This window comes from Nitritalea sp. (genome assembly GCF_054166705.1).
This window is the reverse complement of record NZ_JBSZCV010000012.1, coordinates 1-115,343: the sequence shown is the minus strand read 5'-3', so window position 1 is coordinate 115,343 and position 115,343 is coordinate 1. Positions and strand designations below refer to the sequence as shown.

Annotated in this window: 104 protein-coding genes, 3 tRNA genes and 1 other RNA gene; 54 read left to right on the top strand and 54 right to left on the bottom strand. The window is 48.2% G+C overall.

What is annotated here, in order from left to right; translation table 11 throughout:
• Positions 1-60 precede the first annotated feature (60 nt).
• Together ACXIT9_RS09525 and ACXIT9_RS09520 are read right to left on the bottom strand one after the other, a co-directional pair.
• A complete protein-coding gene (locus ACXIT9_RS09525; protein ID WP_458055997.1) occupies positions 61-279 on the bottom strand; it encodes a hypothetical protein in 219 nt (72 codons plus the stop codon).
• A gap of 256 nt (positions 280-535) precedes the next feature.
• Positions 536-2,497 (bottom strand): M1 family metallopeptidase, encoded by a 1,962-nt coding sequence (locus ACXIT9_RS09520; protein WP_458055996.1) that lies wholly within the window; start codon positions 2,495-2,497, stop codon positions 536-538.
• Positions 2,498-2,669: 172 nt separating this feature from the next.
• Here ACXIT9_RS09520 and ACXIT9_RS09515 point away from each other — a divergent pair, with 172 nt between their 5' ends.
• The 3 genes from ACXIT9_RS09515 to ACXIT9_RS09505 all read left to right on the top strand — a co-directional run bounded on the left by ACXIT9_RS09515 (position 2,670) and on the right by ACXIT9_RS09505 (position 4,884).
• Positions 2,670-4,526 (top strand): TonB-dependent receptor plug domain-containing protein, encoded by a 1,857-nt coding sequence (locus ACXIT9_RS09515; RefSeq protein ID WP_458055995.1) that lies wholly within the window; start codon positions 2,670-2,672, stop codon positions 4,524-4,526.
• A gap of 184 nt (positions 4,527-4,710) precedes the next feature.
• Positions 4,711-4,785: transfer RNA gene (locus ACXIT9_RS09510), tRNA-Val, on the top strand.
• 21 nt (positions 4,786-4,806) lie between these two features.
• A tRNA-Val gene (locus tag ACXIT9_RS09505) sits at positions 4,807-4,884 on the top strand.
• A gap of 170 nt (positions 4,885-5,054) precedes the next feature.
• Here ACXIT9_RS09505 and amaB read toward each other — a convergent pair.
• From amaB to ACXIT9_RS09490, 3 genes are all read right to left on the bottom strand, one after another.
• Positions 5,055-6,599: an L-piperidine-6-carboxylate dehydrogenase gene (gene amaB / locus ACXIT9_RS09500; RefSeq protein ID WP_458055994.1), complete on the bottom strand. Its 1,545-nt coding sequence runs from the start codon at positions 6,597-6,599 to the stop codon at positions 5,055-5,057.
• Between the two features lie 319 nt (positions 6,600-6,918).
• Positions 6,919-7,980 (bottom strand): DUF4421 domain-containing protein, encoded by a 1,062-nt coding sequence (locus ACXIT9_RS09495; protein WP_458055993.1) that lies wholly within the window; start codon positions 7,978-7,980, stop codon positions 6,919-6,921.
• Between the two features lie 487 nt (positions 7,981-8,467).
• Entirely contained in the window at positions 8,468-9,673 is a 1,206-nt protein-coding gene (locus tag ACXIT9_RS09490) for a pyridoxal phosphate-dependent aminotransferase (protein ID WP_458055992.1), read from the bottom strand.
• A gap of 133 nt (positions 9,674-9,806) precedes the next feature.
• On the opposite strand from ACXIT9_RS09490, the gene ACXIT9_RS09485 reads away from it, so the two are divergent.
• The 4 genes from ACXIT9_RS09485 (at position 9,807) to ACXIT9_RS09470 (ending at position 12,633) form a co-directional block, all read left to right on the top strand.
• Positions 9,807-10,679, top strand: a complete 873-nt coding sequence (locus ACXIT9_RS09485; protein ID WP_458055991.1) for a toxin-antitoxin system YwqK family antitoxin — start codon at positions 9,807-9,809, stop codon at positions 10,677-10,679.
• A 95-nt stretch (positions 10,680-10,774) separates the two neighbouring features.
• Positions 10,775-11,218 carry a MarR family winged helix-turn-helix transcriptional regulator gene (locus ACXIT9_RS09480; protein ID WP_458055990.1) on the top strand — a complete coding sequence of 148 codons (444 nt, stop codon included), beginning with the start codon at positions 10,775-10,777 and terminating at the stop codon, positions 11,216-11,218.
• Between the two features lie 77 nt (positions 11,219-11,295).
• Positions 11,296-12,300 (top strand): NAD(P)/FAD-dependent oxidoreductase, encoded by a 1,005-nt coding sequence (locus ACXIT9_RS09475; protein WP_458055989.1) that lies wholly within the window; start codon positions 11,296-11,298, stop codon positions 12,298-12,300.
• Positions 12,301-12,309: 9 nt separating this feature from the next.
• A complete protein-coding gene (locus ACXIT9_RS09470) occupies positions 12,310-12,633 on the top strand; it encodes a 2Fe-2S iron-sulfur cluster-binding protein (protein WP_458055988.1) in 324 nt (107 codons plus the stop codon).
• Between the two features lie 432 nt (positions 12,634-13,065).
• Here ACXIT9_RS09470 and ACXIT9_RS09465 read toward each other — a convergent pair whose 3' ends face one another.
• Genes ACXIT9_RS09465 through ACXIT9_RS09455 form a run of 3 tightly spaced genes read right to left on the bottom strand, consistent with a single transcriptional unit; the run spans position 13,066 to position 18,590 of the window.
• Positions 13,066-15,033, bottom strand: coding sequence for a DUF389 domain-containing protein (locus ACXIT9_RS09465; RefSeq protein ID WP_458055987.1), 1,968 nt, complete (start codon positions 15,031-15,033; stop codon positions 13,066-13,068).
• A 6-nt stretch (positions 15,034-15,039) separates the two neighbouring features.
• Positions 15,040-17,175, bottom strand: a complete 2,136-nt coding sequence (scpA, locus tag ACXIT9_RS09460; protein WP_458055986.1) for a methylmalonyl-CoA mutase — start codon at positions 17,173-17,175, stop codon at positions 15,040-15,042.
• A complete protein-coding gene (locus tag ACXIT9_RS09455) occupies positions 17,172-18,590 on the bottom strand; it encodes a methylmalonyl-CoA mutase family protein (protein ID WP_458055985.1) in 1,419 nt (472 codons plus the stop codon). Before ACXIT9_RS09455 ends, scpA begins: the two co-directional genes overlap by 4 nt.
• Positions 18,591-18,720: 130 nt before the next feature.
• Here ACXIT9_RS09455 and ACXIT9_RS09450 point away from each other — a divergent pair, with 130 nt between their 5' ends.
• From ACXIT9_RS09450 to ACXIT9_RS09435, 4 genes are all read left to right on the top strand, one after another.
• The gene (locus ACXIT9_RS09450) at positions 18,721-19,473 is read left to right on the top strand and encodes a 5'-nucleotidase C-terminal domain-containing protein (protein ID WP_458055984.1); all 753 of its coding nucleotides are present in this window, start codon (positions 18,721-18,723) and stop codon (positions 19,471-19,473) included.
• A 4-nt stretch (positions 19,474-19,477) separates the two neighbouring features.
• Positions 19,478-20,416: a bifunctional metallophosphatase/5'-nucleotidase gene (locus ACXIT9_RS09445; RefSeq protein ID WP_458055983.1), complete on the top strand. Its 939-nt coding sequence runs from the start codon at positions 19,478-19,480 to the stop codon at positions 20,414-20,416.
• A gap of 99 nt (positions 20,417-20,515) precedes the next feature.
• Entirely contained in the window at positions 20,516-21,946 is a 1,431-nt protein-coding gene (dnaA, locus tag ACXIT9_RS09440; RefSeq protein ID WP_458055982.1) for a chromosomal replication initiator protein DnaA, read from the top strand.
• Between the two features lie 123 nt (positions 21,947-22,069).
• Positions 22,070-24,514 (top strand): TonB-dependent receptor, encoded by a 2,445-nt coding sequence (locus ACXIT9_RS09435; RefSeq protein ID WP_458055981.1) that lies wholly within the window; start codon positions 22,070-22,072, stop codon positions 24,512-24,514.
• Here ACXIT9_RS09435 and meaB read toward each other — a convergent pair.
• Together meaB and ACXIT9_RS09425 are read right to left on the bottom strand one after the other, a co-directional pair.
• Entirely contained in the window at positions 24,486-25,499 is a 1,014-nt protein-coding gene (gene meaB, locus ACXIT9_RS09430; protein ID WP_458055980.1) for a methylmalonyl Co-A mutase-associated GTPase MeaB, read from the bottom strand. The genes ACXIT9_RS09435 and meaB overlap by 29 nt on opposite strands.
• Complete coding sequence (locus ACXIT9_RS09425; RefSeq protein ID WP_458055979.1) at positions 25,486-25,908, bottom strand: hypothetical protein; 423 nt, start codon at positions 25,906-25,908, stop codon at positions 25,486-25,488. Before ACXIT9_RS09425 ends, meaB begins: the two co-directional genes overlap by 14 nt.
• Before the next feature lie 63 nt (positions 25,909-25,971).
• Between ACXIT9_RS09425 and ACXIT9_RS09420 the strand changes: the two genes are divergently transcribed.
• From ACXIT9_RS09420 to ACXIT9_RS09405, 4 genes are read left to right on the top strand one after another with little or no spacing between them, the layout of a single operon-like run.
• The gene (locus tag ACXIT9_RS09420) at positions 25,972-26,514 is read left to right on the top strand and encodes a CopD family protein (protein WP_458055978.1); all 543 of its coding nucleotides are present in this window, start codon (positions 25,972-25,974) and stop codon (positions 26,512-26,514) included.
• 1 nt (position 26,515) lies between these two features.
• The gene (locus ACXIT9_RS09415) at positions 26,516-27,205 is read left to right on the top strand and encodes an SCO family protein (protein ID WP_458055977.1); all 690 of its coding nucleotides are present in this window, start codon (positions 26,516-26,518) and stop codon (positions 27,203-27,205) included.
• A complete protein-coding gene (locus tag ACXIT9_RS09410) occupies positions 27,198-27,644 on the top strand; it encodes a c-type cytochrome (RefSeq protein ID WP_458055976.1) in 447 nt (148 codons plus the stop codon). Before ACXIT9_RS09415 ends, ACXIT9_RS09410 begins: the two co-directional genes overlap by 8 nt.
• 25 nt (positions 27,645-27,669) lie before the next feature.
• On the top strand, positions 27,670-28,041 hold the full coding sequence (locus tag ACXIT9_RS09405) for a DUF6567 family protein (RefSeq protein WP_458055975.1): 372 nt from the start codon (positions 27,670-27,672) through the stop codon (positions 28,039-28,041).
• Between the two features lie 174 nt (positions 28,042-28,215).
• Here ACXIT9_RS09405 and ACXIT9_RS09400 read toward each other — a convergent pair whose 3' ends face one another.
• Both ACXIT9_RS09400 and ACXIT9_RS09395 read right to left on the bottom strand, forming a co-directional pair.
• On the bottom strand, positions 28,216-28,659 hold the full coding sequence (locus ACXIT9_RS09400) for a hypothetical protein (RefSeq protein ID WP_458055974.1): 444 nt from the start codon (positions 28,657-28,659) through the stop codon (positions 28,216-28,218).
• Between the two features lie 44 nt (positions 28,660-28,703).
• Positions 28,704-29,279: a MerC domain-containing protein gene (locus ACXIT9_RS09395; RefSeq protein WP_458055973.1), complete on the bottom strand. Its 576-nt coding sequence runs from the start codon at positions 29,277-29,279 to the stop codon at positions 28,704-28,706.
• Between the two features lie 54 nt (positions 29,280-29,333).
• Between ACXIT9_RS09395 and ACXIT9_RS09390 the strand changes: the two genes are divergently transcribed.
• Positions 29,334-30,173 (top strand): aminotransferase class IV, encoded by an 840-nt coding sequence (locus ACXIT9_RS09390; protein WP_458055972.1) that lies wholly within the window; start codon positions 29,334-29,336, stop codon positions 30,171-30,173.
• Positions 30,174-30,302: 129 nt separating this feature from the next.
• Here ACXIT9_RS09390 and ACXIT9_RS09385 read toward each other — a convergent pair whose 3' ends face one another.
• The 5 genes from ACXIT9_RS09385 to ACXIT9_RS09365 all read right to left on the bottom strand — a co-directional run bounded on the left by ACXIT9_RS09385 (position 30,303) and on the right by ACXIT9_RS09365 (position 37,300).
• The gene (locus ACXIT9_RS09385; RefSeq protein WP_458056047.1) at positions 30,303-30,710 is read right to left on the bottom strand and encodes a hypothetical protein; all 408 of its coding nucleotides are present in this window, start codon (positions 30,708-30,710) and stop codon (positions 30,303-30,305) included.
• A 65-nt stretch (positions 30,711-30,775) separates the two neighbouring features.
• Positions 30,776-32,020, bottom strand: coding sequence for an ABC transporter permease (locus tag ACXIT9_RS09380; protein ID WP_458055971.1), 1,245 nt, complete (start codon positions 32,018-32,020; stop codon positions 30,776-30,778).
• The gene (locus ACXIT9_RS09375; protein WP_458055970.1) at positions 32,017-32,652 is read right to left on the bottom strand and encodes an ABC transporter ATP-binding protein; all 636 of its coding nucleotides are present in this window, start codon (positions 32,650-32,652) and stop codon (positions 32,017-32,019) included. The genes ACXIT9_RS09380 and ACXIT9_RS09375 overlap by 4 nt, the downstream gene beginning before the upstream one ends.
• Positions 32,653-32,654: 2 nt before the next feature.
• Positions 32,655-33,848, bottom strand: a complete 1,194-nt coding sequence (locus tag ACXIT9_RS09370) for a hybrid sensor histidine kinase/response regulator (protein WP_458055969.1) — start codon at positions 33,846-33,848, stop codon at positions 32,655-32,657.
• Positions 33,845-37,300 carry an ATP-binding protein gene (locus ACXIT9_RS09365; RefSeq protein ID WP_458055968.1) on the bottom strand — a complete coding sequence of 1,152 codons (3,456 nt, stop codon included), beginning with the start codon at positions 37,298-37,300 and terminating at the stop codon, positions 33,845-33,847. The genes ACXIT9_RS09370 and ACXIT9_RS09365 overlap by 4 nt, the downstream gene beginning before the upstream one ends.
• A gap of 269 nt (positions 37,301-37,569) precedes the next feature.
• Here ACXIT9_RS09365 and sucD point away from each other — a divergent pair, with 269 nt between their 5' ends.
• Complete coding sequence (gene sucD, locus ACXIT9_RS09360) at positions 37,570-38,451, top strand: succinate--CoA ligase subunit alpha (RefSeq protein WP_458055967.1); 882 nt, start codon at positions 37,570-37,572, stop codon at positions 38,449-38,451.
• Between the two features lie 194 nt (positions 38,452-38,645).
• Here sucD and ACXIT9_RS09355 read toward each other — a convergent pair whose 3' ends face one another.
• Complete coding sequence (locus tag ACXIT9_RS09355; protein ID WP_458055966.1) at positions 38,646-38,915, bottom strand: hypothetical protein; 270 nt, start codon at positions 38,913-38,915, stop codon at positions 38,646-38,648.
• A 252-nt stretch (positions 38,916-39,167) separates the two neighbouring features.
• Between ACXIT9_RS09355 and ACXIT9_RS09350 the strand changes: the two genes are divergently transcribed.
• Positions 39,168-39,767, top strand: a complete 600-nt coding sequence (locus tag ACXIT9_RS09350) for a Crp/Fnr family transcriptional regulator (RefSeq protein WP_458055965.1) — start codon at positions 39,168-39,170, stop codon at positions 39,765-39,767.
• On the opposite strand, the gene ACXIT9_RS09345 is transcribed toward ACXIT9_RS09350, so the two are convergent.
• The 11 genes from ACXIT9_RS09345 to rpsT all read right to left on the bottom strand — a co-directional run bounded on the left by ACXIT9_RS09345 (position 39,764) and on the right by rpsT (position 55,194).
• Positions 39,764-42,874, bottom strand: a complete 3,111-nt coding sequence (locus ACXIT9_RS09345; RefSeq protein ID WP_458055964.1) for an efflux RND transporter permease subunit — start codon at positions 42,872-42,874, stop codon at positions 39,764-39,766. The two genes, ACXIT9_RS09350 and ACXIT9_RS09345, sit on opposite strands and share 4 nt — an antisense overlap.
• A 4-nt stretch (positions 42,875-42,878) precedes the next feature.
• Entirely contained in the window at positions 42,879-45,944 is a 3,066-nt protein-coding gene (locus tag ACXIT9_RS09340; RefSeq protein ID WP_458055963.1) for an efflux RND transporter permease subunit, read from the bottom strand.
• Positions 45,945-45,947: 3 nt separating this feature from the next.
• A complete protein-coding gene (locus ACXIT9_RS09335; RefSeq protein WP_458055962.1) occupies positions 45,948-47,024 on the bottom strand; it encodes an efflux RND transporter periplasmic adaptor subunit in 1,077 nt (358 codons plus the stop codon).
• Positions 47,021-48,541 (bottom strand): TolC family protein, encoded by a 1,521-nt coding sequence (locus ACXIT9_RS09330; protein WP_458055961.1) that lies wholly within the window; start codon positions 48,539-48,541, stop codon positions 47,021-47,023. Before ACXIT9_RS09330 ends, ACXIT9_RS09335 begins: the two co-directional genes overlap by 4 nt.
• A 222-nt stretch (positions 48,542-48,763) precedes the next feature.
• Entirely contained in the window at positions 48,764-50,329 is a 1,566-nt protein-coding gene (gene rny, locus ACXIT9_RS09325; RefSeq protein WP_458055960.1) for a ribonuclease Y, read from the bottom strand.
• 65 nt (positions 50,330-50,394) lie between these two features.
• On the bottom strand, positions 50,395-50,679 hold the full coding sequence (locus tag ACXIT9_RS09320) for a cell division protein ZapA (protein ID WP_040670746.1): 285 nt from the start codon (positions 50,677-50,679) through the stop codon (positions 50,395-50,397).
• Positions 50,679-50,963 (bottom strand): hypothetical protein, encoded by a 285-nt coding sequence (locus ACXIT9_RS09315; RefSeq protein WP_458055959.1) that lies wholly within the window; start codon positions 50,961-50,963, stop codon positions 50,679-50,681. Before ACXIT9_RS09315 ends, ACXIT9_RS09320 begins: the two co-directional genes overlap by 1 nt.
• Positions 50,964-50,971: 8 nt before the next feature.
• Entirely contained in the window at positions 50,972-53,383 is a 2,412-nt protein-coding gene (gene pheT / locus ACXIT9_RS09310; protein WP_458055958.1) for a phenylalanine--tRNA ligase subunit beta, read from the bottom strand.
• A gap of 114 nt (positions 53,384-53,497) precedes the next feature.
• Positions 53,498-54,115, bottom strand: coding sequence for a DUF1684 domain-containing protein (locus tag ACXIT9_RS09305; protein ID WP_458055957.1), 618 nt, complete (start codon positions 54,113-54,115; stop codon positions 53,498-53,500).
• A gap of 12 nt (positions 54,116-54,127) precedes the next feature.
• Positions 54,128-54,817, bottom strand: coding sequence for a RadC family protein (radC, locus tag ACXIT9_RS09300; protein ID WP_458055956.1), 690 nt, complete (start codon positions 54,815-54,817; stop codon positions 54,128-54,130).
• A gap of 125 nt (positions 54,818-54,942) precedes the next feature.
• Positions 54,943-55,194 carry a 30S ribosomal protein S20 gene (rpsT, locus tag ACXIT9_RS09295; RefSeq protein WP_009055921.1) on the bottom strand — a complete coding sequence of 84 codons (252 nt, stop codon included), beginning with the start codon at positions 55,192-55,194 and terminating at the stop codon, positions 54,943-54,945.
• Positions 55,195-55,447: 253 nt separating this feature from the next.
• Here rpsT and ACXIT9_RS09290 point away from each other — a divergent pair, with 253 nt between their 5' ends.
• Positions 55,448-56,293, top strand: coding sequence for a zinc dependent phospholipase C family protein (locus tag ACXIT9_RS09290; RefSeq protein WP_458055955.1), 846 nt, complete (start codon positions 55,448-55,450; stop codon positions 56,291-56,293).
• A gap of 22 nt (positions 56,294-56,315) precedes the next feature.
• Here ACXIT9_RS09290 and ACXIT9_RS09285 read toward each other — a convergent pair whose 3' ends face one another.
• Positions 56,316-57,674 carry a pyridoxal phosphate-dependent aminotransferase gene (locus tag ACXIT9_RS09285; protein ID WP_458055954.1) on the bottom strand — a complete coding sequence of 453 codons (1,359 nt, stop codon included), beginning with the start codon at positions 57,672-57,674 and terminating at the stop codon, positions 56,316-56,318.
• Positions 57,675-57,858: 184 nt separating this feature from the next.
• The gene (gene ettA, locus ACXIT9_RS09280) at positions 57,859-59,538 is read right to left on the bottom strand and encodes an energy-dependent translational throttle protein EttA (RefSeq protein WP_458055953.1); all 1,680 of its coding nucleotides are present in this window, start codon (positions 59,536-59,538) and stop codon (positions 57,859-57,861) included.
• Between the two features lie 133 nt (positions 59,539-59,671).
• On the opposite strand from ettA, the gene ACXIT9_RS09275 reads away from it, so the two are divergent.
• Both ACXIT9_RS09275 and ACXIT9_RS09270 read left to right on the top strand, forming a co-directional pair.
• A complete protein-coding gene (locus ACXIT9_RS09275) occupies positions 59,672-60,919 on the top strand; it encodes a DUF349 domain-containing protein (protein WP_458055952.1) in 1,248 nt (415 codons plus the stop codon).
• Positions 60,920-61,000: 81 nt separating this feature from the next.
• Positions 61,001-61,222, top strand: a complete 222-nt coding sequence (locus ACXIT9_RS09270; protein WP_008625540.1) for a DUF2795 domain-containing protein — start codon at positions 61,001-61,003, stop codon at positions 61,220-61,222.
• A 101-nt stretch (positions 61,223-61,323) separates the two neighbouring features.
• Here ACXIT9_RS09270 and ACXIT9_RS09265 read toward each other — a convergent pair whose 3' ends face one another.
• From ACXIT9_RS09265 to queA, 3 genes are all read right to left on the bottom strand, one after another.
• On the bottom strand, positions 61,324-62,196 hold the full coding sequence (locus ACXIT9_RS09265) for a LiaF transmembrane domain-containing protein (RefSeq protein ID WP_458055951.1): 873 nt from the start codon (positions 62,194-62,196) through the stop codon (positions 61,324-61,326).
• Between the two features lie 173 nt (positions 62,197-62,369).
• Entirely contained in the window at positions 62,370-63,050 is a 681-nt protein-coding gene (locus ACXIT9_RS09260) for a 2-C-methyl-D-erythritol 4-phosphate cytidylyltransferase (protein WP_458055950.1), read from the bottom strand.
• 41 nt (positions 63,051-63,091) lie between these two features.
• Entirely contained in the window at positions 63,092-64,141 is a 1,050-nt protein-coding gene (gene queA / locus ACXIT9_RS09255) for a tRNA preQ1(34) S-adenosylmethionine ribosyltransferase-isomerase QueA (protein WP_458055949.1), read from the bottom strand.
• 124 nt (positions 64,142-64,265) lie between these two features.
• Here queA and ACXIT9_RS09250 point away from each other — a divergent pair, with 124 nt between their 5' ends.
• Positions 64,266-65,510, top strand: a complete 1,245-nt coding sequence (locus ACXIT9_RS09250) for an ABC transporter permease (RefSeq protein ID WP_458055948.1) — start codon at positions 64,266-64,268, stop codon at positions 65,508-65,510.
• A 143-nt stretch (positions 65,511-65,653) separates the two neighbouring features.
• Here ACXIT9_RS09250 and recA read toward each other — a convergent pair whose 3' ends face one another.
• Positions 65,654-66,691 carry a recombinase RecA gene (gene recA / locus ACXIT9_RS09245; RefSeq protein ID WP_458055947.1) on the bottom strand — a complete coding sequence of 346 codons (1,038 nt, stop codon included), beginning with the start codon at positions 66,689-66,691 and terminating at the stop codon, positions 65,654-65,656.
• 206 nt (positions 66,692-66,897) lie between these two features.
• Between recA and ACXIT9_RS09240 the strand changes: the two genes are divergently transcribed.
• The 10 genes from ACXIT9_RS09240 to tsf all read left to right on the top strand — a co-directional run bounded on the left by ACXIT9_RS09240 (position 66,898) and on the right by tsf (position 74,496).
• The gene (locus ACXIT9_RS09240) at positions 66,898-67,701 is read left to right on the top strand and encodes a DUF3108 domain-containing protein (RefSeq protein WP_458055946.1); all 804 of its coding nucleotides are present in this window, start codon (positions 66,898-66,900) and stop codon (positions 67,699-67,701) included.
• 146 nt (positions 67,702-67,847) lie between these two features.
• Positions 67,848-68,537, top strand: a complete 690-nt coding sequence (locus ACXIT9_RS09235) for a response regulator transcription factor (protein WP_458055945.1) — start codon at positions 67,848-67,850, stop codon at positions 68,535-68,537.
• A 6-nt stretch (positions 68,538-68,543) separates the two neighbouring features.
• Positions 68,544-69,590, top strand: a complete 1,047-nt coding sequence (locus ACXIT9_RS09230) for a sensor histidine kinase (RefSeq protein WP_458056046.1) — start codon at positions 68,544-68,546, stop codon at positions 69,588-69,590.
• Between the two features lie 33 nt (positions 69,591-69,623).
• Complete coding sequence (locus ACXIT9_RS09225) at positions 69,624-70,427, top strand: HipA family kinase (protein ID WP_458055944.1); 804 nt, start codon at positions 69,624-69,626, stop codon at positions 70,425-70,427.
• The gene (locus tag ACXIT9_RS09220; RefSeq protein WP_458055943.1) at positions 70,405-70,788 is read left to right on the top strand and encodes a DUF3037 domain-containing protein; all 384 of its coding nucleotides are present in this window, start codon (positions 70,405-70,407) and stop codon (positions 70,786-70,788) included. The genes ACXIT9_RS09225 and ACXIT9_RS09220 overlap by 23 nt, the downstream gene beginning before the upstream one ends.
• Before the next feature lie 243 nt (positions 70,789-71,031).
• Positions 71,032-71,742 carry an RluA family pseudouridine synthase gene (locus tag ACXIT9_RS09215; protein ID WP_458055942.1) on the top strand — a complete coding sequence of 237 codons (711 nt, stop codon included), beginning with the start codon at positions 71,032-71,034 and terminating at the stop codon, positions 71,740-71,742.
• 121 nt (positions 71,743-71,863) lie between these two features.
• Positions 71,864-72,307: a 50S ribosomal protein L13 gene (gene rplM, locus ACXIT9_RS09210; protein WP_458055941.1), complete on the top strand. Its 444-nt coding sequence runs from the start codon at positions 71,864-71,866 to the stop codon at positions 72,305-72,307.
• 14 nt (positions 72,308-72,321) lie between these two features.
• The gene (gene rpsI / locus ACXIT9_RS09205; protein WP_009055904.1) at positions 72,322-72,708 is read left to right on the top strand and encodes a 30S ribosomal protein S9; all 387 of its coding nucleotides are present in this window, start codon (positions 72,322-72,324) and stop codon (positions 72,706-72,708) included.
• Positions 72,709-72,750: 42 nt separating this feature from the next.
• Positions 72,751-73,512 carry a 30S ribosomal protein S2 gene (gene rpsB / locus ACXIT9_RS09200; protein ID WP_458055940.1) on the top strand — a complete coding sequence of 254 codons (762 nt, stop codon included), beginning with the start codon at positions 72,751-72,753 and terminating at the stop codon, positions 73,510-73,512.
• A 159-nt stretch (positions 73,513-73,671) separates the two neighbouring features.
• A complete protein-coding gene (gene tsf, locus ACXIT9_RS09195) occupies positions 73,672-74,496 on the top strand; it encodes a translation elongation factor Ts (RefSeq protein WP_458055939.1) in 825 nt (274 codons plus the stop codon).
• 76 nt (positions 74,497-74,572) lie between these two features.
• Here the strand turns inward: tsf and ACXIT9_RS09190 are convergent, their stop codons facing one another.
• Entirely contained in the window at positions 74,573-75,871 is a 1,299-nt protein-coding gene (locus ACXIT9_RS09190; RefSeq protein ID WP_458055938.1) for an aminopeptidase P family protein, read from the bottom strand.
• Positions 75,872-76,057: 186 nt separating this feature from the next.
• On the opposite strand from ACXIT9_RS09190, the gene ACXIT9_RS09185 reads away from it, so the two are divergent.
• The 4 genes from ACXIT9_RS09185 to ACXIT9_RS09170 are packed head-to-tail and all read left to right on the top strand — an operon-like array spanning position 76,058 to position 80,527.
• A complete protein-coding gene (locus ACXIT9_RS09185) occupies positions 76,058-77,287 on the top strand; it encodes a M16 family metallopeptidase (RefSeq protein ID WP_458055937.1) in 1,230 nt (409 codons plus the stop codon).
• Position 77,288: 1 nt separating this feature from the next.
• Complete coding sequence (locus ACXIT9_RS09180) at positions 77,289-77,933, top strand: O-methyltransferase (protein ID WP_458055936.1); 645 nt, start codon at positions 77,289-77,291, stop codon at positions 77,931-77,933.
• Between the two features lie 2 nt (positions 77,934-77,935).
• Positions 77,936-79,504, top strand: coding sequence for a LysM peptidoglycan-binding domain-containing protein (locus ACXIT9_RS09175; RefSeq protein ID WP_458055935.1), 1,569 nt, complete (start codon positions 77,936-77,938; stop codon positions 79,502-79,504).
• Between the two features lie 9 nt (positions 79,505-79,513).
• Positions 79,514-80,527, top strand: a complete 1,014-nt coding sequence (locus ACXIT9_RS09170; protein ID WP_458055934.1) for a DUF3078 domain-containing protein — start codon at positions 79,514-79,516, stop codon at positions 80,525-80,527.
• Here the strand turns inward: ACXIT9_RS09170 and ACXIT9_RS09165 are convergent.
• The 3 genes from ACXIT9_RS09165 to ACXIT9_RS09155 form a co-directional block, all read right to left on the bottom strand.
• Entirely contained in the window at positions 80,524-81,093 is a 570-nt protein-coding gene (locus ACXIT9_RS09165) for a hypothetical protein (protein ID WP_458055933.1), read from the bottom strand. The two genes, ACXIT9_RS09170 and ACXIT9_RS09165, sit on opposite strands and share 4 nt — an antisense overlap.
• A 26-nt stretch (positions 81,094-81,119) precedes the next feature.
• Positions 81,120-82,268 carry a DNA polymerase III subunit gamma/tau gene (locus ACXIT9_RS09160; protein WP_458055932.1) on the bottom strand — a complete coding sequence of 383 codons (1,149 nt, stop codon included), beginning with the start codon at positions 82,266-82,268 and terminating at the stop codon, positions 81,120-81,122.
• 134 nt (positions 82,269-82,402) lie between these two features.
• Positions 82,403-83,206, bottom strand: coding sequence for a DUF481 domain-containing protein (locus tag ACXIT9_RS09155; RefSeq protein WP_458055931.1), 804 nt, complete (start codon positions 83,204-83,206; stop codon positions 82,403-82,405).
• A gap of 111 nt (positions 83,207-83,317) precedes the next feature.
• Here ACXIT9_RS09155 and ssrA point away from each other — a divergent pair.
• The 6 genes from ssrA (at position 83,318) to ACXIT9_RS09125 (ending at position 91,256) form a co-directional block, all read left to right on the top strand.
• Positions 83,318-83,724: a transfer-messenger RNA gene (gene ssrA, locus ACXIT9_RS09150) on the top strand.
• Positions 83,725-83,760: 36 nt separating this feature from the next.
• Positions 83,761-83,835: transfer RNA gene (locus ACXIT9_RS09145), tRNA-Val, on the top strand.
• 815 nt (positions 83,836-84,650) lie between these two features.
• A complete protein-coding gene (locus ACXIT9_RS09140; protein ID WP_458055930.1) occupies positions 84,651-85,616 on the top strand; it encodes a fatty acid desaturase family protein in 966 nt (321 codons plus the stop codon).
• A gap of 10 nt (positions 85,617-85,626) precedes the next feature.
• Complete coding sequence (locus ACXIT9_RS09135) at positions 85,627-86,874, top strand: DEAD/DEAH box helicase (RefSeq protein WP_458055929.1); 1,248 nt, start codon at positions 85,627-85,629, stop codon at positions 86,872-86,874.
• A gap of 114 nt (positions 86,875-86,988) precedes the next feature.
• Complete coding sequence (locus tag ACXIT9_RS09130) at positions 86,989-88,221, top strand: metallophosphoesterase family protein (protein ID WP_458055928.1); 1,233 nt, start codon at positions 86,989-86,991, stop codon at positions 88,219-88,221.
• A complete protein-coding gene (locus ACXIT9_RS09125) occupies positions 88,218-91,256 on the top strand; it encodes an AAA family ATPase (RefSeq protein ID WP_458055927.1) in 3,039 nt (1,012 codons plus the stop codon). The genes ACXIT9_RS09130 and ACXIT9_RS09125 overlap by 4 nt, the downstream gene beginning before the upstream one ends.
• 104 nt (positions 91,257-91,360) lie before the next feature.
• Here ACXIT9_RS09125 and ACXIT9_RS09120 read toward each other — a convergent pair whose 3' ends face one another.
• The 3 genes from ACXIT9_RS09120 to ACXIT9_RS09110 are packed head-to-tail and all read right to left on the bottom strand — an operon-like array spanning position 91,361 to position 94,049.
• Entirely contained in the window at positions 91,361-91,858 is a 498-nt protein-coding gene (locus ACXIT9_RS09120; protein ID WP_458055926.1) for a peptide deformylase, read from the bottom strand.
• Between the two features lie 11 nt (positions 91,859-91,869).
• Positions 91,870-92,565: an ABC transporter ATP-binding protein gene (locus tag ACXIT9_RS09115; protein ID WP_458055925.1), complete on the bottom strand. Its 696-nt coding sequence runs from the start codon at positions 92,563-92,565 to the stop codon at positions 91,870-91,872.
• Entirely contained in the window at positions 92,562-94,049 is a 1,488-nt protein-coding gene (locus ACXIT9_RS09110; RefSeq protein ID WP_458055924.1) for a DUF5687 family protein, read from the bottom strand. Before ACXIT9_RS09110 ends, ACXIT9_RS09115 begins: the two co-directional genes overlap by 4 nt.
• A gap of 239 nt (positions 94,050-94,288) precedes the next feature.
• Between ACXIT9_RS09110 and ACXIT9_RS09105 the strand changes: the two genes are divergently transcribed.
• The 10 genes from ACXIT9_RS09105 to ACXIT9_RS09060 all read left to right on the top strand — a co-directional run bounded on the left by ACXIT9_RS09105 (position 94,289) and on the right by ACXIT9_RS09060 (position 101,429).
• Positions 94,289-94,633 carry a PadR family transcriptional regulator gene (locus ACXIT9_RS09105; RefSeq protein ID WP_458055923.1) on the top strand — a complete coding sequence of 115 codons (345 nt, stop codon included), beginning with the start codon at positions 94,289-94,291 and terminating at the stop codon, positions 94,631-94,633.
• 144 nt (positions 94,634-94,777) lie between these two features.
• Complete coding sequence (locus ACXIT9_RS09100; RefSeq protein WP_458055922.1) at positions 94,778-95,461, top strand: hypothetical protein; 684 nt, start codon at positions 94,778-94,780, stop codon at positions 95,459-95,461.
• Positions 95,458-96,111, top strand: a complete 654-nt coding sequence (locus tag ACXIT9_RS09095) for a hypothetical protein (RefSeq protein ID WP_458055921.1) — start codon at positions 95,458-95,460, stop codon at positions 96,109-96,111. The genes ACXIT9_RS09100 and ACXIT9_RS09095 overlap by 4 nt, the downstream gene beginning before the upstream one ends.
• Before the next feature lie 46 nt (positions 96,112-96,157).
• Positions 96,158-96,832 (top strand): hypothetical protein, encoded by a 675-nt coding sequence (locus ACXIT9_RS09090; RefSeq protein WP_458055920.1) that lies wholly within the window; start codon positions 96,158-96,160, stop codon positions 96,830-96,832.
• Positions 96,829-97,446 carry a hypothetical protein gene (locus ACXIT9_RS09085; protein WP_458055919.1) on the top strand — a complete coding sequence of 206 codons (618 nt, stop codon included), beginning with the start codon at positions 96,829-96,831 and terminating at the stop codon, positions 97,444-97,446. The genes ACXIT9_RS09090 and ACXIT9_RS09085 overlap by 4 nt, the downstream gene beginning before the upstream one ends.
• Entirely contained in the window at positions 97,443-97,856 is a 414-nt protein-coding gene (locus ACXIT9_RS09080; RefSeq protein ID WP_458055918.1) for an alpha/beta fold hydrolase, read from the top strand. Before ACXIT9_RS09085 ends, ACXIT9_RS09080 begins: the two co-directional genes overlap by 4 nt.
• A gap of 16 nt (positions 97,857-97,872) precedes the next feature.
• Positions 97,873-98,577 carry a DUF3784 domain-containing protein gene (locus tag ACXIT9_RS09075; RefSeq protein WP_458055917.1) on the top strand — a complete coding sequence of 235 codons (705 nt, stop codon included), beginning with the start codon at positions 97,873-97,875 and terminating at the stop codon, positions 98,575-98,577.
• Positions 98,578-98,613: 36 nt separating this feature from the next.
• Positions 98,614-99,288 carry a hypothetical protein gene (locus tag ACXIT9_RS09070; protein ID WP_458055916.1) on the top strand — a complete coding sequence of 225 codons (675 nt, stop codon included), beginning with the start codon at positions 98,614-98,616 and terminating at the stop codon, positions 99,286-99,288.
• Positions 99,285-99,989: a hypothetical protein gene (locus tag ACXIT9_RS09065; protein ID WP_458055915.1), complete on the top strand. Its 705-nt coding sequence runs from the start codon at positions 99,285-99,287 to the stop codon at positions 99,987-99,989. Before ACXIT9_RS09070 ends, ACXIT9_RS09065 begins: the two co-directional genes overlap by 4 nt.
• Positions 99,990-100,154: 165 nt before the next feature.
• Positions 100,155-101,429, top strand: a complete 1,275-nt coding sequence (locus tag ACXIT9_RS09060; RefSeq protein ID WP_458055914.1) for a hypothetical protein — start codon at positions 100,155-100,157, stop codon at positions 101,427-101,429.
• A gap of 52 nt (positions 101,430-101,481) precedes the next feature.
• Here ACXIT9_RS09060 and ACXIT9_RS09055 read toward each other — a convergent pair whose 3' ends face one another.
• The 7 genes from ACXIT9_RS09055 to lpdA form a co-directional block, all read right to left on the bottom strand.
• The gene (locus tag ACXIT9_RS09055) at positions 101,482-102,753 is read right to left on the bottom strand and encodes a replication-associated recombination protein A (RefSeq protein WP_458055913.1); all 1,272 of its coding nucleotides are present in this window, start codon (positions 102,751-102,753) and stop codon (positions 101,482-101,484) included.
• The gene (locus tag ACXIT9_RS09050; protein WP_458055912.1) at positions 102,737-103,780 is read right to left on the bottom strand and encodes a threonine aldolase family protein; all 1,044 of its coding nucleotides are present in this window, start codon (positions 103,778-103,780) and stop codon (positions 102,737-102,739) included. Before ACXIT9_RS09050 ends, ACXIT9_RS09055 begins: the two co-directional genes overlap by 17 nt.
• 1 nt (position 103,781) lies before the next feature.
• Positions 103,782-104,774 carry a glycerophosphodiester phosphodiesterase family protein gene (locus ACXIT9_RS09045; protein ID WP_458055911.1) on the bottom strand — a complete coding sequence of 331 codons (993 nt, stop codon included), beginning with the start codon at positions 104,772-104,774 and terminating at the stop codon, positions 103,782-103,784.
• A 46-nt stretch (positions 104,775-104,820) separates the two neighbouring features.
• Complete coding sequence (locus tag ACXIT9_RS09040) at positions 104,821-105,255, bottom strand: DUF2721 domain-containing protein (RefSeq protein WP_458055910.1); 435 nt, start codon at positions 105,253-105,255, stop codon at positions 104,821-104,823.
• 148 nt (positions 105,256-105,403) lie between these two features.
• Positions 105,404-106,273 carry an anti-sigma factor gene (locus tag ACXIT9_RS09035; RefSeq protein ID WP_458055909.1) on the bottom strand — a complete coding sequence of 290 codons (870 nt, stop codon included), beginning with the start codon at positions 106,271-106,273 and terminating at the stop codon, positions 105,404-105,406.
• Complete coding sequence (locus ACXIT9_RS09030) at positions 106,273-106,806, bottom strand: RNA polymerase sigma factor (RefSeq protein ID WP_040670737.1); 534 nt, start codon at positions 106,804-106,806, stop codon at positions 106,273-106,275. The genes ACXIT9_RS09035 and ACXIT9_RS09030 overlap by 1 nt, the downstream gene beginning before the upstream one ends.
• Before the next feature lie 286 nt (positions 106,807-107,092).
• Positions 107,093-108,493 carry a dihydrolipoyl dehydrogenase gene (lpdA, locus tag ACXIT9_RS09025; RefSeq protein WP_458055908.1) on the bottom strand — a complete coding sequence of 467 codons (1,401 nt, stop codon included), beginning with the start codon at positions 108,491-108,493 and terminating at the stop codon, positions 107,093-107,095.
• 293 nt (positions 108,494-108,786) lie between these two features.
• On the opposite strand from lpdA, the gene fabG reads away from it, so the two are divergent.
• Positions 108,787-109,533, top strand: a complete 747-nt coding sequence (gene fabG, locus ACXIT9_RS09020; RefSeq protein WP_458055907.1) for a 3-oxoacyl-[acyl-carrier-protein] reductase — start codon at positions 108,787-108,789, stop codon at positions 109,531-109,533.
• A gap of 169 nt (positions 109,534-109,702) precedes the next feature.
• Positions 109,703-110,461, top strand: a complete 759-nt coding sequence (locus tag ACXIT9_RS09015) for a class I SAM-dependent methyltransferase (protein WP_458055906.1) — start codon at positions 109,703-109,705, stop codon at positions 110,459-110,461.
• Positions 110,462-110,472: 11 nt separating this feature from the next.
• Here ACXIT9_RS09015 and ACXIT9_RS09010 read toward each other — a convergent pair whose 3' ends face one another.
• From ACXIT9_RS09010 to ACXIT9_RS08990, 5 genes are read right to left on the bottom strand one after another with little or no spacing between them, the layout of a single operon-like run.
• On the bottom strand, positions 110,473-111,516 hold the full coding sequence (locus ACXIT9_RS09010; RefSeq protein ID WP_458055905.1) for a glycosyltransferase: 1,044 nt from the start codon (positions 111,514-111,516) through the stop codon (positions 110,473-110,475).
• Positions 111,513-112,478 carry a glycosyltransferase family 2 protein gene (locus tag ACXIT9_RS09005; RefSeq protein ID WP_458055904.1) on the bottom strand — a complete coding sequence of 322 codons (966 nt, stop codon included), beginning with the start codon at positions 112,476-112,478 and terminating at the stop codon, positions 111,513-111,515. The genes ACXIT9_RS09010 and ACXIT9_RS09005 overlap by 4 nt, the downstream gene beginning before the upstream one ends.
• The gene (locus ACXIT9_RS09000; RefSeq protein WP_458055903.1) at positions 112,478-113,032 is read right to left on the bottom strand and encodes a DUF4199 domain-containing protein; all 555 of its coding nucleotides are present in this window, start codon (positions 113,030-113,032) and stop codon (positions 112,478-112,480) included. The genes ACXIT9_RS09005 and ACXIT9_RS09000 overlap by 1 nt, the downstream gene beginning before the upstream one ends.
• A 1-nt stretch (position 113,033) precedes the next feature.
• A complete protein-coding gene (locus ACXIT9_RS08995) occupies positions 113,034-113,546 on the bottom strand; it encodes a DUF4199 domain-containing protein (protein ID WP_458055902.1) in 513 nt (170 codons plus the stop codon).
• A complete protein-coding gene (locus ACXIT9_RS08990) occupies positions 113,533-114,801 on the bottom strand; it encodes a dihydroorotase (protein ID WP_458055901.1) in 1,269 nt (422 codons plus the stop codon). The genes ACXIT9_RS08995 and ACXIT9_RS08990 overlap by 14 nt, the downstream gene beginning before the upstream one ends.
• Between the last annotated feature and the right edge of the window lie 542 nt (positions 114,802-115,343).

Sequence of the window (115,343 nt, the reverse complement as noted above, 5' to 3'; positions counted from 1 at the left end):
TCTTTTCACATTTTGGAGTTTCGATAAGACTGAAAAACAGCTTAAACAGCAACTTATAACTTAAGCTGCTTCGTCTTCCATACCCTCTTCAGCCTCTTCTAGGATTTCTTCGCCCTCTTCCATGAGCTCTTCCATACCCTCTTCAGCATCTTCGAGCATTTCTTCCATTTGATCTTCCGCATCATCCGCTTCTTTCTCTTCGCAAGAAGTGAAGGCGATAGCAAAGAAGAAAGCAAAAGCCAGACTTAACGCTGATAATGATTTTAATTTCGTAAACATAGCTTGGTTGTTTATTTAGTTGTGAATAGATGTAAAATAAGTGTTGAAAACCACTCATTATTCTGACAAAGATACGAGCGATTTCTTTAAGCCACTAATTTTTAGACAAAATTCCTCATTGTCAGCGGATTGTCATGCAAAACAAAAACGCAGTATCAAGACCTAAATCGGCTAAATACTACGCTTTTCTGCATGCAGGGACCTTGATTGGCATGGAAACCGCTTATTTTATAAGCAGCTTCTTAAGCTGCTGCTATCAATCTTTATAAATGGAATTTGGCCAACTGTCATTGGCTACATTTATGTCGGCCATTACTTTATCTGGATCGATTTCTACAGCCACTACTTTTTTATCGGTTTTCAGCAGGTGATTCCAGGTGTTGCCCTGATACCAGATCTCCACCGGCAGCGAGCGTCTCTCCTTAGTTCCATCATCGTAGGTCACCTCGAAGTTCACCGGCATCGGCAGCTCACCTCTATTGGAGAACACCACTACATAGTTATTCATATAAGGATACACCCCATCGATCGCCAGATCGATATTCGCGTTACTATAAAACCAGCCCTTCCAGAAGTAATCTAAATTCTCTCCGACGACATGCTCAAAATGATTAAAGAAATCGGCAGGCTGTGGATGCTTATAAGCCCAGGTCTTAATGTAAGAACGGAAAGCATTATCAAAACGCTCATGCCCGATCACGTACTCGCGCAGCATCATCAAGCCCATCGCTGGCTTCATATAAGCGACCATACCCAAGTTATTCGACTGCGTACGGTCAGGATGCGTGGCTGTCGGCTCTCGGTTCTCATTGGTTAACCAGTTCGCATAACGCCGCGTCTGTATCAGGTTATTCGTGTACTCCCCATCATTAAAAGCCAAATACGAGTAATAATTAATAAAGGTATTAAAACCTTCATCCATCCAGGCATGCCTTCTTTCGTCCGTACCTACGATCATTGGGAACCAATTGTGCCCGAATTCATGATCGGTGACGCCCCAAAGGCTTTCTCCCTTCGAGCGGTAGCTACAGAAACTAAGACCCGGATACTCCATGCCCCCCACGTTCGCCGCCACATTTACGGCGACAGGGTAGGGATATTCGTACCACATTTCGGAATAGTGCTCCACAGAAGCTTTGCCATATTCAGTAGAACGGCCCCAGGCTTCATCTCCGTCAGACTCCTTTGGATAAACAGACTGCAGCATAGACTTTTTGCCGCTAGGCAAATTAATCCGCGCAGCATCCCAGATAAACGCTTTCGAGGAAGCAAACGCGATGTCACGGCTATTCTCCATCTTAAAGTGCCAAGTTAGGGTGCCTTCCTGCTTCGGGCGCAGCAGGGCATTATCACCTACCTCTTCCGGCTGGATAAGATAAACACGTGCATCACTCCTAGCCGCCTCGTCCATCCGATCTAAAAGCGTTTTACTCAGCACCTGGCGCGGATTCTGTAGTTCACCAGAGGCGACGACGATATGGTCATAAGGCACCGTGATTTTGTAATCGAAATCGCCATAGCCCAGGTAAAACTCACCCGCCCCCAAGTAGGGATCTACATTCCAGCCACGAACATCATCGAAGACCGCCACCTTAGGATACCACTGCGCAAGGGCATAGATGACGCCATCCTTTAACTTGACGCGCCCCATACGATCCATTCCCTTCTCAGGAATTTTAAAAGAAAAATCCATGCTGACCGTGGCCTTGCCTCCATTAGCCGGAATGGGCTCCGCAAAGAAAACCTGCATACGCGTATCCGAGATCAAATACTTATCTGAAATGGGCTTATTACGACCGAGTACCTGCGCACGCACATTGTCGATCGTATTGCCCCCATTGACATCTCCGCTGTAGCGATTTCCCTGAATCGGCGTAATCAGCGTGCCACGAGAATCCTCCATAAAACGGTTTTGCTCGAGGTACAGCCAGAGAAAGTCCAGAGACTCGGGGCTATTGTTCGTATAGGTGATCGTCACCTTCCCCGAAAGAGTATGCTCCTCTTCGTCTAAGGTTACATCTAGGACATAATCGGCCCCATTTTGCCAATACATCGGCCCTGGCTTTCCTGAAGCAGTGCGATAAGCAGTGCCCTGACGATAGCCAAACTCCGTGAAGGCAGCATCTTTATTATCGCGGACTTCAAACTGCGCCTGCGCCAAGGTGACAAACAAACAAGTGAAGAGCAAAAGAAAAATTTTACTTTTTAGTCGAATCATAGTATTTCGTTGGATCGGTAAGTTAATGCGCTAAAATACAGAAACAAGAAAGAGAAAAAAACTTAAATACCATAAAAAAATAAAATTGTACTACACTGAAATTAAATACAATTTTTTATTAGAATGTAGACTAAATACCCCCTAATTTTGGCTACATCTTTGAAAGAATTCCATGAAAAAACCTTTACTCACGGGGCTTTGCTGCCTCCTATTTTCCGGAATCCTCCAGGCGCGCCATGAGCAGGATAGTGTGGTCGTCCAGCTGGGCCAAGTCACCATCCAGGAAAACAGATTAGAAATCCCCTACAACAAAAGTTCGCGGAATGTCTCTGTGATCACGCGAAAGGCGATCGAAACGACCCCGGCCCGCAGCTTGCAAGAAGTACTTTCCTTTACCCCAGGAGTGGATGTACGACAGCGGGGCGTAAGTGGTGTCCAAGCAAATATCGGGATCCGCGGGGGTTCTTTCGAGCAGACGCTCATGCTGTTAAATGGTATTAAGCTCACCGACCCACAGACAGGGCATCACATGATGAATATCCCGGTGCCGCTCATGGCCATCCAGCAAGTGGATGTCTTAAAAGGACCCGGCAGCAGCATCTATGGTCAGAATGCCTTTGCCGGAGCTGTAAACATCATCACGCGCCTTCCAGAGGAAAAAAGCCTGCAGGCACAGCTCTTCGGCGGAGACTTCGGTATGCGGGGAGCGAACGCAGTACTTTCTTTGCCGGTAGGCGCCTACAAACAGACCATCAGCTTCAGCCATGATGCTAGTAATGGACACTGGTACAACTCGGATTTCACCGTAAACAACCTTTTCTATGAAGGAGGGATCACTACAGGCGGAAAACACGAGTGGCGCACCATGCTCGGTTATACGGAGCGCGATTTCGGGGCGAATGGCTTCTACACGGATGCCTTTCCCGACCAGTGGGAGGCTGTTTCCACCTATTTGGCCTCCCTCAGCCACACCTACCGCGATGGCGGGCTGTACCTGCAGACCCGAGCCTACTGGAGAAGAAACGATGATGAATTTCGCCTGCGACGCGAGGAACCTGAATTTTTTACGAATCTCCACCTTAGCGATGTTTACGCATTAGAATTGAACGGTCGCTACACAAGCAGCCTCGGAAGTACAGGATTCGGGGTAGAAGGACGTAGCGAGCAGCTAAACAGTACCAACCTAGGAGAGCGTGAACGCTACTTCCTGGGTGTATTCGGTGAGCATCGGGTAGAGTTCCTCGACCGATGGGATGCTCGCGCCGGGGTTTATGCGAATTTCTACGATGAATTCGGCTGGAGAGCCTTCCCAGGGGCAGAAATCGGCTTCCAAGCCTCCGAAAGAGGACGTTTTTACAGCAGCTATGGCGTGAGCTTCCGTATACCTTCCTTCACCGAACTCTATTACGTAGACCCCAGCAATATCTCTAATCCAGAGCTCTTACCGGAAGAAGCCTATAACTTCGAAGTCGGCTATAAATATAGCGGCGAACGCCTGCGTGCTGAAGCGGTTTACTTCTTCCGCGACACCCGTAACCTGATCGATTACACACGCGCCCCTGCGGCTCCTGGACAGGCACCCGCACCCTGGAGACCCGATAATGTCAGTGAAGTGCGCTTTAATGGTATCGAACTGGGCCTCGCCTATGGAATCCGAGAAGGGATCGGCAACTTTCGAATCGACGAAATTTCGCTTAGCTATAACTACATCGATGCCGATCTCAACCAGCGTCCTGAACTGGAATCACGGAATACACTTACTTCCCTACGCCATCAGGTGATCGGTGGCGTACAAACCTCCTATAAAAATTTCGTGGAGGTAAACGTCAAGGCACGTTATATCGAAAGATTCGCCCTAGACCCCTACTTCTTACTGGATGCACGCATGGACATAGGGCGCTTACGCAGATGGGGTGGCTTTGCAGAAATTGCTAATATCACCAATACAGAGTATATCGAGGCCGGCTTCGTCCAAATGCCCGGACGCTGGTTCCGAATGGGACTTACCTTGAATTTATTTGACCTATAAAAAAGTAAGCAGGAGCCTATGGAGTTTCCCTCTACAGCTCCTGCTCACTTTTTTATTTCTCATTATCAAGAGCTTATTTCGTCAAACACAAAATATTTCACAGTGCTGTTTGCATTTTAGCGCTTTAAACCTACCTTTGCATACCAATTAACGCAAGACATCAGGTCAAGCAAAAAAACAGAATGGGATTTTAGCTCAGTTGGTTCAGAGCATCTGCCTTACAAGCAGAGGGTCGGGGGTTCGAATCCCTCAAATCCCACATTCTTTTCATTTCCATTTCGGGATTTTAGCTCAGTTGGTTCAGAGCATCTGCCTTACAAGCAGAGGGTCGGGGGTTCGAATCCCTCAAATCCCACCAGAGGTGTAGCGGCGGCTACACTTTTTTTTTGCCCCATGGGGCCAAAACCGAAAAAGGGCCCTCGAAAGTGTTTCGAGAGCCCTTTTTTATGGCTATTCTCGCATAGAATCGCTTAGAAAAGAAGACGCTTAGCACCTAGACACGAAATAGCACTCGTTTTATAAGCTGCGTTAAATATCAAATTTGATACCCTGGGCAAGAGGCAGCTGCGTACTGTAATTGATCGTATTCGTCTGCCGGCGCATATAAACCTTCCAGGCGTCTGACCCGGACTCACGCCCTCCTCCGGTTTCTTTTTCGCCACCGAAAGCACCGCCGATCTCTGCACCCGAGGTACCGATGTTGACATTAGCGATACCGCAATCCGAGCCAGCCGCAGATAAAAACTGCTCCGCCTCCCGCATATTTAAGGTCATAATCGCCGAGCTAAGCCCTTGTGGCACGTCATTTTGCATCTCGATGGCCTCCTCCAAGCTCTCATAGCGGAGAAGATAAAGAATAGGTGCAAAGGTCTCTTCTTGTACTTTTTTATACTGATTTTCTGCTTCCACGATGGTGGGCTGCACATAACAGCCGCTCTCAAAGCCAGGACCTTCCAAGACACGCGCCGGGATAAGGACGCGCCCCCCTTCCTGCTGAACCTCATCGATGGTTTTCAAGTAGGCAGCGACAGCTTCTTTATCGATCAGCGGACCGACATGGTGCTTTTCCTCTAGCGGATTCCCGATGTTCAACTTGCCATAAGCAGCGACCAATCGGTCCTTTACCTGCTCATATACACTGCTGTGCACGATCAGGCGACGCGTCGTCGTGCAGCGCTGCCCAGCAGTGCCCACAGCCCCGAAAAGGGCCCCACGAATCGCGATTTCCATATCCGCCTCTGGGCTAATGATAATGGCATTATTCCCTCCTAGCTCCAGTAAGCTGCGCCCTAGACGCTGCGCCACTGTCGCTGCCACGATTTTTCCCATACGTGTAGAACCTGTGGCCGAAACGAGGGGAATACGCTTGTCCTGACTTAACCACTCCCCTACCCGGTAGTCCCCCTGAACCAAACAGCTAATCCCTTCTGGGTAGCCATTACGTGCGAAAATAGGAGCCACGATTTTTTGGCAGGCCAAAGCCGAAAGCGGCGCCTTTTCGGAAGGTTTCCAAACACAGACATCGCCACATACCCATGCCAACATGGTATTCCAAGACCACACCGCCACGGGGAAGTTAAAAGCAGAGATTATCCCCACCACCCCGAGCGGATGGTACTGCTCATACATGCGATGTGCAGGACGCTCCGAATGCATGGTCAAGCCATACAACTGACGCGAGAGCCCGACTGCAAAATCACAGATATCGATCATCTCCTGCACCTCTCCTAAGCCCTCTTGATAGGACTTGCCCATCTCGAAAGACACTAGCGTGCCGAGGTCTTCTTTATGGGCTCGTAGCGCATCGCCGATCTGACGCACTACCTCACCACGCTGTGGGGCCGGTACGGTGCGCCACTGCTTAAAAGCCGTAGTCGCACGATCCATGACGCGGGCGTACGCTGCCACATCCGTCGCCTGCACCGCCGCGATAAGCTCCCCATCCACGGGAGAGGTGGAAGGAAAATAGGCCTCAGCACTTGCTATCCACTCACTCCCGGTAGAGGTACCATAATTTTCGGCTTGAATATCCAGGCGTTCTAAAACAGCCTTAATCTTATTTCGTGTCTCCATAAAGTCTTCTGCTAATTTACAATGAGTTAATAGATGAGGTATCCTTTATAAGGGCTCCTTTTAAGGTGCCTGTGAGTAAAACTAAGCCCCTCCCAGCAGCTTTCAAAGTGACTAACTGGAAATTTATGTCCAAAATGAGGGATTTTCTCTTTCTTTTTGGGCCGAAGGCCTAAAACTAAAACTGGGGTAACCAAGCGAGTAGCCGGAAAATCGTCCCCTAGGTACGGGATTTTTCTCTCTTTTCAGGCCTTCGGCCCAAAGTTCATTCAGGGCTAACCCCGCGCTTAGTAAGCCTCTCTACCAAAAATCCACCTCCTCTTTACAAGTAACGACGCAGATTAAAAAGCTCGGCAACGGGATACACCCGCTCACTAACCCCAAAACGATAAATAAAATTAATCCGGTAATTACCTGTCATCAAGGTCATTGGCATGAGCTCCCCCGCCAGCAGCTCCACACGATTATGGACATAATTGGCATTAATAGACCAGCGACCCGCATCATAACCAACGAAACCTCGCAGAAAAAACTGCATCCCGATACCGAAGACATGCTCCTGCTCGGTTTTCGGCGCATGAAAGGACTGCTGGGAGTAGCTCAGCGGAAGTGCGGCAGAAAACATCCCCGTCAGAAAAAACCTGCGCCATACGAACGTGTGGGCATAGGCAGCATTTGGCCCTAAAGAAAAGAAGTTTAAGGCCAGCAAATCCGCTCCCTCATGTGTACTAAACCCTAGCGGAAGACGACTTATACGCCCGCCGAACCCTTCCACTCCGATGAGTGGGCTACCACCTGATCGAACCTGCCGCTCCGTCTGCAAAAATGCCGCGCGCAGGGAGATCCGCTCAGGCCGGAGCAAGCGCTGCACATTTAGGCCAAACTTACGAATACGGCTGTCAGGAAGCTGTAGGAGATCACCCTCCGGAAGACGAATAGCTGGATCATGAAAACCAGTATAAAACTGTCCGAAAAAATCAAACACCCACTTTTTCGGGTAAGCATGCGCCTGAAGATCTAAAAAGCGAGTTTCTCCACGCCCATTTTCGGGATTCATAAAACCAAAACCTGTAGCTAAATTTAAGGTCAACCCCTTATAAGAGGCCCCTACCCCTAAATTAAGCGTAGAAAAAGGCTCTAATCGCGGGCCCGCCTGCTGAAGTGGGCCAGCCAGCTGAAGCGCCGTATATTTTCTAGACACATACAAACGACCCGTAATCGCATCGGGATAGGTTTCGAAAAATACCCTTCCAGTAGAATCCGAGATAGCCTCCGTACGGAATGGGAATTCGTTCGACTCGGCCACAGTCGCCTCCTGCCCCATAAGTGGGAAAGAACACAAAAGGAGCATTACGATCCAAAAAAGCACATGTTTCGCAGGCATAAGCAGTAGCTACCAAAAGACGATGATGGATTCGTTCTGAATGTACAAAACTTTAAGCATTTTCGGGCAATTTACATGCCGAGTTCCACCTGAGGATGATAAAAAAAACTCAACTAACTAACTTTCATTACGAAAAAAACGAATATCAGGTAAAATGAAGGTTGGGAAAAATAATTGTCTTGACAACCTTCATTTTTTCAAATTAATTCAAAAACCGAAGCAAAAAAAGTCGCTTAATCACCCGTCACAAAGATACGTAAATTTAAACGTGGAAAACAAACTTCTTTGGATGGATTTTTAGGAAGTTAAATCTCTTTAAAACAATAAATTGCATACAATTTAATCTAAACTGTATAATTCCATATATGAATAGCATTTTTAGACCCTCAAAGCTGCTAATGGACTGAAAAAATTGCCCGGTGGGCAAAAAAAAATCGCTGAAAAACTTCCAGCGATTTTCTTAACCTTCCCGGCTTACACTACTTCTCTATTCGCCTAACTTCTCTAGCACTTCTTTTATGCGCTTCAAGGCCTCCACTAATTCCTCCTCGGAGGCGGCATAGGAAAGGCGTACACAGTGCGGGGCACCAAAAGCGGCGCCGGTTACTAGCGAAACATTCGCTTCCTCTAAAATATACAGGCACAGAGCATCCGCATCTGCGATAACACGTCCGTCTACCTGCTTGCCGAAAAACGAAGACACGTCTGGAAAGAAATAAAAAGCCCCCTCTGGAACATGCGTTTTAATACCCGGAATGTCACGAAGCAAGCCTAGAACCAAATCTCTTCGCTTTAGATAGGCAGCTTCCATTTCCTGCGAAGGGCCCCGATCACCTGCGATGGCCGCTAATGCTGCCCGCTGTGCGATGCCCGTTCCCCCGGAGGTAAACTGCCCCTGCATTTTTTCACAAGCCTTCGCGATCGCCAGCGGCGCACAAATGTACCCCACACGCCAGCCCGTCATCGCATATCCTTTCGAAAAGCCATTGACTGTGATGGTACGCTCGAACATACCCGGGAAAGCCCCGATACTGGCATGCGCACCTGTAAAGTTAATCAACTCATATATCTCATCCGCGATCACGAAAACATCTTCTCGCTTCAATACCACATCCGCTATCGCCTGCAGCTCCTCAGCAGAAAACACTGAGCCCGTCGGATTACAAGGAGAGGAATAAATCACCGCCTTCGTTCTTTCCGTCATCGCGTCCGCTAACTGCTCCGCTGTCGCCTTAAAATTATTTTCTAGAGTGCCTTCGATTAGTATGGGAACCCCGCCGGCCAGCTTGATGATCTCCGCATAACTCACCCAGTAGGGCGAAAAAATAACGACCTCATCCCCTTCATTCAGCAGACACATAAAAACATTCGCAATGCTGTGCTTAGCACCCGTAGACACGACGATATTTTCTGCCTTCGCCTGAGCGATTCCGTTTTGACTGCGAAGCTTTTCCGCTATCGCTTCACGTAAATCCTGGTAGCCCGCCACAGGTGGGTATGCAAAATAATTTCCTGTATCAATAGCCTCCTTAGCGGCATCCTGCACATGCTGAGGCGTTTTAAAGTCCGGCTCGCCTAAACTTAAACTGATAATCGCCTTTCCCTGCCCCTTTAGTTCACGCGCCTTTTTCGCCATCGCTAAAGTAGCAGACTCCTCCATTTGGTTAATACGATCCGATAAAATAGAACTCATGTAGTGGTTATTTTTAAATTTTTCTTGCCAAAAATACGGAGAGAAAGCGTTAATTCTAAACAATTCTTAAAAATTAGGGGAGAATGCGTAATTTAGCATAAAATATACCCGAAGTACATTCGTTTTATATCGTATGAAAGCCCTTTATCCATCACTTGTAGCCCTCTTTCTACTTGCCTGGCAGCATGTGGCGCTGGCGCAAAAAGAAGGCAGCACACCCGAGAAAAACGAGAAACCAGGTATCGACCCAGACTCCTCGGGCGTAGTAATCGATAAACTGGTTCCCACTACCCTTCCCCTTCTACTCTTCGATGATCAGGCCACCAAAGAAAAAAAGAAGTCCCAAAAAAAGAAAAAACGCAAAAACGTTTACTTCGGAGAGAAGACGTCGAAAGGCATGACCAGACAAAAGTACCGAGGAGCGAACCGATATGAGTTTTTTCACTATACCACCAATAAAAAACAGCAAGACTCTTACATACGAGACATTCACTGGTTCGATAAACGAGATAAGGTAGTACGTGTGGGCAACTTTGACCCCCAGCGGGGTTACCTCCTCCATGGTCCTTATGAAAAACGCGCCGATGAACTCCTGCTCGAGGAAGGACATTTCTACTTCGGCGCCAAGCATAAAATCTGGATGAAGTACGATGAAAATAGCGTGCTTATCGGCAAGTGGCACTACAGCGAAGGCTGGCCACGAGATTCTCGTGTCAGCTACTATGACCGAGAAACGCGCAAAATAGAAAAACTCACACCCATAGAATATGACCTGAAGGAAGGAAACTTCTTTCACTTTTATGAAAATGGTAAAGTCGCCGTCATCGGTGAATACCGCTACGGAGAACCCGTCGGACTCTGGACAGAATTTTGGAATACCGAAAACGAAAAAACCATAAAAAAGAGAGAGATACAGTATCAGGAAAACCCTTTCGATAAAACCTTCCGCCCCTTCATCCGAGCCGAATGGGATACCGAAGGGAACCTCATCTATAGAAGAAACTAAAATAGCCATAGGTATTAAACATATATTCCCTATCTGTTTTGTAGGTTTTTTATTAATTGTAAAATATATCCCCTATATTTGCGCCATAAGAAGTCATGGCCAAAGAGCAATTCAGTCAATATTCCTTTCTTTTGGATCGTACTGCCAGAAGAGTTAAACAATATGCCCAGCAGAAATTCAAACTGGAGGCATTCGATATAACGGTGGATCAGTGGCTTGTTTTACGCCAACTAGCTGATGGTGAGCAGCTCAGCCAAACAGAACTAGCGCTGCGGGTAAGTAAAGACCACCCCACCTTAACGCGAATTCTGGACATTCTGGAAAAAAAGCAGCTCCTTTTGCGCCAGCAGCATCCCAGTGACCGCAGAAGTTTTCAACTGATGCTCACCACAGAAGGAGAGGAAAAGGTACGCCACCTGCGACCGAAAATCGCTGAAATTCGGCAGCAGGCTTGGAAAAACTTGACAGAAAAAGACTTCGATGAATTCAAAAGAATCCTGACGACGATTTACGAAAATCTAAATCAGGAAAATGTGTAAATATAATTGTTGCACGAACTATTTGTAAACAAACATTTCGATCCCTTTCTGGGTTATCGATATATAAATAAAGCGATATGATTACCACTGATATTTGTATCATCGGAGCCGGTCCTGTAGGGCTTTTTGCCGTATTCGAAGCAGGTCTCCTAAAAATGCGCTGTCACCTGATCGATGCCCTCCCGCAGGTAGGCGGACAGCTCTCTGAAATCTATCCCCAAAAGCCCATCTACGATATTCCGGGCTATCCTGAGGTAAAGGCCCAGGAGCTGGTGGATAACCTTATGGAGCAAATCAAGCCTTTCAATCCTACCTTTACCCTCGGAGAGCGTGTAGACCACCTGGCCAAACAGCAGGATGGTTCTTTCGTCGTAACCACGAGTGATAAAACACAAGTGCACTGTCAGGTAATCGTGATCGCAGGAGGCTTAGGGTGCTTCGAACCTAGAAAACCAGTCCTAGACCGCTTAGAAGAATTCGAAGGCAAAGGAGTAGCTTACATGGTAAAAGACCCTGAGAAATTCCGAGATAAAAAGGTCATCATCGCTGGAGGTGGAGACTCTGCCCTCGACTGGACCATCTTCCTCGCCGACGTGGCTGAGCGCGTGACACTAATACATAGAAATGAAACCTTCCGAGGGGCACCAGATTCCGCCTCTAAGGTATTTGATCTGGCCAACCAAGGGAAAATAGACTTGATCCTCTCTGCTAACCTGCAAGCTTTAGAAGGTGAAAGCCATTTAGAGCGCGTCTCCGTAGTGGATAAAAAGAAAAATGCTTTTACCCTAGATGCTGATTATCTGATCCCACTCTTTGGGCTGAGCCCCAAATTAGGCCCTATCGCCGACTGGGGACTGAGCATCGACAAAAATGCGATCGAGGTGGACACAAAAGACTATTCCACCGGGGTGGAACGCATCTATGCCATCGGAGATATTAACACCTACGAAGGCAAGCTTAAGCTTATTCTGTGTGGCTTCCATGAGGCGGCTATCATGATGCACAGCGCCTTTAAATATGTCTACCCAGACCAGAAGTTAAGCTTTAAATACACAACCGTTAACGGAGTTAACGCCTTTTAATCCAGCACGATGGTAACGTTTACAATAGAAGACCACGAGGGCAATAGGCAAGCCATAGAAGCTCCAGATGATATGGGGCTTAGTCTGATGGAAATATTAAAAGCCTCCGAGTATCCGGTATTAGCGACCTGCGGCGGTATGGCACTCTGTGCCACCTGCCATGTGGAAATCCTGGAAGGTGGAGCCGATGATTTAGGGGAGGCCACGGACGTGGAGCTCGACCAACTGGAAAACCTACCCGAGTATTTCCCTACTAGCCGCCTCGCTTGTCAGGTGCGCATCAGTCCAGACCTAGAGGGCGCCGTCATCAAGCTCCGAGGGGAAGACAATTAAAAGTATACCCGAATAGAAAGCATAAAAAAAGCAGCTCGTGAAGCTGCTTTTTTTATGTGGCATCTTTGGGAAAGGGTACCTACCCCTTCGATCAAAAAACCTTAACTACGGGTTGCCGACTCCTTACCAAAAACCATCTCCCCATAGCCGCTCTCCCCTACTTCTCTAGGCTTGCCTTAGCCCTTATGTTCGTTTGCTTTCCTTTTTCCGTAACAACGTGTTCGTTTGCTTTCGTTTACTTTCCTTTTTTCGTAAAAACGTGATCGTTTGGCTTCCTTTGCTTTCCTTTACTTTCGTTTTGATGTTCGATTGTGATCGTTTGCTTTCTTTTCTTCAAAAAGCCCAAAACAGGTCATCAACCTGGTTGCTGGCCGCTACCTAAAGTGGAAGAAGCCACGCATAGCAAGCCTCGTACCTTCTGACAGGGCACTTTCATTTCAGCAAAGCACGCACCGCGTCTACTTGCTCCCCCTCCGAGTCGTCCTCTTCAAGCGTCTCTTCGATGGCCTTATCTAATAAAATACCGATGCGCAGCTCCAGCTCCGCCTCCTCACCGATCACTTCGATCACCTCCTCCCGAATACCTGGAAGCTCCTCGTCGCGCAGCGGCTTCTCCGTCACTAAGGTGAAGGAAATAGATAGCGGACGAAGATTGCGCACGCGCACATCCCGAATCACTCCCTTGGTAATCTCCCGACTTGAAAGCTGTTGGACCAACTTATTCTCCTTCACCATTTTAGAAAAGCCGAAGGCCAGTGGTGTACTGATCACTAGCACTAAAAACAGCGATAGCAAAATCCCTTTTTTGGCCAGGCCGAAAGGGCTGAAGCCCAAAATCAAAAATGTCACAGCCGCCGCTAAGACCATGCCGGCTAAGTTGGTAGCCAGTAATAAGAGTGCGCCACCGAAAACATTCGGGTCTCCCCAGCCTAAACCGATGCCTGAAACGGCCAATGGAGGCACTAAAGCCACCGCGATCGCCACGCCTGCCAGCGTCTTGGCCACCTCTTCCTTCGCATGCGCATACGCCCCCGCTATCCCGGAGGCTGCGGCCACACCTAAATCCAATAAATTCGGCCGGATACGCGCAGAAATTTCAGCGTTTAGTGTGTTTAAAGGCGTAAACCAGGTAATCACTACCGCGAAAGCATAACCGATCAGCATTCCGAAACCGATAGTTCGTATGCTATTCTGAACCATCGAAGTATCCTGCCGTAGCACCCCCATCCCTAAAGAAATGATGGGCGACATCAGCGGCGCTAAAATCATGGCCCCGATAATCACCGGAGAGGAGTCTCCAAATAATCCAAAGGTAGCGATGATGGTAGAAAGCGCCATTAATACCAAGTAGGACGGCGTTAGCTGTGCATTATCTCGAAGTGTAGTAAACAGCCCTTTAAATTCATCCGTCGTCGCATGACGCGTAAGCGGCAGCTTACGGCTGATCAGCTCCTTGCGCAGCTCACCCGTCGGCAGTGCCTGAGTCTTGAATACTTTCTTCCCCTGATCTCGCTTTTCTACCCGTAACAAACGTCCCGGAACGATGTCTAAGGCCTTCCGCTTCACCACCAGCTCCACCTCTTTGGCCGTCATTAAGCGGTCATCTAAGGAAAATTCTACCCCCTCGGCGCTGTGAATGATCAGCCGGTTGGTTTTAATATGTGCCACATAGTTCGGAAGACGTTTCGAGTTACGCGCACTCAGCAGCCCCGAAAAAGTGAAGCCCAAAAGCTCCGCAAAGCTTTTGGGCGCCAGCACCAAACTATGCATCATACCATCATTAATGGCTGAATTTTCTAATATTCTCCGAGAGAGCAAGTTGCTCGCACCATGCTGTACGACCACCATACCCAAAGCCGCCGTTTCGATCGGCTTCTCCCGCATCTGCTCCTTATCGTTCTCCCAGTCTAAAGCGATGGCATGCAGACTGGCCTGCTTCAGCACTCGCCCCAGATTCCGCATGCGCTGCACGAAACGCTGCCAGCGATTGCCATCCATGGCGCTATACATCACACTCAGCGTATTGCCCAGCGCCAGCGTATTAAACACGGGCACCTCATTCGCCAGCAGCATGTCCACCGAAAAAACCTCCTCAGAGGCCAGCAGATGCTCGATCCCACGCTCCAAGTCCGCCTCCACCCCGAAGCCCTGCCGCGCCTGGTCCATCTTCGGATGCGGCAAAAAGCCGATCTTCCAGTGATTTTCCGACACCTGAGGCAGAAAAACCTTCAACTGCTCATCGGACAGATAGCATACGATAAAATCGCGCTCGGTGAGCTCTAGCTTCAGCGCTTCCTCGTAGCGGTACTTAATCTTTAAGTGTGGCCCAAATGCCGGCACCACCTGCTCTTCTACTTGTTCCCGAAACGCGGGATCGTATATTAATGTGATGCCTTTCATTTCTTCTTATTCGTCTACTTCCTCCTCCTGCATGAGCTGCTCCAGGATCCGCACTGCCGCCTTCGACAGCACCGTCCCCGGGCCGAACACCGCGGCCACCCCTGCCTGATAGAGGAAATCATAATCCTTCGGAGGAATCACCCCACCCGCGATCACCATGATGTCTTCCCGACCGATATCCTTTAACGCCTGAATCAGCTGGGGGATTAAGGTCTTATGGCCTGCGGCCAAAGATGACGCTCCCACCACGTGCACATCGTTCTCCGCAGCCTGTGCCGCCACCTCCTCGGGTGTCTGGAATAAAGGCCCGATATCTACATCGAAACCCAGGTCAGCAAACCCCGTCGCGATAACCTTTGCCCCGCGGTCATGTCCATCCTGACCCATTTTAGCCACCATAATCCGTGGACGGCGACCCTCTAACGCGGCGAACTTATCTGCCAGCGCCTGCGCCTCCTGGAAGCCCTTATCGGCCTTAGCCTCACCGCTATATACACCAGAAATGGATTTTACCGTCGCCTGATGACGACCGAAAACCTGCTCCATAGCGTCCGAAATCTCCCCTAAGGTAGCACGTTTCCGCGCAGCATCCACAGCCAAAGCCAATAAATTACCTTCCCCAGATCGGCAGCTTTCCGTAATCGCCGCTAATGCCGCCGCTACCGCCTCACCATCGCGCTCAGCACGTAACTGCGCTAAACGCGCCAGCTGTGAAGTCCGCACGGCGTCATTATCCACCTCCATAATATCGAAGGCCGCCTCTTCATCGGCTAAAAAGCGATTCACCCCTACGATCACATCCTTGCCACTATCGATACGAGCCTGCTTACGCGCGGCCGCCTCCTCGATACGCATCTTCGGTATGCCCGCCTCGATGGCCTTCGCCATGCCCCCTAAAGCTTCTACCTCCTCTATGAGCGTCCAAGCGCGCTCCACCAGCGAAGCCGTCAGATACTCCACATAATGGGACCCACCCCAAGGATCCACCGACTGACAAATTCCCGTCTCATCCTGCAAGTACAGCTGCGTATTACGTGCGATCCGCGCAGAAAAATCCGTCGGCAAAGCGATCGCCTCATCGAAAGAATTCGTATGCAGCGACTGCGTATGCCCCAGCGCCGCTGCCATGGCCTCCACCGCCGTGCGCGTCACATTATTAAAAGCATCCTGCTCCGTCAGCGACCAGCCCGAAGTCTGGCAGTGCGTGCGCAGCGCTAGGGACTTCTCGCTTTTAGGGTTGAACTGCTTGACGATTTTAGCCCACAGCAGGCGCCCGGCGCGCATCTTAGCGATCTCCATAAAGTGATTCATGCCGATCGCCCAAAAAAAGCTCAAGCGCGGAGCGAAGTCATCGACATCCAGACCCGCAGCGATACCTGTCCGCAGATACTCCAGACCATCCGCTAAGGTATAGGCCAGCTCGATGTCCGCCGTAGCGCCCGCCTCCTGCATGTGATAACCGGAAATGGAAATGCTATTGAACTTCGGCATATGCCTCGAGGTATATGAAAAAATATCAGCGATAATCCGCATCGAAGGCTGCGGCGGATAGATATACGTATTCCGCACCATAAACTCCTTCAAAATATCGTTTTGGATCGTGCCACTTAGCAGCTCCTGTCGGACCCCCTGCTCCTCCGCCGCCACGATATAAAAGGCCATCACCGGAATCACCGCTCCATTCATGGTCATAGACACCGACATCTGATCAAGCGGAATCTGGTCAAAGAGAATCTTCATATCCAAAATCGAGTCGATCGCCACACCCGCTTTACCTACATCCCCCGTCACCCGCGGATGATCTGAATCATAGCCCCTATGCGTGGCCAGATCGAAAGCCACAGATAGACCCTTTTGGCCCGCGGCCAAATTCCTCCGATAAAAGGCATTCGAGGCCTCCGCCGTGGAAAAGCCAGCATACTGCCGAATCGTCCAGGGGCGCATCACATACATCGTGCTGTAAGGCCCCCGCAGATAGGGCGCAATCCCCGCCGCACTGAATTGCAAATGAGGAAGTTCCAGTAAGGGAGCCTCCTCGAAACGAGCCGGAACGGCGATCTGCTCGGCGGTCACCCAGTCCGCCTGGGAAGAAAATGCAGGTCCCTCTGCCTGTATGGGCTGTAAATGTTGTATCGATTTCATCCTTCTGCTGCTTTATGTTCTACTAAACTACTGGCCCTGGCGGGCAAAAGCTGCCAAGCAGCCTCTTCCACCGACCCTTCCGGCTCGAATGCCTCCTCTTGGGTGTAGCGATTCACCCCGACCATCACCTGCTGCCCGGAAGCCACCGCCTCCTGTACCGAAACCCGTGCCTGACGCACTGCCGCCTGCAGGGTTCCTGACGTGTACGCCTCCCACCAGCCTCTCTTTTGCTCAAGCGCCTCCCACTGCTTTTTCACCTCCCTACAGAGCTGCTCGATCAGGTTTTCGATCAGATAAGCACCGGCTAATGGGTCTACCACCTTATCTAAGTAGCTCTCATCTCGTAAAATCGAAGAAATATTGCGCGCCATGCGCAAATCAAAATTACTGGCCTCAGCCTTCGCCACGGTATGGGGCAAAACCTCCAGCGCATTCGCACCCCCTAAGAGGGCCGCCATCGCTTCGGTCGTGTTCCGCAGCATGTTTGTGTATACATCCCGCCGCGTCTTCGTCCAATAGCTGCTTGCGACATACTGATGCACCTCCTCGCTGCTGACAGCCACATCTGCTAAGGCCAAAAGGCTCTGAAACAGGATCCGCTGCGCACGTATTTTAGCGATTTCAGGAAAGTAATGGGCCCCCGCGCTGCCGCGCAAAAACACCTGACGAGCCAGCGGACCCAGGGCATACCCCTTCTCCTCCGCCTGAAGCAAAAGGTCTTGGAAGCCTGCTAGCGCATAAAGCGTCTCTTGAATGGCGTTCGCACCACTCGAATGGTAGGCCTGAAAGTCCACGCAAGCCCCATAAAAATGAGGAAAGGGAACGCTTAACTCGGTTAGCGCTAAAAAGGTCTTCAAGGCATCTGAGCGGCTTTGCTGCACCCGCAGCGCCACCGCCACTGGATCGTATAGCATTCCGCCCTGAAGCTGCTCCGTGGTGCAGCCAGCCTGGTCTGCATAGCGGAGAAAGTGGCGCAGAAGGGCCACCGGATCGCCCTCAGGAGCCAAGTACACCGAGATGTACGGCAAGCCAACACCGGAAAACAGGAGCTCGAAATCCACCTCCGCGCTTAGTTGGAGATGCAAGCCATCCACTCCTTGCTGGAGCTGCTCAAGCAGACGTTTATTCGCGGTGGCTTCTTCGCCAGGCTGAATGCGCTGCTGTGCTACCGTCGTCCAGTGGCGAGGGCTGTAGCCGAGCGCTGTCACATCCTGCTGGCTGCGGTAGCGAAAGGCCTTTGCCCAGTAGGCATACTCGATATCTTCTGCAGTGTAAGCTGGGGCGATGACCAAACCTTCGCGCGTCTGGCTCACCAGCGTCTCCTGAAAAGGCTTCCCTCGAAGGTCTTTGTTGATCTGCGCGATCCAGTCCGCTTTACTTAGCGGAGGAAAGGCTTCGAACAAGTTATGTTTCATGGTGGCTTATTTTTACTTTTTTTCCCGAACAAAACGCCCCGCATGCTGTATATTTGGGGCGCGGTATTCGACTAAGTCTTTCAAAAATACAGCGAAATCCAGTTAAAACCGACTCAAGCCCACGAAATAAATGGCTCAATCTGCTAAATTCTTGTATACTCGGCTGCCTTTCTTGGCGCTCTTTATCGCTTTATCTTGCGCCAGCCCGCTGGTAAAAAGTCCTGATTTCGAATTTATCGAGTTGGCTGAAGAAATGCCTATTCTGGCAGAAATAGAGGCTTTTGTCGTTCCTTACCGCATGCAAATGGAGCGTGAAATGGCACGCGTGCTGGGAGAGAGCCCCGAAGAAATCGTGCGCGGAAGGGGGGAAAATGCCCTTGGCAACCTCGTCACGGATCTACAGGCTTCCTACACAGCAGAAAAAATGGGAATGCCCGTAGACATCTCCTTGATGAATAATGGGGGCATGCGGAGTAATCTGCCTGCGGGACCTATAAACCTTGGACATGTATTCGAACTCTCTCCCTTTGATAATTATTTGGTGATTTTAGAAGCAGATCAGGCGGCAGTGGAAGCCCTTGCGGCTTTCGCGGCACAGCGCCAAAACATTTCTGTTTCGGGTATGGAAATTCGCAGTGAAGGGGGCCGTGTGACGGATATTCGTGTGGGCGGAAAAGCGTTAGATTCTGGAAAAAAGTACCGGATCGCGGCGAATGATTATATCGCGAATGGGGGAGATTATATGGAATTTCTCGTGCCACTAAAGCGCCTGGAAGAAACCAGCCTTACCCTGCGGGAGCTGCTTATCGAGCGGATCGAAGCGCGCACCGCACAGGGAGAACCTATCACCGCAAGTATCGAAAACCGTCAAGTACACCGTTAAACCCATGAACAGAAGAGCATTTCTCAGACAGTCCCTCCTAACAGGTACAGGCCTCGGACTCGCCGGACTCGGCGCCTTAGAGGCAGTGGCTTCACCCACAACACGTGCCTTAGGCTTGCACCTACTGCATACAAACGACATGCACTCTCGTATCGACCCCTTCCCGATGGACGGAGGCAGAAATGCAGGCAAGGGCGGCATGACACGTCTGGCAGCCCTTGTGGAAAGTTATCGCGACGAAAATGAAGCCCTACTACTTTTAGATGCCGGTGACTTCTTTCAGGGCACGCCTTATTTTAATGTATATAAGGGAGAGCTCGAGCTCAAGCTGATGAGTCGCATGGGTTACGATGCGAGTACCCTCGGCAACCATGAATTTGATAATGGCCTCGAAGGACTCTATGAGCAGCTCGAACATGCGAACTTCGATATTCTCTGCGCGAATTACGATTTCTCACGTACGCTTTTAAAAGATGCTTTTAAGCCCTATAAGATCGTAAAACGAGGTGGACTTAAAGTAGGGATTTTCGGTGTGGGTATCGAGTTGGCTGGTTTAGTAGGCGAAAAAAACTATGGCCAGACACGCTATCTGGATCCGGTAGCGGTGGCGCGAGAAATCGTCAGCGAACTGCGTAGGCAGTCTTGTGATCTGATAATCTGCCTTTCGCACCTCGGACACCGCTATAATGGCGAAAAAATAGACGATCTGAAGTTGGCAGCACGCGTACCCGGCATCGACTTGATTATCGGAGGGCATACACATACCTTCCTGGAGCGTCCAGTGCCGGTGATACGCCCCGATGGAGGTAACTGTCTGGTTACCCAAGCGGGTACGGCGGCCTTACGCGCCGGACACCTGTACTACAGCAAAAATACCGCAGGGAAAGTGCTCGCTAAAGACTTTGGCTATGTGGATATTAATGAAAAAGTCAAGACGGTTTAGATTTTTTATTTCCAACAAATTTACCCAATTTTGAAATCCTTTCTTCACGTAAAGTGCAAGTGATACCGCGTGTACACTCCTTTTTTTATACCTAAGTAAATGAGTTCAGAGGCGAATGCAGTATGGAATGCCTGCTTGAAGATTATCGAGCAGCATATTAACGCACAGAGTTTTTCGACTTGGTTTAAGCCGATAGAACCTGTGCGCCTAGAAGGCAGTAGCCTTACTATCCGCGTGCCCAGTCAGTTTTTTTACGAATGGCTCGAGGATAATTATGTGGAAGTACTTAAGTTGGCTATAAAGACGACTTTAGGACCACAGGGCAGGCTGGAATATGCCGTAGTAGTGGATAAAGGCAATGCCCAAAACCAAGCCTACACGGTAAGCTACCCCCAAGGGAATCAAGCAGGCGCCCAGAAACACGCTATGAATACGGGTGTAAAAGAAGGGGGAAAAAGCCCTTTTGACATGCAGAGCCTGCAGCAGGATCAGCTGCTGCAGTCCAACCTGAATCCGAATTACACGTTCAACTCCTACATCGAAGGCGACTGTAACCGCTTAGCGCGCTCTGCCGGGTACGCAGTAGCCAGTAAACCAGGCATCACCTCCTTTAACCCGCTCATGGTTTATGGAGGTGTGGGACTCGGCAAGACCCACCTGGTGCAGGCCATTGGCAACGAAATAAAAAACGGGCCTATAGACAAATTCGTCCTCTATGTTTCTTCTGAAAAGTTCGTAAACCAGTTTATGGACTCTATTAAGGAGGGAAACTTGAAAAGCTTCACTAATTTTTACATGCAGGTGGATGTTCTCATCATCGATGACATCCAGTTCCTAGCTGGAAAGGATAAGACGCAGGAGATGTTTTTCCATATCTTCAACCACCTGCACCAGAGCAAAAAGCAGATCATCATGACCTCCGACTGTCCTCCAAAAGATTTAAAGGGACTAGAGGAACGTTTACTTTCTCGCTTTAAATGGGGATTGACGACAGATCTGCAGATGCCAGACTTCGAAACGCGCGTGGCCATCATTCGGCGAAAAATGGAAGCTGAAGGCATTTTTATTCCCGATGATGTGGTCGAGTACTTGGCACATACCGTGGACACAAATGTACGTGAGCTGGAAGGGGTTATGATTTCGCTCATCGCACATGCGTCCTTAAACCGTGTGGAGATTGATTTGGCCCTGGCCAAAAGCATCATGAAAAACATCGTCAAGGACATCGAGACAGAAGTGGGCATCGATATGATTCAAAAAACAGTAGCCGCCTATTTCGATTTAAAGGTGGAGGACCTAAAAGCCAAAACGCGGAAAAAGGAAATCGTACTGGCCCGACAGATTGCCATGTATTTTTCAAAGGAATTTACCAATCACTCCTTAAAATCGATCGGCTATCATTTTGGTGGGCGCGATCATAGCACCGTCATTCATGCTGTAACGGCAATTAATGATTTACTCGATTCGGATAATACCACCAAAGTTACCGTCACCGAGTTAAAGAAAAAATTTAAGATTCGGGCCTATTAGCCCATGTCAGCGCTAAGAAGGGTGTAGATACACCGCTTATCCCTAGAACTTGCTGCCGTTAAAATAGGATTAGCCGCGTCTGCTATTTCGGTTAATTTCGTCTTATCGTTTACCGGCTAGCACATGAAATTACTGATTTTCTACCGTAGCTTCCTCCTCTTTGGGGTTCTTTTGGCACCCTTAGCCACGAGATCCTATGCCCAGACCTTACGTGTCTTGGAGGCAGGCAACCAGCAGCCAGTGCCTTTTGCGACCCTTCGCTCCACCGACCCCCAGGCCATCGCCCAGTGCGATGAAATGGGACAGGTGTCGCTGCGTGATTTCCGCGGCGCCGTCCAGATAGATGTACGCCAAATGGGCTACCGCGAAAAAAGTGTGAGCTACTCCGAGCTTGCTGCCGCGGAGTTTATCCTTTACCTAGACCCCATCGTTCAGGCTTTCGAAACCTATGTGGTCTCGGCTACCCGCTGGCGCAGTAGTGCCCGCTCCGTGCCAGCAAAGATCACGCAAATCAGCCCCGAAGATCGTGCCCTCCTGCAGCCGCAGACCGCCGCAGACCTGTTGGCAACCAGTGGCGAAGTGTTTATCCAAAAGAGCCAACAGGGTGGTGGCAGCCCGATGATCCGCGGCTTCTCGGCTAATCGACTGCTCTACACCGTGGACGGCATCCGTATGAATAGCGCGATATTCCGATCAGGCAACCTGCACAATGTCATTTCTTTAGACCCCCTATCCATCCAAAGCACGGAAGTCTTATTCGGTCCTGGAGCCGTTTTATATGGCAGCGATGCCATCGGTGGGGTCATGAGCTTTCAGACCCTACGCCCCACCTTCAGTACTTCCGACACCCTATACGTAAGTGGTGCCGCAGAGCTAGGCACGGCATCTGCTAACGGGCACCTGCGCAGCCACGCTCAGGTACAGCTCGCTGGAAAAAAATGGGCCGCCCTCAGCAGCTTCACCCATAACCGCTTCGGGGATCTGCGCATGGGCAGAAGAGGAGGCCGACCCGAATACTTACGCCCCTTTTTCGTTCAGCGCATCGATGGTGAGGACCGCATCGTAGAAAACCCTGATCCACTCGTCCAGCGCCCCACCAGCTACGAACAGTTTAACTTTATGCAGAAGTTACGCTATCAGCCCCATGCCGATTGGGATCTGGAATATGCCTTTCATTTTTCCGAAACCGGAGATTTCCCTCGTTATGATCGCCTAATCGAGACGCAGGCAGATGGCAGCCCACGCTCCGCAGACTGGCGCTATGGACCACAGCGCTGGCACATGCACGTACTGAGCGCCCTTCATCAGGGTCAAAACACATTTTATGATCAGCTGGCCGTCCGCGTGGCCCATCAGTATTTCGAAGAGTCTCGCATCAACAGAAATTTTTCTGGAGGGCAGCGCTTTCGTTTACGCAGTAACTTAGAAGAAGTAAATGCCCTATCCACTCAGGTAGACGCAGAAAAAAGCTGGGGACGGCGGCAGTTGTTTTACGGCCTAGAATACATCTGGAATACCGTGAGCTCCGCCGGTAGCGCGATCGATATTCGTGATGGCAGCCCGATCGCTGTGCCTGATCGTTATCCACAAGGCACCTGGACCAGTTATGCTGCCTACTTAAACTACCGCTGGACACTGCGAGAACGCTGGATACTACAGGCAGGAATCCGCCACGGAGGCTTCGGCATTGAAGCGGATTTTAGACGGCAGTTGGCCTTTTTCCCTTTTGATTTCGAGCAGAGCAGCCTGCAGAAGCAAGCCACCACAGGAAGTGCTGGTTTAATTTGGATGCCGAACGATAGCTGGACGCTGAGCGGTACGCTGAGCACCGGATTTCGTGCGCCCAACCTAGATGACATCGGAAAAATTTTTGATTTTGTGGGCGGAGAGGTCGTGGTTCCGAACCCCAGCCTGAATGCAGAATACGCCTATAATGCCGAACTGCATGCATCGAAGGTGCTCGGTGACTGGCTAAAATTAGACTTCACCTCCTACTACACCTACCTAGATGCAGCCATCGTGCGCCGCCCCTTTCAGATCGCGGGGCAGGACAGCATCCTGTTTAATGGCGTGCTCAGCCGTATTTTAGCGCTACAAAATGCAGCCTTTGGACGTGTGTGGGGTTTTCACTTGGGATTTGAGGCCCTTTTGGCCAGGGGCCTGACCCTAACTACCCGCTATAACTTCCAGCGAGGTCAGGAAGAGCTGGAAGATGGCAGCGTGAGTGCCTCTCGACATGCGGCACCGGCCTTCGGCCAAAGCCAGCTGCGCTACCAAAACAAGGCCTTTACGGGTATCTTGTATCTACAGTACAGCGCGGCAGTGCCCTTCGAGCGCCTGGCAGAGGAGGAGCGCCAAAAGCCAGCCCTTTACGTACGAGATGAAAATGGCCAGCTATTTTCGCCAAGTTGGAGTACCTGGAACCTCAAGTTTATGTGGCAAATCGCCAAGCCTTATCAGCTCACGGCAGGGGTAGAAAACCTGTTGGACCTGCAGTACCGCCCCTACAGTTCTGGGTTGGTGGCGCCGGGGCGCAATGTCACACTGGCTTTTCGGGTCCATTTTTAGCCTCCCGAAAACACTCGACCAGGGTTCGTGCAGTGGCGATGGCAGACACCGTTCCAGCTGCTACATCAGCCTCCACGGCGGAAAGCTGACTGCGTACGCGCGGATTGTCATAAAAAGCCTGATGGAGCAGGTAGGTGATATGCTCCCGCATCCATGTTTTTCTTTGCAGCGCACGCTGCCGCTCAAAGGTGCCATTCGCACGTGTGTGCCGCTCGAAACGGAGCACCATGTCCCAGATAGCCGCTAAACCCTCCCCAGAAAGTCCTGAGCAGGTGCTAACCTCGGGGGTCCAGCCATTCTCCTTCGGGGGAAATAGGTGGAGCGCATTCGCATAGGTCCGTCGGGCACGCCTGGCCAAAGCCGCATTTTCACCATCGGCCTTGTTAATAATCAACGCGTCGCAAATTTCGATGATCCCCTTTTTAATCCCCTGTAGTTCATCCCCAGCTCCGGCTAACATAAGAAGTAAAAAGAAGTCCACCATGCCTTTTACCGCGATTTCAGACTGGCCTACGCCGACCGTTTCGATTAAAATGACGTCGAATCCTGCCGCTTCGCAGAGCAGCATCGCCTCCCGAGTCCGGGCACTGACTCCTCCCAGCGTACTTCCGGAAGGGCTGGGCCGAATATAGGCCCGCTTATCTTGACTAAGGCGTTCCATACGGGTTTTATCCCCCAAAATACTGCCTCCAGTCTGCTGGCTGCTCGGATCCACCGCCAGCACGGCGACTTTGTAGCCCTGCTCGATGAGCTGCAGACCGAAGCGCTCGATGAAGGTGGACTTCCCCACCCCGGGCACCCCGGTGATGCCTACACGCAGAGAGCGGCCACTGTAGGGGAGCACCTCCTGCATCACTTCCTCTGCCAGCTGCCGGTCCCGCTGTAAGGTACTTTCAATTAACGTAATCGCACGGCTAAGCACGACACGATCTCCCGCTAAAACTCCCGATACGTAAGCCGAGGCCGACAATCTATTTCTGCGCATTCAAATCTATCTTTTCAAAAGGGTTTAACTGAAACCGCACCTGCCCCATGCCATCTTTTTCATACTTAGCGATACAGAAAGGCTGAAGCTGTAATTCAATGTGCGGATAAGCCGCTAGTGCCTTTACTTGGACGGGCATCTGCTCATCGAAGAAAAAAACGATGGTTTTCCCATATTTCGTGTGCGGCATAAAGTCCCCATAGCGCTGCATATCCTTAAAATCCTCTCGGTCTATTTTCACCGTATAAATACGCAAGACAGGCCCCGTATTATTCTCGTTTCGATAGCGGTCCATCTCTTCGAACTGCGTCACTAAATCCTGAGGACCAGCCTGATGTAAGGCCAGATACAAGTTATAAAGCAGCAACAAGGCAGCTAAAAACAAGACTAGTTTTAAAAAGGTCTTCATGGGATAGTGGCCGAAATTCGGGTTAGTTTCAGATTTAAACCCTAATTTAGCAGAAAAATTGATATGGCCTTCGAATATATCAAAGCATTACACATCATTTTCATCGTCACCTGGTTCGCCGGCCTCTTTTACATCGTGCGCCTTTTCATCTATCAGACGGAGGCCTACGAAAAACCTGCTGCCGAACGTGCGATCCTCAGCCCACAGTTCGCCCTGATGGCTAAGCGCCTCTGGCTCGGCATCACTTGGCCCTCCGCTATCCTAACGCTTATCTTCGGATTTTGGACACTAGGTTACCGCTGGGGCTATATGCAGCTGGGCTTTATGCATGCCAAGCTGGCTTTCGTTCTGCTGCTTTACGTCTATCACTTCCTCTGTCATCTCCTCTACAAGCAGCTACAGGTAGGTGCAACTAAATTCACATCAAATCAGTTAAGAATATGGAATGAGGTGGCGACACTTTTCTTGTTTGCGATCGTTTTTCTCATCGTCTTAAAAAATCTCGCCAGCATGGTTTGGGGGATCGTCGGGCTTTTTGCGCTGGGCGCCCTGCTTATGCTTGGCATCACCCTTTACCGCCGTATTCGCGAAAAAAAAACAAGTTGATATGAATATACACGCTAAATTCCTCCATCCGTTTTTCATGGGATTCCTCTTTCTCAGCCTGGTCGCCTGTGGGGGCGAGACCCAAAGGGAAAGTAAAGAGGAGGCTGAAGAACTGCCTTTTCTAGGACAAAAGACCATCGACACCTTCGAAATGGAGGGCAAAACAGTCACAGACACTGCTTATCATAAAATAGCGGATTTCAGTTTCTTGAATCAGGCTGGAGAGCGGGTGGATAATTTTACCGTAGACGGCAAAGTCTATGTGGCAGACTTCTTTTTCACTTCCTGCCCGACGATCTGCCCGATCATGAAAACACAAATGCTACGCGTTTACGAAGCCTTCGGTGATGAACCAGATTTTAAAATCCTGAGCCATAGCATCGATCCAGAGCATGACACCGTGGAGCTGCTGGCCCAGTTTGCTGCTGATTTGGGTGTGGAGGACACGCGCACTTGGCATTTTCTAACAGGAGACCAAGAAAAAATCTTTGAAATCGGACAGACTTCCTATCTGACCACTGCCATGGAAGACAAGGATGAGCCAGGAGGCTATCTGCACTCGGGCGCCTTCGTACTGATCGACCAGAATGGGCATATTCGTGGAATTTACGACGGCACACGTGAAGATCAAGTAGATAAGCTACTCCGAGACATTCCGAAACTACTTAAGAAAACAGGAGACAATGCTTAAGTTCTTAACTGCATTGCTTGTAGGAACTTTGCTGCTGAGCGCTTGCTCGCGCAAAGATGGTAAGGCCGATAAGGAAATTGGCCTTTCTTCCATTACCGACACGAAAGTGATGCAATATGCCGTGCAAGGCAAAACACTTTATGAGGTGCATTGTGCCAACTGCCACCAGAAGAATGGCAAAGGCCTAGGCAAGGTTATTCCCCCCTTAAACCCTTCGGATTATATGCTGGAAGATATCCCGCGCACGGTTCGCCTGATTCGGCATGGGCTGAAGGGAGAAATCGTGGTGAATGGCGTCACGTATAACCGCGCTATGCCTGGAAACCCACAACTTACACCGCTCGAAATTGCGCAGATAGCCACCTACATTTATAATGTTTGGGGCCACTCAGAGGGACTTATTCACGTGAACGATGTAGTGGAATACCTGAAAGATTAAATAATTTTTACCTAAAAAAACAGCCATGACAAAACAATTATCCTTTCTATTTGCTCTTGTTCTTCTCCTAGGACTAAGTAGCTGTGGTGTGAATACGGCCATCGTGGCCAACCTAAACAGTAATACCACTAATGTAGAGCTCAGTGAGAAGAATTTTACTGTGGTCAAAAAAGTGACCGGTTCCTCTACAGCTACCTACATCTTCTGGATCGGAGGGATTTCAAACAAGGCACTTCTTCAAATGGCCTATACAGACATGCTAGACAATGCTGATTTAGTAGGAAAATCACGTGCGATCGTGAATGTGACAAATGAGTCGCACGTCAAAAGTATTACACCGCTTTACATCCGACGCACTACTTTCGTACATGCGCATGTAGTAGAATTCACAGATTAACTACACCAATGGCTTACATTCCTTAGTTTGCGGATGTTGGTATCCTCAAACAACTGCAGTGCGAAGACAGCTAAAAAAAAGCGGCTTGCTTATCCTCAGGATATCAAGCCGCTTTTTTTAAATGGAACTAGCATCAGCCGGTTACTTACCATGCACGGGTAGGTCGGTAAATCCTTAAGAGTTTCCTTTATCAGAACCTGCAGCTGCCCGGCCTTTCTGTAGGGCACGCGTAATTTGATCATGAACTACCTGTACTTTAGCCATCTGTTCCTTCAGGTATTCTTCTACCTCCTCGGGGCTCATGTCGTCATTTTTCACTTTAAATTGTCGCATCCAAGCGAACATGCCATCGAAGGCAGCATCTAGTTCCGCTGCGAGATCTTCGGCTTCTTCCGCTGAAAGGGACCCCTCTCCAGACTCCGCATCCGCGAGCACTTTGCGCTTCAGCGCTTTCAGCTCATCCATATACGGCATCACCTCATCGTGCACGGCGATTACCTCATCCCGGAGTGCCTCATTCTCAGCTTTCTTTTGCTCTTCGACGGAAGCTTGCGGCTGGCAAGCCCATAGAGTCATCAGGAGGACTCCAAATGCCATTAGAACACGTACGTATATCATAAGAAGTAAATAGGTTTATTGAACTAGAAAAATAAGCAGAAAGCTTAGGAATGACTGTGATCCACCTCACAGACACCCTGCTGTTTCCAATTGAGGTAATGCCCGATGACCAGTACAAAAGAAGCAGCTAGGGAAACGAATATCATCTCAGGCATCCAGTCATGTAAGAGTACACCTATTGAAAACACTATAACAGCGCTCCATAGCGTAATTTTTATACCTTTAGCATGTGTCTTCTTCGTAGCGCTATATACAGCGAAAAGCGCAATGAGAATAAACACATAATCAAGCGCATGCCAAAGCATGCTGCCATGACTATGGGCATGACTATGCCCGTGATGCGCGTGACTGTGCGCTGCGTGATCATGGTCGTGATGCGCGTGGTCGTGGTCGTGATGCGCGTGATCGTGGTCGTGGTCATGGTGATCATGGTCATGGTGGGAGTGAACAGCCATGCCTGCTTGTGCACTACTTGTTTCTTCTCCCCCGACATGGTTAAAAAAATAACCTGCTGAAATCAGTACGGGAACGGCCAGGCAGTGGATCATGCAAAGCACGGAGGCGGACATGCCCATCAGATCGGCGGTTTTAGACGTAAATTGTTTAATAGCTTGCCACATACGATTGTAAATATAGGTAATTCTGAAGATATTTGACTTTCTAACCGAAATTTTATGAAGCCCTACTGCTTTGCCTTAGACCGAATCGCTCCGGTAGAAGAGGCCCGTATCCATGCCAGTGACATCTCCGTAATTCGCGGGTATGGTATATTCGATTTTTTACGTACCCAAGACTACTGTCCACTTTTTCTAGCTGACTACTTGGATCGCTTCATCACTTCTGCGCAGCATACCCGCCTGCCCCTTGCCTACACGAAAGAAGAGCTGACAGCTATCATTTATGCGCTTATCGCCAAAAACGATCTGCGGGAAGGAGGCATTCGTCTCGTCCTCACAGGAGGGCGCTCCGAAAATCATTTTGCCCCAGGGCAGTCCCAGCTCTTTATTTTTAATGAAGATTTATTCTTCCCGGATGCTACTAAGTACATACAAGGGGTGAAATTACTTCCCATCGCACACGTGCGGGCGGTGGCTACGATTAAGATGACGAATTATGCCTTTCCGGTGTATCTAAGCGGAGACTGGAAGGCTACGGGTGCAGAAGATGTGCTGTATTACCACGAGGGCTTTATTTCGGAAAGCTCTCGCAGTAACATATTCATTGTAAAGGATGGGTCCATCTCCACGCCCAACCATGATATTCTGTACGGCATCACGCGAAAACAGGTTATTCGAGTGGCGGAAAATGTAGCTGAAAGGCCCATCAGCTTAGATGAACTCCTACGGGCAGATGAGGTTTTTATGACCTCTACCACGAAGCGCATTCTTCCGGTGACTACCCTGGCCGACAAAAAAGTAAATAACGGGCGTGTGGGCCCTGTAACGCGTCACCTGATGGAGCGCTTTCGGCAGATGGAAACCCGGTGGATAGCAGAACACGTGAAGGAATCCTGAATAAATGGGGAGCCAGCGCGTACGTCTACTTTGGCCTACGGCCAAAAAAAAAGAAATAGAAAAGAGAAAGGCCTGGAAAAAGTACGTATGTGAGCTTCTTCCAGGTCTTAGTCGCTTCAACCGAATACCTTAGTCGATGAGCTGGGCATTTTTCATGATGTACATGAGCCGCTCTGGATCACTATCGTTCAAGGTTAAAGTCCCGCGGATGCGCACCTTTTTGGAGGTATACTTGACCGCCTTTGTCATCTCTGCTTCCATCACCGTCTCTGGGCCACCAGAACCACAGAAAAAACATTCTGCCAGAGGAAGAGAACTTAAAATGATGTGCTCGGGCTTAAAGAGGCCCTCAAAAGGAATGATGTAGCCATCCGCCTCGACGACTTTACCTTCTAAATTTCGGATTTTATCGTTAAAGACGGGCACATAAAGCTCTCCGAATTCATCTTCAGTGATGCGGTACGTCACTGCACTTAAATCCCGCCATACAGTGGGTGACTGCGCTGCGGCCTCCTGCAGGGCCATCAGCCCCAGCATCGAGACGATAAAGAACAAATTAAAATACTTCATATTAAATTTTGGTAGTTGTAAACGTAAGCCTATTAAGAACGAGTTAGCTGACCTGCTATATCGGTACGATAAGCTGCCAGGGCTGGCACGATGGCTGCCAAGACCCCTACCCCGAGGGCGTAGCCTAGGATATACAGCTCCTCGAAGAGAAAGACCCCTGCCGATAGGCTATTAACGGCACCTTGGTCCACTTGGTTGATCACCAAGGCCAAAAAGGCGTGGCCGAGGCCAAGACCTACTAAGGCTCCAAGGAAGGTCAGGATAAGCCCTTCTAATAGGATATGTAAAAAGAGCTGTCCTCCCGTGGCGCCCAGTGTACGCATGATCGCTAAGTCATACTTGCGCTCTTTTAGAGAGTTATAGAGGGCAATGAAAATACCTAGCCCAGCGATAACCACGATAATAACCGCGATTCCCTGTACCAAGCTAACGCCGACGCCTAGAAGTTCGAACAGTCGCGCAACTTCAAATGCCGGACTAGCCGCCTGCATATTAGTGCGGGAATTAATCATCCGGGGAAGCTGTACGGCAGCCATCGGGTTTCTATACTGCACCAGCACTGCGGTCACCTCCCGGAATTCTCCCTGGGGATCTGGAAAGCCGGTGGTAGCCACGGGAGCATCGAATTTACTCGCATGCACGTGCCCTTGACCCTCTTCCTCTTCATCATGGGTGTACCAGACGCTCTCCATGCTCGTAAGGATAAGTTGGTCCAATACATTTTTCTGTACCGACAGAATCCCCACTACGGTGTAGGGGTGCTCATCATGCGCATGTCCCCCGCCGCCCACGCCATGAGAGCCGATGATCTGATCTCCAATCTTCAGGCCTGTCTGAGCAGCTACAGCAGCTCCCAGTACGATTTCGAAGGGCTTTTCCCAGCGTTTTCCCTCCTCCACTTCTGCCTCATAAAGCGCCAGGTAGTCATAATTAGTTCCCACGATGCGATAGCCTTGGTAATTATCTCCCAGTCCGAGAGGAATCACCTGTTTGACCAAGCGATTTTGGGTTAATTTTTGGGCCTCCTCCAGATCTATGTTGCCCGTGGGAAAATCTATATGGTAAATACTGGACAGAATTAGCTGCAGCGGGCTTCCTTTAGCCCCCACGACGAGGTCTATTCCCTTTGCATCTCGGGTCATTTTTCCTTCAAACTGGTCCTGAACTAAGAGCAGCACCGTGATGATGGCCAGCCCCATCGCTAAAAGCACGATATTTAAGGTGGTGTGGAGCGGCTTGGCCACCAAGTACTTCCAACTCAGTTTAAACATATTCATCTAACACCTCCTACTTCTAATTGTGTGGAAATATGTTGCTTCACCCGCTGATCATGCGTCACTACGATCAAGGCAGCCTGTTGTTTTTCGGCTTGCTCCTGCAGCAGGGCGATCACACGTGCGGCATTCGCATCATCTAGACTTGCTGTCGGTTCATCTGCTAGGATCAGCTGTGGGCTATTCGCCAATGCCCGGGCGATGGACACCCGCTGTGCTTCCCCTTCGCTGAGGGTGGTGACTTTTTGGTCACGCTTATGCCAGATATCGAGATCTTTAAGAAGTGTTTCATTTCGATTTCCTGCTCGCTTTCCGAAGAAATTAGCCATTTGCAGGTTTTCCATGACCGTAAGCGGAGCTAGAATATGCGGTTTTTGGAAAATAATTCCAATATGCTGCCCTCGAAATTTATCCAGCGCCGCGCCCTTCAGGGAGTAGAGCGACTGCCCGGCTATGTGGACTGTCCCGGCCTTTGGGGCGAGCAGCCCCCCGATAATATGTAATAAAGTCGTCTTCCCACTTCCTGACTGCCCTAAAATCAGCAGCTGCTCGCGCTCACGCAGGCGCACCTCTGGCAGCTGAAAGGGCTTGCCTTCTTCGTAGGAAAAGGAAAGTTGGTTCGTTTCTACAAGCATTTTTATGGATTAAAATGGGGTAAAGACTGCGGTAGGTCCAGGAAAAAGGTGGTCCCTTTTCCTTCCTCGGACTGAAAAGAAATTACGCCTCCAAGCTCCTCCACGCAGCGTTTTACGATCGCTAGCCCGAGTCCGTAACCTTCTACAAGCCCGACATTCGTGGCCCGATAAAAGCGCTCAAATAGCTTATGCTGCTCTTGAACGGGAATACCTATTCCGCTATCCGCGACGGTAATGAACAGGCGGTCTCCCTCTCCACGCAGATCCAGCGTAACCACTCCTCCTTCTGGTGAGTATTTTAGTGCATTCGAAAGCAAGTTGTCGCAGATTTGGTGCATGAGGTCGAGGTCAGAATAGATGTATTCTGGCACATGCTGCTGATTAACGGAAATCTGCACTTGAAAGTTATGCGCTAACTTGACCATTTCGAGCAGTTCACTTATAAAAGTCGGCATGTGGATCTGCTGGCGCAATGCCCGCAGCTTTTTCTCGTCTGACTTCCCGATCAGCAGCATCCCATTGAGCATATTGTTTAAATTCTGAATTGCCTTTTCTATCCGAGCCGCATGACGCTGGAACTTGGGCGCCAGCTCATGGTCAAACTCGGCATATTTTGAAATCAACTGAGAAGAAGAAAGAATAGAGGTGAGTGGCGTTTTAAAGCCATGGCTGACGTTTAACACAATTTTTGTTTTAAGATCATTCAGCTCCTGCTCTCTCGCTAACGCTTGCTTTAGTTCGGCATTTACCTTGTCGAGTGCCTTGGTTCGGGCCTTTACTTTTTCTTCTAGCTCCTGACTGTAGCGCTGCATGTCTTGTTCTCGCCGGTAACGCGACACGGTAAGTTCGATGACCATGTATAACTCGCGCTCATCATAAGGCTTGGTGACATAGGCGCCAGGGTTAGTTCCGACTACTTTTTCTAGAGTAGCATGGTCAGAATGTCCGCTGATGTAAATAACAGGAAATCCATAGCGGTCATTGATAATTTCAGTGGTTGTAATCCCGTCTAGCTCACCCCCAAGCGTAATATCCATTAAAATTACATCAGGACGCTTAGTGGTTAGCATATCTAAGGTCTGTTCTCCGGTGGTCGCTACGCCGATAATCTCATAAGAAGATGCTTGCAATACTTTTTTTAGTACCAGTGCAGAAACGAAGTCATCCTCAGTAATGATTATTTGTATAGGTTTCATGCGAAAGTATGATTTTGGTTTACCGGAAGCAGAATCGTCACACGAGTCCCCTCACCCTTTTTACTCGATACGTCGATAGTTCCGCCCATAAGTTGTACAGCATTTTTAGTAATCGCCAGGCCTAATCCTGTGCCTTCGTAGGAGCGGGAGTAGCCGACGCTCTCTTGCTCAAAGGGCTGGAAGAGTTTTTCCATAAAGTGATCACTCATCCCGATGCCCTGATCATCTACAGTAAAGATAAACTGGCTGTCCTGCTGATAAAGACGGATATGAATCAAGCCCTTATCCGAGTATTTGATGGCATTTCCCACTAAATTGTTAACGATCATCGCAAAATAACGTTTGTCCAGGGTCACCTTGAGCTGAGGGGTTTCATACTTAGTAGAGACGAGTAGACCTTTATTCATCGCTAAGGTCTTTAAGGGCAGCAGCAGCCGTGCTAAAAAGTCATTTATCTCTACTTCTTCTATTTCTAAGCCTACTTTATTGGCTTCGATTTTCGATAAATCTAAAATACTATTTATCGTGTGTAGCAGACGTTCGCCCGACTCTAATATTATTTCCAACTGTCGGCAGAGTTCCACATCTTTTTTCCGCTGCGATATGATATACTCTGTACTGCCCATGATGCCGTTCAGCGGGGTCCGAATTTCATGACTGATATTCGAGATAAAATTTGACTTCATGCGATTCGCCTCTTCTGCTCGCTCTTTGGCGTCCTTAAGACCTCTTTCGTAAGCGCGCATCTCGGTGACATCCTGAAATACAGACAGCAAAACACCCTTCCCTTTAAAACTGGTATTTAAGCGTGTCGCATAAATCTCTATTAACTTTTCACCGGCCTTAAAAGGCATCAGTAATTCCAAGGTAGCGGACTGGCTGCTCGTCGTCTCTATCAGCGACAGAATTTTCGGCCGCTGCTGTTCATAGTAGAAGGGATCCGTAAAGAGATCTTTAATATATCCCTCTTCAATCGTTTTTTCTTCCAGACCCACTAAATTCGCTAGTGCAGGGTTTGCTGCTATGATTTTGCCTCCCTCTATCGACAGAAGTAGCCCATCGCGAGAGCTGTTCCACACGTTTCGAAACTGTTCCTCCATGGTGAAGGCTTCCTTTATCTTTTCATCTATCGCACGGCGCAGCTCGCCTTTATCTCGATACTGCCTCCAAAAGCTGGCGATCAATATCCCTAATCCTAATGTAAACAAGAATAGTAAAAGAAGAAACCACCACGTCAGATATAGGGGCGGATTTATCCGGAAAGGCTCCGAAGTGACAATCTCTGATATTACCTGATTACCGAAACCTGCTTGTAGCTGCAACTGATAGGTTCCTGGAGGCAAATTATCAAAATAAAGCACATTTAACCTCGGATTTATCAGCTCCTGCCACTCCTTATGTAGGCCATCTAGTCGATATCGAATAACCAGATTCGATAGCTGAGAAAAGCTCGTAGCGCGATAGCTGATCGATACATTATTCTTTGAGTAGGGTGTACTGCGGATACGAGCTCCCTTTACAGTATCAGTCTGCTGATCCGGAAGACGTGTAGCGATTATACTTACCCGCGGTGGAGGCTGGGTAAATGCATCTTCTTGCCCTCTGTACACAGAGAGGCCAAACTGGGTACCGATAAGAACTCCTTTTTCTGGAAACTCCAGTAAAGCACTTCTATTTACCTCCGATCCGGCTAAGCCACTTTTTTCATCCAGAACCCTTAGAGAACCCTCGCGGTAAGTAGTCACGCCACGATCTGTACCCATCCATAGCATGCCATTACGATCGCGCATGAGTGCATAAACGGGGTTTTGGAATTTTTGACTATTCCAAGAAAAGTCATAGAGGCTGTCCGCCTTATAAATCTTTAGGCCACGGCTGGTGCCAAGGAGAATGCTATCGCCTTCTTCTAAATAGCTGTAGGCATTAAAACAAAGAAAGTTCTCCCCAGATATAAGCGCAGGCACTTGAACGCCCTCCCCCCCTTGGAGAAAAATATACCGACCGTCATGAAGCTTATCGATTTTCCGGAGATACCCAAATCGCTGGTCAAGGGTCTGAAGTAAAGAGTCCGTTATATCTTCGCGATAAAGCCGGTCTCCCTGATCTCCGGGACTAGCTCTGTAGACTCTCTTTCTCCCCAATATAAATAGCTCATCCTCTACCACATGCACAGAGGTAATAAAGTCTGCATTCGGTGAAGGGCTAAGCAAAACAGACCCTTGGGCTAAATCAAGGTAGCCGACTCCACCTTGCCCGGAAGAAAAGTAAACCCCATTTTCTTTCCATGCGTGAAAATTCGTTACCCGATACTTGGGCTGCAGCCCACTGCCACGAAGTAATAATTTCTTCGGTTCCTGCTCCATGTCCCAGCGCACCACCGCGTGATTAAACCCCACTAAAAGGTCTCCATCCGGTAGCTGATGCAAGGCCGTCACCTCATCGTCCGGAAAATACCCTGCTGTATAGTTCTGGAAGCGTAACGAGTTAATATTCAATAGCCCCCGATGCGTAGCGATCCAAATGATGCTTTCACGGTCAACTAAAAAATCAAAAATGTGGTATGCCTTTATAAAATCTGTGGCATCTACGTGGATAAACTCTTCCTGTTCAGAAATAAACTGATGTAGCTGAGAGTTAAAAAAGAAAAACACCTTTCCCTGATGGGCGCGAAGACCGAAATACTCCTTTTCACTAAAGGTATTGCGGGTAAAGTCCTTTAATAACAGGCGATCTACATGTAAAAAAGCACTGCCTTCTGCTAAGAACCCATTACCAAGGTAGTAAAACTTGCCCGTACTTTCATCGTAGTCCATCTGAAAAACAGGTGCCGGCAGTATCGGGGAAGAAAACGTATGCTGCGTAAGCTTTTGACTATGAAAATCAAAAATAGCATGCTCGAAAAACAAAGCGAGTTTATGACGATAGCAGTAGACGGACTTCAACTCGCCGACAACCGACTTCGGCTTGGCAAAGCGCTCCCAGCGATGTCCATCGATTTTAGCGATATTTAGGGTGGCATCAGTATGTAGAATTAAGCGCTTAGCCGAACCGGACCCCGATACTTTAAAGGACGCGTATCCCGCCAGGAGTTCCGTTTCAATCTCCTCTGGAATATGTACCGGATACCAAATGCCTTCACGCAAGTAGTGCAGATGAAAGCGCTCCCCTCGCTCCACCAACCAAAGCACATTTTCTTCGTCCTGAAGTAGTTTCCGAGACGAAACCTCTCTATTTACCTCGTGGGCATAGGTACGAAAACCATCCGAATAAAAAATACCTGCATTCGTATGCATCCAAATAAGCCCCTGGTCATCCTGCACCACCTCGTAAACATGATCCGTAGGTAGCTCTATCCCTTTCAGCTGCCGATTGAAGTGGAAGCTTTGGCCCTTTCCCTGCGAAGGGAAAAAGCTTATCGACAATAAGAACAAGTAAAGAAGCGATTGTTTCATAGGAGAAACGTGGATTTAGATCGAGCTATTTTGCACTGCGGGTTAAAGATACCAAAATAAGTGGTAGTTACATAAGACGTGCAGAACCGTAGGGGCTATGGTGATTTTAGTGGCCTGATACGGCCCTACAGGGCAAAGGACAGCGCAGTACTTAACGGAAATGGACCCTTTTGGTATGCAGCTATAGCTATTTACAAGGATATTCTTAAGAATTCTTTTTGTGATAGGCCGTATTCTTATATTTTTGTGAAAACTTAAAAATTCGAAGCATGAGCGTTTTAGTCAATAAGCATTCAAAAGTGATCGTGCAGGGCTTCACAGGTTCTGAAGGCTCCTTTCACGCACAACAAATGATCGAGTACGGCACTAACGTGGTCGGTGGTGTAACTCCAGGAAAAGGGGGCAGCACCCACCTGGATAAGCCTGTTTTTAACAGTGTCGAAGAAGCTGTCCAAAACACCGGAGCAGACACGTCGATCATTTTCGTTCCACCAGCTTTCGCTGCCGACGCGATCATGGAAGCCGCTGATGCAGGTATTAAAGTCATTATCGCGATCACAGAGGGTATTCCTGTGGCCGATATGATGAAAGCCAAGCCTTACATTAAAGAAAGAGGCGCTACGCTTATCGGCCCGAACTGCCCAGGTGTTATTACTCCAGGAGAAGCGAAGGTAGGTATCATGCCCGGATTCGTATTTAAAAAAGGACGTATCGGTATCGTTTCGAAATCGGGTACTCTAACGTATGAAGCAGCTGATCAGGTGGCTAAGGCAGGATTAGGCGTTTCCACTGCTATCGGTATCGGAGGTGATCCGATCATCGGAACCTCTACAAAAGATGCTGTAAAACTGCTCATGGAGGACGAAGAAACAGATGCGATCGTCATGATTGGTGAAATCGGTGGTAGTTACGAGGCAGAAGCAGCCCACTGGATCCGTGAAAATGGAAATAAAAAGCCTGTCGTAGGCTTTATCGCAGGACAGACGGCGCCTCCGGGACGCCGAATGGGACACGCCGGCGCCATCATCGGTGGTGCTGATGATACAGCTGAGGCGAAAATGCGTATCATGGCAGAGAATGGCATCCATGTGGTGGACTCCCCTGCAGAGATCGGCGCCGTAATGGCTAAAGCTCTTGGCATCGAAGCTTGATCACTGCTGCGATGACGAAAAGGTAAAGCACTTGGGAAAGAGTTTCCTTGCAGATGACGCAGCTACCATAAGCATAAAAAGGCCACCTGATGCTGTCAGGTGGCCTTCTCGTTTGTGGTTAGTAGGTTGGTTGTAGTGTGGTTAGTATTTTATGACAAAAGTTTCCCTGTCATTTCTTGTGGTGAGTGAAAACCTTATTCTTCTACACGATCTAACTTATGTTCTTGCTCGAACTGATTTCTTTTAATCTCAAAGCGATCAATTTCTTCTTGCAAAAGATCAAGCCCCTCATTAAAACGTGTGAAAAGATCAGCCATATTTTTTTCCATCGTCGAGAAATTAAACTCCATAGCCTCTAACTGTAGGTGCGAAACCTTCTCCACCATAGAGGTCTGTGTATTTTTTAAATCTTCCAAAAGGCGTAACGCCCTATCCATTTTCTCTAATTTCTCTCTATTTGTCATGATTGTTAGCGTTTATTTATTCTACTTTAAACAAACAAAGTGCCAAAAGACGTTTTCGAGCAACTTCTATTAAAATTTACTAACACTCCGGAAACACTACCCTCATAAAGAGACCGAAATATGAAGATTAGGTAAACTTTTTCCAGCGGCGGTAGCGATGTCAAAAAAACGTAGAACTTTACCTACCCGAGCAGCTAAATGCAGGGCTGGCGGCTGCTGGAACATACAAGCACCCAAGAATAGGACATGATTATGAGCTTTCAACTATTTTTACAACATGCAGAAGAAAAAGACCTAGAAAATGCGGCCATTCGAAAGATCAGCTTGCCTAAAAACACCTATCTGTATCGGGCACCCGAAAAACCGGCAGCTATTTTTCTACTTCAAAAAGGACTGGTAAAAATAGGCGCACATACCGCTGAGGGAGGAGTGCTACTCTATGATGTACTTCATGAAGGGGCTTTTTTCGGCAATTTACGCTTTTTAGAAGGACAGTTTTCAGAATTTGCGCAAACCCTTACAGCAGTGCACTGCTTGCAAGTGGACCTTAGCTTCTTTAAACAGCAGGTTTGCGAGGTACCGGTACTAGCCGCATGGTTTCAGGAAATCCTGGTCCGCCGCTGGTGTAGAATGGAAACACGCCTGCACCAGCTTTGTCACCTAAGCCCTTTAGACAAGATCCGCTTTATCGGCGAGCACTTAAAGAGTCCTTTCGTAAAAAACCATCCCGCATCTGATGATATTCTCCCTTTGTTAAGTGCGGTGGAACTCGCCCAGCTCACGGGCCTTAGCAGGCAGACCATTGCCAAATGGCAAAAAAAAAGCTGCCCAAAGACAGCTCATGCGCTTTAAACTTTGCGCGGAGCGCGCCGCCATAAAAACACCGGCAATGCCAGGAAAACGCCAAATATACTGAACCCCAGCCCACCGATGGTTCCGATAGCTAGTGAAAACCAAAAGATCTCGTTTTGTCCCTCTATAAGGAAGGGGATTAGCCCGAAGCAAGTAGATAAAATCGTCAGCATAATCGGGATGGCCTTGCCTGTGACTGCCTTTAGTACACGGCGATTATAGACTCCTACCCGCATGTTATTTAGATCATTCACAATAAAAATCGCCGCATTTACCGCCAGCCCGCCCAGAAGGACGAAAGCGGCATAGCCGCCCTGATCGAAGTAAAAGTTAAATAGGGCAAAGATGTAGAAAAGGCCGATAAATGAAATCGGAATAATAGCAATGATGTAAAACGGCTGCTTGAGATTCTCAAACAAAACCGAGGTGATAAAGAATATCCCGACGATAAGCACCAAAATCAAGCTATACTGCCGTTTGGCCTTTTCCCAGTTCCAGCTCCATGTCTGCTGCTTGGCGGAAAATCCAATGGGCATCTCCCCCTCCATCTCTTTCAGCATCTCCTCTAAGTATTCATTCCCAAATTTATGCGAACCCATGTACTCGAAAGATAGCGAACGTACATACTGCCGATCTTCCTTATGCAACGCATTGGTCGTAAACTCTTTCTGCAGGGATCCGAGTCGCGCCACTTTCAGCACCTGGTCCTCCCCTGCGATAAGACTCGTCTCTTCCAAATCGAACTTAGAAAAGCGATTTGCCTGTTTTTCACGCACTTCGACTGCATAATTCTGATTATCTAGTCGAACGACAGCGCTGGTACCCGTCGGCTTAGAAACATCATTAAGCGCCGAAACCAGTTGAAACTGATTGACACGGTTAAGCGCTAAGGCCTCCTGATCGAGACGCAGCACGAACTCCTCCGTTTTTAATTCATTATAGCTCAGCCGTTCATTCGTGTTTACTTCCTGGATGCGCTTGTGGCGCAAAAGTTTTTCCGCCAGCCGATCTGCCTGACGTTCTAGCTCGTCATAATTATAGCCTTTTAGCAAAACCCGAAAAGAAGGAATACCGGCGCCGCCAGAGCCCGTATAGAAGCCCTGACCGACCCCATAGATGTTCCAGCTGGCCCCCGACCAGTCTGTAGACTTCATCGACAGCCTGCCCTTCAACTGATACGGAAGCGCCCCTTTCTCATAGGCCTCTTTAAAAGTGATGACGATAGAGGCGTTTTGACCAGAAGATACTGAAGTTACAAATTGATCGATACCCTCTACCTGCTTGAGGTAGCCCTCAAATTCCCGCATGATCAAGTCCATCTGCTCTAGGGTATTGCCGAAAGGTAAACGCGCTTGTACATATAACCGGGTTTTTTCTGCCTCCCGGTAACTAGACTTTTCATAAACGCCGCGCACAAACATACGCAGTCCTCCTCCTAAAAACTTATCGACGTAAGGACGCATTTCCTCCTGATAAAAGGAGCTACCGACCGTGGCATTATACCACTCCTGCCCTTCCCACTTAGCAGGCAAGAAAAAGACAGGAAAGCCAAATAGCAACAAAAGTAGAAAAATGAAGGTCTTTCGAAAACGGGCCACAACATCTATGCTGCGCATGTAGCCACGAAAAAAACGAACACGACGACGTAAGTTCGGTAAAGTAAGCATTCGACGCGCATGCAACTTTTCACCCATGATGGCCGCGTACATCGCTGGTGTGAAAAGTAAAGCCACCACTAGCGAAACAGCTAACATCACCGCGACCACGATCGAAAACTCGATCAGGTTCTTTTGGTCTTCCTCAGGGAGAAAAAATACGATCATCAGCGCCGCGATCGTCGTCAAAGAAGCCGCTAAAAGAGCCAGAAAAACCTTCCTGTTCTTATGCTTATGGAGGTGGTCCATCATGATGATGGCATTATCCACGATGAGTCCAAAGGATATGGTCAGACCCGCAAGGGAATACAGGTGAATATCGACCTTTAATGCATAAAGTATAATGCTGGTCAAGCATAAATTCACTACTATACCCACAAAAAGCACCGCCAGATAAGCTGGATTCCGATTGATCAAGAAAATAAAAACGATCAAAATCAAAATGGAAAGTCCCGATCGCTTGTAAATTTTACTCAGTTCCTTATCTAAAAATTCGGTGTCATCATTTTCGAGCCGCACCTCAAAGCCCGCCGGAAGCAGCGTAGACGCCTCTTGAATAGCCGCTTTTACCGCATCCGCCAGCAAGACCTTATTCACACCATCACGGTTATAGACCGACAGCGTTACAGAATTATTCCCATTAATCCGATAATGACTTTTCGCCTCTTCCTCTTCTAAGGTGATGGTGGCCACATCGCGAATCCGCACCTCTTTGCCATCAGAAGTGCTGAGAAGCAGATTTTCTAGCTGCTCGATATCTGCTAACTCGTTCACGATTTTCACATAAAGGGTCTCATCCCGCTCATTCGAGACAGCCCCGGGATAATTCGTCCCAAAAGCTCGCTGCAGCGTACTCTCCAATGCCGCTTTCCGAAGACCTAAGGCCTGGAGTTTCTGAATGTCGTAGGTAACATACAGCATCAGCGTATTCGCACCGCGAATAAGAACCTCCTCCACCTCTGGAATCGTATTTAAGGAGGCCTTTAGCACATCTTCCGCGATTTTTCGAATCTCAAAACTGGCAAAAGGTCCATTGACAGAATAGGTCAAAATTGGATTTTTTTCGTCTCTTGCACGCGCCTCACTTTGGGCCAGAACCGGATAAGAAACCTTCTCATCTAAAGAGGGATAGACCTGACGAATCAGTGCCGCCGCCTCGAACTTCTTATACTCCATGTTGGCGTCCTTATCGAATATCAAGCGGATATATCCTGAGTTGTAATTCGAGACCGAGTTAACATGCTTGAGCTCTGTAAGCTGGCTCAGGGCTCCTTCCAAGGGAGAAGTAGCAAGCTTTTCTGTTAGCTCCGGCGAGGCTCCACTCACATTAAAAGTTACTGAAAGTACCGCTTGCCGTTCCCGAGGGTTTAAGTCTACGGACAGTTTAGGAACCAGAGCGATCCCAATGATGCTCAGCACAATAAAAGCGATGATTACTCGGAATGGCGTCATAACATTAGGATTGAGGAAGCGTTTTGGGTTTTGGCTGGCGCAAAAGTTTGCGCTTCGCGCCCAGGAAATAATAACTTAATGGCACAAAATACAAAGCAGTAAATGTACCGATCGTGAGCCCTCCCAAAACAGAAAATACGAGCGGACGCTGCAAGTCAGCTCCTAATCCGCTACTGAAAATAACGGGTAGTAGAGCCAAAATAGTCGTAACAGAGGTCATCATGATCGGCTTTAAACGGATCTCTCCAGCCTCATATAGGGCACGATCCAGTGCCGCAGCCCCCCCCATTTCTGGAGCATAGCGAATATGTAGTCGATTCGTCGTGTCTATTTTTAATATCGCATCGTTCACCATGATTCCTAGCATCACAACCATACCGATTGCAGACATGATGTTTAAGGAAGTTCCCGTAAGCAGCAGCACGACGAAGGCACCTCCTATGCCCAAGGGCAAGGTGAGAATAACGATTAGCGGCTGTACAAAGCTTTCAAACTGGGCCGCCAAAATAAAATAAAGCAGCAGCACAGCGATAAATAGAATCCCCAGTAGTTCTTGGATGCGCTCCTGATCGATAAAATACTGGCCGAAAAAGTCTACCCCCAAGTTGCGCTCGCGCCCCCAGTCCAGTATACCGGATGCAAAATTATTTGGCGCCTCTTCTTCTAAATAGACAGACTGAAAGATGCCATTTTTGTCCGCGGTGATAAATTTATACTGATTTTCGTAATCGAACTGCACAAAATTATATAGCGCATAAGGAACTTCATCGCGGCCTAGGAGCGTATTCTCGCGGAGCATCGTCTCGAAATCTTTCCGCTCCAGCTGCAAGCGAATAGGGGTAATTTCACCGAATCGCTTGATATCTGTGATACCGAAATTCCCGAAAAGCTTATTGATCCGGTCTCTAGCTTCTGCCGGATTAATACCATAAACCGCCATCCTGGCCTGATCTAAGCGAAAAACGATAGCCGCTTCCTGTTGTAATCCCGGCCCCTCTTCGAAACGCTCCGTCGGAAAAGACCTAAGCCATTCTCGCATGCGTGCTTCTACTATCGGCTTGCTTTGCTCTAAATCGCGAAAACGTACCTCATAATAGGGAATGTCGCTCGCAAAAAGCTGGTCAAATGCATTCGGAGCATCTAAAATCTCTATCGCGGCCACCGGATACCGACTACGAACCCAGTCGCGAATGGCGGCCGTACCGCGCTGCTTTTCCTCCTCGTTAGAAAAAAGCAAGTAAAGGCTCGCCTGCTGTAAACTGCTCTCTCCCTCGAAGAGTAAAAACTGGCGCAGCCCGATGTCTGCTTCCGCCTGTAAGAAGGAGACTTCAAGTTCCTGCAGGAGGCTTTGGATCCGATTTTTGTTCGATAGCGGTCCAATAGGCTCATTCCAGTTAATCTCGATGACAGCGTCTTGTTTCTGAATAGGAGGAAGTCCCTCGGTAGGAATCAAATAAGTAGCGCTAAATAAAACAGGGATAAGAAGTAGAAAAAACGCATATGAAACACCTTTATGAGCGAAAATCCGTAGGTAGAGCTTTTTATAGCCTTTGCGCACCGCGCTAAAAAAACGGCTATCCTCAGCAAAAGTCTTTTCCCGCGCACCCCTGTGTAGCAAGTTATACAGCATCGGGAGCAGCACGAAGGCCACCACTAAACTTACCCCTAAGATGGCAGCCACTGCGATGGCCTGATCGAAAAAAAGAGCCCCGGAAATACCACTCAAGAAAATCAAGGGGATAAATACTGCCAAAGTCGTCAGAACAGAACTAATCAAGGCAGACATCACCTCATTTACGCCCTCCGCACAAGCCGCTAAAAGGGGTAAACCCTCTACGCGCTTCCGCGCAATGTTATCCATCACGATAATGGCATTATCAATAAGCATCCCCAGCCCTAATGCCAGCCCCGATAAGGAAATCACATTAATGGATAGCTCGAAAAAATAGAACACAATAAAACTGATCAAAAGAGAGCTCGGCAGGGAAATTCCGATAATAAGTGGAATTCGATAGTTGCCCATAAAAATAAATAGTACCCCGAAAGCAAACAAACCTCCGAAAAGTAAACTGCTGCTCAAATTATCGATCCCCGCATTTAATAGCAGCGACTGATCCTGCGTCAACTCAAAATCCAAATAAGTAAACTCTTCTCCAAATCGCTCCACAGCGGCATAAATTTCAGGCATCAATTCATTTAACTTGGCCGAAGCCTGCTTATGAATCGTCATCACGAGCCCCTCTTCCAAGCCAGAAAGGTGAAAGCCCAGAGGCTCCGTTTCGGTGTAGCTCACCTCTGCCAGGCGGCTAATCGGAACAGCTACACCCTCCTTCGTCAGGACCGGTAGTCGGCTTATGTCAGCGGGATTATCGATCCGTGTCGCCAAGCGAAGAAAATAGCGGAACTGCCCATCTTCCACACTGATTCCCGGCAGCTCTTCGTTTCCTTGACGGATCGTCTCGATTAAGCTCGACTCCGATATCCCGAGTGCCGCCAGTGCTTCCTTATTGGGACGAACAGCGATCATCCGTTCACGTCTGCCATTAATATCTACTAAAGACACCCCTTTTAGCTGTTCGATACGTTTCTTTAAGATACTCTCCGTCAGCTGACTGAGCTCGTAAAAATCCAAGTCCCGATTCGGCTTGATTTGTAAGCGTACCACAGGAATATCATTCGTATTAATTCGAATCACCTGTGGTCGATCCAAATCACGAGGAAGCCCATTTGTTAGTCGGTCGATTTTTTCATTCACTTCGATATAGGCCAGCTCCATCTGAGTACCAAAAGCAAAGCTCAGACGAACAGTACCCGTCTCACTACCAGCCTTACTTTCCATAAACTCTAGACCACCTAGCGTCTGTAACCTTTCCCGTATCGGCGCCAGCACATTCTGCTCGATCGCCTCTGGAGAAGCATTCGGGTAGTTGACCTTCACCACGATCTGCGGCACATCGATAGGCGGCAGTAAAGAGATCGGCAATGTGCGAAACCCTATGTACGCGAACACCATCAGGGCCACGAAGATCATGGTCACAGCTATGGGGCGCTCTAATAAAAATCGAATCATACCTTAATCGTTTACCACCTGCACCGGCGCCTGATGTGCCAACTGTAAATTGTTCGATGTAATCACCGTCATATCTTCCTCTATCCCACTTAGAATCTCCACCTCACGGCCATTATCCTTCCCTACTTCCACATAATTCCACTTAGACTCGTTATTCTCTATGGTGAACACCACCGCTCGCCCGGAGCGATAGACCAGCGCCTGCTTGGGCACCACCAGACTGTTGTTTTGCGGCGCACGAATCACCGCCCGTGCATTCATTCCCGGCAGCAAGGTTCCCGGATTACGAATCAGCACCCCCACCTGAACGAGACCATTTTCATCCACCTTAGGATTCAGACTGCGCAGCGTACCTACCCGCATTTCTCCACCACTGACCGGGTAAATTTCCGCCTCCTGATTCAGACTTAAAAGCGAGATATCCGACTCTAAGACTTTCACCTTCAGCTCTAAACTATTTGTGTTCACGATCTCCAGCAACTCCGCACCTGCGCTGGCGACTGCCCCCTGCTTGAGCTTGACATTCGCGACCTGTCCGCTGATTGGAGCCACAATCTCCCCCTTCTCGAAGTCTCGCTCAGCTTCCTTTAGCTCTATTTCCGCGATAAGCACCCCGGAATTAGCCTTCAGCTGCTCTTGAATAAAGGCCTTCCGCTCCTCGTCCTCACCTTCCATAATCCGCTCGAAATTTAAAAGCTCCGATTCGTATTTGGCCTGCGCGTTGCGCAAAGCAATCTTCGCCTTCTCCACTTTAAAAGCAGCCTCTTCAGGAGCTAAAGTCGCTAATACCTGCCCCTTCGTGACCCGATCTCCCTCTTTAACGCGCAACTCATTTAAAAAACCTGCACGCTCCACCACCACGAGCACTTCTTCTAAAGCATCCACCTTTCCGGTGGCATTGATAAGGTAATCGAAAGACCTCCGCTCAGATACCGCCGTACGCACAGGAGTAGCAGACACCTCTGCGCGAAAATTAGAGGCTGGAATCTCTTCCTGCTTTTCCTTCTCCTCCGAACAGGAACTAAAGAGCAGGCCTGCGGCCAAAACAGAAAAAAGGAAAGTATGTACGCTTGCTTTCATAGGGCGTTTTCTAATTCAGGGTTATATAAAAGTTGATCATTCGCGAAATCATAGAGCGTGAGTCTCCTCAGCTCATAATAGGCCTCCCAATACGCCTTCAGTGCCGTAATGTACGCCCGTCTGTTCTGGTCCTTCTCCTGCTGCGCGATCGTCAAGTCAGTTAGTGACAAGGACGACTCCTGATAACGGCGTAAAGCTAAATTATAGCGTTTCTCCGCGACCTTATCTGCAAGCTCAGTAATCTCTAGCCGCTCTTTTAGCATCGAAAAATTACGCACCTTCGTAAATATTTCTTGCTCGAAATTGATGATGTCTTGCTCCACCGTATATTGTACCAGCTCTCGGTTCGCACGGGCCTGACCCATACGCGCCTTATTTCTTCCCCAATCTAATACCGGAATAAAAAAAGACATATTCACCAGTGTCTGCGTATTCGGATTCGTATAAATGTCCGTCCACTGAAGTGCAGCATTATTTAAACCATAGCTCGCGTTCAGATTTAAAGCGAATCGCTCCCCACGGGCACGGGCTACAGCCGCCTCTGCTTCTAAATTCTGAATATCAAAATTAACCGCATCCGCTCGATTCTGAAAAGCCAAATCTAATGCCTTGGAAAAATCAATTTGCGCTTCCGGAATTTCCGTCGGAGTTAGTAAAATCAATTGACTTCGCTCATTTAAGCCAACAAAAGCCTTCAAAGACAAAGAAGAACGATCTAAATCCAGCTGGGCCTGAGCGAGATCTTGCTTAGCCTGCAGCACTTGTAACTCGATCTGCAGCAACTTATCCTCATATGTCGCTCCCATCTCATAGCGGCGCTGCTCGATTTTATAAATATCTTGGGTGTTCAGTAAATTTAGAGAAGCGATTTCCACATTCGCCTGCGCCACTAAAAAATCAAAATAAATACTCGTAACGATGAAATTTATTTCTTCCATCTCCTCCACAAAGGACTTATTCGCAGCCTCATACCGTAAGGGCTCGATCATCTTGTCCCATTTGAGTGGATTGAAAGCGAAAATAGGCTGATTTAAACGCACATTCACCGGCACGCCCTGCCACTGAGTCTGCGGGAAGCCTTCTGGCGCTAAAAAATTATCAAAGCGACTCGTTGAGGAGTTGACCGAAATCCGTCCACCTGTAGCGGCGATTTCCTGCTCCATCCCGATCTCTAAATCGGCTAAATTTTGGCGTACCTCACGAAAAAGAATCGAGCCATCCGGCTGCACGACATTCGAAAAGGCTTGAGAAAATGCCGGTACTGTTCCTCCTAACCGAAGCTGGGGGTTATAATTCGAACGAAACAAGCGATAGTTCCAGAAATTATTTTCCCTTCGGGTTTCTGCTCGCTTAGCGGCTGGAGACTGGGCGCGCGCACGGCGCAAAACATCCTCTAAACTTAATACAAACCGCTCTTCCTCTGGATTCACCTCCTGTGCATATAGCGCAGCGTCAAAACTAAGAAAAAGGAAGCTAAAGAGTAAAAAGCTACGTAAAAATAAGTCGAACACTCTCATTTACCATAATTTTTAGATCTTAAGTTTACGTACGAAAATTTAATAATCCTATTGGCTTAGATCTTTTTTTACAGTTTTTAACAATAAAATCTAAACAATTTTCGCACTAGGTACTCCAGAGTACTGCAATTGCACAATTCCATAAAAAAAGCACGACTGGAAAGCTCGAGGCAGTTCAAGTCGTGCTGTGCATAAAAAAAAGGGCCTTATAGGCCCCTTCAGTTACTTCGCATAGTTTACGGCCCGCATCTCACGGATCACCGTTATTTTAATTTGGCCGGGATACTGCATCTCCTTCTCGATTTTTTGAGAGATATCGAATGAAAGCTTGCTTGCCGTCACATCGTCCACATGCTCAGCATCTACTAAAACACGTAATTCGCGGCCTGCCTGCATCGCAAAACATTTATTCACACCATCGAAACTTAAGGCTAAATCTTCCAGCTCCTTCAAACGCTTGATGTAGCTATCCATAATCTCTCTTCGCGCACCAGGGCGTGAACCCGAGATGGCATCTGCAGCCTGGACGATAGGCGAAATCATCGCAGTCATTTCGATCTCATCATGGTGCGCCCCGATGGCATTACATACCTCAGGATGCTCCTTATATTTCTTTGCCAGCTCCATACCGAGGATTGCATGAGGAAGCTCTGCCTCTTCCGGCCATACCTTACCGATATCATGGAGTAATCCTGCACGCTTGGCAAGTTTCGCATTCAGCCCCATCTCAGCAGCCATCGTAGCCGAAAGCTTAGCGACTTCTCGGGAGTGCTGTAAAAGATTTTGGCCATAAGAAGAACGGAAACGCATACGCCCCACCATGCGAATTAGCTCCGGATGCAAGCCATGAATGCCTAAATCAATACAGGTACGCTCCCCAATCTCGATAATTTCCTCTTCGATATTCTTTTCTGTCTTCGCCACCACTTCCTCGATTCTGGCAGGATGTATCCTACCATCCTGAACCAACCGGTGTAGCGATAAGCGAGCAATCTCACGACGCACAGGATCGAAACCAGAAATGATAATGGCCTCCGGGGTATCGTCTACTACGATTTCTACACCTGTAGCGGCTTCTAGCGCACGGATATTTCTACCCTCTCTACCTATAATCTTCCCCTTAATATCATCACTCTCGATATTAAAGACAGACACGCAGTTTTCGATCGCATGCTCCGTCGCCGTACGCTGAATCGTATCCAAAACGATTTTCTTCGCTTGCTTGGTAGCCGTTAATTTCGCTTGATCCAGAATATCTTTAATCTGAGAAGATGCCTTTGTGGTAGCTTCATCCGTGAGCATTTCTACCAGCTGCTCCCTAGCTTCTTCACGGGTAAGGCCAGCAATTTTCTCTAGGTCAGAAATGCGCTGCGTCGTCACACGCTCCAGCTCCTCTTTCTTCACCTGAACAGCATGCAACTGCGCCTTTAAGTTTTCTTTCTTGCTGTCGAGCTCTGCCTCTTTACGCTTCAGTTGCTCAAGCTCCTTAGCTAAAAGTTGATCACGCTGTTTTAACTTGTTTTCATTCGTGATCAAGATGCTTTTCTTCTTGCTGACCTCTTCTTCGAAGTCTGCTTTTAGCTTCAAGTATTTCTCCTTAGCTTCTAAAATACGGTCTTTCTTGATAGACTCTCCCGTAATTTCAGCTTCTCGGATAATGCTCTTCGCTTTTTCCTTGGCATCTTCTTCGATCTTTTTATTGTTACTCTTTAAAAACAGGCTGGCCACAAAGGCCCCCAGGCCTAGGCCGATGACGCCTGCGATAATCGTGTATAAGGACTCTCCCATAGGTTATTAAATTTAAGTTAACCCCCGATGAAGCGGTCCCGAAAAAAAAGAGAAAATAAAATAGGCTATAATAGACCCTCTAACTGCTCATTAATAGCATGCAGCTTCGTCGAAAGCTGCTCACGATCCGCCGTACTGAGAGACTCCTGCTCCATAGAAGCCACCATACAGTCAAAAGCCACCATGGCGAGCAAATCTTGCTTATCATCTAAGCCGAACGTCTCCCGATACTGCTTTATTTTTTCATTTAATAATTTACCCGCTTGTCTAATTCTGGCCTCATCTGCCACCTTTACCTTCATCGGATACTCCCGATCTCCGATCTTAATGCGAATAGAAAGAGTATCCATCATTCAGACAAATAAGCGATTATAAGATCGATTTCGTGTATATAATTATTAAGCTTTTCCCTTAATTCCGAGGACTCACGATCTGCAATCGGTAAGTTCTTTACAAGTTTAGTGATTTTAATTTGATTTTTAAAATCTACAAGGCTGCGCTGCTGCTCACGCAGCTGCTCCGCCTGCTGCTCCGCGAGGCGCTTTAACTCCACATTTTCCACCTGCAGCAGCTCCATTCGCTCCTGCAAACGCTGTACAAGTACGTGTAATTTATCCAGCTCCTCATGTAACATAGTCGTGCTTATTTTCGAATAACAGCGCCTAACTCCTTTTCAAAAGCTTCCATCAGGCGCTGCATCGTCTTTTCGATTACCTTGTCTGTCAAGGTCTGCTTTACATCCTGCAAAATAAAACTCAGCGCATAGGCCTTTTTATCTTCAGGAAGCTTATCGCCCTGATACACATCAAAAACACCCAAGCGCTGTAAAAGCTTTCCGCCTGTTTTGTGTGCCAGAACTGATACCTCAGCGAAAGAAACCGAACGATCCAAAACCAGTGAAAGATCCCTGCGCACCTCTGGAAATTTACTGATCTCCTGATAGTGCTTAAGACCCTTGGCTTTTTTCACGAGTAAATCCCAAGAAAGGTCCACATAAAACACCTCCTGCTTCACGCCCGCTGACTTCGCCACCGATGCAGACACTAATCCACAGCTTCCAAGTACCTGCTCTCCGATGTACCAGCGTATCGCATAATCGAAAGGTGCAGCATGCACTACCTCCACACGACTCGGCTGTACACCTAGTTTTTCGAACACAAGCATCACCTGTGCATGCGCATCCTCAAAACCTACCGCTACACCTTGTTCACGCCAAGACTCCGCATGCCGCTGTCCCGTTAGCCACATTCCTAGGCGAGACTCCTCTAGATAAACGCCGTCAACTTTTTTGTATGTCGTACCGAACTCCAGCAACTTAAGATCCTTTTGACGCCTGTTGATATTATGTGCACATACCTCTAAACCACTGAAAAGCAGCGTCTGCCGCATAACGTCCAGATCTTCACTCAGCTTATTTAAGATCACCACATGCTGAGAGGGATCTAAAAAACCGCTCTTTTCTACATATTCCGCCTTCGTTAACGAGTTGGTCATGATCTCATAAAAACCCCGGGAGGTAAATAGATCGGTCAAGCGCTGCTGGAGCTGCTGCTTGTCTTTACTCGGATGCAATGCCAGGAAGTCCGTATCCAAAGTCTCCGAAAGCGGCACACGATCGAAGCCGTAAATTCTCAAAATCTCCTCGATAACATCTGCCTCTCGCGTCACATCGACTCGATACGGTTTAACGACTGCCGTAAATCCCGTATCCGACACATCCCGAACACCTATTTCTAAACCTGCTAAAATCTGAAAAATCTCTTCCCTAGGAATATCCACCCCTATTAAACGATCCACATGTTGGAACAGAACAGGGATGCTCAAGTCTTCCACTGGGTGAGGGTAAAGATCGATCAACGCAGAAGCCACTCGGGCGCCAGCCAACTCCTGCAACAATAAAACAGCACGCTTTAATGCGTAAACAGGTAGGTTAGGATCCGTTCCACGCTCGAAACGAAAGGAAGCGTCGGTTTTCAAACCATGCAGGAGACTCCCTCTGCGAATGACATCTGCACTGAAACAGGCGCTTTCTAAAAATAAGGAAGTGGTTTCCTCCGAAACCCCGCTGCCAGCGCCCCCAAAGATACCCGCCATACATAGCCCTCCACGGGCATCACAAATCATCAGCTCTTCTCCCTTTAAAGTACGCTCTTTTTCATCTAAAGTAACAAAAGTGGTTCCTGCTGGTAATTTCTTTACCTCAATTCCTCCTTTGATTTTCGCGTAATCGAAGGCATGCAGCGGCTGCCCCAAGTCATGCAACACATAATTAGTAACATCCACTACGTTATTAATCGGCTCTAGCCCTAGCTTACGCAAAAACTGCTGCAGCCACTCCGGCGAAGGCCCTACTTGAATTCCTTCTAAGACAATGCCTGCATAACGCGGACAGTCGGCAGCATCCTCCACCCTCACCTGAGGAACCGGTAGTCCCGAAGGCTCCTGAAAGGAAGCAACATCTGGCCTGCATAGCGCTCGCTGTAGGAGGGCAGCTAAATCGCGCGCCACCCCTAGATGCGATGCCGCGTCGGCCCTATTGGGCGTCAGCCCGATCTCCAACACATAATCAGGGGCCATATCCAAGTAGTCAGCAGCTGGAGTCCCGTTGGCTACATCAGTATCCAAAACCATAATGCCTGCATGACTCTGCCCAAGGCCTAGTTCATCTTCCGCACAAATCATTCCCTCAGAGACCTCTCCTCGGATTTTAGCCTTTTTAATAGTGAACGGATCGCCCTCAGCAGGATACAGCGTCGCACCTACCGTCGCTACCAGTACCTTTTGGCCCGCGGCCACATTCGGAGCACCACAAACAATAGGAACCACCATGTCTGCCCCGATAGCTACTGTACAGGCTCTCAATTTATCTGCATTTGGGTGCGGCACACATGTGAGCACTTCGCCCACCACGACACCCTCTAGACCTCCCGGAACAGCATCATAACGGGTAATACCCTCTACCTCTAAGCCAGACCCTGTTAAGAGCGCTGCGATCTGCTCTGGAGTCTCAGGAAGATGTAGATAAGTATGCAGTTGATTAATCGATATTTTCATGGATAAAATTTCTCGTATAAAACACAAAAATAAGAGATTTGGCCGAAGGTGGAGGCCAAATCTCTTATTTTATATCTACCCACAAACGCTAGGTAGAAGAAAAAAAACTACCTACTACTGTTCGTAATCCTTTTCCCCAGCAAAAATCGGGATGCTCAACTCGTTTTCGGCCGGAGGAATCGGACAAGCATAATCCGGGTTATAAGCACAGTAGGGATTATAGGCCAGGTTAAAATCGATCGTAATACTGCTTTGGCCATCTTGCCGCAAGTCGATATAGCGACCGCCTCCGTAAGTGCCCTCCCCGTTTGATTTATCATTAAAGGCGAGAAAAAAGTTGCGTTTGTCTGCCTCATTCGCTGCTTGCAGCAGCAAAAGCCGGTGCTGTGTCCCTTTTAGCTCAAAAACGGCGTAACTATGCTTGATGTACTTACCCACCGAGCCATCCGTTTTTGGGATTTCCAGCATTTTTTTATTTTGAACAGGCTCTATCCGTGCTCGCACACGGTAAGCAGGCTCGATAGGAAAATAGTCTAACTCCTGCAAATCACGCCTTTGGTCCGCAGAAAGCGGAGACTCGGTATTAAACTTGAGGTACTTAAACTGCCGGTCACGCTCTCGCTCTATTTTTTCTACATATACCTCCGGGTCATCTGTGCGGGTAAGCGTATACACAAAGGCCAGAGCCACTACCACTAAAACGCCCACCAAAAGAATGTTACGCTTATTCATTGCTCGATTTACTTATAAAATTCCTTCATCCGCAAAACTATAATAGCCAGCATCTGTGAAAATCACATGGTCTAGAACGGGAATCTCCAGACTCCTACCAACCTCTAATAGCCTTTTAGTCAAACGCCGGTCTGGTTCAGAAGGTTTTAAATTACCAGACGGGTGATTGTGGACTAAAATCATGGACGAAGCTAGGTAATCTAATGCATACTTGAAAATTATTTTAGGATCCGCTATCGTGGCATTGGTACCCCCACTACTAATCTTTACCGTTCGCAGAACGAGATTCGCTCGGTTTAGCAGCACTACATAAAAATGCTCGATCAACTCATCCAGCAAAACAGGTTTCATTAGCGTATAGACATCCGCAGAGGAACTAATACGCGGCTTTCGTTCCGACTTGGACTGACTCCGCCGACGTCCCAGTTCCATCGCACTGACGATCGTAATGGCTTTAGCCTCCCCGATGCCCTTCAGGCGCATGAGATCCTTAGGCTGCATTTTGGCAAGCGCACTTAAATCTCCTTCTACCTCCCGTAAGAGATCCCGCGCTAAATCAACCGCACTCTGCTTCGCTGTGCCACTACCTAGTAAAATGGCGATTAACTCCGCATCCGTAACATTCACCTTCCCCTTGTGAAGCAGTTTCTCCCTCGGCCGATCCTCCTCAGCCATCGCTAAAATTTTTGTACTAATAAGCATGATTAAAAAATATGTTGAATCCCAAAGATACCCCACATATACCTACTACTCGGGAGCTAAACACTTAAAAACATAAAAAAACCACCCCAGATGAGGTGGTTCGAATACTTGCATTCATTTAAAAATTAGAGCGCATTCACAAGCTTCGTCAGCTTAGACTTCTTATTGGATGCGTTATTCTTATGAATCACGTTTTTCTTAGCTAGCTTATCGATCATAGAAGTAACCTTCTTGAGTAACTCCTGCGCCTCAGCTTTGTCTGACGTGTTCTTTAATCTCTTAATAAAGGTTCTGGTCGTCTTGGCCTGATACCTGTTTCTTAGACGCTTTGCCTCATTCGCACGAATTCTCTTAAGCGCTGATTTGTGATTTGCCATATCTTTAGTTATGTTAATGCTTTTGCTATTCCGTCTTTAAACGGAGTGCAAATTTAATTCAATTATTTGTAACCACAAAAAATTGCCCCATAAAGAGAAAAGAATTTTAAACTCCCCCGTATGTACGAGGCTGCTTCCTCAGCTATCCGAAAAGCTACATTTTGTTTTTACGTAGGCAAAGGTACACAAAACAATTAAAAACGCCTATTCTCCGACTCTTTCCAGCCTAACTCCGACATTTATGCGAAAACCTATGGCACAACTACTCTTTCTCTTCAGCCTAACATTTTGGGGCTTCCATGCACATAAGTTGATAAATCAACAGGCGGTTTACTCCTTACCGCCCGAAATGCGCCCTTTTTTCCTGTTGCATCAGGAAGAGCTGCGTGAGCTGGCAGTAAATCCAGACAAGCGGCGATTCGCTGTGAAGGGCGAGGCTGAAAAGCACTTCATCGATTTAGAAGCATTCGGAGATAGTGCCACCTACAAGCTCCCCCGATCTTGGACGGCAGCAAAAGACAGTGTCGGAGAAAACTATCTCCGAAAGAACGGCATCCTTCCCTGGAACCTCTACCTGACGCAGCTTCGGCTTGTGGAAGCCTTTAAGGGAGGCGACCCGAAGGTGATCCTCCGGCTGGCGGCAGATATCGGTCACTACATCGGCGATGCACACGTACCTCTACATACTACTAAAAATTATAATGGACAGTACACCAATCAATATGGGATACATGGCTTTTGGGAAACACGACTTCCGGAGCTTTTTAGTGCTGAATATAATTTCTTCGTCGGCACGGCGAACTACCTCCCAAATTTTCGAGAAAAAATCTGGGAAGTCGTACGCGAAAGCCATGCACTCCTCCCCATGACCCTAGATATGGAGCGTGAACTTAGCAAAAGGTTCCAAAAAAAAGGAAAATACAGCTATGAAGAACGCGCTGGACGGACGGAAAAAACCTATTCCTTTGCGTTTAGCCAAGCTTACCACCAAGCCATAGAAGGCATGATCGAAGACCGCATGCGGCAGGCCATTAAACTGACCGCCGACGCTTGGTACAGCGCTTGGATCGAAGCAGGGCAGCCGCTCCTAGACCCTTAGACAGCCTTCCCAATAGCCCCGATTAGACGTAGCGCCCCGCAGCTAATACCTGCTCATAGCGAGGCAATAAGGCAGGATCAGAGCTTAGGTAGTCCCGAATCGCCTGAGCCAAAGTAGCGAATGTCTGCCGAAAGACACCCTCATTTTCCTCTAACAGCGTCACACGAAAGCCACGTAGATCGGAACAGAAGGAGCTGATAGGCACAACACAAATTCCTGTCTGACCCAGCAGATAGTAAACGAAACGCTTGTCCGCTGGCAAGCCTGGCTCCGCTACCCAGCCAGCGACCTCCTGACGTATGGCCTCATCTGCTATAGGTAAATACTGCTGCTCACTCAGCAGCTTGGGATCGAAGACGATTGTATTGTAAAAGGCGCCGTGCGTAGGGTTAAATTGTATTCCCGGAACCCCTTCCAGCAGCTCCTGCATCCACTGGCTTCGGCGACCGATGGCCTGGTTATTTTCCGCTCTATAACGCACATACTCGGGATGCTGCATGATCTTCGGAATAGCCAGCTGGGGCAAAATCGTCGAACATACTTCGATCATCTTCGCGTTCTCTAAAGTCTGCACGAGCTTATTGAACTCCTTCGAAGCATCCCGATTATAAAATTCCATCCATCCACAGCGTGCACCAGGCCAGGGAAACTCTTTCGAAATTCCTTTTAAAGAAATCCCCGGTAAATCCCCGAGTACAGCTGCCAGTGGAACCGCCTCGTAGCCATTAAATGTAATGTGCTGATAAATCTCATCCGCAATCAGTAGCAGGTTAAACTCCCGAGCTATCGCCACGAATCGCTCTAAAATCTCCCGGGGATAGACCATACCCGTGGGATTGTCCGGATTGATAATTAAAATTCCGACGATCGAAGGATTATACTTTACCTTATTATAGAGGTCCTCCATATCCGGCAGCCAGTGATTCTCCGGATCCAGTCGATACGTGATCGGCGCCGCATTCGCATGGGCAGCCTCCGCAGAACTATGCGTGCTATAAGCAGGACTCGGTCCGATAATCCGCGCTGTAGGGATTAAAAACTGGTACAACTTCGCTATGGCATCTCCCAGCCCGTTAAAAAATAAAATATCCTCGGCCGTAATCTGACAGCCTCCCTGCATATTATTCTTTTCCGCTAAAAACGCACGCGTGGCTGGCACCCCCTTAGAGTCCGCATAGCCATAGCTGATATCCTCTTGTACCAGCTCCGACACGATCGCCTTCATCCAGTCCGGAATCTTATTATTTTTCTGAATAGGGTCTCCGATGTTTTCCCAGGTAATCGGTTGCCCCAATGCCGCGATACTTCGCGCCTTTTTTACGATGCCACGGATCTCATAACTTAGCTCCTCCGCCCCTGGTCTTAAAAGTAATGTTCTCATAGTCCTACGCTGTGGGTAGTCAAATATACAGTATTTCGAACGTATGCTTATGAATACCGTAAAAATAATTGCCTAAAAATGAAAATAAACCATTTAAAGACACGAAAAAAGCCGACACGGATACGGCTACCCCTGCCGGCTTTTTTTCCTTTGCGCCGAGGCGCAAAAACTCAGACCAAAACGCTTACTTCAACTTCTTATATTTAATACGCTTCGGAGTCAAGTCACCCAAACGCTTTTTCTTATTTTCCTCATAATCGGAGAAGTTACCCTCGAACCAATACACCTGAGAATCGCCCTCAAAAGCCAAAATATGGGTACAAATACGATCTAAGAACCAGCGGTCATGGGATATTACCACAGCGCAGCCACCGAAATTCTCCAGTGCCTCCTCTAATGCCCGCAAGGTATTCACATCCAAGTCGTTCGTAGGCTCATCTAATAAAAGTAAGTTGCCCCCTTCCTTCAGCATCATAGCCAAATGGACGCGGTTACGCTCACCTCCGGAGAGTATACCCACTTTCTTTTCCTGATCAGATCCCGTGAAGTTGAACTTGCCTACATAGGCCCGTGCATTAATCTCTTTATTCCCCATCTTGATGATTTCATTACCACCAGAGATGATTTCATAAACAGTTTTGTTCGGATCCAAACTTCCGTGCTCCTGATCCACATAAGCTAGCTGCACGGTTTCCCCAATCTCAAAATCTCCCGCATCTGGCTTTTCCTGGCCGGTGATCAGCTTGAAGAGCGTCGACTTACCCGCACCATTCGGCCCGATAATACCGACGATCCCGCCTTGAGGCAGATTAAAACTCAAGTTTTCAAAAAGCAACTTGTCTCCATAGGCCTTCGAAACTGCATTTACCTCGATCACCTTAGCTCCTAGCCGCGGACCTGGCGGAATATACAGTTCCAGCTTGGCTTCCTTCTCTTTCGCCTCCTCGCCTAAAAGCTTGTCGTAAGCATTTAGACGCGCCTTGCCTTTCGCCTGCTTGGCTTTGGGGGCCATACGAATCCATTCTAACTCACGCTCTAAAGTTTTCTGGCGCTTAGAAGCTGTCTTCTCCTCCTGCTGCAAGCGCTTCTGCTTTTGCTCGAGCCAGGAAGAGTAATTGCCCTTCCAGGGAATTCCTTCACCGCGATCGAGCTCTAAAATCCAGCCCGCCACATTATCCAAGAAGTACCGATCGTGAGTCACCGCTATGACGGTCCCTTTATACTGCTGAAGATGCTGCTCTAACCATAGTACCGATTCGGCATCCAAGTGGTTCGTCGGCTCATCGAGAAGCAATACATCTGGCTCTTGAAGTAGTAGACGGCAGAGCGCCACACGCCTTTTTTCACCCCCAGAGAGATTTCCGACAATAGCTTCTGAGGGCGGTAAGCGCAAAGCATCCATCGCCTTTTCCAGCATGGTGTCCAGTTCCCAGGCGTTCGCAGCATCTAATTTTTCCTGAACTCCGCCCTGCCGCGTGATCAGTTTGTCCATAGCATCAGCATCTTCCATCAGCGCTGGATCCATAAACTGCTCATTAATCTGCTCGAACTCCTTTAGGAGTGCCACCGTGTCCGCTACGGCCTCCTCCACTATCTCTTTCACTGTTTTCTCCGGGTCCAGCTGAGGCTCTTGCTCCAGCATGCCCACCGAGTAACCTGGAGACCAGACCACCTCACCGAGAAACTCCTTATCCATGCCAGCGATAATACGTAAAAGAGAACTTTTTCCCGACCCATTTAGACCGAGAACACCGATTTTAGCCCCATAAAAGAAAGAAAGGTAAATATCTTTAAGTACTTTTTTCTGAGGAGGGTAGATTTTTGAGACCCCCGCCATAGAAAAGATGATTTTTTCAGAACTCATACGTTAAATATTAAGTTAGACAATCCTTAGAGACAAAGATGGTAAAAATACTTGTTTCTTAGGATAAATGCGATTGAATTAATTAATTTGCACTTTAGAGAGGGTAAAACAACTAACAACCTATTAAGTCAAAATGGAGCATCCATACGGATACATCAAAGAGGGAAAAGTCTACTTGAAAGGCTTTTTGAATCAAGAAGATAGGGTAATAGGCGAAGTCAAGGAAGACGAAGCCTCTACCATCAAGTATTTCGAAGAGCGTTTCGAAATGCTTTTAGAAAAAGTAAACAAGCTCAAGCAGGACATCGAAGAGAATCAAAACAAAGGTTCTTTCCTGATGAAACTTATTCACCTGCGTGACTCACTCTATGCCTACGATGCCTTAGGGGATTTCGTGCCCGTAATAGAGGAGCTTAATGGAATCCAGAGCTACTTGGAAGAAATCATTCAGCAAAACAGGGAGCGAAATAAAACCATTAAAGAGAGCCTGATCATGGAGGCCTTAGACCTGAAAGATTCCGACGAATGGAAGGAGGCAGGCGAGGCGATGAAAGAGCTGAAAATGCGCTGGATTAAGACCGGTCCGGTGGACAAAGAGCTCGAAGAGGAAATGGAAAGGACCTTTAATGCGATACTGGACTATTTTTTCGATCGACGCAAGCAGTTTTTCGATGAGCTAGCCAAACAGGCAGAAGTAAACATCAAAACCTACGAGTCGCTCGTTATGCAGGCACAGCAGGCATTTAATATGCCTGACGCCAAAAAGGCCTTTGAAATTAGTAAGCGTATACAAAAAGAGTGGAAAGAAGCTGGTCGTGTTCCGGCGGAAAGAAGAGCCCCGCTATGGGATGAATTTTCGAAGCTGAACAATAGGATTTTCAGTCGCTACCGCAGAAGCTTGCAAACGGGCCCGCAGCTCCGTCCCTGGGAAATCACGAAAAAAATGGAAGAGATGCTCGCAGAGGTAAAGCGCATCGCAAAAAGCCCAAGTACCTACGAGGGAACAAATACCGTGAAGAAAATTCAGGGTGAATGGAAGAAGCTTCCACCACGCAAACCCCGAGAAGCAAAACTCTTGATGAGCTCTTTTCAGTTTTTCGCTGAAGTCGCTTTCGAAAAGGCTTTTTTAGAAAAGCTGGCGAAAGGGAAGTATGAGGACTACAGAGAAATGACTCCAGAGGAACAAAAAAAGATAAAAGCGGGTATACTAAAAGACCTCCTGCAGCGTGATGAAAAGGAACTAGAAACCTTTAAAGATAATGCCGAAAACTTCCGCACAGACGAAGGGGATGCAGCCATGATGATCCGGCGCAAGCTTAGTACGTACAAGCGGAAAGTGGATGTAAAAAATTATATCCTGAAAGAACTTTCAAACATTTAGGACGTTATGCATTAAAAATTTCAGAAGATTTCTATTTTTGCATTCCTTTTTCAAGGCGTTAAAAAATTAAACGAAAAGACTATGTATTGGACATTAGAATTAGCTTCATACCTGGAGGATGCTCCATGGCCCGCGACAAAGGACGAATTAATCGATTACGCGATTCGTTCCGGGGCTCCGCTTGAAGTAGTCGAGAACCTTCAGGAACTAGAGGATGACGGTGAGCCCTACGAAAATATCGAGGAGATCTGGCCTGATTATCCTACTAAGGACGACTTTTTCTTTAACGAGGACGAGTATTAAGCCACTCGCCTCCCCCTAACGAAAAAAGCCTAAAGTGTACATGCACACTTTAGGCTTTTTTCATAAGCGGGCGGTAAGCGATCTCCTCCCGTGAATCCGCATTAATACGACTTTAATTCGATGCCTCCGAATAGCACCGAACCGGAGATAAGTAACCTCCCCTTTGACTTTCGCGCTTTCTGATGCGGAAATCGCGGCATGCGCTTATCCTCCACTCCCGCGAAAATATGTGTACTGATAATATCTACCTGCCAGTCCTGTGGAAGAATTAGTTTGATACCGCCGAATGCCACATCCACATGAAGGCTCACTTCCCTATCGAGCTGGGCGTGCGTTAGATCCAGCTCCACCCCCGCGAAATAGACCGAAAATTTACCCCCCGAAAAACTCCCCGCAGGAAGTCTACGCTCGATCCCGGTAAACAAAGCATTTATATGCAGAGGCTCTAACACCTCCATGCGCACCTCTTCCACGCCGACTTCGGCATGCTCCTCCTTTATATCGGCCTGCTCCTCCTTTAAAGATTCTGGTGCCACAATATCACGTACTACCGCCGGCGGAGTGCGCTCATCAGTAGACGAAAAAGTGCCTGCGGACACGCTGGGCTTGTCTCCCTTACCGCTGAGCAGCATATCCAACTGTTCCTGCTGCCGTTTTTTCCGAACCAAAAGATATATCCCTAGGCTAATAAACAAGGCAGGCAAAATAAAATCCTCCCAGCCACTAGGGAATCGCACATAATCGCGCAGTAAGAAAACAGAACCAATCAGAAAAAGTATGTAACCTGCACCATTTTTAAATTTACTTCCGATTCCGATAGCTGCACCGATGAGCATTAAAACAACTTCCCACTTAAATAACCAGCGGGGGAGAGAGATGTCTAGCGCCCGAAGAAGGAGGATTCCTCCTACGGCAAAAAGAATAATGGCTAAGGTAATTTCGGATGAGTTCTGACCCTTTGGCGTCTTTTTCATGATAGGAAGTTCTGGTTCTCTACAAATGTAGAGAATTTATCTTTTGCCCGACAGGGCAAAGAAAAAAAACATCTAGCATCGAGACACATAACTATCATACTGCCACCGAATCGAAATCAACTTGAAAAATAGGAAAGTGATCGGTGCTCCTCTCAAAAGTGTGCGAACTAAACCTAGCAATCCGCTTGTGCCAATAAATATGCTGCAAACTCCATATCTTCTGGAGTGGTAATCTTAATGTTTTCTAAGTTCCCCGCGATCAGGTGCACGTATTTTCCGCTGTGCTCATACACGGTGGCATCATCTGTAAAATGAGCAAGCTCTCCCGCCGTGAAGGCCGCTTGGATAGCTTCCAGATGAAAAGTCTGCGGTGTCTGCACTAAACGAAACGCTTGTCTTTCTCGTGCTCGCGACCTGCCGGAATCCTCGATCTCGCGTATAGAATCCTTTAGCGGCACTACTGCCACAGCGCTGCCGTATGCCTGGGCTTCCGTAAAGCTTTTCAGAATTACGTCAGCAGCTACAAAAGGACGTACCCCATCGTGAATAGCTACTAGGGCTTCCTGCGCGGGAATAGCACGTAAGCCATTGCGGACAGACTGAAAGCGGCTTTGGCCCCCAGCCACCACCTGATGCTCTACCTGACAGCGATGCTCCGCACAAAGTGCCTCCCAAAATAAAAAATCTCGCTCCGGTAAAACCAAAATGTAATGCGCATCAGGAACCACCGCTGCAAATTTTTCCAGGGTACGGATGAGAACAGGTCGTCCACCGATTTCCAAATACTGCTTGGAGATGCTGGCCCCCATACGGGAGCCATTTCCTCCAGCTACGATGATGACAAAACGCTTCATAACTTATCGCTTGGCGCAGCGGCTGCAGCCGCAAACGACTATTATAAAATTAACATTGCGTCCCCGTATGAGAAGAAGCGGTACTTCTCCTTAATCGCTTCCTGATAGGCGCGCATGATCAAGTCGTAGCCCCCGAAGGCAGAAGCCGTCATGAGCAGCGTGGACTCAGGAAGGTGGAAATTCGTAATCAAGGCATTCGCGATCTTAAATTCGTATGGAGGAATAATGAACTTATCCGTCCACCCCGAACTGGCTTTCAACCTATTATTCGCTGTAACCGAAGACTCTATCGTTTTTAGGGAGGTCGTGCCCACAGCTACTACACGTTTCTTCTGGTCTAAAGCCTGATTGACATGAACCACCGTCTCGTCAGGTATTTCATAGTTCTCAGAGTCCATCTTGTGCTTCGTCAGATCCTCCACATCCACTTGACGGAACGTCCCCAAACCTACGTGAAGTGTAATCGGCGATACCTGGACACCCACTAACTCTAAGCGTCTCAGGAGGTGTGGGGTAAAATGTAGCCCTGCTGTAGGGGCTGCTACCGCACCTACATGCTTGGCAAAAATCGTTTGATAACGCTCCCGATCCTCTGGCTCCACCTTACGCTCGATATGCTCCTTAATGAGTGGCGTTTCTCCTAACGAATCTATGGCCTTATAAAAGGCCTCGTCAGTCCCATCGAATAAAAAGCGAATCGTTCGGCCACGAGAAGTGGTGTTATCGATCACTTCAGCTACTAAATCACTATCGCCGAAGTAAAGCTTATTGCCCACACGAATTTTACGCGCTGGATCCACAAGCACATCCCAGAGACGTAGCTCCTGATTTAACTCGCGCAGTAGAAATACCTCGATTTTAGCTCCCGTCTTTTCCTTATTGCCATACAAACGAGCAGGAAAAACCTTGGTATTATTCATCACGAATACATCACCCTCTCCAAAATAGGTGACGATTTCCTTAAAAAGCTTATGCTCAATCTCCCCCGTAGAACGATGCACAACCATCAAACGAGACTCATCTCTATTGTCGACAGGATATTGAGAAATAAGTTTTTTCGGTACTTCAAACTTGAAATCAGATAACTTCATAGGAGGAGATATAAATAGCTATTTAGGTGATTTTTACGACTAGTCGTAAAAAATGCAAAGATAATAAGAAAAAGTCCCTAAATCTATATATCTTCGGTAATTGTTTTAGACCAAGCCCTTTACTGTGATTTTCCTCAAGCTAACATACGAAAGTCTGCGCTTCGCCATGCAAGCCCTGCGCTCGAACCTTACCCGCACCGTTTTGTCTCTTCTAGGGGTAACCGTGGGAATCTTCGCCATCATTGCGGTTTTTACTGCGGTAGACTCCCTAGAACGCAGCATAAAAAATAGTTTTAGCTTCTTGGGAAGTAATGTGATTACCATTAATAGGTTTGAGTTTGTGGGCTCAGCAGATTACCCCTGGTGGAAATACTTTCAGCGCCCTTATAATACCTACAGCGAATATCAATTTTTATCCAATCAGCTCCGAAATGCCGAAGGAGTTAGCTTCTCCGCTAATGCGAATGTCACCGTTCAGGCAGGAAACAACTCTTTTAGAGGCACGAACCTGACTGGCGTTACATTTTCTTATAAAGATGTCTACGATGTCCCGATCGAATATGGGCGCTACTTTACCGAAATCGAGACGAATGCAGGCCGAAATGTCGCACTCATAGGTGTTAAACTGGCTCGAAACTTATTCCCGGGACAGGATGCCTTAGGGAAGGAAGTGAAAATCAAAGGGCGTAAATTCGTGGTCATCGGTATCTTCGAAGAAGAAGGCGAAGGACTCTTCGATGCGCCTTCTAAAGATGAAGCCTGCATCATTCCTTTTTCTGCCTTTACCAAAATCTACTACGTCGGCAATAGGGGCATCGAACCCGATATCGCCATCAAAGGCCCTGACGATGAGCAGCAAATGATCGCACTCGAAAATGACATTATCGGACTTATGCGGGCCAAGCGCGGGCTCAAGCCCACAGAAGAAGACAACTTCTCATTAAACAAATCGGAATTTATCATGAATACTATCGGCTCCATCTTTTCAGTGATCAGCATCGCCGGAGCCGTCATAGGAGGCTTCTCCATCCTAGTAGGTGGATTTGGTATCGCTAACATCATGTTCGTATCCGTAAAAGAGCGTACCACCATCATCGGCGTGCAGAAATCATTAGGGGCTAAAAATTTCTTTATCCTTTTCCAATTCCTGTTTGAAGCCGTATTCCTCTCTCTTATCGGAGGTCTAGGGGGTATTTTACTGGTCTACTTACTCACTTTTATCCCAGTGGGTTCCTTTGAATTCGTCATGACCTTTAAAAATGTAATGCTAGGCGTTACGATTTCCTCCGTCATCGGAGTACTTTCTGGAATTGTGCCTGCTACTCTCGCCTCACGACTGGATCCAGTGGAAGCCATCCGAGCGAATTAAAAGCAGCTGAAACCAAGCAGTCGAAAAACGTGCCTCCTGAAGCTATGTTGGCGCGTAGCCGCGCAAAAGAAAATCCCCGAACACCTTTATTAAAATGTGTCGGGGATTTTTATCTCATGTAACTCCTCGGGATAGAAAAAAACTTATCCTTCCGTTTCCTCGCCTCGCTCCTCAGGTAGTTTCGCGCCAAGACCTGCTTTCTCCTTGATCTTACGCTCTAACTCTTCCATTAGCTCAGGATTATCGAGTATCAAATTTTTTACCGCATCCCGTCCCTGACCAAGCTTATTCCCGTCATAGGAGAACCAAGAGCCCGCCTTTTTGATGATATCGAATTCCACACCTAGATCAATGATCTCCCCTACCTTAGAGATCCCTTGTCCATACATAATGTCGAATTCCACTACTTTAAATGGAGGCGCGACCTTATTCTTGACCACCTTCACTTTCGTCCGGTTTCCTAAGATATTATCCGCCCCTTCCTTAATTTGACCGATTCTGCGAATATCTAAGCGCACAGAAGCATAAAACTTAAGCGCATTTCCCCCGGTCGTGGTCTCCGGATTTCCGAACATCACCCCGATTTTTTCACGTAACTGGTTGATAAATATACACGCACAGCCTGTTTTATTGATCGCTCCTGTCAACTTACGCAGCGCCTGCGACATCAAGCGCGCCTGAAGCCCCATCTTACTGTCACCCATATCGCCTTCTAACTCCCCCTTTGGCACGAGTGCCGCCACGGAATCGATCACGATTATGTCGATAGCCCCAGAACGAATTAAATGCTCGGCGATTTCTAAGGCCTGCTCCCCATTATCAGGCTGTGAAATCAGTAAATTTTCCGTGTCAATCCCCAGCTTTTCGGCATACGTCTTGTCAAAGGCATGCTCTGCATCGATAAAAGCAGCTAAACCGCCCTGACGCTGCGCCTCCGCGATGCAGTGCATCGTTAAGGTCGTCTTTCCCGAAGATTCAGGACCGTAAATTTCGATCACCCGACCCCGCGGAATTCCACCTATCCCCAAGGCCATATCCAAACCTAAAGAACCTGTGGAAATCGCTGGAATGTCTAAAACCTTATTGTCACTCAGTTTCATGACAGTTCCCTTCCCATAGGACTTCTCTAATTTATCGATGGTCAGCTGTAAAGCCTTTAATTTTTCGCTCGCAGTACTCATATTTTCTTTTAATTTTTCTTAACAAACAAGGATTCTCGAAATTACGTATTCTATCTTTGGTGAACAAACTTCAAATACTTACAAGTGGTTTTAAACATACGGAACTGTTTACTCTACACAAAAAAGGATATCCTGGTCCAGACACATGAAGTTCCTCCGTTTAACGTTGTAAAGATTGGAATAAGATTTGAAAGCATGTGCATATCATGAAGAAATCCCTTCGAATAAGTCTTTTTGTGTCACTCATTGTCACACTTTCTGCCTTTACAGTGCCTGATCCCGGGCATGCTCAGGCGAAAAAACGTGCTTTCACGAAAGGGGAATCCTTAAAATTCACTGTAAGCTATGGCTTTCTTAATGCTGCTGAAGCCGTTATGGAGGTCGCTCCAGAGGTGAAGCGCTTTAACGAACGGCCCGTATATAAAATCGACGTAACCGGACAGACCCTGGGAATCTTTAAGTTGTTTAAAGTAAACGATACCTGGGGCACCTACCTAGATACCGCCCGACTCATCCCCTATCATTCCTACCGCTTTTTAGAAGAGGGCAAGTACCGAAAAAATGAACGTGTCTACTTCGACCAGCAAAAAGGCAAAGCCGAAATGAAGCTCTTCGACCGAGAAGACGCTAAAATCATCGACACGAAAACCTTCGACATCCCCCAACAAGTCCAAGATATCGTGAGTGGCTTTTATTACCTCCGATCCATGGACCTACGACGCCATAAGCCCGGTGACATCATCACGATAAACGGCTTTTTCGATAAACAAACTTATGCCATCAAGTTAATCTACGAAGGAAAAGAAACCCTCAAAACCAAGCTGGGCACCTATGAAACGATGCTCTTTACGCCTGTAATGCCACCCAATAAACTCTTTAAAGGCGAATATCCTGTGACCGTCTGGATTTCAGACGACGAAAATAAAATCCCATTGAAAATAAAAGCTAAACTAGTCGTAGGCGCTCTTAACATGGATCTTGTGGAAGCAAGCGGCATCCGTAATAAATAGATTACTATTTTTTAACATTCCCTTCACATTCGACCGAGTTTGAAGTAGGTATGTTGTGTTTTCTTAATTCCTAAGTAAAAAATACGCGATTTCACCCCGCTTTCATTAATTTAGGGTCATCAAAAACCTTTAGCAGCACGCTTAACATGAGTGAAAAACCGCAAGTCAGGATTCTGGTAGTAGATGATGAGCCAGACATCGTAGAAATCTTGACCTATAACCTCGAAAAAGAAGGTTATGATGTCGCCTCCGCAGAAGATGGCGTAAAAGCTGTCAAAACAGCCGCCCGATTTAAGCCTGATGTCATCCTATTAGACATCATGATGCCCCTTCAGGATGGCGTAGAAACCTGCCGACAGCTTCGCGAAAACCCCGATCTTAAAAACACTTTTATCATTTTTTTAACCGCCCGCGCCGAAGAATATAGCGAAGTGGCTGCCTTCGATGTAGGAGCCGACGATTACATCACCAAGCCCATAAAGCCGCGGGCCCTCATGAGTCGTATCGCCGCTCTTTTCCGCCGAGAATCGAAAAAAGAACAAGAATTATCCCAAATAAAAATCCGGGACCTCACCATCGACCGAACCAGTTACACAATCGATAAAAGTGGGAAAACCATCACGCTGCCGAAAAAAGAATTCGAACTCTTGTATTTCCTAGCGAAAAATCCTAATATGGTCTTTAGTCGAGATGATTTATTGCAAAACATCTGGGGTGCCGACGTATTCGTCCTAGCACGCACCGTAGATGTACACATCCGAAAGGTACGCGAAAAAATCGGTGACGACTATATTACCACTGTTAAAGGAGTGGGCTATAAGTTCGACTTGGGTTAATATATGATGTTTACCACCTCCCGCGGGATAGCATTTGTTTTAGGATTGGCGATCGCTTCCGTGACGGTCGCCTTTTTGTCCATCATGGAAGCCGCCACCCCCACACTCCTGGTAGTGGCCTGGAGTATGGCATTCGCCTCCGCTTACATCCTCACCCTAGTCACGCTGGAATTCTTAATCTTCAAGGAGATCGCTAACATCTACTCCCTACTAGAGAAAATCCAAAAAAAAGACCTCACGGGCCTGAAAGATAAACCTGCTAAACCCGGACTTTCTCCCTTAAAAAACATTAACGCTACGATTAATAACTACGCGCTGGCGCGCAATAAAGAAATCGAAACACTCCAAAAAAATGCCGCCTTCCGACGTGAATTTATCGCTGACATCTCACACGAACTGAAAACCCCCATCTTTGCAGCCCAAGGCTACATCGAAACCCTACTCGAAGGTGCCGTAGACGATGAAGCTGTCCGCTACAAGTTTCTGAAAAGGGCTGCTAAAAGCCTGCACTCCCTGGACCGTCTCGTGCAGGACCTGCTCACGCTAAACCGGATGGAAAGCGGTGTGGTCAAGTTTAACCACGAAGTCTTCGACCTCCGTGCCCTGCTGGCGGAAGTTATCGAAGAACTGGAACAAAAAGCAGAAAAAAGAGATGTCCTCATCCGGTTTTATGTCGATAAAAACCAGTCCTTTTCCACTCGTGCCGATCGAGAAAAAATTTTTCGCGTTTGCCAAAACCTCATCTCGAATGCCATCAAATATAACCATGAAGGAGGTGAAGTGGAGGTCAGCCTTAAGACTCAAAAAAGCCGCCTACACGTGGCGGTGAAAGATAATGGCAAAGGAATTCCTGCAGAAGACCTAAAACGAATTTTTGAACGCTTCTACCGGGTAGAAAAAAGCAGAAACCGCGAAGCAGGAGGTACCGGACTAGGACTGGCTATCGTCAAACATATCTTAGAAGGCCATAAAAGCAAAATCGCTGTTAGCAGCACCGTAGGAAAAGGTTCACTCTTTAGTTTCAGCCTTCCCGCCGTAGAAGAGAAATCTTGACCCCAAAGCCCTATCTTTGTAAAAAAATCAGTTATGCCTACCTCCACGCCTCCCCCTCAGCTACGCACGGTGCAGGTGACTCGCTACCGAATGCCACTGCGCGAAGGGGGCTCACTGCCCGCCTTAGCCGATGCTGATGATGGATTTAGTTACGTCGTTAAATTTAAAGGAGCAGGTCAGCGTGAAAAAGCCCTGATCGCAGAGCTCCTCGGAGGAGAAATCGCGCGCCTACTCGGGCTAAAAGTCCCCGAGCTTGTCTTTGCACAGCTGGATGAAGCCTTCGGCCGTTCGGAAGGCGATGAAGAAATCCAAGACCTGCTAAAAGGTAGCCAAGGGCTTAACCTAGCCTTGCATTTTTTATCCCAAGCGATCACCTATGATCCGGGAGCTACTGATATAGACGCTGAGCTGGCCTCGAAAATCGTGTGGCTAGACGCCTTTATTACGAACGTGGACCGTAGCTTCCGAAACACCAACATGCTCTGGTGGAATAGAGAACTTTGGCTGATCGACCATGGCGCCTCCTTACTTTTTCATCATAACTGGGAACACTGGGAAAAGCAGGCCATAAGCCCCTTCCCCCTGATTAAGGACCATGTGCTCTTACCAAAAGCCACCCACCTTTCAGAAGTAAATGCACTCTTTAAAACTGTGCTAACAGCCGAAAAACTAGAGCAACTTGTGGCTTTAATCCCAGACGAGTGGATCCTGGCTTCCCGAGACGTAGAAACTGCAGAAGAAGGCCGAGCCATTTATGCTGCCTACTTCATCAGACGCCTAAAACATTCTGAAAATTTTATTAAAGGAGCCCAAGATGCCCGAAATGCACTTATATGAATATGCCGTCCTCAGGATAGTGCCCCGAGTGGAACGTGAGGAATTCGTAAATGTAGGGGTACTTATCTGCTGCAAGCAGCAAAAGTTTTTAGGCTGTAAGCTCATCCCTGACCTCCAAAAAGTACTGGCCCTAGACCCCCGTGCAGACCTGGAGCTTATCCAAACCTACTTAACTTCTATCGTAAAAATCTGTGAAGGCAAAAATACGAACAGTCCCATTACGCAGTATGATGCTGCATCCCGCTTTCGCTGGTTGACAGCAAACCGAAGTTCCATGATCCAAACCTCTCGACCGCATGGCGGATTAACAGAAGATTTAAAATACACCCTGGAGGAATTGTTTCGGAAGCTAGTGGACTAAAGGGCAGACCTGCTTAAACATTCAGAGAAGCTGACTATTTAGAGCGTCTACTACCCACGTCGGTCCTTATTTCTTGCCATGAGCGTGTGCCTACTCGTAAAAATCCACTCTTCGCGCTCCACGTGAAAAAGGACGATGAAACAAAAAAGAGGAAAAGAACCCCCTCCAAGAAATTTCTTTCCCTCAAATTTCCTTCACTCAATAAAATTACCTAATTTCGCGCCCTTATTGGTAGCGAACTGCATGAAAAAAATTGATTTTAAGTCGCTCGTGCTGTTTGAAAACGAGGATTACCTCGTAGTCAATAAGCCTCCCTTTTTATCGACGCTGGACGATAGGCATGAAGCCCAAAATATGTTGGAACTTGCCCGCGCATACACCCCTGATGCCCAGGTTTGTCATCGCTTGGACAAGGAAACTTCCGGATGCCTAGTTATCGCCAAACACCAGGAGGCGTATCGTAACATCGCGATGCAATTTGAAAACAGAGAAGTGCAGAAAGTGTATCATGCCGTTACAGCTGGAATACATCGCTATGAGGAGGTCCTCGTGGATCGAAACATAGTGGCTACGAATAAAGGAATCGCGCGCATACATAAAGATGGGAAGCCGGCGCAAACACGCATTAAAACCCTGAAAACGTATTATGCGCACACGCTATTTGCCTGTGAACCGATTAGCGGTCGCTTGCACCAAATCCGGGTACATTTGGCTTATCTAGGCCACCCGATATGCTGCGACGGTACCTACGGGGGCGCGCCTGTCTATCTTTCACAGCTTAAGCGGAGATTTAACTTAAAAAAAGGCACGGAAGAGCTGCCTATTTTACAGCGCGTAGCCTTACATGCCTACGGAATCTGCTTCCAGGGAACAGACGGCCAAACCATAAAAGTGGAAGCCCCGTACCCAAAAGATTTCGATGTATTGGTACGACAGCTGGAAAAGAACAGCTAAGTGCAAGAAAATGTGAGGTATAGCATGCTTTCTTTTGCATATGAAAGAAAAAGCATCTATCTTTGTGTCCCTTTTTAGGGGATTATTGTATTTAATAAGCTCATAATTAAACATTTACACAGTGGATACATTAAGCTATAAGACCAAATCCGCGAATGAGAAAACTGTAGACAAGAATTGGGTGGTTGTGGATGCCCAAGCTGCAGTTTTAGGTCGATTCGCGAGTGAGGTAGCACGTATTTTGAGAGGTAAGCATAAGCCAAACTTTACCCCTCACGTGGACTGCGGTGATAACGTGATCGTTATTAACGCCGAGAAGGTTAGATTAACCGGTAACAAGTGGAACGATAAGGTATATGTACGTCACACGGGCTACCCGGGTGGGCAGCGTATCTCTACCCCACGTATGTTGAAGGAAAAAGACGGACGTATTCTCGTAGAGAAAGCAGTTCGTGGTATGCTTCCTAAAACAAGACTGGGTCGTCAGTTATACCGTAACCTATTCGTTTACGAAGGCCCTGAGCATCCGCACGCCGCTCAGCAGCCGAAAGAAATCAAATTCTAATCGATCAGCAGTCTATGGAAATTATTAACACTATCGGTAGAAGAAAAACCTCTGTTGCGAGAATCTACCTAAAACCAGGGAACGGTACCATCACCGTAAACAAAAGAGAAATCGCTGTTTACTTCCCTTTCGACTTACATCAGATCGTCGTAAAGCAGCCTTTGGCCCTCGTCGGTGAAGATGGAAAGTATGACATTAACATCACCGTAGATGGAGGTGGCATCAAAGGCCAGGCAGAAGCCGCTCGTATGGCGATCGCTCGTGCACTTTGTGAAATCAATGAAGAATTTAGATCTCCGCTTAAAAAAGAAGGCTTCCTAACACGTGATCCACGTATGGTAGAACGTAAGAAGCCAGGTCGTAGAAAAGCGAGAAGAAGATTCCAGTTCTCCAAGCGTTAATCGGAATCTACTTAGTATACTCTTTAGAAAAAAAATTATTCAATGGCACAAATCGAATATAAAGACTTACTGGATGCTGGTGTTCACTTCGGACACTTGACGAGAAAGTGGGACCCAAGAATGGCTCCGTATATCTTCATGGAGAAGAACGGAATCCATATCATTGACCTAAACAAAACGCTTGTTTGCCTCGAAGAAGCATCCAACGCAATCAAGCAAATCGTTCGCTCTGGCAAAAAAGTAATGTTCGTCGCAACGAAAAAGCAGGCGAAAGACTTAGTAGCTGAAGAAGCAAGAAGACTTAACATGCCTTACGTAACCGAAAGATGGTTAGGAGGTATGCTTACTAACTTCGCCACCATCCGCAAATCTCTTAAAAAGATGTCTTCCATCGACAAAATGATGAAAGAAGAATCTTATAAGAACATGGCGAAGAAGGAGCGTTTGATGATCACGCGTCAAAGAGAGAAATTGGAAACTGTACTCGGCGGTATCGCTGACCTAACACGCCTTCCAGCAGCCCTTTTTGTCGTAGACATCAAAAGAGAACACATCGCCATCGCCGAAGCACAAAAGCTTGGTATCCCTGTGTTTGCTTTAGTTGATACGAACTCTAACCCGAATGAGGTAGATTTCCCAATTCCGGCAAATGACGATGCGTTCAAGTCTATCTCTCTTCTCGTAAAACTCTTTGGCGCAGCCATAGAAGAAGGTCTATCCGAGCGTAAAAGAGACAAAGAAGATGCAAAACAGCAAGAGGAAGAAGCAGCTAAACGCGCTGTAGATGCTGACTCTGCTGAATAATTCGATTTGACAGCATAGGTAAAGAAAATTGAACATACGGTAACGCCCTGTGTTCAATTTTTTGTTTACTATTAGGAGGCCTGGCCCCCTCTCCCTGCCTTTTACCGCAGGCGAGCCCCTAAAAAAGATATACAACCTCTTACATAAACTTTCTAAATCATGGCGATTACTGCAAAAGAAGTTAACGAATTAAGAAAAATGACCGGAGCCGGTATGATGGACTGTAAAAAGGCCCTTACCGAAGCAGAAGGTGACTTTGAAAAGGCAATCGATATCCTGAGAAAAAAAGGGCAAAAAGTATCTGCTTCTAGAGCAGATAGAGAAACGAAAGAAGGTACCATCGTGACGCACGTAAACGGCACTACCGGCTACCTACTTTCCTTAACATGCGAAACTGACTTCGTAGCGAAAAACGAAGAGTTCGTCGCTTTCGCGAACACAGCCATCGCACTAGCCACTGAAAATCAAGCGAAAACAGTAGAGGAAATCCTCGCACTTCCCTTAGATGGAAATACTGTAGGTGAAAAAATCATCGAACTAACAGGTAAAATCGGTGAGAAAATCGAAATCTCCCACTACGAGCAGGTAGAAGGTGAGGCTGTGGTTCCTTATATCCACTCAAACGGTAAATTAGGTGTGCTCGTCGCACTGAAAAATACCAGCGGTACAGATGTGGAAGAAGCTGGAAAAGATGTAGCCATGCAAATCGCCGCTATGAACCCTGTAGCCCTAGATAAGGACGGCGTAGATGCTTCCGTAGTAGAAAGAGAAATCGAAGTAGGCAAAGACCAAGCAAGACAAGAAGGCAAGCCTGAAGAGATGCTTGAGAAAATCGCCATCGGTAAACTAAACAAGTTCTACAAAGAAAACACTTTGCTTAGCCAGACCTTTGTGAAGGACAACAGCAAGTCCATTGCTCAGTATCTGGACAGCGTCAGCAAAGGCTTAACTGTAGCTGCATTTAAGCGTGTAGCAATCGGATAATCCTTGGGTGATGACCAAACTTGAAAGGCTGATTTCTTCCGAAATCAGCCTTTTTTATACAAATGCCTCTATTGAATTAAGCGCGGCCCGCTTGCATCAGCTCCTCGATTTCCTCGGCTTCGATCGGAATACCTGCCATCAAATCATCGAAACCTTCCTCATGGATGACAATATTGTTCTCCAAACGAATCCCGATACTTTCCTCTAGCACATAAATACCTGGTTCTACCGTAAAAACCATCCCCGCCTGAATCGGCGCATGCATCGTGCCTACATCATGTACATCTAGTCCCAAGTGATGGGAGGTGCCATGCATAAAATATTTTTTATAGGCCGGCCAAGCGGGATCCTGATTTTTAATATCGGTCCGATCGATCAGTCCCAAGCCTAACAGTGCCGACTCCATACACTTACCTACTTCCTTATGGTATTCCTGAATGGAAATTCCGGGACGTAACAGCTGCATCGCCTCCCGCTGTACGCCTAAAACAGCATCGTAAATCGCGCGCTGACGCGTAGTGAAACGTCCATTTACGGGAATGGTACGACTCATGTCGGCATTGTAATTTCCATACTCCGCCCCCACGTCAAAAAGTATGAGCTCCCCATCCTGACAGACCTCCTTGTTTTCCACATAGTGCAAGACACAGGAGTTACGGCCCGAGGCGATGATGGGCTCGTACGCAAACCCACGGCTGCCACGTCGTAAAAACTCATAGTTATACAGCGCCTCTATCTCATACTCTTTAATGCCGGGACGTACCTCGGATAAAACCCGACGAAAACCTGCCTCCGTGATGGCACAGGCGCGACGCAGCTGCTCCACTTCTTCCGGCTCCTTCACGCTACGCAACTGATGCAGCAAGGGGGCCAGGCGCTTGTACTCGTGCAGCGGAAAACGCTCCCGACAGCTGCTGATAAAACGCGCATCCCTACTAGCGATTTCTACCGTCGCACGTAAATGTTCATTCGTGTTCAAGTACACCCGCTCACTGAGAGCCATGCAGCTGGAGAAAATACGCTCAAACTGCGACAGCCACTCTACCCGCGCCACCCCAGAGGCTGCCTGAGCCTCCTCCTTGGTGTACTTATGTCCTTCCCAAATGGCAATATGCGCATCGGTCTCTCGTAAAAACAATACCTCTCGGTACTGAGCATCGGGACAGTCCGGACATAAGAGCAGGATCGTCTGCTCTTGGTCGATTCCCGTCAGGTAAAACAAGTCCGAATTTTGCTTGAAACGCATCGTCCCATCCGAATTCGTCGGCAAAATATCATTGGCATGCAGCACCGCTACCGCGCCCGGCAGGAGCTGCGCCCGTAACTTGTCCCGGTTTCGCTGGTAGAGTGATGCAGGTAATGGCGTATATCGCATAAGTCTTATCGCTTTAAAGGTAAAATCTTTCGTTTCAGGCCCGCGGCCCATTCTGAAGACGAAAATACAAGCTTTAATCGACAATCCCCAGCCCAAGAAAATGAACAAATAAATCCTTATATTCGCAGTTAAAATAATGCCGGCAGGAGCCTTTCCCCCGGACCTTTTTATCCGTACAGCATTTTCATGGCCTATCAGTTAAAGGAATTACCGAATGGTATTCGTATCGTACACCAAGAAATCACCCACACCCGGCTCGTCCACTGCGGTTTTATCCTCGATATCGGCAGCCGAGATGAAGCCCCAGAGGAGGAGGGCTTGGCGCATTTTTGGGAGCATATGGCCTTTAAAGGAACCAAAAAACGGAAAGCTTTCCACATCATTAATCGGCTGGAATCCCTCGGCGGCGAGCTAAACGCTTACACTACTAAAGAGAAAATTTGCTTCTACAGCTCGGTCCTGCACACCCACTTCGCAAAGGCCGCAGAACTCCTCTGTGACATTACGTTTGCCAGCACCTTCCCCCCAAAGCAGATCGAAAAAGAACGACAAGTCATCCTGGAAGAGATGGCCATGTACCGGGACTCCCCCGATGATAGCATCCAAGATGATTTCGATGCGCTCCTTTTTCAGGGACACGCCCTAGGCGGAAATATACTCGGAAATGAAAAGACGGTCTCGGGCTTCGCCCAAAAAGATTTTCATGCCTTCATCGAGAAAAACCTAGATACCCGAAAAATCGTCTTCTCCGTCGTCGGAAATATCCCTTGGGAAAAGGTCCTGCGCACCGTCGAAGGCTTTCTAAAAGAGATCCCCGCCCAGTTTTTGACGCGGGAGCGTCACCCCTTCACCCAGTATGTACCGAAACTACAGACTGCGGAGAAGGAAATTACCCAAGCTCATATGGCACTCGGAAAGGTAAGCTATGGCCTCAGCCACCCCTACCGCTACCCCTTTTTCCTGCTCAATAATATACTGGGAGGGCCTAGCATGAACAGCCGCCTAAACATGGCGCTGCGTGAAAAAAATGGCTACGTCTACGGCGTAGAAGCCCATTACCAAACCTTTCATGATGTAGGCTTTTGGGGCATTTTCTTTGCCACGGAAGTGGGTACGCTGACCAAAGCCCATCATCTGGTCCGAAAAGAACTGAAAAAACTGCGCGACAAAAAACTGGGCACCCTACAGCTGCACATGGCGAAAGAACAGGCCGTCGGCCAAATGGCCATGGCGGAAGAAAACTACGCCGCACTGATGCTGGTCTTTGGAAAAAATATCTTGGACAAAAACCACATCCCTAGCCTAGAAAGTATCTTCGAACTTATCCGTAGCACGCGCGCGGAAACCCTTCAAGAGATCGCACAGGAGATGTTCGCCGAAAGCGAGCTCAGCACCCTTACTTATAAGCCTGCCTGACATGGAATTTATAGACGAAAAACTGCAAGCCTACTGCGAGGCACACACGAGTCCAGAAGACCCCATCCTGGCACATATCACACGCGAAACACACCTGAAGGTGCTCATGCCACGCATGCTGTCCGGAAACCTCCAAGGGAAATTTCTCGAAATGCTTACACGCTTTATTCGCCCTAAGCGCGTGGTAGAAATTGGGACCTACACCGGATATTCGGCCATCTGCATGGCACGCGGCCTGGAGGCAGGCGCCCTCCTGCATACCTTAGACATTAACGTGGAACTGGAGCCTATGGTCAGAGGCTTCTTCGAGAAAGCAGGCCTAAGTGATAAAATCGACTACAGGCTGGGAGATGCACAAGCGCTAATTCCTGCGCTTCCCGACGGGATCGACCTGGTATTCATCGACGCCGACAAGGAAAACTATGGACGCTACTACGATTTAATTTTCGATAAACTAGCGCCTGGAGCGGTGATTCTGGCAGATAATGTCCTCTGGTCAGGAAAAATCCTGCATGAGGGGCCTAAAAAACCCGATAAAGACACCGCCGCCCTTATCGCGTTTAACCGCAAAGTGCAAGAAGACCCGCGGGTGGATAATATTTTACTCCCCATTCGGGATGGCATAATGGTCGCTCGAAAAAAATAAAGATGAAACACTGCATCTCTTTTTTATGGCTTGTCCTCATCTGGCTCCTCGGCTTCTCGCCCGCTCCCCTGCTGGCCCGTACAGACGCCATGGAAATCGCCTCCGCATGGAACAGACCCGTTCCTCAGGTACCCGCACGCATGCAGGTAGCGAACATGCAGCTCGACTTGGATGCGCAGGCGCGACGCGAAATTCAGGCAGATGTAGACGCCCTCTACCGAAATGAAAACTACCTACAGATCAAACTAAGCCGCATCCGTACCTACTTCCCACTGGTAGAAGCGGAGCTCCGTGCCGCGGGCATGCCGGATGACCTGAAGTATCTGGTGGTGCAGGAAAGCAGCCTAATCGCTGATGCCGTCTCTAGCTCGAACGCAGTAGGCTACTGGCAGTTCAAACAGGGAACAGCCGAAGAAGTTTTTCTGCGGGTCGACCGACAGATCGACGAGCGGAAAAACATCGTCAGCTCCACACAGGGTGCCGCCCGCTACCTCGCGAAAAATATGGCCACCTTTGATAATTGGATGGTCGCCATCGTGGCCTATCAAATGGGGCCCGGTGGGGCTAAAAATTACTTTGGCAACCAATTCAGTGGGCAGCGCAACGTGAAAATAGATCGCAAAACGCACTGGTACTTCAAAAAATTTCTAGCCCATAAGGTGGCCTTCGAAGGGTATCAGGATGGATTTGTGTCTCAAGCAGAGACCCTTCAGGCAGTACCCCTCAGAGGGCCTACTCACCTGAAATCACTGGCAGCAGAGTGGTCAGTGCCACTGGACCGGCTGGAAGCCTACAATAAATGGACGCGAGATGGACAAATCCCCGGCGACAAAATGTATACCGTTATCGTGCCGGGGGCGCGCGAGATACGCCCTCCCGTGCTAGCAGAAAGCCGTCCTCAAGCCACACAAGCTCCCGCAGACCCCACCCTTCTGGCTGGAAATGTGCCGATACGCCTTAGTTACTTTAACAAACGCACCCGCGCAGTGCCGCAGCAAGGAACCAGCCAGAGCGCAATGGCCGCACAGCTCGGCATGCGAGAAGGCAAATTCAGACGCTTAAACGACCTTGAAAAGGGTGCGCCCATAGAAGCTGGCGTCAATTACTTCACGCAGCGGAAACGGGGACGCGCTGAAGAAGCCGAAACCCATGTCGTGCGTGCCGGAGAAAGCCTTTGGCACGTGGCCCAGCGTTATGGCATTCGCTTGCAGCGCCTCGAATACCTAAATCGCATAAAAGAAAATGAGATTCGTCCCGGAATGGTGTTAAATTTGCGCAAACGACGTGGAAAAAACCAGGCTCTACGTATCCAAAACGTTCCTGCAGAGAGCAGGCAGGCAGCACCCGCCCAGCAAGGGCCCGCTTCCAGACCCGCTCCGGGTGCGCAGACTCCTACAAAAATGGAGCCCCCGGCCAGTGGCAGGGCCACCCATACCGTCCAGCAAGGAGATACCCTCTTCGGTATCAGCCGCCAGTACGGCATCAGTGTGGATGCACTAAAGTCCTGGAATGGGATCGGCGCCGATAATGTTATCCGCCCTGGCCAGCGTTTGTTCGTCTCTGCACCTTAGTGCCCTTACATGATGAAACGATTTTTATGGTTTGCCCTCGCAGGGCTTCTTTTCAGCTTCTTTAGCATCAGCCTCGGGGCTTACGCCCAAAGTGAGGAGGATCGCCTCATGCTGGCTGATACCTTACTCATCGCCGGCGATACTATCATCATGCTGGGCGATTCGGTCATCATCAAAACCGCGGAAAAACCGCAGTACTGGAAAAAACGAGGTAACTTTTCCCTCAGCCTGCAACAGGTGACCTTAAACAACTGGGCGGCTGGTGGTGCCAGTAACTTTGCCCTAAATAGCTCCCTCCTGCTTGGCGCTGAATATGCCAAGGACAAAAAAGTATGGGATACCAACCTAACCGTGAACATCGGCTTTAACCGACAGGCAGACAGGCGCTTCCCCACGCGAAAAACGAACGACAACTTCCTATTTATCAGCAAATACGGACGAGAGCTCTCGAGTCGCTGGCTACTTTCCACCCAGCTAGACACGAGGACGCAGCTGCTTCCCGGTTATCGATTTTTCCGACCTGCAGGCGCAGAGCTGGATGCACGGGACCGTATATCCGACCTCTTCAGCCCTGCCTTTATTCAGTCTTCTACCGGTTTAAATTATCGGCGACAGTTCGATAACGGAAGCCGGATCTCCATCATCGGTTCCCCCTTCACCGGCAGGTTTACCGTCGTCCTAGACGATTCCTTAAGCCGAGCAGGGGCTTTTGGCGTCACCCCCGGCGAACGGGTAAACCCAGAGGCAGGGGTCTCGATCAGTTCTACGACCGATATCATCATCATGGAAAATGTCCGCTGGCGTGCGGACTTGAATCTCTTCTCTAATTTCGAAAGATTAGGAAATACAGTCGTCAACTTAAACTCTGTGATTACACTACGCGTGAATAAATATATCACCACACGCATCGAAACCGTCCTGATCTACGATGAAGCCGTCCGCATCCCACAAGACGCTGGCCCGCCTATTCAAGCCGTGCAGCTTCAGAACCTCATTAACTTCGGGATAGGCATCGATTTTTAGAAGTCCGTCTCCAAACCAAAACGTCGCTTAAAATCACCAAGCGCTGGATGCTTCTGCAACAAATACTGGAATTTATCACTGCTCGTATAGAGTTTTTCCGCCGCAGACTGCTGCTCTTCCCGGATTTCATAGTCTAACTGCAGGTCGCGATGGTCGAAGGCGCGCCGTAGGCGCAAAAGGAACTCAGGGCGATGCTTTAAAAATACCGTTTCCTGAATTTCACTGTTTAAAAATAAGCGTATCTTGCTGGGCGGTTCATGCTGAAAGCGCTGCTTGAACAGGGTGGCCTCTAAATTTCTGCCTTCACGCTGCAGGCGACGGGCTTCATCTTGTAAAACCGCAGCTAGTTGCTCTATGATTAATGGCGAATTCCCGATTTCCGCTAATGGATCTTGCTCCTTCACCTGCTCCTGACGTGCCGAATCCTCCACCTGCTGCCCTTGCTTTTGCTTCAGCAGACTTTGCGCCTTTTCGTATGAACCTGGAATCGGAAGCGTGGCACGTGCGGGTGATTTCTTGGCAGCAAAAGGATTAGGTCCCGAAAAAAGCTGTTGACCAGAACCCAAAGTCTCCTCTCCTGCCTCCGAGGTGCCTAGACTACTTTTTTTTTTGTTACCGCTTCTGCTACCGCAGCCATGGACAAAGCCGCCGGAAGATTGGCCATCTTCATCAGGGCTAGCTCCACATGCAGACGCTGATTTTTACTCGACTTAAATTGGATATCACACTGGCTCCCGATACTGAGAGCAGAAAGCAAAAAGGAGACACTGGCCTGCTCAGCCTGCTCTAAATACCGCTCTCGCGTACCCTCCGAAACCTGAAGCAGTTGGACCGTAGCAGGATCTTTACACACCAAAAGGTCACGTAAATGTTCACAAAGTCCAATGATAAAATTATGCCCATCGAAGCCTTTCTTTAGAATCTCATCGAAGAGGAGTAGCACCTCCGAAATACTCTCGGCTAGCAAGCTGCTGACGACTTTAAAATAATAGTCGTAATCTAATATATGGAGGTTCTGAATTGTCTCCTGATAGGTTAATTTATTTCCTGCTGAATAGGTGACGATTAGATCGTAAATCGACAAAGCATCCCGAAGGGCCCCATCCGCCTTCGTAGCGATTAAGCGCAAGGCTTCTTCCTCATATGTGATGTCTTCCTCCGATGAAATATACTTAAGGTGTTCCGTGATATCCCCAATCTGAATTCGATTAAAGTCAAAAATCTGACAGCGCGAGAGAATCGTCGGGATAATTTTGTGTTTTTCGGTCGTCGCCAAAATAAAAATAGCATACTTCGGAGGCTCTTCCAGTGTCTTTAGGAAGGCATTAAATGCCTGATTCGAAAGCATGTGCACCTCATCGATGATATACACCTTGTAACGCCCCTTTTGTGGTGCATAGCGCACCTGTTCGACGAGATTTCGGATATCATCGACGGAGTTATTCGATGCAGCGTCCAACTCATGCACATTAAAAGAAGCATTTTGGTTAAAGGCCTTACATGAGTCGCACTGATTACAGGCTTCAAAATCCTCCGTTAGATGCTCACAGTTGATGGTTTTCGCTAAAATACGCGCACAAGTCGTCTTCCCCACACCTCGTGGACCACAAAAAAGAAAGGCTTGCGCCAAGTGATTGTTTTTAATCGCATTCTTTAACGTCGTCGTAATATGAGACTGTCCGACCACACTTCTGAAATTCGAAGGGCGGTACTTGCGCGCTGATACCACAAAATTTTCCATCGCCGCAAGATAGGAAATTCTCAGCTTTTTTCACGCTTCTCTTACGATTAGAAACACTTCCTTAGCATGCTTTTCGGTAGTCCCTCCCAGAGCGAACTGCCGCCGGCAAAACACGAACAGGTATTCTCTTGGCCTTAAAAATTAAACGCGACTCCCGTTCGAAAAGAGTAAATGAGGTTGGTGATTTCCACGATGGGACGGTCTTCATAGGCGATTTCAAAGGTATTCGTAAGGGATAGACGCTCGCTCAGCTTGGTATTTAACACCGTGGAGTTATTCAGTCGATGCCGAAAAAAGCCAAATTCCCGGTCGTAGCCCACCTGGTAGTAATTGACTGTATTCAAGCTAACATAATCGTTTATACTCACCCGAAAAGAAAGGTAGTTCGAGGATTTCAAAAACTGCACCTCTCGAAATGCCGGCACCTCCAGCCCAGGAATCAGCCAGCGCTCCTGCTCATAAATCGCTCCGATTCCCAGCACTAAACGAAGATGCTCGCTCTTCGCTAACACGCGGCGTAAAGACCCACCGAAGACCCATCGCGGATCTAGCCCCCTAAAGTTATCATAAGAATACTGCGTCAGTACTTCAAAATTATACGTATTCTCCCGAAAAAAATTAGCCCGCGCATGCAGAAAACCAAAGTTTAAAAAATCATTCTCATTAATCCGTAAGTAGTCGACCTTCGCTACCAACATATACGCATGTTTTCCCGGATAATACAGCGTATTGAAGTCTACATTATAACCAAAAAGGTTAACAGGAGCATCAGCTGCCGCGCTACGATTAAATACATTTAGTCCGGCATTTAACTTCATCATGACCGATTTACTGGTATCTTTTGCCAGGCGATACTGCTCGATATTTAGAATTTGGCTTTGGGCCAGATGGCCCAAAAGGAAAAAAGCAACAAGTAAAAAAAGAGTTTTTAAAGGCATGGCGGCTTATTTTTTAAAAAAGAAGGGCACAAAAACCATTCCGCCAGGTAAAACAAGGAACAAAAATGCATTATCGTCGCTTTATGTGTTATATTTGTGTTCTCAAAAAATGGGGCTGACCGGTTTTGACAGGAGGTGTAAGGACTGGGCTCGCATGTCAGGTGGAGTATGTACGCCTGTGAATCATTCATACGAACTATAATTGGCGAAAATAATTACGCCATGGCTGCCTAATCTATCCCCCTGGGGACTAGATACTGCTTAAAGGGTTGAGTTCGCCAAGGTGAATTCCCCGGCCACATCCCACCACGCTTTGCCTTGTCAGGGTGGATCTGGGGTGTCGACTAGACAGGGCTGCGCTCTTCGAGGCTACTAAGAGGAGTAAAGGACAGTAGCTAAGCTGTCGTATGGTGTGTCACCCAGCGAGCGGCAGTCGAAAACCCAACAGGTGACTAAACATGTAGACGGTACGGTGTTTCCCTATCTGGACGCGAGTTCGAATCTCGCCAGCTCCACTTAGACCTAAGCTAGAAATTCTGGCACGGGTGTAAAAAGGAACCTTAGCTCAGTTGGTTTAGAGCGCTGCCTTGACAGGGCAGAGGTCGTGGGTTCGAATCCCTCAGGTTCCACATTTCTCTTTTTAAACGGCAAGGGACGAAGCCCTAAAATTTTCTAGATGTTCGTTTGCTTTCCTTTTCGTGTTCGTTTGCTTTCTTTTCCTTTCGAATTTTCGCTCAATTGTGTTCGTTTGCTTTCTTTTTCTTTCTATTCTATGTCCGATTATGTTCGTTTGCCTTCCTTTTACTAACCGAATGCCTGTGTCCGGTTCCGGCATGGCTGGAGGAAACCGAACCGGAAAAGAATTCCATTTCCTCTACAATCAAGAAAGATTTTAGACTTGCGACATCAAAAAAAGATAAGAAAAAAAATGCCAAAAGCCTTGGCAAGAATACTTTGACTAAGATCTAGACAGTCTCCTTCCACCCCTACCCATTTTTCCCAGGTGCTGAAAGTAAGAAAAAAATGTAGTCCCAATCGTGGAATACCGAAAAATATCTTTACCTTTAAAGTATCAAAGAGCACGCATCTTTGGCGCACCAGTTTTTTAGCCCTTTAAAACTGAAACTGAGGCGCACCTTTAGTTCCGCTTAGTTTCAGTTCCGCTCAGGCATCGTTCGAGTACCGCTTTTAACTTTTTCGGAGATTTTCTCACCCTCTTATCCAGTATCTATTTTAAGAAATTCTACTCGTCGGGACAACATCTCTCCCTCACACACCTTAATTACATTTACCACTAAAGATTACGCTTATCAAAACGATTCGATTCAGGCAGTCAGGCTCCACTGATTTTGCCACGACTTTACGCAGCCGCGTAAATGCGACCCTCGCAAAGTCCGGAAACTCTAAGTACGGCAACAGTTCCATGTACGCTAAAACCCTTTTCATGACCTGCCTCTACGCACTTCCCATCCTCCTAGTTACTTCAGGAGTACTGACAGCGACCTGGCAACTCTTCCTCGCCTACATCCTCAGTGGACTCGGCATGGCGGGTATCGGTATGGGTGTGATGCATGATGCGCTCCATGGTTCCTACTCGAAAAATCAAACACTCAACAAGTGGCTCGGCTACACCTTGAATATGGTAGGTGCCCATGCGGCAGTTTGGAAAATCCAACACAATGTGCTGCATCACACCTACACAAATATTCCTGACGGTGACGATGACATTAACCCCCCCTTCGTGCTGCGCTTTTCTCCTCATGCCCCCCATTACCCTTGGCATAAGTACCAGCACTATTATGTCTGGTTCTTCTATGGCCTTTCCACGATTAGTTGGGTAACCAGCAAAGACTTTATTCGACTCACCCGCTACTATAAAATGGGGCTGGTAAAAGACGAAAAAACTTATCGCAAAACCATCTGGAATATCATCGCCTGGAAATTGGTTTATTACACCTTTATTCTCGTTCTTCCTATTCTCTTTTCCCCTTTCGGCGTAGGCCAAATCCTTCTGGCCTTCCTGGCGCTACACTTTGTGACAGGATTGTCGATCTCACTTATCTTCCAAACCGCCCACATCACCCCAGAGGCCGCTTTTCCGAGTACGGATTCCACCGGAACCGTACCGGGCGATCGCATGAGTCATCAGCTCGCGACCACGTGCAACTACTCTCCTAAGAGTCCTCTGTTCTCTTGGTGCATCGGCGGATTAAATTATCAGGTAGAACATCACCTTTTTCCAGACATCTGTCACATCCACTATGCGAAAATCGCCCCTGTGGTCGCAGAAACAGCAGCTGAATTTGGTATTCCCTACTACAGTAAACTTTCATTTCTTTCGGCTTTAAAAGCCCACACCCGTATGATTCGGGAACTTGGCCAGCCCGTAGCTTCGCTACAAAAAGCCTAAATCAATTTACATGCAAACTAGAAAAAATAATGCCTCCCCAGCGGGGCGCTCAGCAGCACCCGGAAGAGCAAACGCCAATTCTGGAAGGCCTCAAAGCCAGGACCGCAGAAGACAAGCGAAAAAGAAGCCTGTCTCCCAAATCGACCCCGCACTTCTCACTAAGAAGGCGATCGCTACACCTCGTACACAAGAGGAAGCACCTGCGCCCTCGGTACCCTTTGCGCGACTAGCGCTACCAGAAATACTTCTCCAAAATGTGCGCAGAAAGGGCTACGAGGTCCTTACGCCGATCCAGGAACAGGCTATTCCAGCACTACTGGAAGGCCAAGATGTCCTCGCTCTCTCCCGTACAGGTTCCGGAAAAACGGCGGCGTTCCTGCTGCCATTAATTACGAAGCTGATGAAACGCCCTGCCCTGCGCAGTGCCCTGATCCTTACCCCTACACGTGAGCTCGCCCTACAGATCGAAGAAGAATTTAAAAGCCTGGCAGTGGGTACTAACTTGCGCGTGGCCACTTTTATCGGAGGGACTTCACTGCCACAAGATCTACGGAAATGTCAGGCGCGCCAAGAGGTGCTCATCGCGACGCCCGGCCGCTTACTGGATCTTGTGAATCAGCAGGCCCTGAAACTGGATAAAGTAGATACCCTTATCCTTGATGAATTTGACCGCATGCTCGACATGGGATTCGTCCACGACGTGCGGCGCATCGTTACGCTGGTGGGCACACGCGAGCAAACGGTGCTTTTCTCTGCCACGATGGACGACAGCCAGCGAAAAATCATCAGCAGCTTGCTGGAGAAGCCTGTGGAAATTCGTATCCACCACAGTGGCGCGGCAAATGAGCAGGTAGATCAGGAAACCATCCAGTTGAGAGAAGGGGAGGATAAATTTTTAGCCCTACAGCAGCTTTTAGGGCGCTCTGACATGGAAAAAGTGATCCTATTCACCGAAACTAAGCGTCTGGCCGACCGCCTCACCAAGAAATTAGTACGAGAGGGCATCACCGCGGGCCAAATCCACGGCGACAAATCCCAAAACTTCCGAAATAATGTCCTCCAAAAGTTCAAAAACGGCGGCATACGGGTTTTAGTGGCTACCGATGTGGCAGCACGCGGGATCGATGTGCAGGATGTCAGCCATGTTATTAATTACCAGCTACCCCAGACCATGGATGCTTATATCCACCGGGTGGGACGTACTGGCCGTGCCGGCAAAAGCGGTAAAGCCATCACCTTCTTGGACCCGAAGGCCTAAAACCTGACAAGGACTGACACAAGCAGCCCTACAGCTTGCTCCTTCTCTAAATTACGAGTACTTTAGTCTTCCTAAAAAGAAGAAAAAAGCACCATAAGCACATAGAGAAGGAGCATGCTAAAAATTTTACACACCGCAGATTGGCATCTAGGAAAGCGTCTACAAGAGTTTTCCCGATTAGACGAACAGCGCGCAGTATGCGAAGAGCTCATACAGCTGGCTGAGGAACAGAATGTCGACCTGGTCCTACTCGCAGGAGATATTTTTGACACTTTTAATCCAAACCATGAGGCAGTAGAGCTGCTGTACCGGACCCTGCGCCGCCTATCGAAGGGGGGACAGCGTCCGATCATCGCCATCTCTGGAAATCACGACAGCACCCAGTTTATCGAGGCCCCCGACCCACTGGCCCGAGAACTCGGTATTCTATTTTACAGCCGCTACGACACCGTGCTCCCTCTGGGCAAGTTAGAGAGCGGCATCGAAATTACCGCCTCCGCCCCCGGCTTTGTGGCCCTACGCCTTCCCCAGCATCCCTTTCCTATTCGCATCCTGCTCGCGCCCTACGCGAACGAGGTACTACTCAAACGCTACCTGGGAGAAGAGGACCGGGAAGAAGCCCTACGCGAACTCTTAAAACACCGCTGGCAAGAGCTGGCCGACACCTATTTTGACACCGAGGGCGTCAATCTCTTCATCGGACACTTTTTTTTCATGCCCGAAGGCGCGCAGCCCGAGCCCGAGCCCGAAAGTGAGCGGAGCATCTTGCATGTAGGCGGCACCCAAGCCCTTTTTACCTCGAGCATCCCCGCCGGAACACAGTATGCCGCCCTCGGACACCTGCACCGCTGCCATCAGGCGGACCCGAAAAGCCCCTTCCCGATTTATTATGCCGGAAGCCCCTTAGCCTATTCCTTTAGCGAAGCCGAACAGCATAAACACGCGGTATTGGTAGAGGCCCTTCCGGGCCAAAAGGTCCGCACTGAAACATTGCCGCTCCACAGTGGCCGCCCCCTCTACCGGAAACGCTTTACCAGCACGCCGGAAGCACTCAACTGGCTAGAAGCACATCCTCACTGCCTCGTCGAAATCACCCTTTGCGTGGAGGAAGCCATCGATGCGGTCAGCAGAAAACAACTCCTGCAAGCCCACCCCGGGATCGTGCACCTCATCCCAGAGCGTCAGGGACAGCGCAGCGCCACACAGGCGATTCGGGCTGCCGACCTCGAAAAAGATATGCTCAGCCTTTTTCACATGTATGTGGAAAGCAGCCAAGGACAGCCACCCTCCGAAGAGCTCCTCACCCTCTTTAAAGAAATTACTAGCCAAGAAAATCCCTCCTCATGATCCCATTACGACTCGAAATCGACGGCCTGTACTCCTATAAAGAAAAACAGGAGCTGGACTTTCGGCCCCTAACAGCAGCAGGGCTCTTCGGAATTTTCGGAGCCGTGGGCTCGGGCAAGTCCTCCCTGCTGGAAGCCATCCTCCTCGCCCTCTATGGCAGCACAGAGCGACTGGCGGATCGGGGAGAAAAAACGAGCATGCTGCATGTCAACAAAAACACACTCACCATCGCGTTTGAATTTTTAGCGGGCCCAGAAAATCGCCGACATTATCTCGCACGCTATCAAGTCAAGCGGGACACAAAAGACCGGCAAAAAATCAAGCCCGCCGAGCATACGTTTTACCTGCGTGATGAAGCCGACAGCGACTGGCTACCCCTGACAGAAAAAGCAGAAGAGCTGCTCGGCATGAAAAAAGAGCATTTTAAGCGGACGATTATCATTCCCCAGGGTAAATTCCGGGAGTTTATCGACCTGACGCCCGGCCCACGTGCGGACATGATGAAAGAGCTCTTTCAGCTGGAACGTTTCGACCTGGGAGGAAAAACTAAGAAGCTCCTCGAGGTGTTGAAAATCGAAAAAGTTCAGGTGGAAACCCAGCTGGAGCCACTCCAGGAAGTGGAAGAGACGCTGCTGACGCAGCAAAAAGAGCTGCTCCAACAGGCTAAAAATGAGGCCCTGTCCTTAGCCGAGCAGCTGCTGCAAGCAGAAGACTCCTACAAGAAAATACTCGAATGGAAGCGGCTTGAGGATGCCCTTCGACAAAATGAGAACGCGCTCAGGCTGCTCCTCGCTCAAGCGCCCGAAATGCAGCAAAGAGCGGCCCGTTTGCAAACGCAGCGCATGCTACAAACGGAACTTCTTCCCACCTTTCACCAGCTGGAAGAAGCACGGGGGGAGCTAAGCACACTGTCAGAAAGCTTAAGACAGCTGGAAACACAATGTGTCTCGGAAGAAAATCACCACCAGCAACTACAAGCGCTCAAACTCGAGCTCGATAAAAAAGCAGACCAGCAGCCTGAACGACAAGCGAAGGTGCGTGACTTAGAATTGATGCTGCGCATCAAAACAGTAGAAGAACTCGAACTAGGCGCCGCCCAGCAGGTGAAGCTGCTCCAACCTCAGCAGCAAGAGGCGCTGGCGTATTTCCAGGCTCTGGAACAGCAGCTCACCAAAGAGGAGGACCTACTCCGTGCTATCCCGGCCCCCGAACTCGGGCGCATCGGGGACCTCCACAGTAGCTTGCAAATGGCCGAGCGCCTACAACGGCAGCGAATCACCCTGGAGGCAGCCTTTGCGGAGGCTGAGAGAAAGGTAATCCAACACCAAGCAGCGCAACGTGTACTTTCAGCACTGCTTCCAGAGGCCTATCCGACCTGGCAGGACTGGCTGGAGTACCTGCAGTTAGCGCAAGAAGAGCTTGAGAAAAAGCGAGAGACCTTTAACCTTCGGAATGCCCTTCGCGTACATCGCCATGCCCTGACTCCGGGAATGCCTTGTCCACTCTGCGGCGCTGAAGAACATCCCCTCCCACTGGCTGAAACGGATGCAGATGAAGAGTGGGAGCATTTAGAAAAAGCACTTCAAGCAGGTAAGGCACATATCCAAAAAGCCTTACTTAATAAGCAGCAAGCAGAAAGGCTTGAGCAGGATATCGCCTTTGCAAGTAGTAACTGGCAGGAGAAAAAAGTTGAGCTAGCGCAAATCGAGCAGGAAGAGCAGCTCCTCGTAAAAAGCTGGCAAGAAATGGGGCTCGCGAGTAGGGAGGCCGCAGGCCAACACCTGAAGCACTTGAATTACGAAGCAGAGAGACGAAACAGCTTGGAGCGCAAGCTGCAAGAGCAGCGCCGACAGCTAGACAAAGCCAGGAAAGACGCTGAAGCAGCGGCAGAGCGTCTACGACAGGTCGAACAGGACCTTCGCGAACAGCAGTTGCGGCGTGCCTCGCTGGAATCGCAGATCACAGATGGTGCCTTTCTCGCCAGCTACAGGCCACAAGCGCCCGATCGTTTGCGCGAAATGGTGGAGCGCGTCAAGCGGGATATCGAGGAAGTCAGCATCAAGTTACAGAAGGCACAGCGTGACCTGGAAGCGAGTCAAGAGCAGTTAGCACGTCTGCGCGGGCGTATGGAGGCTTTGGGCCAAGCCCATGCCAAAACAAAGGCAAAGGCAGTGCAGCTTCATAAGCTACTGGAGCAGAAACTGGCTGAGAAAGGGCTAGATGCAGTGACTTTCGAGGAACTACGGCGGGAGAAGATCGCCATAACGGAGGAAGAAGCCATTCTCAAGCAATTTGACGAAGAGAAAACCCATCATCTAAAGCAAAGCCAAAGCCTTCGGGAAGCCTTAGGAGAGCATCGGGCCTCTGACGTGGATGTAGCACAGGCCAAGCAAGTGCTGGAAGAAAAGCGGGAAGAAAAAGGAGCGCTAGAGACACGAATAGCTTTATTAGAGGAGCGTAGTAAGCAACTCAGCGAAGCTTGGACTAGAAAGCAGGAATTGACTGTGCGCTACCATGCGCTACTGAAGCGGGAAGGACACCTGAAGATCATGGAAGGCTTATTTAAGGGAAGTGGTTTTGTAAAGTATGTGAGCACCATTTACTTGGAAGAGCTCTGCGCCACGGCGAACAAGCGCTTCCATCGGCTAACCCGGAATGCACTGAGCCTGAAAATCGACCAAGAGAATACCTTTTGGGTCATCGATTACCTGAATGGAGGTAACGAGCGTCTGCTCAAAACCCTATCCGGAGGACAGGCCTTTCAGGCATCGCTTTGCTTGGCTTTGGCGCTGGCGGAAAAGGTTAAGGCACTCAATCAGGCGGACAAGAGCTTTTTCTTTTTGGATGAAGGCTTCGGAGCACTAGATAAAGCCTCACTGCATATTGTATTCGAGACACTAAAAGCCCTGCTACAGGAAAATCGCGTGGTAGGTATTATTTCCCATGTAGAAGAACTTCAGCAGGAAATCAGTGTCTATGCACAGGTAAAGCTTGATCCAGAAAAGGGTAGTCAAGTAAGCTATTCTTATAGCTAGAAAAACGAAAATGCTTTGGCATGGGCCTGAAGGGGGGGGCTAATTGGGCCAAAAAGATTCCTTAGCAGAGATAATCCCCGCATAATAAGGGTAACTGACCCTACCTAGCGCCAGCGAAAGCTCCGCGCGTCCAGAGCGCGCATCGTACATAGAATTCCTTCCAGGTGATCGAGCTCATGCTGCACCAGCTCCGCGCGATAATCGTGGAAGGTGGCTTCTTGTAGGTGCCCTCCACCGTCCTGATAAGACACGGTAATGGAGCGATGTCGTTCGACCTGAACCAGTAGATTTGGGAAACTCATACAGTCATCCCAAAGGGTAAAACGTTCTTCACTCAGGTGCTTCACAGTCGGATTTACCATCACCAAAGGCTCTTCTATTTCGATGTAGATGAGCCGCTTGAGGATACCTAATTGGGGAGCTGCGATTCCGCGACCGAAGCCATAGCGCCGACGTACGTCCTGCATGGCCTCTCGCAGCTGTGCGACCCAGTCCTCTACTTCTACCCAGTCCGCCTCGGTCACAGGATCACAAATGACATAGAGGCGCGGATCTCCTAGTTTTAAAATAGCATCAGCTGTCTTCGGTAGTCGCATGGGCATGATGGAGGTTTTTAGGTGCCGAAATACGCATTGAGTTCTTCTACCATACCTGCTTTTTCATGTAAATCCTTCAGAATACGGCCTTTTTCAAGTAAAACGATGCGATCACAAAGATCCGTGACATGTGCTAAATCGTGACTAGAGATCAAAAAGGTTTTGTTTCCTGTATCGATAAAGTGCGCGATAAGGCGCTTCAAATGTACCTGTGAGCTCGGATCTAAATTCTCGAATGGTTCGTCTAATAGGATGAGCTCAGGATTCCCCATTAAGGCCGCGACGATACCCACCTTTTTGATGTTGCCTTTCGAAAAGTCCCGCAGATACTTCTTTTTTCCGATGATTTCATCGTTTAAAAAAGTCTCGAAGGGCGCCAGATGCTCGAGCACATCCGCCTCTGACATCCCGTAAAGTCGTCCCAGCACCCGGAAATATTCATCCGGTGTGAGGTAGGTGAGCAGCATGTGTTCGTCGAGGTAAGCGCCTACAAACTTCTTCCAAGACTCCTCCTTCGCTACTTCTACTCCGTTAATCAGCACCTTGCCCTCCGTGGGGCGAATAAGGTCTAAAATTGTACGGAAAAGCGTGGTTTTTCCAGCACCATTATTGCCGACCAGGCCAAAGCAGGTTTTCCGCTGAATCACAAGCGCTGGGATGTCCAGCACGACTTGCTCTTTGTATTGTTTTCTCAGGCTATTAATTTCTATCATAATTCTTGTCTAAATGAGGCAGAGATGGCGTAGCGATTTTTCCATAAATAATGGGTAAAAGCGCGCGTGCTGAGGGGAAGCAGCAGAATGCCGAGCAGCCCCACAGCCGTCACGGCCCATAGCCCGGCTACCTGCCCCGCACCGAATAGCACAAAAGGAAAGTATATCAAGTAGGGCGTTACACCGATCGGAAGGATCATCAAAAACTGCATCAGGCCCACTCCTTCATAGTTAAACATCGCCCCCTTATTAATGTCCATAGGCTTTGGCTTCCAGGAAGCCAAAAGTGCCAGCAGCGGCATCGTCACACCGACATTAAAACAGAGGCCGGCAAGGTGAATCAGGAGTATCGCGGAATCGAAATAGACATAGGGTAGCGTTACCAGAAAGCAAAGCACCGAGATAAAGGCAAAAAGAAGAAATTTCCCTTTGACCAGGGCCTCCACACCTGCTTTTTGCGTCAGGAAAAAATCATAATTGGAAGAATTCCAACTTAAAAATAGCTGGCTATACTGTATCATAAAAGATCCAGTGAGGAAAATGCCTGCAAAGAGGAAAAAGTGCCCAAATCCCTCTTCAGACTGATAGGCTGGATTAAGGTAGATGATAAGCCCATAAAGCAGAAAAAAAGCCGACATAATCAAGTAGGTACGACTCTTTTTATGCCTACGGATAAGCTGCCACTCGACATTCGCCATCTCTCCCGCCAATCCGAAACGATTCAGAAATGGTAAATTACTACTAACAGCCTGCTTTTCTTCTTGCTCCAAAAGGTCCACATACATATGCGCTAAGTAGTAGCGGTGTACGAAACGATAGGCACCCAAACAGGCTGCCAGCAGGGCTAGGAAAGGCCAGGGCGCCTGCAAGGACCAAGCGAAAACAGGAGCAAATAGATTTCCGAGTTGAAAATACCCCAGATAAGTCCCACCGGCCGTAACTACCAAAATGAAAAATACCACTAAAATCCCTACTAAACTATCTCCAAACTGTTGCTTATAAAAGAGCATGCTGGTGTGCAGCAGCATGCTGCTCAGAAAGATAGCCCCAAACCAAGAGATGGCCGAGCCAAATCCATATTCAGGCGCTAGCTGCGTGAATGCAAAAGGAGCAAAAAGCAGTATCGGAATCAAGGTTAAAGGAGATACATAGGAGCGAAGCAGGAGAAAGTGCACCAAGCGCTTTTTCGCTAAGGGCAGCAAAAGGTAACGTTCCACCTCTAGGACAGGAAGCTGCTGTAAAAAATAGCGGTACAGAAACTCGATCAAGAAAAACAAGATCAGGTTCGCCTGTAGGACACTGAGGACATCCGCCTCCCCACTTAGCTCACGGATAATCGGACTTAGGAAAGCACCCAGCAGCAAGACGTATGCCAGTAACACGATAGCCAAAAACCCTAAAAAAAGGTTCGCTGCCAGTGACTTGCCGAAGCTCGTAGAGCGGGTAAACTGCTTGAATTCTAAACGAAGAAGTTCTGTTAACATGGCTTGTAAATAAAAAAAGAAAATTACAGAAAAAAAAGATAACTCGGGCGGTTTAAACATTTAAATATCCTGTGTGCGCTTCTTTTTTTGGCGCTGGCGCAAAAAAAGGAATGGAAAGCCGCAAGCCTCTCCATCGAAAGTAGCGGGCGAAAGGGTCGAATGGATAAAAAAAAGAATACCCAAGTTTCTTATGTATATAATTTTTTTATATATTTAGACATCTAATGTACTGAACGCGCATGTCGAATAATAATTTAATCAAGGGAAGCTTGCAGACCATCATTCTCAAACTGCTGGAGGAGAATGAGAAAATGTACGGTTATGAGATCACCCAGCGGGTAAAAGAGCTGACCGAAGGGGAAATCAAAATAACCGAAGGTGCCCTCTACCCTGCCCTGCACAAGTTGGAAGCAGAAGGACTGCTGACTACCGAAATACAGCAAGTGGACAATCGAGTGCGGAAATACTACAGCCTGACTAAGGATGGGCAGAAAGAAGTCAGCGCCAAGATGTCCGAGTTGCAAGGCTTCGTCGCCAACCTGCAACGAATTTTAGACCCAGAGTGGAAACCGGGCTTGGCTTAAAAGGGTCACACACCGTGCGCTACGCATGGCGTGGCGAAAGCATAGGAGTCTTAAAAAGGCAAGAAAATAATTAAAATAGACCAATACAAGTACCCCTCGCGTGCATGGCGGAAAACTTTGCGCACATTTAGAGAAACCAAAACTATGCGTTCATTAAGCCACATAGAACTCCAAGAAATCCGCAAGACCATCATGCGGAAAGAGATTTCTTCAGCAGAAATCCTGATGGAAGTGTACGACCACTTTATCAGTCATCTGCAGGAATTTCCTGAGCAAGAGTTCCATCCACAACTTTTTGAGTTGGATGAGAAGTTTAGCTACGCCTACTGTCATGCCTTACAGGCCAAATTCAAAAAAGCTGCCCATGCAGACATCAGCAAAACCCAGTGGCATGTCATCCGCAGCTATTTCTGTGCCGGGCGATGGGCCTATCTTATAGGTTTGATAGCAGTTGCCATCTACTTAAGCACTTATTTTCAAAGTCCTACCGAAGTAAAAATGATTCTTTTTTCACCCTTCCTACTCTTGTTCGGATTTCAATTCGTCTATAGTTATCAAAGCTTTAAGCGCATGAAGCCTATTCGAGAAAATTTTAAGGGTACAGGGGTGCCCATTCAATCTTCTTTGGCTGGCTTTTTTGAGAACCGGGCCTCGCTCCCACTTCTGCTGACTTATGCCTTTATCAGTTTCCCGACGCTCATGCTGAAATGGGATCCTTTAGAGCATATAGCGCCACAAATAGCTGTAGTCTTTTCGGTAATGGTTACACTTTATGCTGTATCCTTATTAAAAGTCTGGAAAATCAAATCTAAAACGGCTTTGATATGAAATTAACTGAAAAAAATATCGAAACCCTGCATTACCATATCAATGCCAAACAAATCCCATACATCGAGGTAAGAGATGAGGTATTGGATCATTATCTGTCGGCCTTGGAACAGGAGGAGGAACGATCCATGGAAGAGGTTTTGGCTGAGTTGGATCAGACTTTTAACTGGTCCACGATCCGTCAAATGGAAAAGCATCAATTAGGCCTGGCGGCCAAAAAATTAAATCATTTATTGCTAACAACACTAACAAGTCAAATTCCCAATAAGATAGCCTTTGCCATCCTTGCCTTACTTTTGGCTTTGAACTACAGCCTTTACTCCTTTATTGGCTATCCTTCCTTTGCAAACCTTACGCTTCTGATGGTATTTACTCTACTTGCTTTAGCGGCCTATGCTTCACGAAACATCCCTTTTTTGTCTGAGCAAAACAAAACGAAAAAGGCAATCCATGAAGCAGCGTTCAAGAAGCACTTGTCCTATTTCAATATACTGAATGTCGTTTTGCTAATTCCATCGATTCTGCTAAGCTACCATGGTTATCAAGGACCTAGTCAAGCTTTGATTATTTGTTACAGCTTTATTGTTCCATCAGTAGCTATATTAATTTATAGCACAATCAATCAGGAACCCTTGGCAATTACTCAATAACTGCTTAAATATTCTATAACCACTTAAAACGGCAATCTGAATCCTCATGAGAGCGCTTACAGAAACCGAAATTCAAACCATCCGAACAAGGCTCGATCGTTGTTTGATTGCATATCAAGAAATCTACGATGAGTTGTTAGATCATTATATCTCGGCTTTAGAACAAGTCCCGTCTGAGGGATTTTTACAAAAGAAAGAAGAACTAGACGATACTTTTTCTTGGTCAGTTATCAAGGTGATGGAAAAAGAATTGGAAAAATCTGCTTGGAAGGAGTTTTTACGAACCGCTCGATCAAGCTATCAAATCTGGACCTTGGGCTGGAAAAAACTTGTCATCCTCCTACTTGTAGGTTTACTAGCTATTCCAGTATTTCAGTTTTCAGGACCGGAAGGGACTTACATCGCTTCTGTTTTGATACTGTTTTCTTTGGTAGGCTTTTCTATCTATTATAATAAAAGCAAATATGGATTTAGCTGGTCTTTAGCCCCAAGCGAGCATAAACCTAGATACGTCTTAGCCAATCAGTTTTTCGGCTCTCATGTATTCATCTTTGGGATCACCAATTTATTCGCTCAATTGATACCAATATTACTTAAAAATACCCCCTATGCTTATTTGACCCCTTACTTCTTGGTCTCATGTAGCATTCTATTACTCGCTTTCTGTTGGGTGACTTTCAATGCTACCAATCTCAAAACCTTAAAACTGATAAAACCATGAAATTGAACCAGGGCCAAATTGATATCATCAACAAAGAGCTTTCAAAAGCTAAAATATACTATTGGGACATTCAGAATGAATTGTTAGACCATATTGCCTCAGAGACGGAGCAATTGATGAAGAAAGGATTGGATTTTGACACGGCATTTTATCAAGCCCGCCAAAAGGTAAATCCTGAAAAATTCCAAATGAATGTACTCATGGCTACCCATTTGTCAAAAATGAAGTCAATTTTCAAATCGTTCTTTGAACCGATGATTTTGATCAAGTCTCTCTTGCTAGCTGCTTTGATCATATTAGTGGTGAACGGTACTGGCCTTGAAATCCCTTTTACCATCAAATGGATGAAAATCTCCTTCATGGTCCTCATCAGCTTTTTGATTGCATTGACTTTCAAAAAGAAACTGATACAAAACTCAACTATAGTCGCCTCTTGGAACTCTTCTTGGTTGGTTTTCTCCTTAATGTTGCCGGTAACAAATTATGATTTGCTTCTCAATCTAGGGTGTACCCCTCCTACCATTTTGAGGTTAAATACATTTTGTATTTCTTTTCTATTTATCATTGGATTTACGATGACAATCCGTGAAATTCAAAAATTGAAGACTGTATGAAAATTTCCCCAAAAGAAAATCAATACCTTACTTTTCCCATAATTGATAAGTGGAAGGATGGCGATATGGTGGAAGACGTTAAACCTATGCTTTATTCCCTATTCAAACCAAGCATTCAGACGTACCTCGGTTCTTGGTTTAAATATAACCCACAAGACATCAAAGGATCTCTTTCCATTCCAACTTTAATTATTCAAGGAACCAATGACTTACAAGTTACGGTAGATGAAGCAATAACTCTAGCCAAAGCACAACCAAAGTCGACTTTAGTTTTCATTGAAGATATAAATCATGTTTTGAAAATAATAGATGAGGATCCTCAGAAAAATGCTGCTTCTTATAACAACCCTGATTTACCTAACTCAGAAGAGTTAATAAAGTCAATTATCGAACATATTTATAGCAAATGAACTAAATATTTCCCACATGCTTACGCTAATTGGAATAACATTAATCAGCTTCGGTTTTTTGGTGAAGGCCTTCCCAAAATTAATTTCGGGTTATAACACCATGTCCCAGCGGCAACAGGAAAATATAGATATAGAAGGTTTGTCGACCTTCATGAGAAATACTTTCTTGGCTATGGGCTTTTTGGTGGTGATGGGCCATATGCTTTTGAAAGCAGTAAATCAACCGACTTTATCGGACTATTTCGCTCCCTTGGTGATTGTAGCAGGAGCAATTGTTATGGTTGTCAAAGGAAGGCAATTTGATCATAACCCAGAGAAGTTTGTCAATTCTAAGTTTAAAGTACTATTTACCGCTCTCGTTCTAATGGGCGCCTTGATAAGCGTTATCTATGGCATCCTTCCATCCCAACATGAGATCAAGCAGGAATCGGTGACCTTTTCCGGAGCCTATGGCACCGAATTAAAATTTTCAGAGATCGACTCCATCGCCTTAACCGATCGGATCCCAAAAATACTTTCACGTACCAACGGATTAGGTGTCGGCCAAATCAAAAAAGGAGCCTTCCGTATAGAAGCTATTGGCAAAGCACACTTGCTGGTACATGCTTCATCAGGCCCCTACCTGGTGATCACCACCAAGTCCGGAGAAACGATGATCGTCAACTATAAAAACAAAACGAAAACAGATCAAATCTACAGGGAAATACAAGCTAAAATTTAACGTGTTGTACTTGTAAATAACGCCAATCTGAACCCCATGAGAGCACTTAATGAAACCGAAATCCAGCTGATCAAAGCACGACTCGATCGTTGCTTGATTGCGTATCAAGAAATCTACGATGAGTTGTTAGATCATTATATCTCGGCTTTAGAGCAGGAATCAGCAGAGAATTTTTTGAAGAAGAAAGAAGAACTGGACGATACTTTTTCTTGGTCAATTATCAAGGGAATGGAAAAGGATCTTCAAAAAATGGCTTGGAAGGAATTTACAAAGGTAGTGCTATCCAGTTTACAGCTTTGGAAATTAGGCTGGCTTAAAGTAATCGCAATCCTCCTCGTTTCCATAGTAGGCTATCTGGCTTTTTTGTATGCAGGACCAGAGTACTTTTATACAATTTCATTAATTAGTATAGGAACGCTATTGGTAGCGATCATTTATCATCACAGAAAAGACATTGGATTTAATTACTCCTTAGACCCCTCGAAACACCAACCGAAAAAAGTGCTTCAAACAACTATCTTTTTCTCATTTGTTTTTGCTTTTAATCTGATCAACTTATTTGCCCAATTGATCCCCAAACTGCTCAATAATTCCTCGTATGAGCAATTTGCTCCTATAGTTTTCCTGATTGCGGGATCGCTTTTGATTGCCATGTCACTGACAATCTATCAGTCTATCAATCTAAAAACGTTTAAATTGATCAAGCTATGAAACTATCCAAAGACCAAATCGAACAACTCAAAAAGATGATTTCCCGCAAGGGTTACCCATACATCGATGTACAATACGAGATTTTAGACCATGTGGCCTGCAAGATAGAAGAACTGATGGCACTTGACCCCAAACTATCCTTGGAAGCTGCCTTTGCCAAGGTACATGCCTCCTTTGGGATTTTCGGGTTTTCAGATTTGGAAGAGTCTTACCTAAAAATGATAGAAAGACGGTTTCGAAGATATTATTGGGAGGAAATCAAAACTGTTTTTAGCGGCGTTAAAATTTTCATTCCACTAGGGATTGGGTTGGCCATGTATCAAGCCTCCTTATTGGTTCCTGATCTCAAAACATGGTATTTCATCATGATTGCCGCCTTGCTTATACCGATGGTCGGGATGTTTTTCAACTACCGAAAACAGCATGCTAAGTACAAGCAATACGCATCGTATACAGCTCAAAACGTACTTTTCGTGTACTTCAACCTAGGACTACAAATCTGCCTACAGGGACGTATCTTCCTCACCAATCCTGAAAACCTGTTCGACTCCATCTTTACACAGGTGTTTTTCGGTTTGATCATAGCCATTATGGCCTTTTTGTTTCTTAGCTTCTTCTTTCTGCCCAAGGTTCTCAACAGAAATATCGCGGAAACAGAAAAGTTGGTAAAGTTGTATGGAGAGGTGGGGAAGGAATCCTAAAATGTAATTTTTTTTCCATCTCGCTTTTTAAGGAGAGCATCTCCTAATGGAAAACTTTTAAAAAATTAAATACTGATCCTAAAAATATTTTGGCCTACGGCCAAAAAACAAAAAATCTCGCCCACTTTTTGTTCAGCGCCCAATCAGAATTTAACCCTTTTCACTATGCACCGCGCTGTACGTACCCTTCTGCTCATCACCAGCTTGAGCCCCATTACTGCCGCTTTCGCTCAGCAGGAACTCCAACAAGAAAATCGACAGGAAAATCGAACCGATATGCTGCTCGAAATACGCAAACTCAGCGGCCAACTCGAACTCCTGCAGCGAGAAAATGAAACCCTACACCAAAACCTCGACCTTACCAGCAAAAGCCTCCAAGAACTCATCCGAGATAAAAATGTCTCCGATGAAACCCGCTATGCCCTCTTGAAATCAGGGATCAAGCAGGAAGTAGCCCTCTACCGCAAACTAAGCGAACAGACGATCCACCTCAAGTCAAGACTCACCGACCAAGAGTACCAAAGCTTTATCCTCTCACTCGGAAGCATGGAGGCCAGCCCCCTAGGTTTTTCCTTCGAAGAGGTCCTGATGAACACGATTAAACAACATGGTGTCTTCGAGTCTAAAGCAAAAATCGACCGCTTCCTCGCCGTCGGGAGCTCCCTGATCCAAAGCCCCATCACCGCAGCACTCCCCTTCGTCTCCCAAGCAGTGGCCGCCTCTAACGCACTGCTAAACGTGGCCTACACCTCCATGATGACCGAAAAAAAACCGGACTTCAACAAACTGCAGCAACTGGAAACGGACCTGATGCGCTACCTACACTACTTCTCGGCACTAGACCGCGCGAATGCGAGCCATGCTTCCTCCCAGAGCGCCAGAATCGACCAGGTAGAAAAAATTCAAACTGAACTTAGCCTCCGCCTCCAGCAGGATAGCCAGAAACTCGGCATGCCCCTCCCCAAAAGAGAACCCTCCGAAAACATCGACGACTACCTGAACCGCAGCATGCTTTCCTTTAAGCCCGATCGCCTGGACGCCCACTTCCTGGCTTTGGAAAACAAGTACCGACTCCCGGACGGACGGGTCAACTATGCCTCTCTCCTGCAGCGTGAGGAAGGACTAAAAGCATTTCATGCCCAGGCCAGTAATTTGGTGGACCTCGGCAAGCGCTTTATCGTTTCCTATGAAGCCTACATGGAAGCAAATGACCGCTACCACAGGGAACTGCTGGATGCGCTGGCTTTGGCGCACGCCAATAAAATCATCCAGGCCCGAAAAATCAATGGATTGGAAGAGAGCCCAGAACAGCGCTATTCTGCCATACGCCAGCAACTCAGCCAGAAAAAAGCACTCCGTGATCAGGGCATTCGGAATAGCATCAATTTACCCGATCTCGCCTGGCAGATCGAGCGCACAGAAGAACTGCGCTACTACTAGTAAGGCAAGCGAGCCCTGCTTCAAAAGCCGCCTTGGAACCGCTTTGGCCAGACTAATAGCCATATTTACCCTTCCAGCGGGCAGCTAAAAAGCGGCGCAGCTCCTGTTCACGGGGATTTTCGCCGGGGGTATAGAGGGTTTTGCCCGATAGGGCCTCCGGCAAAAACTCCTGCTCGGCAAAATTTCCCGGAAAATCATGGGCATAGCGATAGCCAGCCCCATAGTTTAACTCTTTCATCAGGTGGGTCGGCGCATTGCGCAAGTGGAGCGGCACAGGTAAATCCCCCGTCTCCCGCACCAGCTGCTGGGCCTGATTAATGCCCACATACGCCGCATTACTCTTTGGCGAGCTCGCCAAGTAGGTCACGCACTGCGCCAGCGGAATCCGAGCCTCCGGAAAGCCGATGACACGGACAGCGTCCATACAAGACATGGCCAGCAGCAGCGCATTTGGATTCGCATTTCCGATGTCCTCCGAAGCCAAAATAACCAATCGCCGCGCTATAAAGGTCACTTCTTCACCACCCTCTATCATGCGGGCCAGCCAGTAAAGTGCCGCATTCGGGTCCGAACCCCGAATCGACTTGATAAACGCTGAAATAATATCGTAATGCTGCTCACCATCTTTGTCATACAAGCTGACATGGCGCTGAGCCACCTCCATGACACGCTCATTTTTCAACAGACAAGGGGTTTCCGTGCTGGCCTGCACCACCAGCTCGAAGAGGTTGAGCAGCTTTCGCCCATCCCCGCCCGATAGCCGAAAAAGTGCCTCCGTCTCTTCCAGCTGCACCTTTCGGGAGCGAAGATACGGATCCCGCTCTAGGGCCTGTAGCAGCATTTTTTCCAGGTCCTTCGGTCCCAAAGCCTTCAGTGTCAGCACCTGGCAGCGCGACAGCAAAGCGGCATTTACCTGGAAAGAAGGGTTCTCTGTAGTGGCACCGATTAAACGAACCTGGCCCTTTTCTACGGCCGCCAACAGCGCATCCTGCTGCCCCTTGTTAAAACGATGGATCTCATCGATGAACAGAATAACCCCTTGCTGGAACTTGGCCTTGGCGATTACCTCGCGGATATCTTTCACCCCCGAGCTGATCGCGCTAAGCGTATAGAAAGGCAGCTTCACCTCATTCGCAATTACATTCGCCAGCGTGGTTTTCCCTACACCAGGAGGCCCCCAGAGCAGTAGCGAAGGCACTTGCGCACTGCGAATCGCTCGATGCAGAAAAGCCTCCGGCCCCGTGAGATGCTCCTGCCCGATAATTTCCTCCAGGCGGCTAGGGCGTAGGCGTTCCGCCAATGGGGCATCAGGATTCGCGTACATCTTGCTCCTCCTCTGCCAGTTGCTTCAGCACACGCGCCAACTGCTCCACGTGCGCATCCTGAATATCAAGATGAGTCACAAAACGCACTTGCTGCGCACCGAATTTAACCCCATAGACACCATGAGCCGCCAACTGCCGCAAAAAATCCTCTGGCTTACGATTCGCTAAGCGGGCGATTACGATATTTGTCGCTACAGGCAGCACCGCCTCCACAGCCGGATACTCCTGAAACAGCTTCCCAATAGCCCGCGCACGGGCATGATCTTCTGCCAGGCGCTCCACATGGTGCTCCAGTGCATACAATCCTGCCGCTGCAAGCATGCCTGCTTGGCGCATGCCACCACCGAACACTTTGCGCACCCTGCGCGCCCGATGAATAGTCGCCCCATCCCCGAGGAGAACAGAGCCCACAGGACAGCCCAGCCCCTTGCTCAGGCAAATAGAAATGGTGTCAAATGCAGTCCCCCAGGCATGTTCAGCCTCTCCAGAAACCACTAAAGCGTTAAATAAGCGAGCGCCATCGAGGTGAAAGGCCAAACCCTTCGCGGCACATAGGGCACGAATAGGCTCCACCTCGGCCAAGGTATATACGGCACCTCCCCCTTTATTCATCGTGTTTTCTACCGCTACCAGGCTCGTCTCTGGCGCATGGACATCATCTGGATTAATAGCCGCCTCCACCTGCTCCGCAGTAATTTTGCCGAAGGCACCCGGCAGTAAACGTACGGAACTATGAGCGTTCGCCATGATCCCGCCTCCTTCGTACAGATAAATATGGCTATCCTGATGACAAATTACCTCCTTTTGGAAACCGGCATGCAAGCGGATCGCGATTTGGTTCGTCATGGTCCCAGAGGGACAAAACAAGCCCGCCTCCATGCCAAAGCGCTTGGCAAGCGTCTCTTCCAGGGCCCGGACGGTCGGATCCTCTCCGAACACATCATCCCCTAAGGGTGCCTCCCACATGGCCTGCTTCATGCCTGCTGTAGGTTGCGTTAGCGTGTCACTGCGTAAGTCTATGCGCATGTTAATTCTTTTTTAATTGAATAAACCGGGCCTTACTGGAGCCCTCTTGCCAAAGTTCCTGTATGGCTTTTCCCGCTGCCGCAGGTCGATCGGTAGCGATGATATCTCCCCCCGCATGTACCAGCTCTTGGTAAATCTGGTCTCCTCGCGCCTCTGCACGGCGATCTAAATTCCCCATGGTTCCCGCTATGGTGTACACCCCTAAAGCATGCAGCATGGCGTAGTGCTCGGGTTCCTGTGCACGGGTACCCGTAAAGGCGATCCAGCGATCCACCGGAATGCCCGTAGCTTGCATACGTGCTAACTCCTCCTCATTTCGAATGGTCACCGATAGCATTAAGTCTGCATCTAGGGCATGTACCTCCTGCGCATCAGCGGCAGAATAGGTAATGACGGCAGCATAGGGATTAGCCCCTGCATCCTGAATGGCAGCCACGACACGGGAAAAAGGCACTCCCCGCTTCACATCCACGGTTAAAAGGGCCTTGCCGCGCGCCCACCTTAAGGCCTCCTCGAAGGTCGGAATCTGAAAGTCAGTCTCCTTACCTGCAGCGTCTACTAAGCGAAGTGCCCGCAGTTGCTCAAAAGTCATTTCCGCCACAGCCCCACTGCCATTCGTCGTACGATCCACTGTCCGGTCATGCATTAGCATCAACACGCTGTCAACGCTCATCACAACATCAAATTCGATGATGGCAGGCACCTGTTCGATGGTGTGCTGAAAGGTTTCGATCGCATTTTCGGGAAAGCCGGGTGCGGGCCCGCCACGATGGGCAGAAACGAGTGGAAGCCGGTCCATCGTACGCTGATAAAACACCAGCGTCTCCTGAAAGTCAGCCAGTTGAATCCGATTTTCAGTTGCGGAATCTATCTCAGTAAGCAGCCCTTCTGCCGATGCTGAATCAGCAGAACGCTCTGAGGAACAGCTCTGAAGAAGAAAAACGGCCAGCAGCATGAAGTACATGCCACCTCGCATCTCATTGATTTTTTTCATATGGGATAAATTTGCTTTGGCCTTCCGGCCAAAAGAAACGCATACATTATTTTTTAAACCAGAAGCCACCTCCACTGCGTCGGTTAAAGGCCTCTTCCATGTCCTGAATCTCCAGGTTGAGGGCCTTCGTACTGATCAGCACCTCTACTAAGGAGATGCCCAAAGATACCAAGAGTGTGAACATACTCATAATAAAAATGGTGGCAGCGGCAAGTTCCGCTTGGATGTAGATAAAAAACATGCAAAGTACACAGAGTAAAAAGCTCACCATGCCACAAACCTGCATCCACTTAATGAGTGAAAGCCTGCGCTTTAGGTTTTGGATCTGGTCGATGAGTAGGTTTTCTTCCGGATTCTCGAGGTATTTTTTATGTAGCCCCCGAATGAGGCTGGCGATCGCTAAAAAACGATTCGTAAACGCCAGCATCATCAGCGTAATGGCCGAAAAAAGTAAAGCAGGTGTAGACAGTTGTAGTTCCATAGCTCCAATGTAGCTAGAATTCACATAAGAACAGGCGGGCTTCGCTAGTAAATGCACAGCGAACGGATAAAGCGAAGGGTAAAAAGGAAGCAATAGCTAGAAACACAAAAACCCGATCGCTCGGGTTTTTGTGTTTCAAAGATATTTTTTACGCTGACAGTTGACCGATGACCACCAAGTTTTCTAAGGTAGGAGATGCGCTCCCTCCTTTCGGTTCGATGGTGATGGCGAAGGCCCCTGCTTGCGCTACGGCATTCATCTGCTGCAGGCTAAACTTTTGCTCGGCATTAACTAGGCCGATCCCCACAGGTCCTTCATCGCCGATTGCCCATAGTTGGTAATCTTGCTCAGCGTCCAATGCTGCGAGTTGATTGACGGAGATAAAGACTTGCTCACGCTCCGCATCCCACCAAACATCTACCTGTGCCTCTTTTTGTATTTCAAAAGGTTCACCTTTCATCGGAATGCGAGAGAAGTTACCGGCAAGCAGCGTTTCCAGCTGCGTACTGGTTTCCTCGAAATTCACTTTATACTGCTCGGCGGATTCCGCTAGAACACTTTGCTCCTGAAGGAGTGCCGTGAAGCGGTTTTCTACGTCGTAATATTGTGTAGCGAAGTAAATCGCGAATACAGAAGCCACGACTGCTATTAAGGAGGCTGCGGCCGCATAAGCCTTCCATGGCTTCATACTCACCACAGGAGTTTCCTTCGTAGCAGAATCCTGCTGAGGTGATTCTACTGTAAGAGGTATCTCATTTTTACCCTCTTTTGATTTTGGTGCTTCTTCTTTTTCGATCGCATCTAAGGAATCGAAAATCTTGTTTTTCACAGACAAACTCGGTTTGACGGCAGCTTTTTGATCAAAGGCCTCCATCGCAAGTTCTATCTGTACCAGCTCTTCTCTAATTTCGGGATAAAGTTTCGCTAAGCGAACCACTTCCTCTCTTTCCCGCTCACTGAGCTCTCCTAACACGTAGAGCTCAAGCTTCCCTGACGATATGTAGGCTTGGATGTCCACTAAATTCTTTCTAAGTTCTTTTTTAATACACTAACAGCGGATCGGATACGTGATTTGACCGTACCTAAGGGGATATCGAATTCTTCAGCTATTTCAGAATGCGTATACCCTTTGAAATAAATACAATCAATGACGAACTTTTGCTCTTCATTCAGTCGATGCAACAGGTCTCGTACGCCGATCCCGTCCACAATTTCCTGAGTACCCGATTCACTTTCAATACCATATACGTACTCATCGATGGTATTGGTCTTACTGCTTTTCGAAAATTCTTTACTCCGTGTTTTATCGATCGCTGCATTCCTGCATATGTTCGCCATCCAGGTGTAAAGTCTTCCTTTTTCTTCGCTGTAGCTGTCTATCTTACGGGTGATTTTAATAAAAGCATCGTGGAAGACCTCTTCCGCGATATCTTTATCTGTAATTATTCGTGATATGACAGCAAATAGGGCGGCCGAATACTTGTCATACAAGTATTCTATCGTCTTGCGGTCTTGCGCCCTAAGTCCTGATATTAACTGATCCTCTTCCAAAAGATTCAATTTGGTTGGTTCTAATACGTTGCTGATCTCTCCTACTTCTTGCATAACAACGGAGTGGAAACGCAAGAAAAAGGAAAAATGTTTGTAGTAAAAGTAAAGTTATCACCCCACTTTTCGAGATGAAAGTTCCGCATTAATAAGGAGATAATCAAGCTATTTACACATAAGTCCTAAAATAGCTTGCAGGACAGCATCTCCATAACGCATAAAAGGCCACGATGGGCCTTTTATGCGTGAAGAAAATACGTAACGTTAAGCCCTTAGGCAATCTAAGCCATTAGAGGTGAATTACTTCATCGTAAGCCGCTGCTGCTGCCTCCATGACCGCTTCAGACATGGTCGGATGTGGATGAACCGTCTTAATCAGCTCCATACCTGTGGTCTCCAGCTTACGGATCGCCACGATCTCAGCGATCATCTCCGTAACATTTGCTCCGATCATATGAGCACCCAGTAGTTCTCCATACTTCGCATCAAAGATCAGCTTCACAAAACCATCTTTGGCGCCAGCCGCAGAGGCTTTACCCGAGGCAGAAAACGGAAATTTACCGACCTTCAACTCATATCCAGCCTCTTTCGCTTGTGCTTCTGTGTAGCCTACGGAAGAAATTTCGGGGATGCAGTAGGTGCAGCCTGGGATATTATTGTAATCTAGGGCCTCTGGATGGTGGCCTGCGATCTTTTCTACGCAGATGATCCCCTCTGCAGAAGCCACATGCGCGAGAGCAGGACCTGGCGTCACATCCCCGATCGCGTAGTATCCTGGCATATTGGTTTTATAGTACTCATCCACCTGGATTTTCCCTTTTTCCACTAAAATCCCCACATCTTCTAAGCCGATATCTTCTACATTTGACACCACGCCGACAGCAGACAGCACCTTATCGCATTCGATGACGCTCTCATTGCCTTTTTTATCTTTAACGGTCACCTTACAGCCTTCACCCGAGGTATCCACTCCTGTTACTTCCGTGCTGGTCATGATCTTGACACCGTTCTTCTTATAGATTTTCTCCAGGGCCTTCGAAACTTCCACATCTTCATTCGGCACGATGCGATCCATGAACTCCACGATCGTCACCTCAGTACCGATCGCATTATAGACATACGCAAACTCCACGCCGATAGCCCCAGAGCCTACGACAACTAGTTTCTTGGGCTTATCTTCCAGCACCATGGCTTTTCGGTACCCGATAATTTTTTCATTATCAATCTTTAAGGCAGGCAGCTCGCGCGCGCGTCCACCGGTAGCGATAATGATATGCTCCGCACTGTACACAGTCTCCGCACCATCTTCAGCTGTCACCGATACTTTTTTACCCGGCTTCACCCGACCCCAGCCGATGAGCTGGTCGATCTTGTTTTTCTTAAACAAAAACTGAATACCCTTCGACATGCCTCCTGCTACATCGCGGCTACGCTTCACCATGGCCGTAAAGTCCACCTCCGCATCCTGCACCTTAATACCATAGTCCTTCGCATGGTTGATGTATTCAAAAACTTGTGCACTTTTAATCAGTGCTTTCGTCGGAATACAACCCCAGTTCAAGCAAATCCCTCCCAGTTCAGCGGCTTCTACCACCGCAGTTTTTAAGCCCAGCTGGGAAGCACGGATCGCCGCCACATAACCGCCGGGACCAGAACCCACTACTATTACATCGTACTTTGTTGAAGACATATCTTTAAGGTTTATAAATTTCTCAGGTATGCAAAAATAAGGTTTTTAGGCTGAGAAAAAAACAGAATCTCCTTTTTCGCGCATAGCGCAAAGCGCTGAATCGTAAGGATATTTTAAATTATAAGCGATTACACATTTTTTCACCCAAATCTATAATAAACTCCCTCGAAAACAAAATAATCGATGGATCCTACTGCTTTCCACCTTGAAAATAGCGAAAACAGTCCTCAGGAGACGAATTCATTTACAGGAAAATGCTTAATTTTGACCCTTACACCTATTACGTAAAATTTATGGGACTTTTAAGTGGAAAAATCGCCCTGATCACAGGGGCTTCAAAAGGAATCGGACGTGCGATCGCATTAAAATACGCCGAAGAAGGCGCTCACGTGGCCTTCACCTACCTCTCCAGCGTGGAGAAAGGAGAAGCACTAGAAGCTGAGCTCCGCGCTTTCGGTGTGGAAGCCAAAGGTTTCCGATCCGATGCAGCCGACTTCCAAGCAGCTACCCAGCTGATTGACGACGTCGTCGCGACCTTCGGAGGACTCGATATCCTGATTAATAATGCCGGTATCACGCGAGATAATCTCCTGATGCGCATGACGCCCGAAGCTTGGGATGAGGTGATGACCGTCAACTTAAAATCTTGCTTTAACACCGTGAAGGCTGCTACGCGCACCATGATGAAGGCGAAAAAAGGGTCCATCATTAACATCACCTCTGTAGTGGGTGTGAAAGGAAATGCCGGACAGGCGAACTATGCCGCTTCCAAAGCAGGCATCATCGGCTTTACCAAATCTGTAGCCCTCGAATTAGGCTCCCGAAATATCCGTTGTAATGCCGTAGCGCCGGGCTTTATCGAAACCGAGATGACGGCTGTCTTGGATGAAAAAACCGTTCAGGGCTGGCGTGATGGCATCCCGATGAAGCGTGGGGGAAGACCCGAAGAAGTGGCAGAAGCCTGCATTTTCCTCGGCTCTGACCGCAGCTCCTACATTTCAGGACAAGTGCTGCAAGTGGACGGCGGTATGCTTACCTAAGCGCCTTGAAACACGCCGCCACCCTCTGCTGGGCTCCTACTAGCCGGACAGCTTAAGCGCTGCGCAGAAGGTGGCGGCATTATCCTTCCCTCATTTATGGGCCTTAAGGGCTTGTGCCAAAGTTCACTTTGCCGCAGGCAAGCCCCAGCATACGATCACTCTACTCCTCATGAAAACGCTCATCAGCTTTTTAATCCGCTACATTCCACGCCCTTTTTTACAGCGTGTGGCGGGGATCGGTACTAAAATTCTCTCGATAGGCTACTACGGGCATGCTGTGGTCTGCACCATCTGCGGGAGTAACTACCGTAAGTTCCTACCCTACGGAAGAAAAGCACGTGAAAATGCGCTCTGCCCACACTGCCTTTCCTTAGAGCGGCACCGGCTGATGTGGCTTTACCTACAGGAAGAAACTTCTTTTTTTACTGAGCCCTTGCGCGTGCTACACGTAGCTCCAGAGCACTGTTTTATCCGGCGTTTTGAGGGACTTACGAACCTCAACTACCTGACTGGGGATCTGGAAAGCCCACTAGCACAGGTGAAAATGGACATTCACGCCATCCCTTTTCCTGACGATAGCTTCGATGTCGTCATCTGCAACCATGTCCTCGAGCATGTAACCGATGACATTCAGGCCTGCCGAGAAATTCACCGTGTCCTAAAGCCGGGCGGTTGGTCCCTGCTTCAGTCGCCCGTTTACGACATCGCGCATACCTACGAAGATGCCAGCATCACCCGGCCAGAAGAGCGTGAAAAGCATTTCGGACAGCGCGACCATGTGCGTAAGTATGGAAAAGATTATGCGGAAAGGCTTCGTCGCTCTGGACTAAAAATGGAGGAAAATGACTTTGTGCAGCGCTTACCGCAGGAGATCGTAGAGCGCCATGGGTTGCCTGCCCAAGAAATACTTTTTATCGGCCGAAAATAAACAATCCCTGCTCAAGTCCACTTCTCCGGAAAAGATACCGTAAAGGGACTTGGAAGAAAAGAAAACCGCCGCGCGAGGAGCCCATAAGCGATCCCGATTCCATAACTGATCAGTTGGCAGGCCCCCACGAGCGGGGCTAAGCATGCCCGTGTCATTTGGCGCTCGCGCCAAAGCCCCTCTCCCAAGCCTGCTAGCATCCAAAGCCCCAGCGGAAGGGCTGCGATTCTAAAAAACAGGGGGCTGATCGGCCAGGCAAACAACTGTGTAAGTGGAATTCCCACACATAATAGGAGCAGGTAAAGGAAAAAAAAGAGGGGAAAGAGGTGTACGATTTGGATGGCACCCGGGTGATAGCGCGAAACATTTACGCGATTTATGCCGAAGCTATAGCACTGGCGCAGGAAGCTGGAGAAGGACTCTCGGCGGCGATGGTAGACATAAGCCTCGGGAATGAGGCCGACCCGATAGCCTGCTTTTTTTAGGCGGATGCTAAGCTCGATGTCTTCTCCTTGGTTGGGATCGCGAAAGCCCCCTGAGGCATGAAAAACAGAGGCTTTAAGTCCCATGTTAAATCCCCTGAGCTGATACTTACTTTTATCCTGAAGCTTTCCACGAATGCCGCCCGTCGTGAAAGTAGCCTGCATGGTGAAGGCCGTGAGCTTTTGGAAGAAGCTAAAGTCCTCGCGACCACGGTCAGGGCCTCCAAAGGCGTCCCAATCCTCCTTTTGAAGTGCCTGCTGGAGTTTTACAAAAAAATTTTCGGGTAAAAGTACGTCAGAGTCTACCGTGAGCAGGTAATTTCCCTTTGCCCGCTGCATGCCTGCATTGCGCGCGAAACCCTGCTTGGAATTGGGAATCCGCAAGTAGTGGACCGGAAACTCCTGTGCAAAAGCCTCGGCCACCTTCTCGGCGCTCAGTGTGGAACCATCTTCTACCACCCATACCTCGAAATCTCGGAACTGCTGCATGCGCAGGCTTTCCAGCAGCGCACGCAGCTCATCCGGCCGGTTATAGACCGGGACGATCAGCGAAAAGAAGACCGCTGACTGCCTCATGCATTTACTTTTTCATCGACAGTGTATTCTTGCTTGGTGGCATTTTGGGACACCACCATTTCGGCCATAAAGCCAGTCAGGAAGAGCTGTACCCCCACGATCAGGGCCACGAGTGCCAAGAAAAACAGCGGCTGATCTACGATTTCGCGCACTTTTAGGCCCTTGTACAGGCCGATGATTTTTTGGAAGATCAGATACAGCGTGATCGTAAAGCCACTTAAAAAGGAAACGGTTCCCAATGCACCAAAAAAGTGCATCGGCTTCTTTTTATACCGGTTCACAAAGGAAACCGAAATCAAGTCTAGAAATCCATGCAGGAAGCGTTCGAGGCCGAACTTACTGACACCAAAGCGACGCGCCTGATGGCTTACCACCTTTTCCCCGATGTGTGTAAAACCCGCCCACTTCGCAATCAGCGGAATGTACCGGTGCATTTCCCCATAGAGGTGAATGTTTTTCACCACTTTACTGCGATAGGCTTTTAGGCCACAGTTAAAATCGTGTAGCGGAATGCCCGAAAGCTTACGGGTCACCCAGTTGAAGAACTTAGAAGGAATGGTTTTCCCGATCGGATCGAATCGCTTTTGTTTCCAGCCGGACACCAAGTCATAGCCCTCTTCTGTGATCATGCGGTGAAGGGCGGGGATTTCCTCAGGACTATCCTGCAGATCAGCATCCATCGTGATCACCACTGCACCCTGAGACACTTTAAAGCCCAGGTCCAGGGCGGCGGATTTACCAAAGTTGCGACTGAGACGATAGCCTTTTACCTGCGGGTGCTGCGCAGCCAGCTCCTGGATGACGGACCAAGTGCTGTCCGCGCTGCCGTCATCGATGAACAGAACTTCAAAGCGGCGATTTTCGGCACCAAGTACTTCGAAAATCCAGCGGCAAAGCGCCGGAAGTGATTCTTCTTCGTTATAAGCAGGGATGACGATGGAAATATCCAGGGATTCAGGCATCAAAAATCTAAGCTAGTATCTTTTTTTCGTAAAATGAGGGCGAGGAGCAGGGCGAAAAGGCCATCGATTAACAGTCCGATACCGTAGCCACGAATGAGGCCCAGAGGACGTAAGCCTGCCAGGGTCCCCTCCTCCAGCTCACTCAGTTGGGCAGAAGACATATCTCCGGCACGGCCGAAGCTTTCTAACGCGTCCACCATTGTCTCCAAGGTTTTCTGAGCCACAAATTCCGCCGATTTAGGATCGATCACGTTAAAAATAAGCATCTGCGCCAAGGTTCCAAATAGAGACGTGACCGCTAAGGAGACAAAGGCAAATTGAAGACTTTGACCGTAGGTCGCAAAGCCCCCCATTTCCTCTTTACGCCATTTAAAGCCATAGACCAGCAGCGGGGTCACCGCTAGGGCAAAGGTCAGCAGGCCGCGGTAGGGCTTTACCAAATGAATGGGGTCGAGTGCATAAAACACGAAATAAAGTGCCATGACCAAGATACCACCTACCACACCGGGAGTAAGTGCGGCCTTAGCGGGAGAAGGAGTTTGTAGATCTTCCATATTAAAGTGGTTTATTTTTACGCAAAATAACCGCAATTACAATAGTATAAAATAGTCCCGGAAGGACTTTCCAAATAAATTCGTTCAGCGCTAGGTCGGCACGAGTCAAGTTACGAACACTTTCCAGCGTCACGTCATAGGATTCCTGTCCTAGCTGGTTGACGATCTGCTCTTCCGTCGTAATCAGCGCGGCGATCTTTGCCTCCCTCACCTCCTGAAAGAGGTCGGGATCGAAGCTCATGGCCAAGAAGATGGAGTAGGCACTAAGCATTGCCACGAGCATATACACCAGAAAGCCCATGCTCATACCCTGCGCGAATGAGAGGTATCCGCCATTTAGGTAGCGCTTCGTGTAGATAAGTGCGATTAAGATAAAAAAGGGCAGCGTCACGAAGCCGAAGAGCTGGCTCATCTTCGTGGGCTCAAAATCCATCCAGTAAAACACATAAAAGGCGATAGAGGAAAAAATCCCCCCCATGATCCCGAATACAAGGCTTTGTTTAAGATACGACATCTGGTGTTACGATAATTCCTTTGTGGAGCAAAAGCCTGACGGCACCCTTCAGGGTTTGCCCGTAGTAGGGAGAATTCTTAGATTTAGAAAGATTGGTGGTGGCATCGAAGGTCCAAGTGTCCTCTGGATCCCAGATTGTGAGGGAATCTAGCCTGTCCGGCGTGCTTGGCGTCTGTCCGAGCACTTTAGCCGGTCCTGATGTTATTTTTTCGATCAGCAGAGGCCAGCCGAGTCGCTCCGCGAGGCGCCCGAGTGCTGGCGCAAAGGTCTGTATGCCCAGCATTCCGAACGCGGCATAATCGAATTCGAGCACTTTGGCATCCGCTTCATGCGGCACATGGTTGGAGACGAGCGCATCGATGGTCCCATCGAGCAGGCCTTCTAGTAGCGCCTCTTGGTCCGCCTTTGCCCGGAAGGGCGGCATTACCTTATAGTTAGCATCGAAATCACGGAGGTCTTCATCTGTAAAAAGGAGTTGATAAATCGAACAGTCGGCCGTAACTGCTAGGCCATCTGCTTTGGCTTGGCGGATCAGCTGCACTCCTGCGGCGGTAGACACGGTTTGGAAGTGCAGGCGTCCGGCGGCATAGCCGCAAAGTTTGATATTTCGCTGGATCGCCAGTTCTTCGGCTAGCGCGGGGATACCCTTAATGCCTAGCTGTGTAGAGACAAAACCCTCGTGCATATGTCCATAAAGCGACAGAAGGGGATCGATACTTTGGTCGAAGCAGACGCCTTTAAATTTGGTGATGTACTGCAGCACACGCAGCAGACGGTCAGGATGATGCAGGGTGTGGAGTCCATCCCCGAAGACGCGTACCCCTTGGGCGGCGAGGTCGTGGAGCTCGGTAAAATCTTCGCCGAGGCAGTCTTTCGTCGCTGCTGCCATAACATTTAGGGTCACTGGAGAGTGAGCTGCTTTTTGTTGGACGTAGGCGATATCGTTTTTTGTTTGTAGTACCGGCTTTGTATTTGGGAGTAGGACTGCCTGTTTAAAGCCACTATGAGCCAGCTGGAGTAGTAGATCTTCGAGGGTATCTTTTTGTTCTAGTCCAGGATCTCCTGCCAGCGTGCGTAGATCGGTCCATGCTTCGGAGCCCAGGCAGCCATTTGCCTCGTAGATAGGAGTATCTGCGGGAACCCTATCTGGATACTGCTGGAGGGGGAAAAGGTGATTTCCGTCAAAAAAATAATCTTGGGGGCTGTGCACGCTTTGTGCGTCCACCATGCGTAGATTTTTTATTAGCAGCGTCATGGATCGTATATTTTTACAAAAATGGCATTTTATTCACGAATACGGAAGTATTCGGATGTAGAAATCCATGTTCATTCGCGTATGTAGGCTCCCCACCTTTTGGCTGGGGCTCTATTCAGCCTCTAAACAGGAAAAACCAAGTGGGGGCGGCACTGGCGCCCGCCCTTTGCGACGATTACCCAAACCCACATGCATGAAAAACCCGATATACATTAATATCCCAAAAAATAACGAACCCATATTTTTCGATGATCGTGGTAAATGAAATGGTTTATGTTAATTGTATATGCCCGATAATACGGCCACCGCGATATATGAAATTGTATATGCCCGGAAATACAGGTGGCCGCCCTATATGAAATTGTATATGCCCGATAATACGGGCGACCGCAAGGGTCGCCCCTACACGGCCGCCCTTTGCGACGATTACCCATTTCGACGATTGTCCTAATCCCCGAACACACCGTGATCAACAGATCTACAGAAATCCACCAAATTTCCGAATCCATAAAAAGAAACCAAACGATCATAATCGAACATTA

Bases quoted from the DNA above. Each gene is read 5' to 3' on its own strand.
- ACXIT9_RS09190 (WP_458055938.1), bottom strand. From the start codon at position 75,871: ATGCGATATACGCCATTACCTGCATCACTCTACCAGCGAAACCGGGAC.
- ACXIT9_RS08990 (WP_458055901.1), bottom strand. From the start codon at position 114,801: ATGACGCTGCTAATAAAAAATCTACGCATGGTGGACGCACAAAGCGTG.
- ACXIT9_RS09155 (WP_458055931.1), bottom strand. From the start codon at position 83,206: ATGCCTTTAAAAACTCTTTTTTTACTTGTTGCTTTTTTCCTTTTGGGC.
- ACXIT9_RS09090 (WP_458055920.1), top strand. From the start codon at position 96,158: ATGAGAGCGCTTACAGAAACCGAAATTCAAACCATCCGAACAAGGCTC.
- ACXIT9_RS09065 (WP_458055915.1), top strand. From the start codon at position 99,285: ATGAAACTATCCAAAGACCAAATCGAACAACTCAAAAAGATGATTTCC.
- ACXIT9_RS09330 (WP_458055961.1), bottom strand. From the start codon at position 48,541: ATGAGAGTGTTCGACTTATTTTTACGTAGCTTTTTACTCTTTAGCTTC.
- ACXIT9_RS09410 (WP_458055976.1), top strand. From the start codon at position 27,198: ATGCTTAAGTTCTTAACTGCATTGCTTGTAGGAACTTTGCTGCTGAGC.
- ACXIT9_RS09110 (WP_458055924.1), bottom strand. From the start codon at position 94,049: ATGTTAACAGAACTTCTTCGTTTAGAATTCAAGCAGTTTACCCGCTCT.
- rpsB (WP_458055940.1), top strand. From the start codon at position 72,751: ATGGCACAAATCGAATATAAAGACTTACTGGATGCTGGTGTTCACTTC.
- ACXIT9_RS09060 (WP_458055914.1), top strand. From the start codon at position 100,155: ATGCACCGCGCTGTACGTACCCTTCTGCTCATCACCAGCTTGAGCCCC.
- ACXIT9_RS09230 (WP_458056046.1), top strand. From the start codon at position 68,544: ATGTTTACCACCTCCCGCGGGATAGCATTTGTTTTAGGATTGGCGATC.
- ACXIT9_RS09115 (WP_458055925.1), bottom strand. From the start codon at position 92,565: ATGATAGAAATTAATAGCCTGAGAAAACAATACAAAGAGCAAGTCGTG.
- ettA (WP_458055953.1), bottom strand. From the start codon at position 59,538: ATGAGTTCTGAAAAAATCATCTTTTCTATGGCGGGGGTCTCAAAAATC.
- ACXIT9_RS09215 (WP_458055942.1), top strand. From the start codon at position 71,032: ATGAAAAAAATTGATTTTAAGTCGCTCGTGCTGTTTGAAAACGAGGAT.
- ACXIT9_RS09180 (WP_458055936.1), top strand. From the start codon at position 77,289: ATGGAATTTATAGACGAAAAACTGCAAGCCTACTGCGAGGCACACACG.
- rpsI (WP_009055904.1), top strand. From the start codon at position 72,322: ATGGAAATTATTAACACTATCGGTAGAAGAAAAACCTCTGTTGCGAGA.
- ACXIT9_RS09465 (WP_458055987.1), bottom strand. From the start codon at position 15,033: ATGAAAGGCATCACATTAATATACGATCCCGCGTTTCGGGAACAAGTA.
- ACXIT9_RS09185 (WP_458055937.1), top strand. From the start codon at position 76,058: ATGGCCTATCAGTTAAAGGAATTACCGAATGGTATTCGTATCGTACAC.
- scpA (WP_458055986.1), bottom strand. From the start codon at position 17,175: ATGAAATCGATACAACATTTACAGCCCATACAGGCAGAGGGACCTGCA.
- ACXIT9_RS09525 (WP_458055997.1), bottom strand. From the start codon at position 279: ATGTTTACGAAATTAAAATCATTATCAGCGTTAAGTCTGGCTTTTGCT.
- ACXIT9_RS09470 (WP_458055988.1), top strand. From the start codon at position 12,310: ATGGTAACGTTTACAATAGAAGACCACGAGGGCAATAGGCAAGCCATA.
- sucD (WP_458055967.1), top strand. From the start codon at position 37,570: ATGAGCGTTTTAGTCAATAAGCATTCAAAAGTGATCGTGCAGGGCTTC.
- rny (WP_458055960.1), bottom strand. From the start codon at position 50,329: ATGGGAGAGTCCTTATACACGATTATCGCAGGCGTCATCGGCCTAGGC.
- ACXIT9_RS09435 (WP_458055981.1), top strand. From the start codon at position 22,070: ATGAAATTACTGATTTTCTACCGTAGCTTCCTCCTCTTTGGGGTTCTT.
- ACXIT9_RS09405 (WP_458055975.1), top strand. From the start codon at position 27,670: ATGACAAAACAATTATCCTTTCTATTTGCTCTTGTTCTTCTCCTAGGA.
- ACXIT9_RS09370 (WP_458055969.1), bottom strand. From the start codon at position 33,848: ATGAAACCTATACAAATAATCATTACTGAGGATGACTTCGTTTCTGCA.
- ACXIT9_RS09425 (WP_458055979.1), bottom strand. From the start codon at position 25,908: ATGAAGACCTTTTTAAAACTAGTCTTGTTTTTAGCTGCCTTGTTGCTG.
- ACXIT9_RS09135 (WP_458055929.1), top strand. From the start codon at position 85,627: ATGCAAACTAGAAAAAATAATGCCTCCCCAGCGGGGCGCTCAGCAGCA.
- ACXIT9_RS09490 (WP_458055992.1), bottom strand. From the start codon at position 9,673: ATGAGTTCTATTTTATCGGATCGTATTAACCAAATGGAGGAGTCTGCT.
- ACXIT9_RS09085 (WP_458055919.1), top strand. From the start codon at position 96,829: ATGAAATTGAACCAGGGCCAAATTGATATCATCAACAAAGAGCTTTCA.
- queA (WP_458055949.1), bottom strand. From the start codon at position 64,141: ATGAAGTTATCTGATTTCAAGTTTGAAGTACCGAAAAAACTTATTTCT.
- ACXIT9_RS09315 (WP_458055959.1), bottom strand. From the start codon at position 50,963: ATGTTACATGAGGAGCTGGATAAATTACACGTACTTGTACAGCGTTTG.
- ACXIT9_RS09450 (WP_458055984.1), top strand. From the start codon at position 18,721: ATGGCTCAATCTGCTAAATTCTTGTATACTCGGCTGCCTTTCTTGGCG.
- ACXIT9_RS09340 (WP_458055963.1), bottom strand. From the start codon at position 45,944: ATGATTCGATTTTTATTAGAGCGCCCCATAGCTGTGACCATGATCTTC.
- ACXIT9_RS09015 (WP_458055906.1), top strand. From the start codon at position 109,703: ATGAAAACGCTCATCAGCTTTTTAATCCGCTACATTCCACGCCCTTTT.
- ACXIT9_RS09070 (WP_458055916.1), top strand. From the start codon at position 98,614: ATGAGAGCACTTAATGAAACCGAAATCCAGCTGATCAAAGCACGACTC.
- ACXIT9_RS09080 (WP_458055918.1), top strand. From the start codon at position 97,443: ATGAAAATTTCCCCAAAAGAAAATCAATACCTTACTTTTCCCATAATT.
- ACXIT9_RS09095 (WP_458055921.1), top strand. From the start codon at position 95,458: ATGAAATTAACTGAAAAAAATATCGAAACCCTGCATTACCATATCAAT.
- ACXIT9_RS09170 (WP_458055934.1), top strand. From the start codon at position 79,514: ATGATGAAACGATTTTTATGGTTTGCCCTCGCAGGGCTTCTTTTCAGC.
- ACXIT9_RS09445 (WP_458055983.1), top strand. From the start codon at position 19,478: ATGAACAGAAGAGCATTTCTCAGACAGTCCCTCCTAACAGGTACAGGC.
- lpdA (WP_458055908.1), bottom strand. From the start codon at position 108,493: ATGTCTTCAACAAAGTACGATGTAATAGTAGTGGGTTCTGGTCCCGGC.
- ACXIT9_RS09100 (WP_458055922.1), top strand. From the start codon at position 94,778: ATGCGTTCATTAAGCCACATAGAACTCCAAGAAATCCGCAAGACCATC.
- ACXIT9_RS09350 (WP_458055965.1), top strand. From the start codon at position 39,168: ATGAGCTTTCAACTATTTTTACAACATGCAGAAGAAAAAGACCTAGAA.
- ACXIT9_RS09225 (WP_458055944.1), top strand. From the start codon at position 69,624: ATGCCTACCTCCACGCCTCCCCCTCAGCTACGCACGGTGCAGGTGACT.
- ACXIT9_RS09285 (WP_458055954.1), bottom strand. From the start codon at position 57,674: ATGAGAACATTACTTTTAAGACCAGGGGCGGAGGAGCTAAGTTATGAG.
- ACXIT9_RS09235 (WP_458055945.1), top strand. From the start codon at position 67,848: ATGAGTGAAAAACCGCAAGTCAGGATTCTGGTAGTAGATGATGAGCCA.
- tsf (WP_458055939.1), top strand. From the start codon at position 73,672: ATGGCGATTACTGCAAAAGAAGTTAACGAATTAAGAAAAATGACCGGA.
- ACXIT9_RS09220 (WP_458055943.1), top strand. From the start codon at position 70,405: ATGCCCGAAATGCACTTATATGAATATGCCGTCCTCAGGATAGTGCCC.
- dnaA (WP_458055982.1), top strand. From the start codon at position 20,516: ATGAGTTCAGAGGCGAATGCAGTATGGAATGCCTGCTTGAAGATTATC.
- ACXIT9_RS09105 (WP_458055923.1), top strand. From the start codon at position 94,289: ATGTCGAATAATAATTTAATCAAGGGAAGCTTGCAGACCATCATTCTC.
- ACXIT9_RS09050 (WP_458055912.1), bottom strand. From the start codon at position 103,780: ATGCGCATAGACTTACGCAGTGACACGCTAACGCAACCTACAGCAGGC.
- ACXIT9_RS09265 (WP_458055951.1), bottom strand. From the start codon at position 62,196: ATGAAAAAGACGCCAAAGGGTCAGAACTCATCCGAAATTACCTTAGCC.
- meaB (WP_458055980.1), bottom strand. From the start codon at position 25,499: ATGCGCAGAAATAGATTGTCGGCCTCGGCTTACGTATCGGGAGTTTTA.
- ACXIT9_RS09375 (WP_458055970.1), bottom strand. From the start codon at position 32,652: ATGCTTGTAGAAACGAACCAACTTTCCTTTTCCTACGAAGAAGGCAAG.
- ACXIT9_RS09480 (WP_458055990.1), top strand. From the start codon at position 10,775: ATGGCCAAAGAGCAATTCAGTCAATATTCCTTTCTTTTGGATCGTACT.
- radC (WP_458055956.1), bottom strand. From the start codon at position 54,817: ATGCTTATTAGTACAAAAATTTTAGCGATGGCTGAGGAGGATCGGCCG.
- ACXIT9_RS09355 (WP_458055966.1), bottom strand. From the start codon at position 38,915: ATGACAAATAGAGAGAAATTAGAGAAAATGGATAGGGCGTTACGCCTT.
- ACXIT9_RS09000 (WP_458055903.1), bottom strand. From the start codon at position 113,032: ATGGAAGATCTACAAACTCCTTCTCCCGCTAAGGCCGCACTTACTCCC.
- ACXIT9_RS09055 (WP_458055913.1), bottom strand. From the start codon at position 102,753: ATGTACGCGAATCCTGATGCCCCATTGGCGGAACGCCTACGCCCTAGC.
- ACXIT9_RS09365 (WP_458055968.1), bottom strand. From the start codon at position 37,300: ATGAAACAATCGCTTCTTTACTTGTTCTTATTGTCGATAAGCTTTTTC.
- ACXIT9_RS09160 (WP_458055932.1), bottom strand. From the start codon at position 82,268: ATGGAAAATTTTGTGGTATCAGCGCGCAAGTACCGCCCTTCGAATTTC.
- ACXIT9_RS09305 (WP_458055957.1), bottom strand. From the start codon at position 54,115: ATGAATAAGCGTAACATTCTTTTGGTGGGCGTTTTAGTGGTAGTGGCT.
- ACXIT9_RS09290 (WP_458055955.1), top strand. From the start codon at position 55,448: ATGGCACAACTACTCTTTCTCTTCAGCCTAACATTTTGGGGCTTCCAT.
- ACXIT9_RS09005 (WP_458055904.1), bottom strand. From the start codon at position 112,478: ATGCCTGAATCCCTGGATATTTCCATCGTCATCCCTGCTTATAACGAA.
- ACXIT9_RS09385 (WP_458056047.1), bottom strand. From the start codon at position 30,710: ATGCTGGGGCTGATGGCCCTGCAGGAGGCCGCAGCGCAGTCACCCACT.
- ACXIT9_RS09260 (WP_458055950.1), bottom strand. From the start codon at position 63,050: ATGAAGCGTTTTGTCATCATCGTAGCTGGAGGAAATGGCTCCCGTATG.
- ACXIT9_RS09140 (WP_458055930.1), top strand. From the start codon at position 84,651: ATGACCTGCCTCTACGCACTTCCCATCCTCCTAGTTACTTCAGGAGTA.
- ACXIT9_RS09380 (WP_458055971.1), bottom strand. From the start codon at position 32,020: ATGAATATGTTTAAACTGAGTTGGAAGTACTTGGTGGCCAAGCCGCTC.
- ACXIT9_RS09010 (WP_458055905.1), bottom strand. From the start codon at position 111,516: ATGAGGCAGTCAGCGGTCTTCTTTTCGCTGATCGTCCCGGTCTATAAC.
- fabG (WP_458055907.1), top strand. From the start codon at position 108,787: ATGGGACTTTTAAGTGGAAAAATCGCCCTGATCACAGGGGCTTCAAAA.
- ACXIT9_RS09455 (WP_458055985.1), bottom strand. From the start codon at position 18,590: ATGAAACATAACTTGTTCGAAGCCTTTCCTCCGCTAAGTAAAGCGGAC.
- ACXIT9_RS09520 (WP_458055996.1), bottom strand. From the start codon at position 2,497: ATGATTCGACTAAAAAGTAAAATTTTTCTTTTGCTCTTCACTTGTTTG.
- ACXIT9_RS09415 (WP_458055977.1), top strand. From the start codon at position 26,516: ATGAATATACACGCTAAATTCCTCCATCCGTTTTTCATGGGATTCCTC.
- ACXIT9_RS09515 (WP_458055995.1), top strand. From the start codon at position 2,670: ATGAAAAAACCTTTACTCACGGGGCTTTGCTGCCTCCTATTTTCCGGA.
- ACXIT9_RS09400 (WP_458055974.1), bottom strand. From the start codon at position 28,659: ATGATATACGTACGTGTTCTAATGGCATTTGGAGTCCTCCTGATGACT.
- ACXIT9_RS09495 (WP_458055993.1), bottom strand. From the start codon at position 7,980: ATGCCTGCGAAACATGTGCTTTTTTGGATCGTAATGCTCCTTTTGTGT.
- ACXIT9_RS09395 (WP_458055973.1), bottom strand. From the start codon at position 29,279: ATGTGGCAAGCTATTAAACAATTTACGTCTAAAACCGCCGATCTGATG.
- ACXIT9_RS09240 (WP_458055946.1), top strand. From the start codon at position 66,898: ATGAAGAAATCCCTTCGAATAAGTCTTTTTGTGTCACTCATTGTCACA.
- ACXIT9_RS09335 (WP_458055962.1), bottom strand. From the start codon at position 47,024: ATGAAAGCAAGCGTACATACTTTCCTTTTTTCTGTTTTGGCCGCAGGC.
- ACXIT9_RS09125 (WP_458055927.1), top strand. From the start codon at position 88,218: ATGATCCCATTACGACTCGAAATCGACGGCCTGTACTCCTATAAAGAA.
- ACXIT9_RS09390 (WP_458055972.1), top strand. From the start codon at position 29,334: ATGAAGCCCTACTGCTTTGCCTTAGACCGAATCGCTCCGGTAGAAGAG.
- ACXIT9_RS09045 (WP_458055911.1), bottom strand. From the start codon at position 104,774: ATGAAAAAAATCAATGAGATGCGAGGTGGCATGTACTTCATGCTGCTG.
- ACXIT9_RS09420 (WP_458055978.1), top strand. From the start codon at position 25,972: ATGGCCTTCGAATATATCAAAGCATTACACATCATTTTCATCGTCACC.
- ACXIT9_RS09175 (WP_458055935.1), top strand. From the start codon at position 77,936: ATGAAACACTGCATCTCTTTTTTATGGCTTGTCCTCATCTGGCTCCTC.
- ACXIT9_RS09345 (WP_458055964.1), bottom strand. From the start codon at position 42,874: ATGACGCCATTCCGAGTAATCATCGCTTTTATTGTGCTGAGCATCATT.
- ACXIT9_RS09130 (WP_458055928.1), top strand. From the start codon at position 86,989: ATGCTAAAAATTTTACACACCGCAGATTGGCATCTAGGAAAGCGTCTA.
- ACXIT9_RS09320 (WP_040670746.1), bottom strand. From the start codon at position 50,679: ATGGATACTCTTTCTATTCGCATTAAGATCGGAGATCGGGAGTATCCG.
- ACXIT9_RS08995 (WP_458055902.1), bottom strand. From the start codon at position 113,546: ATGTCGTATCTTAAACAAAGCCTTGTATTCGGGATCATGGGGGGGATT.
- rpsT (WP_009055921.1), bottom strand. From the start codon at position 55,194: ATGGCAAATCACAAATCAGCGCTTAAGAGAATTCGTGCGAATGAGGCA.
- amaB (WP_458055994.1), bottom strand. From the start codon at position 6,599: ATGGAGACACGAAATAAGATTAAGGCTGTTTTAGAACGCCTGGATATT.
- ACXIT9_RS09075 (WP_458055917.1), top strand. From the start codon at position 97,873: ATGCTTACGCTAATTGGAATAACATTAATCAGCTTCGGTTTTTTGGTG.
- ACXIT9_RS09475 (WP_458055989.1), top strand. From the start codon at position 11,296: ATGATTACCACTGATATTTGTATCATCGGAGCCGGTCCTGTAGGGCTT.
- ACXIT9_RS09270 (WP_008625540.1), top strand. From the start codon at position 61,001: ATGTATTGGACATTAGAATTAGCTTCATACCTGGAGGATGCTCCATGG.
- ACXIT9_RS09040 (WP_458055910.1), bottom strand. From the start codon at position 105,255: ATGGAACTACAACTGTCTACACCTGCTTTACTTTTTTCGGCCATTACG.
- pheT (WP_458055958.1), bottom strand. From the start codon at position 53,383: ATGAAAATATCGATTAATCAACTGCATACTTATCTACATCTTCCTGAG.
- ACXIT9_RS09485 (WP_458055991.1), top strand. From the start codon at position 9,807: ATGAAAGCCCTTTATCCATCACTTGTAGCCCTCTTTCTACTTGCCTGG.
- ACXIT9_RS09275 (WP_458055952.1), top strand. From the start codon at position 59,672: ATGGAGCATCCATACGGATACATCAAAGAGGGAAAAGTCTACTTGAAA.
- recA (WP_458055947.1), bottom strand. From the start codon at position 66,691: ATGAGTACTGCGAGCGAAAAATTAAAGGCTTTACAGCTGACCATCGAT.
- ACXIT9_RS09120 (WP_458055926.1), bottom strand. From the start codon at position 91,858: ATGCCCATGCGACTACCGAAGACAGCTGATGCTATTTTAAAACTAGGA.